The 114,676-nt window shown below is 70.5% G+C and carries 101 protein-coding genes, 3 tRNA genes and 1 pseudogene (1 of these 105 cut by a window edge); 56 read left to right on the forward strand and 49 right to left on the reverse strand.

Going from position 1 to position 114,676, the window contains the following annotated elements:
• Nucleotides 1-970 precede the first annotated feature (970 nt).
• From dnaN to DSC45_RS28695, 8 genes are all read left to right on the forward strand, one after another.
• Nucleotides 971-2,101 carry a DNA polymerase III subunit beta gene (dnaN, locus tag DSC45_RS28660; protein WP_119294892.1) on the forward strand — a complete coding sequence of 377 codons (1,131 nt, stop codon included), beginning with the start codon at nt 971-973 and terminating at the stop codon, nt 2,099-2,101.
• Between the two features lie 143 nt (nt 2,102-2,244).
• Nucleotides 2,245-3,123 (forward strand): phosphogluconate dehydrogenase (NAD(+)-dependent, decarboxylating), encoded by an 879-nt coding sequence (gene gnd, locus DSC45_RS28665; RefSeq protein ID WP_119294893.1) that lies wholly within the window; start codon nt 2,245-2,247, stop codon nt 3,121-3,123.
• Nucleotides 3,124-3,164: 41 nt separating this feature from the next.
• Nucleotides 3,165-4,322, forward strand: a complete 1,158-nt coding sequence (recF, locus tag DSC45_RS28670) for a DNA replication/repair protein RecF (RefSeq protein WP_119294894.1) — start codon at nt 3,165-3,167, stop codon at nt 4,320-4,322.
• Nucleotides 4,323-4,402: 80 nt separating this feature from the next.
• A complete protein-coding gene (locus tag DSC45_RS28675) occupies nt 4,403-4,888 on the forward strand; it encodes a DciA family protein (RefSeq protein ID WP_119295010.1) in 486 nt (161 codons plus the stop codon).
• Between the two features lie 319 nt (nt 4,889-5,207).
• Complete coding sequence (gyrB, locus tag DSC45_RS28680; protein ID WP_119294895.1) at nt 5,208-7,286, forward strand: DNA topoisomerase (ATP-hydrolyzing) subunit B; 2,079 nt, start codon at nt 5,208-5,210, stop codon at nt 7,284-7,286.
• 41 nt (nt 7,287-7,327) lie between these two features.
• Nucleotides 7,328-9,940, forward strand: coding sequence for a DNA gyrase subunit A (gene gyrA, locus DSC45_RS28685; RefSeq protein ID WP_119294896.1), 2,613 nt, complete (start codon nt 7,328-7,330; stop codon nt 9,938-9,940).
• A 16-nt stretch (nt 9,941-9,956) separates the two neighbouring features.
• On the forward strand, nt 9,957-10,601 hold the full coding sequence (locus tag DSC45_RS28690; RefSeq protein ID WP_119294897.1) for a DUF3566 domain-containing protein: 645 nt from the start codon (nt 9,957-9,959) through the stop codon (nt 10,599-10,601).
• A gap of 82 nt (nt 10,602-10,683) precedes the next feature.
• Nucleotides 10,684-10,757, forward strand: a tRNA-Ile gene (locus tag DSC45_RS28695).
• 13 nt (nt 10,758-10,770) lie between these two features.
• On the opposite strand, the gene DSC45_RS28700 is transcribed toward DSC45_RS28695, so the two are convergent.
• The gene (locus tag DSC45_RS28700) at nt 10,771-11,163 is read right to left on the reverse strand and encodes a DUF6344 domain-containing protein (RefSeq protein WP_119294898.1); all 393 of its coding nucleotides are present in this window, start codon (nt 11,161-11,163) and stop codon (nt 10,771-10,773) included.
• A gap of 305 nt (nt 11,164-11,468) precedes the next feature.
• Here DSC45_RS28700 and DSC45_RS36635 point away from each other — a divergent pair, with 305 nt between their 5' ends.
• Entirely contained in the window at nt 11,469-11,597 is a 129-nt protein-coding gene (locus DSC45_RS36635; RefSeq protein ID WP_240434896.1) for a DLW-39 family protein, read from the forward strand.
• A gap of 388 nt (nt 11,598-11,985) precedes the next feature.
• Complete coding sequence (locus DSC45_RS28710; protein ID WP_119294900.1) at nt 11,986-13,260, forward strand: hypothetical protein; 1,275 nt, start codon at nt 11,986-11,988, stop codon at nt 13,258-13,260.
• Between the two features lie 350 nt (nt 13,261-13,610).
• Here DSC45_RS28710 and DSC45_RS28715 read toward each other — a convergent pair whose 3' ends face one another.
• Nucleotides 13,611-15,344, reverse strand: coding sequence for a serine/threonine-protein kinase (locus DSC45_RS28715; RefSeq protein ID WP_119294901.1), 1,734 nt, complete (start codon nt 15,342-15,344; stop codon nt 13,611-13,613).
• Nucleotides 15,345-15,380: 36 nt separating this feature from the next.
• Nucleotides 15,381-15,929, reverse strand: coding sequence for a helix-turn-helix domain-containing protein (locus DSC45_RS28720; RefSeq protein WP_119294902.1), 549 nt, complete (start codon nt 15,927-15,929; stop codon nt 15,381-15,383).
• A 158-nt stretch (nt 15,930-16,087) separates the two neighbouring features.
• Between DSC45_RS28720 and DSC45_RS28725 the strand changes: the two genes are divergently transcribed.
• A tRNA-Ala gene (locus DSC45_RS28725) sits at nt 16,088-16,160 on the forward strand.
• A 166-nt stretch (nt 16,161-16,326) separates the two neighbouring features.
• Nucleotides 16,327-16,968: a hypothetical protein gene (locus tag DSC45_RS28730; protein ID WP_119294903.1), complete on the forward strand. Its 642-nt coding sequence runs from the start codon at nt 16,327-16,329 to the stop codon at nt 16,966-16,968.
• Between the two features lie 262 nt (nt 16,969-17,230).
• On the opposite strand, the gene DSC45_RS28735 is transcribed toward DSC45_RS28730, so the two are convergent.
• Nucleotides 17,231-17,932: a DUF5324 family protein gene (locus tag DSC45_RS28735; RefSeq protein ID WP_119294904.1), complete on the reverse strand. Its 702-nt coding sequence runs from the start codon at nt 17,930-17,932 to the stop codon at nt 17,231-17,233.
• Between the two features lie 341 nt (nt 17,933-18,273).
• Here DSC45_RS28735 and DSC45_RS28740 point away from each other — a divergent pair, with 341 nt between their 5' ends.
• Together DSC45_RS28740 and DSC45_RS28745 are read left to right on the forward strand one after the other, a co-directional pair.
• Nucleotides 18,274-18,801 (forward strand): peptidylprolyl isomerase, encoded by a 528-nt coding sequence (locus tag DSC45_RS28740; RefSeq protein ID WP_119294905.1) that lies wholly within the window; start codon nt 18,274-18,276, stop codon nt 18,799-18,801.
• 125 nt (nt 18,802-18,926) lie between these two features.
• The gene (locus tag DSC45_RS28745; RefSeq protein WP_119294906.1) at nt 18,927-19,820 is read left to right on the forward strand and encodes a rhomboid family intramembrane serine protease; all 894 of its coding nucleotides are present in this window, start codon (nt 18,927-18,929) and stop codon (nt 19,818-19,820) included.
• Nucleotides 19,821-20,182: 362 nt separating this feature from the next.
• On the opposite strand, the gene DSC45_RS28750 is transcribed toward DSC45_RS28745, so the two are convergent.
• From DSC45_RS28750 to DSC45_RS28775, 6 genes are all read right to left on the reverse strand, one after another.
• On the reverse strand, nt 20,183-20,929 hold the full coding sequence (locus tag DSC45_RS28750) for a class E sortase (protein WP_119294907.1): 747 nt from the start codon (nt 20,927-20,929) through the stop codon (nt 20,183-20,185).
• A 95-nt stretch (nt 20,930-21,024) separates the two neighbouring features.
• Nucleotides 21,025-22,242, reverse strand: coding sequence for a class E sortase (locus DSC45_RS28755; protein ID WP_240434906.1), 1,218 nt, complete (start codon nt 22,240-22,242; stop codon nt 21,025-21,027).
• Between the two features lie 245 nt (nt 22,243-22,487).
• Nucleotides 22,488-23,129 (reverse strand): aminodeoxychorismate/anthranilate synthase component II, encoded by a 642-nt coding sequence (locus tag DSC45_RS28760; RefSeq protein ID WP_119294909.1) that lies wholly within the window; start codon nt 23,127-23,129, stop codon nt 22,488-22,490.
• Nucleotides 23,126-23,335, reverse strand: coding sequence for a hypothetical protein (locus tag DSC45_RS28765; RefSeq protein WP_119294910.1), 210 nt, complete (start codon nt 23,333-23,335; stop codon nt 23,126-23,128). Before DSC45_RS28765 ends, DSC45_RS28760 begins: the two co-directional genes overlap by 4 nt.
• A 151-nt stretch (nt 23,336-23,486) precedes the next feature.
• Nucleotides 23,487-24,206: a class E sortase gene (locus DSC45_RS28770; RefSeq protein ID WP_119295011.1), complete on the reverse strand. Its 720-nt coding sequence runs from the start codon at nt 24,204-24,206 to the stop codon at nt 23,487-23,489.
• 54 nt (nt 24,207-24,260) lie between these two features.
• The gene (locus DSC45_RS28775; protein WP_119294911.1) at nt 24,261-25,040 is read right to left on the reverse strand and encodes a DUF881 domain-containing protein; all 780 of its coding nucleotides are present in this window, start codon (nt 25,038-25,040) and stop codon (nt 24,261-24,263) included.
• Between the two features lie 167 nt (nt 25,041-25,207).
• Here DSC45_RS28775 and crgA point away from each other — a divergent pair, with 167 nt between their 5' ends.
• The gene (gene crgA / locus DSC45_RS28780; protein ID WP_119294912.1) at nt 25,208-25,465 is read left to right on the forward strand and encodes a cell division protein CrgA; all 258 of its coding nucleotides are present in this window, start codon (nt 25,208-25,210) and stop codon (nt 25,463-25,465) included.
• Nucleotides 25,466-25,544: 79 nt separating this feature from the next.
• On the opposite strand, the gene pknB is transcribed toward crgA, so the two are convergent.
• The 6 genes from pknB to DSC45_RS28810 form a co-directional block, all read right to left on the reverse strand.
• Nucleotides 25,545-27,515, reverse strand: coding sequence for a Stk1 family PASTA domain-containing Ser/Thr kinase (gene pknB, locus DSC45_RS28785; protein WP_119294913.1), 1,971 nt, complete (start codon nt 27,513-27,515; stop codon nt 25,545-25,547).
• A gap of 147 nt (nt 27,516-27,662) precedes the next feature.
• Complete coding sequence (locus DSC45_RS28790) at nt 27,663-29,123, reverse strand: peptidoglycan D,D-transpeptidase FtsI family protein (protein WP_119294914.1); 1,461 nt, start codon at nt 29,121-29,123, stop codon at nt 27,663-27,665.
• Nucleotides 29,120-30,532, reverse strand: a complete 1,413-nt coding sequence (locus tag DSC45_RS28795) for an FtsW/RodA/SpoVE family cell cycle protein (protein WP_119294915.1) — start codon at nt 30,530-30,532, stop codon at nt 29,120-29,122. The genes DSC45_RS28790 and DSC45_RS28795 overlap by 4 nt, the downstream gene beginning before the upstream one ends.
• A 21-nt stretch (nt 30,533-30,553) precedes the next feature.
• Complete coding sequence (locus tag DSC45_RS28800) at nt 30,554-32,074, reverse strand: Stp1/IreP family PP2C-type Ser/Thr phosphatase (RefSeq protein WP_240434897.1); 1,521 nt, start codon at nt 32,072-32,074, stop codon at nt 30,554-30,556.
• A 125-nt stretch (nt 32,075-32,199) separates the two neighbouring features.
• Complete coding sequence (locus DSC45_RS28805) at nt 32,200-32,709, reverse strand: FHA domain-containing protein FhaB/FipA (protein ID WP_119294917.1); 510 nt, start codon at nt 32,707-32,709, stop codon at nt 32,200-32,202.
• A 10-nt stretch (nt 32,710-32,719) separates the two neighbouring features.
• Entirely contained in the window at nt 32,720-33,568 is an 849-nt protein-coding gene (locus DSC45_RS28810) for an FHA domain-containing protein (RefSeq protein WP_119294918.1), read from the reverse strand.
• A 547-nt stretch (nt 33,569-34,115) separates the two neighbouring features.
• Here DSC45_RS28810 and DSC45_RS28815 point away from each other — a divergent pair.
• Nucleotides 34,116-34,199 (forward strand) — tRNA-Leu (locus tag DSC45_RS28815).
• A gap of 182 nt (nt 34,200-34,381) precedes the next feature.
• On the opposite strand, the gene DSC45_RS28820 is transcribed toward DSC45_RS28815, so the two are convergent.
• From DSC45_RS28820 to DSC45_RS36645, 3 genes and pseudogenes are all read right to left on the reverse strand, one after another.
• Nucleotides 34,382-34,777: a VOC family protein gene (locus DSC45_RS28820; RefSeq protein ID WP_205571458.1), complete on the reverse strand. Its 396-nt coding sequence runs from the start codon at nt 34,775-34,777 to the stop codon at nt 34,382-34,384.
• 148 nt (nt 34,778-34,925) lie between these two features.
• Nucleotides 34,926-35,153, reverse strand: a complete 228-nt coding sequence (locus tag DSC45_RS36640) for a mycothiol transferase (protein ID WP_240434898.1) — start codon at nt 35,151-35,153, stop codon at nt 34,926-34,928.
• A gap of 118 nt (nt 35,154-35,271) precedes the next feature.
• Nucleotides 35,272-35,358, reverse strand: a pseudogene (locus DSC45_RS36645) (hypothetical protein); the annotation flags it as partial.
• 684 nt (nt 35,359-36,042) lie between these two features.
• Here DSC45_RS36645 and DSC45_RS28830 point away from each other — a divergent pair.
• From DSC45_RS28830 to DSC45_RS28845, 3 genes are all read left to right on the forward strand, one after another.
• Nucleotides 36,043-37,467, forward strand: coding sequence for a DUF2252 domain-containing protein (locus DSC45_RS28830; RefSeq protein WP_240434907.1), 1,425 nt, complete (start codon nt 36,043-36,045; stop codon nt 37,465-37,467).
• Nucleotides 37,468-37,595: 128 nt separating this feature from the next.
• Nucleotides 37,596-38,399 (forward strand): hypothetical protein, encoded by an 804-nt coding sequence (locus DSC45_RS28840; protein WP_119294920.1) that lies wholly within the window; start codon nt 37,596-37,598, stop codon nt 38,397-38,399.
• A gap of 50 nt (nt 38,400-38,449) precedes the next feature.
• Nucleotides 38,450-38,797, forward strand: a complete 348-nt coding sequence (locus DSC45_RS28845; protein WP_119295012.1) for a rhodanese-like domain-containing protein — start codon at nt 38,450-38,452, stop codon at nt 38,795-38,797.
• Between the two features lie 48 nt (nt 38,798-38,845).
• Here the strand turns inward: DSC45_RS28845 and DSC45_RS28850 are convergent, their stop codons facing one another.
• The 6 genes from DSC45_RS28850 to paaA all read right to left on the reverse strand — a co-directional run bounded on the left by DSC45_RS28850 (nt 38,846) and on the right by paaA (nt 43,795).
• The gene (locus DSC45_RS28850; RefSeq protein WP_119294921.1) at nt 38,846-39,985 is read right to left on the reverse strand and encodes an acyl-CoA dehydrogenase family protein; all 1,140 of its coding nucleotides are present in this window, start codon (nt 39,983-39,985) and stop codon (nt 38,846-38,848) included.
• 169 nt (nt 39,986-40,154) lie between these two features.
• Complete coding sequence (paaE, locus tag DSC45_RS28855) at nt 40,155-41,228, reverse strand: 1,2-phenylacetyl-CoA epoxidase subunit PaaE (RefSeq protein ID WP_119294922.1); 1,074 nt, start codon at nt 41,226-41,228, stop codon at nt 40,155-40,157.
• Nucleotides 41,228-41,788: a 1,2-phenylacetyl-CoA epoxidase subunit PaaD gene (gene paaD / locus DSC45_RS28860; RefSeq protein WP_119294923.1), complete on the reverse strand. Its 561-nt coding sequence runs from the start codon at nt 41,786-41,788 to the stop codon at nt 41,228-41,230. Before paaD ends, paaE begins: the two co-directional genes overlap by 1 nt.
• On the reverse strand, nt 41,782-42,552 hold the full coding sequence (gene paaC / locus DSC45_RS28865) for a 1,2-phenylacetyl-CoA epoxidase subunit PaaC (RefSeq protein ID WP_119294924.1): 771 nt from the start codon (nt 42,550-42,552) through the stop codon (nt 41,782-41,784). Before paaC ends, paaD begins: the two co-directional genes overlap by 7 nt.
• The gene (gene paaB / locus DSC45_RS28870; RefSeq protein WP_119294925.1) at nt 42,549-42,839 is read right to left on the reverse strand and encodes a 1,2-phenylacetyl-CoA epoxidase subunit PaaB; all 291 of its coding nucleotides are present in this window, start codon (nt 42,837-42,839) and stop codon (nt 42,549-42,551) included. The genes paaC and paaB overlap by 4 nt, the downstream gene beginning before the upstream one ends.
• Nucleotides 42,836-43,795: a 1,2-phenylacetyl-CoA epoxidase subunit PaaA gene (gene paaA / locus DSC45_RS28875; RefSeq protein ID WP_119294926.1), complete on the reverse strand. Its 960-nt coding sequence runs from the start codon at nt 43,793-43,795 to the stop codon at nt 42,836-42,838. The genes paaB and paaA overlap by 4 nt, the downstream gene beginning before the upstream one ends.
• A 268-nt stretch (nt 43,796-44,063) precedes the next feature.
• Here paaA and DSC45_RS28880 point away from each other — a divergent pair, with 268 nt between their 5' ends.
• The 3 genes from DSC45_RS28880 (at nt 44,064) to DSC45_RS28890 (ending at nt 47,019) form a co-directional block, all read left to right on the forward strand.
• Nucleotides 44,064-44,807: a DUF5819 family protein gene (locus DSC45_RS28880; RefSeq protein WP_240434899.1), complete on the forward strand. Its 744-nt coding sequence runs from the start codon at nt 44,064-44,066 to the stop codon at nt 44,805-44,807.
• Nucleotides 44,804-46,198 (forward strand): HTTM domain-containing protein, encoded by a 1,395-nt coding sequence (locus DSC45_RS28885; protein ID WP_119294927.1) that lies wholly within the window; start codon nt 44,804-44,806, stop codon nt 46,196-46,198. Before DSC45_RS28880 ends, DSC45_RS28885 begins: the two co-directional genes overlap by 4 nt.
• Before the next feature lie 107 nt (nt 46,199-46,305).
• Nucleotides 46,306-47,019: a TrmH family RNA methyltransferase gene (locus tag DSC45_RS28890; RefSeq protein ID WP_119295014.1), complete on the forward strand. Its 714-nt coding sequence runs from the start codon at nt 46,306-46,308 to the stop codon at nt 47,017-47,019.
• Between the two features lie 96 nt (nt 47,020-47,115).
• Here the strand turns inward: DSC45_RS28890 and paaN are convergent, their stop codons facing one another.
• On the reverse strand, nt 47,116-48,807 hold the full coding sequence (gene paaN / locus DSC45_RS28895) for a phenylacetic acid degradation protein PaaN (RefSeq protein WP_119294928.1): 1,692 nt from the start codon (nt 48,805-48,807) through the stop codon (nt 47,116-47,118).
• 279 nt (nt 48,808-49,086) lie between these two features.
• Here paaN and DSC45_RS28900 point away from each other — a divergent pair, with 279 nt between their 5' ends.
• Together DSC45_RS28900 and DSC45_RS28905 are read left to right on the forward strand one after the other, a co-directional pair.
• Nucleotides 49,087-50,619: a 3-hydroxyacyl-CoA dehydrogenase gene (locus DSC45_RS28900; RefSeq protein ID WP_119294929.1), complete on the forward strand. Its 1,533-nt coding sequence runs from the start codon at nt 49,087-49,089 to the stop codon at nt 50,617-50,619.
• On the forward strand, nt 50,616-51,206 hold the full coding sequence (locus DSC45_RS28905) for a TetR/AcrR family transcriptional regulator (RefSeq protein ID WP_119294930.1): 591 nt from the start codon (nt 50,616-50,618) through the stop codon (nt 51,204-51,206). The genes DSC45_RS28900 and DSC45_RS28905 overlap by 4 nt, the downstream gene beginning before the upstream one ends.
• A gap of 125 nt (nt 51,207-51,331) precedes the next feature.
• Here DSC45_RS28905 and DSC45_RS28910 read toward each other — a convergent pair whose 3' ends face one another.
• On the reverse strand, nt 51,332-51,907 hold the full coding sequence (locus tag DSC45_RS28910) for an Lrp/AsnC family transcriptional regulator (RefSeq protein ID WP_205571460.1): 576 nt from the start codon (nt 51,905-51,907) through the stop codon (nt 51,332-51,334).
• A gap of 166 nt (nt 51,908-52,073) precedes the next feature.
• Between DSC45_RS28910 and pdhA (DSC45_RS28915) the strand changes: the two genes are divergently transcribed.
• From pdhA (DSC45_RS28915) to DSC45_RS28955, 9 genes are all read left to right on the forward strand, one after another.
• Complete coding sequence (gene pdhA / locus DSC45_RS28915) at nt 52,074-53,201, forward strand: pyruvate dehydrogenase (acetyl-transferring) E1 component subunit alpha (RefSeq protein ID WP_119295016.1); 1,128 nt, start codon at nt 52,074-52,076, stop codon at nt 53,199-53,201.
• Nucleotides 53,198-54,226 carry an alpha-ketoacid dehydrogenase subunit beta gene (locus DSC45_RS28920; RefSeq protein ID WP_119294931.1) on the forward strand — a complete coding sequence of 343 codons (1,029 nt, stop codon included), beginning with the start codon at nt 53,198-53,200 and terminating at the stop codon, nt 54,224-54,226. The genes pdhA (DSC45_RS28915) and DSC45_RS28920 overlap by 4 nt, the downstream gene beginning before the upstream one ends.
• Entirely contained in the window at nt 54,226-55,704 is a 1,479-nt protein-coding gene (locus DSC45_RS28925) for a dihydrolipoamide acetyltransferase family protein (protein WP_119294932.1), read from the forward strand. The genes DSC45_RS28920 and DSC45_RS28925 overlap by 1 nt, the downstream gene beginning before the upstream one ends.
• A 779-nt stretch (nt 55,705-56,483) precedes the next feature.
• Entirely contained in the window at nt 56,484-57,464 is a 981-nt protein-coding gene (locus tag DSC45_RS28930) for a DUF6457 domain-containing protein (protein WP_240434908.1), read from the forward strand.
• A complete protein-coding gene (locus DSC45_RS28935) occupies nt 57,461-58,960 on the forward strand; it encodes a molybdopterin molybdotransferase MoeA (RefSeq protein WP_119294934.1) in 1,500 nt (499 codons plus the stop codon). Before DSC45_RS28930 ends, DSC45_RS28935 begins: the two co-directional genes overlap by 4 nt.
• Complete coding sequence (locus tag DSC45_RS28940) at nt 58,957-60,054, forward strand: potassium channel family protein (protein ID WP_119294935.1); 1,098 nt, start codon at nt 58,957-58,959, stop codon at nt 60,052-60,054. Before DSC45_RS28935 ends, DSC45_RS28940 begins: the two co-directional genes overlap by 4 nt.
• Nucleotides 60,055-60,135: 81 nt before the next feature.
• On the forward strand, nt 60,136-61,113 hold the full coding sequence (locus tag DSC45_RS28945) for an NAD(P)H-quinone oxidoreductase (protein ID WP_119294936.1): 978 nt from the start codon (nt 60,136-60,138) through the stop codon (nt 61,111-61,113).
• A 144-nt stretch (nt 61,114-61,257) separates the two neighbouring features.
• Nucleotides 61,258-62,190: a hypothetical protein gene (locus DSC45_RS28950; protein WP_119294937.1), complete on the forward strand. Its 933-nt coding sequence runs from the start codon at nt 61,258-61,260 to the stop codon at nt 62,188-62,190.
• Between the two features lie 82 nt (nt 62,191-62,272).
• Nucleotides 62,273-62,827, forward strand: a complete 555-nt coding sequence (locus DSC45_RS28955; protein ID WP_119294938.1) for a bacterial proteasome activator family protein — start codon at nt 62,273-62,275, stop codon at nt 62,825-62,827.
• Between the two features lie 92 nt (nt 62,828-62,919).
• Here DSC45_RS28955 and DSC45_RS28960 read toward each other — a convergent pair whose 3' ends face one another.
• Nucleotides 62,920-64,551, reverse strand: coding sequence for a protein kinase domain-containing protein (locus DSC45_RS28960; protein WP_119294939.1), 1,632 nt, complete (start codon nt 64,549-64,551; stop codon nt 62,920-62,922).
• 443 nt (nt 64,552-64,994) lie between these two features.
• On the opposite strand from DSC45_RS28960, the gene DSC45_RS28965 reads away from it, so the two are divergent.
• Nucleotides 64,995-66,488, forward strand: a complete 1,494-nt coding sequence (locus tag DSC45_RS28965) for a protein kinase domain-containing protein (protein WP_119295017.1) — start codon at nt 64,995-64,997, stop codon at nt 66,486-66,488.
• Between the two features lie 66 nt (nt 66,489-66,554).
• Here DSC45_RS28965 and DSC45_RS28970 read toward each other — a convergent pair whose 3' ends face one another.
• Together DSC45_RS28970 and DSC45_RS28975 are read right to left on the reverse strand one after the other, a co-directional pair.
• Nucleotides 66,555-66,992 carry a pyridoxamine 5'-phosphate oxidase family protein gene (locus DSC45_RS28970; protein ID WP_119294940.1) on the reverse strand — a complete coding sequence of 146 codons (438 nt, stop codon included), beginning with the start codon at nt 66,990-66,992 and terminating at the stop codon, nt 66,555-66,557.
• A gap of 121 nt (nt 66,993-67,113) precedes the next feature.
• A complete protein-coding gene (locus DSC45_RS28975; RefSeq protein ID WP_119294941.1) occupies nt 67,114-67,773 on the reverse strand; it encodes a response regulator in 660 nt (219 codons plus the stop codon).
• A gap of 350 nt (nt 67,774-68,123) precedes the next feature.
• On the opposite strand from DSC45_RS28975, the gene pdhA (DSC45_RS28980) reads away from it, so the two are divergent.
• The 3 genes from pdhA (DSC45_RS28980) to DSC45_RS28990 are packed head-to-tail and all read left to right on the forward strand — an operon-like array spanning nt 68,124 to nt 71,720.
• The gene (pdhA, locus tag DSC45_RS28980) at nt 68,124-69,281 is read left to right on the forward strand and encodes a pyruvate dehydrogenase (acetyl-transferring) E1 component subunit alpha (protein ID WP_119294942.1); all 1,158 of its coding nucleotides are present in this window, start codon (nt 68,124-68,126) and stop codon (nt 69,279-69,281) included.
• 2 nt (nt 69,282-69,283) lie between these two features.
• A complete protein-coding gene (locus DSC45_RS28985) occupies nt 69,284-70,264 on the forward strand; it encodes an alpha-ketoacid dehydrogenase subunit beta (protein ID WP_119294943.1) in 981 nt (326 codons plus the stop codon).
• Between the two features lie 19 nt (nt 70,265-70,283).
• Nucleotides 70,284-71,720: a dihydrolipoamide acetyltransferase family protein gene (locus DSC45_RS28990; RefSeq protein WP_119295018.1), complete on the forward strand. Its 1,437-nt coding sequence runs from the start codon at nt 70,284-70,286 to the stop codon at nt 71,718-71,720.
• 118 nt (nt 71,721-71,838) lie between these two features.
• On the opposite strand, the gene DSC45_RS28995 is transcribed toward DSC45_RS28990, so the two are convergent.
• A complete protein-coding gene (locus tag DSC45_RS28995) occupies nt 71,839-72,396 on the reverse strand; it encodes a dihydrofolate reductase family protein (RefSeq protein WP_119294944.1) in 558 nt (185 codons plus the stop codon).
• Between the two features lie 320 nt (nt 72,397-72,716).
• Here DSC45_RS28995 and DSC45_RS29000 point away from each other — a divergent pair, with 320 nt between their 5' ends.
• From DSC45_RS29000 to DSC45_RS29010, 3 genes are all read left to right on the forward strand, one after another.
• Nucleotides 72,717-73,733 carry a DMT family transporter gene (locus DSC45_RS29000; protein ID WP_119294945.1) on the forward strand — a complete coding sequence of 339 codons (1,017 nt, stop codon included), beginning with the start codon at nt 72,717-72,719 and terminating at the stop codon, nt 73,731-73,733.
• A gap of 79 nt (nt 73,734-73,812) precedes the next feature.
• Entirely contained in the window at nt 73,813-74,565 is a 753-nt protein-coding gene (locus tag DSC45_RS29005) for a GntR family transcriptional regulator (protein WP_119295019.1), read from the forward strand.
• On the forward strand, nt 74,562-75,866 hold the full coding sequence (locus tag DSC45_RS29010) for an MFS transporter (protein WP_119294946.1): 1,305 nt from the start codon (nt 74,562-74,564) through the stop codon (nt 75,864-75,866). Before DSC45_RS29005 ends, DSC45_RS29010 begins: the two co-directional genes overlap by 4 nt.
• Nucleotides 75,867-75,933: 67 nt before the next feature.
• Here DSC45_RS29010 and DSC45_RS29015 read toward each other — a convergent pair whose 3' ends face one another.
• Nucleotides 75,934-76,758, reverse strand: coding sequence for a maleylpyruvate isomerase family mycothiol-dependent enzyme (locus DSC45_RS29015; protein ID WP_119294947.1), 825 nt, complete (start codon nt 76,756-76,758; stop codon nt 75,934-75,936).
• A gap of 172 nt (nt 76,759-76,930) precedes the next feature.
• Here DSC45_RS29015 and DSC45_RS29020 point away from each other — a divergent pair, with 172 nt between their 5' ends.
• Nucleotides 76,931-77,764: a carbon-nitrogen family hydrolase gene (locus DSC45_RS29020; protein WP_119294948.1), complete on the forward strand. Its 834-nt coding sequence runs from the start codon at nt 76,931-76,933 to the stop codon at nt 77,762-77,764.
• Nucleotides 77,765-77,786: 22 nt separating this feature from the next.
• Here the strand turns inward: DSC45_RS29020 and DSC45_RS29025 are convergent, their stop codons facing one another.
• Nucleotides 77,787-78,284, reverse strand: coding sequence for an LURP-one-related/scramblase family protein (locus DSC45_RS29025; protein WP_119294949.1), 498 nt, complete (start codon nt 78,282-78,284; stop codon nt 77,787-77,789).
• A gap of 38 nt (nt 78,285-78,322) precedes the next feature.
• On the opposite strand from DSC45_RS29025, the gene DSC45_RS29030 reads away from it, so the two are divergent.
• Entirely contained in the window at nt 78,323-80,149 is a 1,827-nt protein-coding gene (locus DSC45_RS29030) for an NHL domain-containing thioredoxin family protein (protein WP_119295020.1), read from the forward strand.
• Between the two features lie 30 nt (nt 80,150-80,179).
• On the opposite strand, the gene DSC45_RS29035 is transcribed toward DSC45_RS29030, so the two are convergent.
• Nucleotides 80,180-80,740, reverse strand: coding sequence for a DUF4232 domain-containing protein (locus DSC45_RS29035; protein WP_119294950.1), 561 nt, complete (start codon nt 80,738-80,740; stop codon nt 80,180-80,182).
• A 226-nt stretch (nt 80,741-80,966) separates the two neighbouring features.
• The gene (locus DSC45_RS29040) at nt 80,967-81,554 is read right to left on the reverse strand and encodes an ArsR/SmtB family transcription factor (protein ID WP_119294951.1); all 588 of its coding nucleotides are present in this window, start codon (nt 81,552-81,554) and stop codon (nt 80,967-80,969) included.
• A gap of 137 nt (nt 81,555-81,691) precedes the next feature.
• Here DSC45_RS29040 and DSC45_RS29045 point away from each other — a divergent pair, with 137 nt between their 5' ends.
• Nucleotides 81,692-82,453, forward strand: a complete 762-nt coding sequence (locus tag DSC45_RS29045) for a hypothetical protein (RefSeq protein ID WP_240434900.1) — start codon at nt 81,692-81,694, stop codon at nt 82,451-82,453.
• A 133-nt stretch (nt 82,454-82,586) separates the two neighbouring features.
• Here DSC45_RS29045 and DSC45_RS29050 read toward each other — a convergent pair whose 3' ends face one another.
• The 3 genes from DSC45_RS29050 to DSC45_RS29060 form a co-directional block, all read right to left on the reverse strand.
• Entirely contained in the window at nt 82,587-83,879 is a 1,293-nt protein-coding gene (locus tag DSC45_RS29050; protein WP_119294952.1) for a M18 family aminopeptidase, read from the reverse strand.
• 107 nt (nt 83,880-83,986) lie between these two features.
• Complete coding sequence (locus DSC45_RS29055; RefSeq protein ID WP_119294953.1) at nt 83,987-85,303, reverse strand: amidohydrolase; 1,317 nt, start codon at nt 85,301-85,303, stop codon at nt 83,987-83,989.
• A 262-nt stretch (nt 85,304-85,565) separates the two neighbouring features.
• Nucleotides 85,566-87,398, reverse strand: coding sequence for an acyl-CoA dehydrogenase (locus DSC45_RS29060; RefSeq protein WP_119294954.1), 1,833 nt, complete (start codon nt 87,396-87,398; stop codon nt 85,566-85,568).
• A gap of 218 nt (nt 87,399-87,616) precedes the next feature.
• Here DSC45_RS29060 and DSC45_RS29065 point away from each other — a divergent pair, with 218 nt between their 5' ends.
• The 3 genes from DSC45_RS29065 to DSC45_RS29075 all read left to right on the forward strand — a co-directional run bounded on the left by DSC45_RS29065 (nt 87,617) and on the right by DSC45_RS29075 (nt 90,442).
• The gene (locus DSC45_RS29065) at nt 87,617-88,090 is read left to right on the forward strand and encodes an SseB family protein (RefSeq protein WP_119294955.1); all 474 of its coding nucleotides are present in this window, start codon (nt 87,617-87,619) and stop codon (nt 88,088-88,090) included.
• A gap of 125 nt (nt 88,091-88,215) precedes the next feature.
• Nucleotides 88,216-89,172, forward strand: a complete 957-nt coding sequence (locus DSC45_RS29070; protein ID WP_119294956.1) for a pirin family protein — start codon at nt 88,216-88,218, stop codon at nt 89,170-89,172.
• Between the two features lie 184 nt (nt 89,173-89,356).
• Nucleotides 89,357-90,442: an AI-2E family transporter gene (locus tag DSC45_RS29075; RefSeq protein WP_119294957.1), complete on the forward strand. Its 1,086-nt coding sequence runs from the start codon at nt 89,357-89,359 to the stop codon at nt 90,440-90,442.
• Here the strand turns inward: DSC45_RS29075 and DSC45_RS29080 are convergent.
• Entirely contained in the window at nt 90,379-91,218 is an 840-nt protein-coding gene (locus tag DSC45_RS29080; protein ID WP_119294958.1) for a MerR family transcriptional regulator, read from the reverse strand. The two genes, DSC45_RS29075 and DSC45_RS29080, sit on opposite strands and share 64 nt — an antisense overlap.
• A gap of 104 nt (nt 91,219-91,322) precedes the next feature.
• Between DSC45_RS29080 and DSC45_RS29085 the strand changes: the two genes are divergently transcribed.
• Entirely contained in the window at nt 91,323-91,799 is a 477-nt protein-coding gene (locus tag DSC45_RS29085; protein ID WP_119295021.1) for a DUF6194 family protein, read from the forward strand.
• Between the two features lie 142 nt (nt 91,800-91,941).
• Here the strand turns inward: DSC45_RS29085 and DSC45_RS29090 are convergent, their stop codons facing one another.
• Complete coding sequence (locus DSC45_RS29090; protein WP_119294959.1) at nt 91,942-94,134, reverse strand: ATP-binding SpoIIE family protein phosphatase; 2,193 nt, start codon at nt 94,132-94,134, stop codon at nt 91,942-91,944.
• A gap of 222 nt (nt 94,135-94,356) precedes the next feature.
• Between DSC45_RS29090 and aspS the strand changes: the two genes are divergently transcribed.
• Nucleotides 94,357-96,120 (forward strand): aspartate--tRNA ligase, encoded by a 1,764-nt coding sequence (gene aspS, locus DSC45_RS29095; RefSeq protein ID WP_119294960.1) that lies wholly within the window; start codon nt 94,357-94,359, stop codon nt 96,118-96,120.
• A 122-nt stretch (nt 96,121-96,242) separates the two neighbouring features.
• Nucleotides 96,243-96,566: a Uma2 family endonuclease gene (locus DSC45_RS29100; RefSeq protein WP_240434901.1), complete on the forward strand. Its 324-nt coding sequence runs from the start codon at nt 96,243-96,245 to the stop codon at nt 96,564-96,566.
• A 74-nt stretch (nt 96,567-96,640) separates the two neighbouring features.
• Here DSC45_RS29100 and metG read toward each other — a convergent pair whose 3' ends face one another.
• Both metG and DSC45_RS29110 read right to left on the reverse strand, forming a co-directional pair.
• Complete coding sequence (metG, locus tag DSC45_RS29105) at nt 96,641-98,368, reverse strand: methionine--tRNA ligase (protein WP_119294962.1); 1,728 nt, start codon at nt 98,366-98,368, stop codon at nt 96,641-96,643.
• A 166-nt stretch (nt 98,369-98,534) separates the two neighbouring features.
• Nucleotides 98,535-100,154: a VWA domain-containing protein gene (locus tag DSC45_RS29110; RefSeq protein WP_119294963.1), complete on the reverse strand. Its 1,620-nt coding sequence runs from the start codon at nt 100,152-100,154 to the stop codon at nt 98,535-98,537.
• Nucleotides 100,155-100,486: 332 nt separating this feature from the next.
• Here DSC45_RS29110 and DSC45_RS29115 point away from each other — a divergent pair, with 332 nt between their 5' ends.
• Nucleotides 100,487-102,592 carry a PhoX family protein gene (locus tag DSC45_RS29115; RefSeq protein ID WP_119294964.1) on the forward strand — a complete coding sequence of 702 codons (2,106 nt, stop codon included), beginning with the start codon at nt 100,487-100,489 and terminating at the stop codon, nt 102,590-102,592.
• Nucleotides 102,593-102,626: 34 nt separating this feature from the next.
• Here DSC45_RS29115 and DSC45_RS29120 read toward each other — a convergent pair whose 3' ends face one another.
• Entirely contained in the window at nt 102,627-103,571 is a 945-nt protein-coding gene (locus DSC45_RS29120; RefSeq protein ID WP_119295022.1) for a LysR family transcriptional regulator, read from the reverse strand.
• A gap of 176 nt (nt 103,572-103,747) precedes the next feature.
• Here DSC45_RS29120 and snpA point away from each other — a divergent pair, with 176 nt between their 5' ends.
• On the forward strand, nt 103,748-104,404 hold the full coding sequence (gene snpA, locus DSC45_RS29125; RefSeq protein ID WP_119294965.1) for a snapalysin: 657 nt from the start codon (nt 103,748-103,750) through the stop codon (nt 104,402-104,404).
• A gap of 397 nt (nt 104,405-104,801) precedes the next feature.
• A complete protein-coding gene (locus DSC45_RS29130; RefSeq protein ID WP_240434902.1) occupies nt 104,802-105,149 on the forward strand; it encodes a GNAT family N-acetyltransferase in 348 nt (115 codons plus the stop codon).
• Here DSC45_RS29130 and DSC45_RS29135 read toward each other — a convergent pair.
• A complete protein-coding gene (locus DSC45_RS29135; protein WP_119294967.1) occupies nt 105,146-106,204 on the reverse strand; it encodes an endonuclease/exonuclease/phosphatase family protein in 1,059 nt (352 codons plus the stop codon). The genes DSC45_RS29130 and DSC45_RS29135 overlap by 4 nt on opposite strands.
• 197 nt (nt 106,205-106,401) lie before the next feature.
• Between DSC45_RS29135 and DSC45_RS29140 the strand changes: the two genes are divergently transcribed.
• Complete coding sequence (locus tag DSC45_RS29140; protein ID WP_162929372.1) at nt 106,402-107,037, forward strand: DUF2975 domain-containing protein; 636 nt, start codon at nt 106,402-106,404, stop codon at nt 107,035-107,037.
• 131 nt (nt 107,038-107,168) lie between these two features.
• The gene (locus DSC45_RS36650) at nt 107,169-107,396 is read left to right on the forward strand and encodes a helix-turn-helix domain-containing protein (RefSeq protein WP_276145478.1); all 228 of its coding nucleotides are present in this window, start codon (nt 107,169-107,171) and stop codon (nt 107,394-107,396) included.
• Between the two features lie 37 nt (nt 107,397-107,433).
• Here the strand turns inward: DSC45_RS36650 and DSC45_RS29150 are convergent, their stop codons facing one another.
• The 4 genes from DSC45_RS29150 to DSC45_RS29165 form a co-directional block, all read right to left on the reverse strand.
• Nucleotides 107,434-108,264 (reverse strand): hypothetical protein, encoded by an 831-nt coding sequence (locus DSC45_RS29150; protein WP_119294969.1) that lies wholly within the window; start codon nt 108,262-108,264, stop codon nt 107,434-107,436.
• Between the two features lie 155 nt (nt 108,265-108,419).
• Entirely contained in the window at nt 108,420-109,274 is an 855-nt protein-coding gene (locus DSC45_RS29155; protein ID WP_119294970.1) for an ABC transporter permease, read from the reverse strand.
• Nucleotides 109,271-110,305 (reverse strand): ATP-binding cassette domain-containing protein, encoded by a 1,035-nt coding sequence (locus DSC45_RS29160; RefSeq protein WP_119294971.1) that lies wholly within the window; start codon nt 110,303-110,305, stop codon nt 109,271-109,273. Before DSC45_RS29160 ends, DSC45_RS29155 begins: the two co-directional genes overlap by 4 nt.
• 32 nt (nt 110,306-110,337) lie before the next feature.
• Nucleotides 110,338-110,901, reverse strand: coding sequence for an NADPH-dependent FMN reductase (locus DSC45_RS29165; protein ID WP_119294972.1), 564 nt, complete (start codon nt 110,899-110,901; stop codon nt 110,338-110,340).
• 348 nt (nt 110,902-111,249) lie between these two features.
• Between DSC45_RS29165 and DSC45_RS35905 the strand changes: the two genes are divergently transcribed.
• Nucleotides 111,250-111,822 carry an SH3 domain-containing protein gene (locus DSC45_RS35905; protein WP_162929373.1) on the forward strand — a complete coding sequence of 191 codons (573 nt, stop codon included), beginning with the start codon at nt 111,250-111,252 and terminating at the stop codon, nt 111,820-111,822.
• 114 nt (nt 111,823-111,936) lie between these two features.
• Nucleotides 111,937-112,317 carry a hypothetical protein gene (locus tag DSC45_RS29175; RefSeq protein WP_119294974.1) on the forward strand — a complete coding sequence of 127 codons (381 nt, stop codon included), beginning with the start codon at nt 111,937-111,939 and terminating at the stop codon, nt 112,315-112,317.
• A 93-nt stretch (nt 112,318-112,410) separates the two neighbouring features.
• Here DSC45_RS29175 and DSC45_RS29180 read toward each other — a convergent pair whose 3' ends face one another.
• Nucleotides 112,411-114,676 carry the 3' portion of an ATP-binding protein gene (locus tag DSC45_RS29180; protein ID WP_119294975.1) on the reverse strand. It continues 1,010 nt past the right edge of the window, so only the last 2,266 of its 3,276 coding nucleotides appear in the window; its start codon lies off the right edge, out of view — the gene reads right to left on this strand; its stop codon occupies nt 112,411-112,413.

Here is a 114,676-nt window from a genome sequence, read left to right on the forward strand (position 1 = left end):
GACGGCCAAGAGCGGCCGCGACAGCACGAGTTACGCGTTCCGGAAGGGGCGTCCTGGAGTCTCCGGGGCGCCCCTTCGGCATGTTCTGCCACGCCGCTTAGGCATGTATGCCGCCCGTTTCAGCGCCTCGGAGCGCTCCCGGCAGCTTCTCGGAGGGCTCCCGGTCCCTTCGCCCGCCCCATGCCGCTGTTCGAATAGAGGCGGTGAGCTGGGCGTTCTCCACAGATTCAGCCCCAAGTCGGCGTCCACACCCTGGGGACTGAAAAGTTGTCCAGACTGTGTCCACAGCGGGCAGCAGTGACGGGCCATCAACCGAGGTCATATGCCTGTGGATTCGTGGACAACCGATCTCCACAGACTGTGGACCACCGAGTGTCCACAGGAGGCAGTTCTCAGTTGTCCACCGGCCGCCCACAGGTTCGGCCCGGTTGTCCCCAGGTTCGGCCCGCTTCTCCACATCGCTGTCCACTGTTCGGCAACGCGACGCACCTGCTCACCGGGTCGAGTGAAAGGCGTCACACAAAGCGGGTCGGTTGGCCTGTGGGGAACCGGGGTAAAGCTGGGGACAGCGCTGGGGAGAAGTGGCCCTCGCCTGTGTACCGGGTGTGCAGAACTTTCCGGTGTCCACAGCGAACGCTGGTTTTCCACCGCCCCCGCCCACAGGCCCCGTGGATAAAATCCGGGACCTGACCTGCGGAAACGGGGTTATCCACGGTTTCCACAGCCCCTACTACTACCCCTACACAGTTATCTCGGGGAATCCGTTTCGAAGAGGGGGCTGTGCACAACTCGGGCTGCGTCGCTCGCTGCCCGGCCAGCGCGACTTGACCCCGACCCGCACCGAGTGTCGGTGCGGTACGTCAGACTGGTCCCCGGCGTTCTCCCCACCCTGGGGATGCGCCAACCAGACGGCGAAGGCTCAACAGGCCAGCAGGGCGAGCAGCCAGGCAACAGCAGGAGGCGGCTTACGGTGAAGATCCGGGTGGAGCGCGATGTACTCGCGGAGGCGGTGGCCTGGGCGGCACGCAGTCTCCCGGCCCGTCCTCCGGCGCCGGTCCTCGCGGGCCTGCTCCTGAGGGCGGAGGACGGGTCACTGAGCCTGTCGGGCTTCGACTACGAGGTCTCGGCACGCGTCTCGGTCGAGGCGGAGATCGACGAGGACGGCACGGTGCTCGTCTCCGGCCGGCTGCTCGCCGACATCTGCCGGGCCCTGCCGAACAGGCCGGTGGAGATCTCCACAGACGGTGTACGGGCGACGGTGGTCTGTGGATCCTCGCGGTTCACGCTCCACACCCTGCCGGTGGAGGAGTACCCGGCCCTGCCGCAGATGCCCACCGCGACGGGCACCGTCCCCGGTGAGGTCTTCGCCTCGGCGGCCGCCCAGGTGGCCATCGCCGCCGGTCGCGATGACACCCTGCCGGTGCTCACCGGTGTCCGCGTCGAGATCGAGGGCGACACGGTGACGCTGGCCTCCACCGACCGCTACCGCTTCGCGGTCCGCGAGTTCCTGTGGAAGCCGGAGGACCCGGAGGCCTCGGCCGTCGCCCTGGTCCCCGCCAAGACGCTGCTCGACACGGCCAAGGCCCTGACCAGCGGTGACAGCGTGACCATCGCCCTGTCCGGCTCCGGTGCCGGTGAGGGTCTGATCGGTTTCGAGGGCGCCGGTCGGCGGACGACCACGCGTCTGCTCGAGGGCGACCTGCCGAAGTACCGCACGCTGTTCCCCACCGAGTTCAACTCGGTCGCGGTCATCGAGACCGCGCCTTTCGTCGAGGCGGTCAAGCGCGTCGCGCTCGTCGCCGAGCGGAACACTCCGGTGCGCCTCAGCTTCGAGCAGGGCGTACTCATCCTGGAGGCCGGTTCCAGCGACGACGCACAGGCTGTGGAGCGGGTCGACGCCCAGCTCGAGGGCGACGACATCTCGATCGCCTTCAACCCGACGTTCCTGCTCGACGGCCTGAGCGCGATCGACTCGCCCGCGGCCCAGCTGTCGTTCACCACGTCGACGAAGCCGGCGCTGCTCAGCGGCAAGCCTGCCGTCGACGCGGAGGCGGACGAGGCGTACAAGTACCTGATCATGCCGGTGCGACTGAGCGGCTGACGCACGCCTGAGCGGTCGAGGCCCACAGGTGAGTGGGCCTCCCGCGGCGTAGTCTCGTACGCGGGTACGAGAGCCCCTGAAAGGGGCGTCCGACCGTGCCCGCAAGACACCCCCAGGCGCAGTCTCACTAAGGAAAAGCACTGATGGAGCTCGGTCTCGTCGGCCTCGGCAAGATGGGCGGCAACATGCGCGAGCGCATCCGCCGCGCAGGCCACACCGTCATCGGATACGACCGCAATCCGGACCTCGCGGATGTCCACAGCCTGCAGGAGCTTGTGGACGGCCTGACGGGTCCGCGGGTGCTGTGGGTGATGGTCCCCGCGGGCGCCGCCACCCAGTCCACGATCGACGAGCTGGCGGAGCTCCTCGAGCCCGGCGACGTCGTCGTGGACGGCGGCAACTCCCGCTGGACGGACGACGAGAAGCACGGCGAGGAGCTGGCCGCCAAGGGCATCGGCTTCGTCGACTGCGGAGTCTCCGGCGGCGTCTGGGGTCTGGAGAACGGCTACGCGCTGATGTACGGCGGCGACAAGGAGCACGTCGCCAAGGTGCAGCCGGTCTTCGACGCGCTGAAGCCGCCCGGCGACTTCGGTTCGGTGCACGCCGGCAAGATCGGCGCGGGCCACTTCGCCAAGATGGTCCACAACGGCATCGAGTACGCCATGATGCAGGCCTACGCCGAGGGCTGGGAGCTGCTCGAGGCCGTCGACTCCGTGACCGACGTGCGTGAGGTGTTCCGCAGCTGGCAGGAGGGCACGGTCATCCGCTCCTGGCTGCTCGACCTGGCGGTCAACGCCCTGGACGACGACGAGCACCTCAAGGATCTGCGCGGTTACGCACAGGACTCCGGCGAGGGCCGCTGGACGGTCGAGGCCGCGATCGACAACTCGGTCCCGCTGCCGGCCATCACCGCGTCCCTGTTCGCCCGCTTCGCCTCCCGGCAGGACGACTCGCCGCAGATGAAGATGATCGCGGCGCTGCGCAACCAGTTCGGCGGGCACGCGGTCGAGAAGAAGAAGTAAGCACCACAGGCAGTCTTCGTCGGGGGAGGTCGGCGTCATCCATGCACGTCACGCATCTGTCGCTGGCCGACTTCCGGTCGTACGCCCGGGCCGAGGTTCCGCTGGGCCCGGGCGTCACCGCGTTCGTCGGGCCGAACGGCCAGGGCAAGACCAACCTCGTCGAGGCCGTCGGCTATCTCGCCACCCTCGGCAGCCACCGAGTGTCGTCGGACGCACCGCTGGTGCGGATGGGCGCCGAGCGAGCGATCGTGCGGGCCGCGGTCCAGCAGGGCGAGCGGCACCAGCTGGTCGAGCTCGAGCTCAATCCGGGCCGCGCCAATCGCGCCAGGATCAACAGATCGTCGCAGGTCAAGCCACGTGACGTACTCGGGATCGTACGGACCGTGCTGTTCGCGCCGGAGGATCTGGCGCTGGTCAAGGGCGATCCGGGTGAGCGGCGCCGCTTCCTGGACGAACTGGTCACCGCGCGCTCCCCGCGGATGGCCGGAGTGCGCTCCGACTACGAGCGCGTACTGAAGCAGCGCAACACCCTGCTCAAGTCGGCGGCCATGGCCCGCCGGCACGGCGGACGGTCGATGGACATGTCCACCCTCGACGTCTGGGACCAGCACCTGGCCCGGGCCGGCGCGGAGCTGCTCGCCCAGCGGCTGAACCTGATCGAGGCCCTGCAGCCGCTCACCGACAAGGCCTACGAGCAACTGGCGCCCGGCGGCGGCCCGGTGGCCCTGGCGTACCGTTCCTCCGCCCCCGGCACCGGACACACCCGTGAGGAGCTCTACGAGCAGTTGCTCGCCGCCCTGGCCGACGCGCGCAAGCAGGAGATCGAGCGCGGCGTCACCCTCGCCGGACCGCACCGAGACGACCTGACCCTGAAGCTCGGCGAGCTGCCGGCCAAGGGGTACGCCAGCCACGGCGAATCCTGGTCGTACGCACTCGCCCTGCGCCTGGCCTCGTACGACCTGCTGCGTTCCGAGGGGGCGGAGCAGGCGCCGCACGAGGACGGGCACCGGATCGGTGAGCCGATCCTGGTCCTCGACGACGTGTTCGCCGAGTTGGACTCGCGCCGGCGCGAGCGCCTGGCCGAGCTGGTCGCTCCGGGCGAGCAGGTCCTGGTGACCGCCGCCGTGGACGACGACATTCCGGGCGTACTCCGCGGAACCCGGTTCACGGTGTCCGGCGGCGAGGTGACCCGGGCGTGAGCGAGTCCGAGCCGACCGGTGACACCACCGGCGACGGTGCTTCCGACGCCGGATCGCCGAAGTCCCCCGAGCCTTCCGGCGTGGACCTCGCCCGCGTCGCCCTGAGGGCCGCCAAGGAGCAGGCACGCGCACGCGGCGCCGCGGCCCAGCAGAAGAAACAAGCCAAACGCGGCGGTCTGCGCTCCGGCGCGCGGGCGGACGGCCGCGACCCGCTGCCGCTCGGAGCGGCGATCAACCGTCTGATCACCGAGCGCGGCTGGGAGACCCCGGCCGCGGTGGGCGGCGTGATGGGCCGCTGGCCGCAGATCGTCGGCGAGGACGTCGGCAAGCACTGCGTACCCGAGAAGTACGACGAGGACGAGCGGGTGCTGACCGTGCGCTGCGACTCCACGGCCTGGGCGACGCAGCTTCGGCTGCTCGCTCCGACGCTGGTCGCGCGGCTCAATCAGGACCTCGGGCAGGGCACCGTGAAGCTCATCAAGGTGCAGGGGCCCGGTGGCCCCGCACGCCGCTTCGGCCCCCTCCGGGCCCCCGGAAGCACCGGCCCCGGAGACACCTACGGGTAGTGCGGTGAGGCCCCTGTGACAGGGGGTGTTCCCGTCGGTAGCGCGCGGTTGACGTCCCGAAGCGCTGAGTGCCGCCGTGAGCCTCTTGAATCCCTGGGTCGCATATGGGGAGTCGGACGAGGATCGTTCAGGGCGGCACATGCGGACTCAGGTACCGGCAAACCCCCATCACTGTCGGCGCTACCGGTAGACTGGAGCAGTTCGCGCCTCACTCGTGGGACGCACCGAGAAATCTCCCCCGTCCGTCTTACCGAACAGTCGACAAACACCGACACTCACTGAACGACGCAGCCGCTTCCGTGGCCCGGAAGTGTGGCCTGTGCTGTGCCAGAAAGGGCGCTTCGTGGCCGATTCCGGCAACCCCAACGAGAACCTCCCGTCCCCTGCCGCCGACGAGCACGTCGAGCCCGGCGGGCCAGGGCCCTCCTATGACGCGAGCGCGATCACCGTCCTCGAAGGTCTGGACGCGGTCCGCAAGCGACCCGGTATGTACATCGGCTCGACCGGCGAGCGTGGTCTGCATCACCTCGTGCAGGAGGTCGTCGACAACTCCGTCGACGAGGCGATGGCCGGCCACGCGGACACCATCGACGTGACGATCCTTCCCGACGGCGGAGTCCGCGTCGTCGACAACGGCCGCGGTATCCCGGTGGGCATCCACCCCGTGGAGAAGAAGCCGGCCGTCGAGGTCGTCCTCACCGTGCTGCACGCGGGCGGCAAGTTCGGCGGCGGCGGCTACGCCGTCTCCGGCGGTCTGCACGGCGTCGGCGTCTCCGTCGTGAACGCCCTGTCGACCAAGCTCGCCGTCGACATCAGGACCGACGGCCACCGCTGGACGCAGGAGTACAAGAGCGGCGTCCCGACCGCCCCGCTCGAGCAGCACGAGGCCACCTCGGAGACCGGCACCTCCGTCACCTTCTGGGCAGACGGCGACATCTTCGAGACGACCGACTACTCCTTCGAGACGCTCTCCCGGCGCTTCCAGGAGATGGCGTTCCTCAACAAGGGCCTCACCATCCGCCTCACCGACGAGCGTGCGTCGGCCAAGGCCACGGTCGGCGCGGACACCGCGGACGCGGAGCAGGAGGAGGAGCCGCAGGCCCGCACGGTCGAGTACCACTACGAGGGCGGCATCGTCGACTTCGTGAAGTACCTCAACTCCCGCAAGGGCGACGTCATTCACCCCACGGTGATCGACATCGAGGCCGAGGACAAGGAGCGGCTGCTCTCGGTCGAGGTCGCGATGCAGTGGAACACCCAGTACAGCGAGGGCGTCTACTCGTTCGCGAACACGATCCACACGCACGAGGGCGGTACGCACGAGGAAGGCTTCCGGGCCGCGCTGACCGGTCTCATCAACCGGTACGCCCGTGACAAGAAGCTGCTCCGCGAGAAGGACGACAACCTCACCGGTGACGACATCCGCGAGGGTCTGACCGCGATCATCTCGGTCAAGCTCGGCGAGCCGCAGTTCGAGGGCCAGACCAAGACGAAGCTCGGCAACACCGAGGCGAAGACCTTCGTCCAGAAGGTCGTCCACGAGCACCTCACGGACTGGCTCGACCGCAATCCCAACGAGGCCGCGGACATCATCCGCAAGTCGATCCAGGCCGCCACGGCCCGGGTCGCGGCCCGCAAGGCGCGCGATCTGACCCGCCGCAAGGGCCTGCTCGAGACCGCCTCGCTGCCCGGCAAGCTGAGCGACTGCCAGTCCAACGACCCGACGAAGTGCGAGATCTTCATCGTCGAGGGTGACTCCGCAGGCGGCTCGGCCAAGTCCGGCCGTAATCCCCAGTACCAGGCGATCCTCCCGATCCGCGGCAAGATCCTGAACGTGGAGAAGGCCAGGGTCGACAAGATCCTGCAGAACACCGAGGTCCAGGCCCTCATCTCCGCCTTCGGCACGGGCGTGCACGAGGACTTCGACATCACGAAGCTCCGCTATCACAAGATCATCCTGATGGCGGACGCCGACGTCGACGGCCAGCACATCAACACCCTGCTGCTGACCTTCCTGTTCCGCTTCATGCGCCCGCTGGTCGAGGCCGGTCACGTCTTCCTCTCCCGGCCGCCGCTGTTCAAGATCAAGTGGACGCGCGACGACTTCCAGTACGCCTACTCGGACCGCGAGCGCGACGCACTCGTCGAGCTCGGCCGCCAGCAGGGCAAGCGCATCAAGGACGACTCGGTGCAGCGCTTCAAGGGTCTCGGCGAGATGAACGCCGAGGAGCTGCGCATCACGACGATGGACCAGGAGCACCGCGTCCTCGGCCAGGTGACGCTCGATGACGCGGCCCAGGCCGACGACCTGTTCTCCGTGCTGATGGGCGAGGACGTGGAGGCCCGCCGCTCGTTCATCCAGCGCAACGCCAAGGACGTCCGCTTCCTCGACATCTGAGTCGGTCTCAGCTGACCGCACGAAAGGACTGAAGACCAGCAATGGCCGACGAGAACACTCCTGCCCCCGGGGACATCCCCACGCCCGTCACCACCGAAGAGGTCCCGGGCCTCGCCATGCGCGTCGAGCCCGTCGGGCTCGAGACCGAGATGCAGCGCTCGTATCTCGACTACGCGATGTCCGTCATCGTCTCGCGCGCGCTGCCCGACGTACGGGACGGTCTCAAGCCCGTACACCGCCGCGTCCTGTACGCCATGTACGACGGCGGGTACCGGCCCGAGAAGGGCTTCTACAAGTGCGCCCGCGTCGTCGGCGACGTCATGGGCAACTACCACCCGCACGGCGACTCCTCGATCTACGACGCGCTGGTCCGCCTCGCGCAGCCGTGGTCGATGCGCATGCCGCTCGTGGACTCCAACGGCAACTTCGGCTCCCCGGGCAACGACCCCGCGGCCGCCATGCGGTACACCGAGTGCAAGATGGCGCCGCTGTCCATGGAGATGGTCCGGGACATCGACGAGGAGACCGTCGACTACACGGACAACTACGACGGCCGCTCCCAGGAGCCCACCGTCCTGCCGGCCCGCTTCCCGAACCTGCTGATCAACGGCTCCGCGGGCATCGCGGTCGGCATGGCCACCAACATCCCGCCGCACAACCTGCGCGAGGTCGCGTCGGGCGCCCAGTGGTACCTGGAGAACCCCGAGGCCTCCCACGAGGAGCTCCTCGAGGCGCTCATCGAGCGCATCAAGGGCCCCGACTTCCCGACCGGCGCCCTGGTCGTCGGCCGCAAGGGCATCGAGGAGGCGTACCGCACAGGGCGTGGTTCCATCACGATGCGCGCGGTCGTCGAGGTCGAGGAGATCCAGAACCGCCAGTGCCTGGTGGTCACCGAACTCCCGTACCAGGTCAACCCGGACAACCTCGCGCAGAAGATCGCCGACCTGGTGAAGGACGGCAGGGTCGGCGGCATCGCCGACGTCCGCGACGAGACCAGCTCCCGCACCGGCCAGCGCCTGGTCATCGTGCTCAAGCGGGACGCCGTCGCCAAGGTCGTCCTGAACAACCTCTACAAGCACACCGACCTGCAGTCGAACTTCGGCGCCAACATGCTGGCCCTGGTCGACGGCGTGCCGCGCACCCTCTCCCTCGACGCCTTCATCCGGCACTGGGTGGCCCACCAGGTAGAGGTCATCGTCCGGCGCACCAAGTACCGCCTGCGCAAGGCCGAGGAGCGCGCCCACATCCTGCGCGGCCTGCTGAAGGCCCTCGACTCCATCGACGAGGTCATCGCGCTGATCCGGCGCAGCGACACCGTGGACGTGGCGCGAGAGGGCCTGATGGGCCTCCTGGACATCGACGAGATCCAGGCCAACGCCATCCTCGAGATGCAGCTGCGCCGGCTCGCCGCCCTGGAACACCAAAAGATCACCGCCGAGCACGACGAGCTCCAGGCGAAGATCAACCTGTACAACCAGATTCTGGCCTCCCCCGAGAAGCAGCGCTCGATCATCAGCGAGGAACTGGCCGCGATCGTCGACAAGTTCGGCGACGACCGGCGCTCCAAGCTGGTGCCCTTCGACGGCGACATGTCCATCGAGGACCTCATCGCCGAGGAGGACATCGTCGTCACGATCACTCGTGGCGGCTACGTGAAGCGCACCAAGACGGACGACTACCGCTCGCAGAAGCGCGGCGGCAAGGGCGTACGTGGCACGAAGCTCAAGGAAGACGACATCGTCAGCCACTTCTTCGTGTCGACCACCCACCACTGGCTGCTGTTCTTCACGAACAAGGGCCGGGTGTACCGAGCGAAGGCCTACGAACTGCCGGACGCCGGACGGGAAGCCCGCGGCCAGCACGTCGCGAATCTCCTCGCCTTCCAGCCCGACGAGCAGATCGCCCGGATCCTCGCGATCCGCGACTACGACGCGGCGCCGTACCTGATCCTCGCCACCAAGGGCGGCCTGGTGAAGAAGACGGTCCTGAAGGACTACGACTCGCCGCGTTCCGGTGGCGTCATCGCCATCAACCTGCGCGAGACGCCGGACGGTTCGGACGACGAACTGATCGGTGCGGAGCTGGTCTCGTCCGACGACGACCTGCTGCTCGTCAGCAAGAAGGCCCAATCCATCAGGTTCACCGCAACGGACGACGCGCTGCGCCCGATGGGCCGTGCGACCTCGGGTGTGAAGGGCATGAGCTTCCGCGAAGGCGACGAACTTCTCTCGATGAATGTCGTCAGGCCCGGTACGTTCGTGTTCACCGCAACCGATGGTGGGTACGCGAAGCGGACCAACGTCGACGATTACCGCGTCCAGGGCCGTGGCGGTCTTGGCATCAAGGCCGCCAAGATTGTCGAGGACCGCGGGACTCTCGTGGGCGCGCTTGTCGTCGAGGAGGCAGACGAAATCCTCGCCATCACTCTCGGCGGCGGTGTGATTCGCACGCGAGTCAGCGAGGTCAGGGAGACGGGCCGTGACACCATGGGCGTCCAACTGATCAACCTGGGCAAGCGCGATGCCGTGGTCGGTATCGCTCGTAACGCCGAGGCCGGACGCGAGGCAGAGGAAGTCGACGGTGTCGACGCCGACTCTGCCGAGGGCGATGCGGCCGCCGGTACGGACGAGGGCAGCCGGCCCGAGGCCGAGTAGCGCGAGGAGTTAGGTCGTGAGTGGAGCCACGGGCGCCGGAGCGAACAGAACCGGAACGGATGGCGGCCGTGGCCCCGCCAGGGACCCACAGGGGGCACAAGGGGGAACCGTGACGGACACCCGAGGTTCTCAGGGACAGCCCTACGGTGGTCAGGCCGAGTACACCGGAGCACTTCCCGGTGAGCGTCAGCCTCAGCAGCAGGCTCAGCCCTACCACCCGCCGCAGGCGTATCCGGAACCGCCTCAGGGCGCCGCGCGCAAGCCTCGTACCGGTGCGCGTACGACACCGCGTACGCGCAAGGCGAGACTGCGTGTGGCGAAGGCCGACCCGTGGTCGGTGATGAAAGTCAGCTTCCTGCTCTCCATCGCTCTGGGGATCTGCACAGTCGTGGCGTCCGCCGTGCTGTGGATGGTCATGGACGCCATGGGCGTCTTCTCCACGGTCGGCGGGACGATCTCGGAGGCGACCGGCTCGAACGAATCCAACGGATTCGACCTGCAGTCGTTCCTCTCGCTGCCGCGGGTGCTGATGTTCACGTCCATCATCGCGGTGATCGACGTGGTCCTTGCCACGGCACTCGCAACGCTCGGCGCGTTCATCTACAACCTCTCCGCGGGCTTCGTGGGTGGTGTCGAGCTCACGCTCGCCGAGGACGAATAGGTCCTGTCCGACGGGCATGGATACCGATTTTGGGACTGACCGCGTCGTGCGCTAATCTTCAGAGGTCAGCGCGCGAGCGCAAGGGGCTATAGCTCAGTTGGTTAGAGCGCATCCCTGATAAGGATGAGGCCACAGGTTCAAATCCTGTTAGCCCCACAGGCAGCCTGCTTCAGGCAGCAAGGCCCGGGAGCTCTTCGGAGTTTCCGGGCTTTGCGCGTTCCCGGGGCTCTTCGTTCTCGTGGTCCTCGGTGACTTCGCCGGCGCGGTTCAGGGGTGTGGCGAGGCTCAGTCCGCGGGCGTTCGGGGAGGAGCCGTGGGCCTCGGCCCGGATGCGCTGCTTCATCGTGGGCGGCCGCAGCGGGTCGTACGGCCTCGGGGCGAGTGCCACCGGAGCCACCGAGCCGGCTGCGGGCGCCGTCGTGTGGCCGGCGTTCTCCTGCTGGGGCGCGGTGGTGGTCGCCGGGGCGGCGGTTGCGGGGGTGGTGAAGCCGAGTGCTGCGAACAGCGCCAGCATTGCCGTGACTACGGCGGCCCAGATGCGGGTGAACGTGTTGCCTGCCATGATCCCTCCACTTTCGGGTCGGACGATTTGCGTACTTCCTCATCATGTGGACGAGGTCCGCGAGGTGCGGGAGGAGGCGGCGCGATTCGCCGATCTTCTGATGAACACCACCCGGATGGCGGCGCAGGGCCTCAGGCGTCGAATCTCACAGGGACGGGGCGGGGCGAGAGGCGGCTGCACGGGGGAGGTCGACTGCTCTGGCGGGGGCCGGAGTTGGCCCGGAACCAGGTCACCGATCGGTATCGATCGGTGTGTATAGTCGGGCGCCAAACGTCCTCTACGTCAAGGAAAGACGAGGTAGCGCGGTGAAGAAGCTTCTCCTGGTCGCACTGGCCGCCGTCGGCGGGCTCCTCGTGTACCGCCAGATCCAGGCGGATCGCGCCGAGCAGGATCTGTGGACGGAGGCGACCGACTCCGTGCCTTCGGGTTCGTGAGCGACCACAGATTTCAGTTTTTCGTGCAGGGCCCCGGCCGCAGTGGCGACCGGGGCTTTGTGCTGCTACGGGGCGTTCCTGGCGTTCCCACGTGCTGGTGCAGGCGGAGTGAGACGCGTTCTGCGGGGTGTGGCGTGCTGCTCGTGGCGGCGTGATCACTCTTCGTGCTCAATGTTCGCCCGAGTGAAGCATCCTCGGGTTCCAGCAAAGTGCGGTTGCGCGGAGTCGGAGCTTCTGCTTCCGGTGGCAGACAGCGTGGGGACGGTCGGTGCAGGATGGGGCGGACGCGGGCGGTCGGCCCGGGGACGTCCGGTGGGGGCCATCGGGGCGCGCATGCCGCGGACGTCGAGGACGTCGAGGACGTCGGACAAAGACAAGGAGCGCGGTGATGGTGCGCGGCAGGGGGCGGACTGCGGCGGTGTGGGCGACGGCCCTGTGGGTGGCGGTGGCGGCGCCCGCACAGGCGCACGCGGCGGCCGAACCGGTCCCGTACGCCTTCGAGGACGGGGCGCGCAGTGTGCAGGGCGGGTCCACTCCCAGCCAGGCGGAAGAGCTCGACGCGGACACGGCCTATCGCAGCTCCATCGGGCCCGATGAGCGGTTGGTGTACCGCGTCGAACTCGATGCCCGTTCCTCGGCCTACGTCTCTGCCGTTGCAGTGCCCGAACTCGGCTCCGATGTGACCTACGCCGACGGCATCAAGGTGACGTTGGAGAGCGGCGACGGAATGCGGTGCGGGTCGCAGGACCGGCGTTTCGGGTCCGCTCGTCATCCGCGGCCGCTGGCCGCCACCGCGGACCGCACGATCAAGGGGAACGCCGGCCGCTGCAGCCGGGCCGGTACGTACGACGTGGTGGTCGAGCGGACGGGGGCGGACAGGTCCGCGGCGGATTCCTGGGAGCTCGAGCTGAATTTCCATGAGGAGCCGCCGCTGAAGTCCGGTGGTGGCGCCACCGAAGCGCCGGAGAACGCGAACTCGGCGCCGCCCGAGGTTCCGTCGGGTGATGCGGAGAGCGTCCGCGGAGGCAGCGGGTTCAGCTCGGCGGCAGCGGTGGGCGCCGGTGTCTGGAAGGACCGCATCGCGGCCGGCGAGACGCGCTTCTATCGGGTGCCGCTGGGCTGGGGGCAGCAGATGTCGGCACGGGCCGAGCTGAACGACGTGGCGGACAGCGGGCCGGCGCCCGGTGCGCTGGCCCTGTCGCTGGCCAATCCGGTGCGTGGGGAGGTGGCCTCCGAGGCGGTGTCGTCGCCCGGTGAGCAGCCGCAGGTGGCGCTCGAGGCGCTGCCTCCGGTGGACTTCGCCAACCGCTTCTCGCCGCGTTCCGAGGTCAAGGCTGTGCGGTTCCCGGGGCAGTACTACCTCCAGGTCACGGCGAGTCCTGAGCTTCGGGGGGATGCAGGTGGTGAGGACCTCGGGGTGACGTTGCGGGTCGGGGTTCGGGGTGAGGCCGCTGACACCCCCGTGTACGCCGGTGATGCCGGGATCTTTCAGGTCGATCCGGAGAGCGATGAGGGTGGCGCCGGTGGTCCCGGGGCTGCCGGGGGCGGGTCGGACGACTCGATGAAGGTTGTGGCGGCCGCGGGGATCGGCACGGGCACGCTGTTGGTGCTCGGGCTCGGGGTGTGGACGGTGGTGGCTCGGCGGCGGGGGGCTGTGGCCTAGGTGTGTTGATCACGAGTGTTGGTTTCCAGGGCAGGTGACTGGTCGTCGAACGGGTCCACACCGGCCGCCACGTCGCGTACGTCGCGGCCACGTCGCATGCGTTGCCGCCGTCGCCGAGGTGGGTGTCTCCCGCCCCCGTGCATAAATCGGCGGCTGATGATCTGTGGGCGATGCCGGGCTCATCGACCGCTCCAGCCGCCCGCACACGAGCTCCGCACATGACCCCGCACCGCATTCGGCCAGCCGCCCTCACCCGCGTGGGCACCCCTCCAGAGCAATACGCCTAGCGGGGCCCCGGTTCCGTCGGCCGGTGGGGTGCTTCGGTGGCTCGTGGCTCGGCTGTCTGGGGCTCAGATGCGGGTCAGGGCCCAGATGCCGATGGCGAAGCAGGCTGCGGCGAGCAGGAGTACGGGGATGGTCACCTTGGCGGGAGGGCCTGGGCGCCTGCTGCGGTGGGAGGAGGGGCTGGGGTCGGGGGGAGATGCCGGTGTCGGTGCTGGTGGCGGAGTAGGTGCCGGTGCCGGGGCCGGGGCCGGGGCCGGGGAAATCGGTGCGGTCGGATGGGGAACCTGGGGCTGCTGAGCGGTGTATTGACGAGTAGGAGCGTTCTCGTAGCGGAGCGCAGTGGTCGGAGCCTGTGAGGGGTCCTCGCCGGGCAGCGGTGACGGTTTTGGTGCGGGGCTGGGAGAAGCCGGGGGGTGGTGCGGGACGTGTTCGGGTGTGGAGGACTCGGAGTACTCCGGGTACTGAGGCGTGGAGGGCTCGGGGTACTGGGTGTCCTGGAGCTGTTCGTGGTGCTGAGGGTGTGGTGCGCCGGGATGTGCGGGCGATTGGTCGCTGCCCCCGGTGAAGGTGTGAGGGTGCGCCGGCGGCCACGGATCCGGTTCCGGCTGCGGGACGCCGGGCTGATGCTCGGGCGCCCCGGGCGTGGGGACGGGTTGGGCAGATCCCGGTGTGGGAGAAGGCGTAGAGGGGTGACGTGGCGCTTCGAGGGAGGAGGAACTCGGTTGCTCCGGTGGCGTGTTCGCGTCCGGTGCGGGGGCTGATGCGGCCGGTGGAGCGGGAGTGCTCGTGTCGGAGCGTACGGCTGCCGAGGGCTCGGAGGGCGAGGCCGGTGGGTCGGCTGGGGGTGTTGCGGGGCCCGGGAGTTCGGGGCCGTCGTACGGGCCGGGAGCAGGATCGCCGGAATCGGGCGAGACGTCCTCGGGGAGTGGGCCGTCCGGGCCGAAACCGAGGGGCAGCGGGCCGAGTTGGTCGAAGATCTCCACCAACTCGTCGTCCGGGCCGGGCTCCGGCAGTAGCTCCGCCGCGGCCGTCAGCGCCTTGCGGGCGCCCGTGGACGTGCGGAAGCGTGCGTCCGGGTCGGGCTGCAGCAGGGTCGCGACCACCTGCCACAGCGGCTCCGGAATGCCCTGCGGGGCGCTCGGTGTGCCGTCGGCGAAGTGGTCGACCAGGGCTTGTGAGTCCGGTTTGGCGCCCTCGAGGAGATACAGGGCGACCAGGCCGACGGCGAACAGGTCCGCGGGGAAGTCCGGTTCCTCTCCGGCCAGTTGTTCGGGGGCGAAGTAACCGGGCGTACCCACTACGTAGTTGGTCTCGGTGAGGCGGGGCTCGCCCTTGCGCATCGAGATCCCGAAGTCGGACAGGCGCAGATGAGGGCGGCCCGTTCCGGTGGCCTCGAGCAGGATGTTGGCCGGCTTGATGTCCCGGTGTACGACGCCCTCCGCATGCACCGCGGTCAGACCCGCGAGGAGTTGATCGAGCAGGACACAGACGTAACTCGGCGGCAGCGGCCCGTAGTCCCCGATGACGTGGGCGAGTGAGCCACCGCGCACCAGGTCCATGGTGAACAGGACCTTGTCGTCGTCGGCGGCCCAGCTGGCGGGCGCGAGCACATGGGGGTGATCGATCCGCAGGGCCTGTTCCCGTACGAAGCGCAGCAGTGCGAAGGCGTCGCTCTGCTGGAGGACCTTGGCGGCCACGTAGCGGCGACGACGGTGGTCCCAGGCGCGCCAGACCGCGCCGACACCGCCGTGTCCGATCGGGTCGACCAGTTCGTACCGGCCGGCGAAGACCTCACCCATGGTCCTGCTGCACTCCCACTTCGGCCTGCGGGCCGCTCAGCTCTGGTGCGCCTCGTAGTGGGCCACCGCGTCGGCGGTACGCCCGGCGCCGTACACGCGGAGAAACTCTGCCAGTTCCGGATGGGTCGGGGCGAGGGCGTCCGCGGCATCGATGATGTCGCCGGCGGCCGAGACGGAGCGGAGCAGGGACTGGATCTCGCGGACCACGCGCTTGACGGTGGGTGCGCCGGAACTGGCCGTGGTCTGGCTGGTGTTGGTCAGCACCGAACCGCCCTGCGACTTCTTGATCTCCTCCATGCGCCCGGTGGCCTCCGCGGCGCTGACGCTGCCGTCGGCCACCTGGCCGGAGAGTTCCTGGAGCTGTTGGACGCGCTGGACGACCGCCGGATTGCCGATCTTGGCGCGCTGGCCGCTCATGAGCTGAGACAGCATCGGCGCCGACAGGCCGAGGACCGCAGCGAGGCGAGCCTGGTTCAGGCCCAGGTCGTCTATGAGCCGGCGGAAGAGCGCGCCCAGCGGCTCCCCGTACCAGTTCCGCTGTAGCTCTCTGGCTCTGGCGGTGGCTTCCTGCTGTGCTGCGTCCATGGCGTCTCCCCTTCGCTGGTGCGAACCTCGTCGTGCATCCTACGGAGCGTGGTCGGGGACCGGGACCCCCAATCCTTTTGTGAGATCCCGGGGGTGACCCGGTACTCTTGGCTGCGGCACCGGCCCGGACGACGTGATCGGACGGGAGCGGCTGCCACGGGGCCTTAGCTCAGTTGGTAGAGCGCTGTCTTTGCATGGCAGATGTCAGGGGTTCGACTCCCCTAGGCTCCACTCCACAAAAGCCCCCCGACCTGCATAAACGCAGGACCGGGGGGCTTTTTGGGCGGTGCGGTGCGAGGGCGGGGCGCGGCGTCAACGCCGTGGGCGTCCAGCGGAGTTGGACCGCGTCGGGCACGAGTCGTCCCCGCACTTCAGGCGCGCGTGAGGAGTATCGCCGGTGTCGTACCCGCTGTTGTTGCCGCCGTCGGAGGCAGATCCGCGGACGCGGTGGTTCGCGGTCGGCCGGGCCAGGGCGAAGCGGGCGGGCGTCGGCACGGCCGCCCTCGGCGGCCTCGGCGGCACGCTGGCCGTGTCTCTGGCGCTCGCGGCAGCCGACGGCGGGACGAGCGGTGGCGCCCGTCTCGTCCTCGTCACCCTGGCCGTGCTGCTGCTCACCCTGGTGGCGATCGGCGTCCGCCGGATCTGGCGCATCGCCGGCGACCGCCGCGCCCGCCTCGGCGTCGGTCCGCAGGGGGTGTGGTGGTGCGAGCAGGAGGTCGCGTTCCTGTTCCCGTGGCAGGTGCTTGCCGGGACCGCCGTACTCAGCCTGCGGACCCGCACGTCCAAGAGCAGCTACTTCATCCAGTATCTGGAGCTCTTCACGGTCGCCGGGGCCGTCCCGTTGCATCCGGTCCTCGACCGCCTGGTGATCGCGGGGCGCTACCGCCTGGAGCTGCCGGACGCCCGGCTGCTCGGCGGTCTGCTGCCGCTCACCACGGGATTCGCCGACCCGTTGAGCGAAGCCCTGGCGGGTGCGAGCCCCGGCCGATGGTGGGGCCGCCAGAGCCGCGACTGGACCGAGGCCGACCGGATGCGCTGACCGGACACCTGGAGCAGCGCGGCGGCATCGTCTTGGACGAGAGTCCGACCCCGGTGCCCGAGATGCCCCCTGAACCGGTACTCGAACCAGTACTCGAGCGATCCGGGATTCAGTACTGGATTCAGTACCGGCGGCAGTACTCGACCGCCCGAATTCAGTACTCCGACAGACCGCGACGGGCAGTCACGACGAGGGGTGGCGGACCCGAAGGCCCGCCACCCCATCGATGTCAGCGCCCGGCCGTGCGGGCGTCTCGTCCCGTTCAGCCGCGTTCGTCGCGCTCCGCCGCCTCCGTCTCGGCCTGCTTGGCCTGGACCTCGGGGTCGAGCGGGCTCCGGTCACTGCCGTCCACCGACGACAGCGGAGACCGGTCGGCGACCTCGGTCGGCTCGGGCGGTTCCACCAGCCAGTCGGGGTTGGCCTGCTTGTCCCACCACTTCCAGGCGGCGAACGCGGCGCCCGCCAGGAGCCCGACGATCGCCACACGCTTGGTGAAGCGGCCGGCCGCGGCGCGGCGCTCGTGCTTGCGGACGATCCGCTGGATGTCCTTGTGCGAGACCTGGCCACGCAGTGCCGCCACGGCCGCGCTGCTCCGGGCCGCTGCTTCGGCTGCGGCCGGCTGAGCGACGGCCACGGCCTGCTCGACCCGAGGGCGGGTGGCGGACGCGGCGTTCGAGGCGGCCTCTCGCGTACGGACGGCCGCGCGGTCCACCGTCGGCGGCACGTGGACGCGAGCCTGCTCGATGCGCGGTGCGAGGTGTGCGTCGTACTGCAGACGAGCCTGGTCGGCGGCCTGATGCGCCGCGGTCGAGACCCGGGGTGCGAGCCGGCTACGTGCTTCGTGCGCGTAACCGGCGGCCCGGTCCCGGGCCGTGTCGGCGTAGGGCGCCACCACTTCCGCGGCGTGGCGCACGCTGTCCTTCGCCGAGCTCGCGGCGGCGCGTGCGCTGTCGATGCGGGTCACTGGATCCTCCTCCTCGGTGGCGTACGCGGGGGTGTAGGGGTGCCCCCCAAGCGAACACACTTCACCTTTCCACCCTTTTTCGGATCATGCGCGTCGGCGAACTCCGCAGTGGCCGCCCGTATCGGGCATTCGGAGCAGCGGCCTCCGTAGCGCGAGAGATCTGGCCCTTCGGGCATTGCGGTACAAGGGGTGCCTGGGACCGACCATGCCACGGATCGGCCCGGGAGGAACCCGTCCGGCAGGAATCGTCCGCGTCCCTGTCCCCTTCGCCGCCCCTTGCCCGCGTCGGACCCGATCCGTGCGAGGATCGGGGAGTCAGTGAAGACAACGGAAGGCAGATCGTGGCTGAGCAGCTTTACGCCACCCTGAAGACCAACCAAGGCGACATCGAAGTCCGGCTGCTGCCGAACCACGCGCCCAAGACGGTCCAGAACTTTGTCGAACTCGCCAAGGGCGAGCGCGAATGGGTCCACCCCGAGACCGGCAAGAAGTCCTCGGACAGGCTCTACGACGGCACGGTCTTCCACCGCGTCATCAGCGGCTTCATGCTCCAGGGCGGCGACCCCCTCGGGAACGGCACCGGTGGCCCCGGCTACCAGTTCGGGGACGAGTTCCACCCGGAGCTGTCCTTCGACAAGCCGTACCTCCTGGCCATGGCCAATGCCGGCCCGGGTACGAACGGCTCGCAGTTCTTCATCACCGTCGCGCCGACCGCGTGGCTGACCCGGAAGCACACCATTTTCGGTGAGGTCACCGACGGGGCGAGCCAGAAGGTCGTGGACGCCATCGGGACCACCCCGACGAACCCGCGCACGGACCGTCCGGTCAATGACGTCGTCATCGAGTCGGTCGTCATCGAGGAGCGCTAGGTCTTGTCCTAGACGTTCCGTTCCCGCGGTCCCCCGCACGGGGAACCTTTTCGCCCCGCTCATCCGTAGGGATGGGCGGGGCGGTGCGTTGATGTGTGCGCCGTCGTAAGGAGTGAGGGGATCCCATGGAGCAGGCGCCAGGCAGTGGACAGGAGCCTCAGAACCCGGGCCTGCCGGGCTGCTACCGGCACCCGGACCGTGAGACCGGCATCCGGTGCGCCCGGTGCGAGCGCCCCATCTGCCCGGAGTGCATGATCTCCGCCTCCGTCGGCTTCCAGTGCCCCGACTGCGTACGCGAAGGCTCCGGCACCGGCCACGCCCCGTCCGCGAACCAGCCGCGCACCCTCGCCGGCGGCACGATCGCCGCCGACCCCCGCCTCCTCACCAAGGTCCTGATCGGGATCAACGCGGCGGTGTTCATCGCCGTCCTGGCGACCGACGACCGGCTGGTCCGCGACCTCTCGCTGATCGGCCAGTTCTGGGACTACTTCGGGGCGCCGCTGCAGGGCGTCGCCGAGGGACAGTGGTACCGCCTGGTCACCTCGATGTTCCTGCACCAGGAAATCTGGCACCTGGGGTTCAACATGCTGGGCCTGTGGTGGCTCGGCGGCCCACTCGAAGCGGCCCTCGGCAGGGCGCGTTACCTCTCGCTCTATCTGATCTCCGGTCTCGCGGGCAGCGCCCTGACGTATCTGATCGCGGCTCCCAACCAGCCCTCGCTCGGCGCGTCCGGCGCGGTCTTCGGTCTGATGGGCGCCACAGCGGTGCTGATGCGCCGGCTCAACTACGACCTGCGCCCGGTCCTGGTGCTCCTCGCGCTGAACCTGCTCTTCACCTTCACCTGGAGCGGTATCGCCTGGGAGGCGCACGTCGGCGGTCTGGTGGCCGGCACGGCGATCGCGTACGCCATGGTGCACGCGCCCCGGGAGCGACGGGCCCTGGTGCAGTACGGAGTCTGTGGACTGGTGCTGCTGGTCGTTGTCGCGGTGGTCGTGGTGCGCACCACGCAGCTCGTCTGAGTGATCGCCGGCTCGGCCTTGGCCATAGTTGTCCACAGCGGGTGGCGGATCCTGTGCATGCAGTGCGGGACACCTGTTCCCCTGGTCACTGACCCGGGTTTCCCCAGTAGGCACAAGGGGCGTGGAGTTTTCCGCATGGCGGACACGCAGTCACACCGGCGTCAACGTCGCGGAGGTTATCCACAGATCTTCTTAGTTTTCCGCAGCTGTGGACAGTGCTGTGGATAACTCAGGGATCAGCTCGGGGCAACGCCTGTCGGAAGGTCCGGACGGGCTGCCTCTCGGGGCCGGGAAGCGGGCCGGGAATCGGGCCCGGAAACGTACCTCCGCGCCCTGCGGAGCTTCCGGCGCGGGGAGCGAGCCTACCTCAGCTCCGCCGGTGGTGTCCGCCTGTTGTCCACCTTCTCGACCCGCTCCAGTTCCCCCCACACGACGTAGCGGTACTGGGAGGTGTAGACGGGCGTGCAGGTGGTCAGCGTGATGTACCGGCCGGGCTTCTTCGCACCCGATTCCTTGGGCACGGCATCGAGCACGTCGACGTTGAACTTCGAGGTCTGCGGCAGGGTCTTGAAGACCTTGTAGACGTACCACTTGTCCTTGGACTCGAAGACGACCGCGTCACCGTCACGGATCTTGTCGATCTTGTGGAACTTCGCGCCGTGGCCGTCGCGGTGCGCGGCGAGCGAGAAGTTGCCCTCGTCGTCCTGCGGCAGCGCGGACTTGACGGGCTTCGTGTAGTAGCCGGCCAGGCCGTTGTTGAGGCTCTTGGTCTCGGTGCCCTTCTTGACCAGGATGTCGCCGCTGCCCATGGCCGGTACGTGCAGGAAGCCGATGCCGTTCTTGGTGTCCAGTGCACCGGGGCCGCCGGCCCAGCGGTCGCGCACCTCGTCGCCCTGCTTGGCGGATTCGCGGTCGGCGATCACGTTCGTCCACCACAGCGAGTAGACGACGAACAGGCCGAGCACCAGGCCGGCGGTGATCAGCAGCTCGCCGAACACACTGACCGCCGTGGCGACGGGGCCGCGGCCGCGCGGGCGTCGCCGTGGCGCGGTCGCCGGCTCATCGGCCCGCGCCTCAGCCTGCTCATCCGGGTCCGTCGTCGCTTCCACTGCCTTCTCGCCCCGATCTCGCACTGTCCCGCCACCCGCACAACTGCCGTGTCAGGTCCCGGATATCACCCGGGATCTCGCCCTTCCGTCGCCGCTCAGCCGATGAGGGCGTCCGGTTTCCCCTTGCTGCGTGGCCGTTCCTCGGCCATCTTGCCCCAGACGATCATCCGGTAGGTACTGGTGAATTCCGGGGTGCAGGTGGTCAGTGTGAGGTACCGGCCGGGCTTGGTGAACCCCGACCCCTTCGGCACCGGGTCGATGACCGCCGTATTGCCCGGACTTGTCTGCGGAAGGATGCTCGCCATCTTGTAGACGTAGTAGGTGTCCCGGGTCTCGACGACGATCGGGTCGCCCGCCTCGAGACGGTTGACGTAGCGGAACGGCTCGCCGTGGGTGTTGCGGTGTCCCGCGACGGCGAAGTTGCCCTTCTTGGCGTCGGGCATCGCGGTCTTCAGCGCGCCCTGGGCGTAATGCCCGACCATTCCACGGTCGAGGACCTTCTTCTTGTCGATGCCCTCGGCGATCGGCACCACGATGTCCAGCTTCGGGATGTGCATGATGGCGAAGCCCTGCCCGGGTTCGAACGCCCCCGGTTTGCGCTTCCCGTCCGCCCAGTCCTGCTGGATCCTGCTGGCCTCGCTGCCCGCCTGCTGGCCCGCCCGGATGTTCGTCCACCACAGCTGGTACGTGACGAACAGCAGCAGCACGACGCCGACGGTGATGAACAGTTCGCCCAGGGCCCGGCTCGCCACGACTCCCGGCCCGGGTTTCCTGGCCCGCTCCGCCCGGCGGGCCTCGACGCGGCTGAGCGGCCGGCCCTCGCCGCCTCCGGCTCCGTCTCCCGGGAGACCCGCGTCGGGCCTGGCGGCCGCGCGACGGCGTTCCGCCCGGCCACCGGTGCGCACCGTCTGCGCGCCGAGCGGGAGTTCGGGGCCGAGCGTGGGTTCGGGCTCGGGGTGCGGGCGGCGAGTGTCCGCCGTCCGCAGCCCGACCGTCGCGTCGTCCACCGGCAGAGGCACGGCCGCTGCGGGTGCGGTACCGGGGGCGGGGGCGGAGCCCGGGGCGGACGTGTACATCGCCTCGTAGGCGTTCGCGTCGACGGGCGGGCGCTGGTCGGCCGCCTCGGACACCGGGTCGGCCGGACCGCTGTGCCATGCCTCGCGGTACCCCTGCGGGTCGTACCACTCCTGGTCCTGGCCGGGCGCGGCCGTACGGAACCACGGCGACGGGTGGCCGCCGGGCAGCGGATCGGTCAGCGGGTCCGCGAGCCCGTCGACGGCCGCGGCGAACGAACCGGCCTCCGCGCCGTTCACGTCCCTACCCGGGACGCCGGGCGAGCCGCCGTACCCGCTGAGGTCCCCGGCCGTCCCCGCGTAGGCCTCGGCGGCGGAGGGCTCGGCCGCGTAAGGCGCCGCCGGATACGCCCCCTGGCCCCCGTAAGGCCTGCCGTACTCGTCGTACCCGGCATACGGATCCGTCCCCGCCACCTGGGCACCCTGATCCCCGTACGCGTACTGCCCGTAGGGGAAGTCAGGGTCCTGCCCGGGGCGGGGTGCGCTCACGCGGGGGTCCTGCCGACCACCGGGGCCAGGCCGGCGGAACGCGCCACCGCCCCCGGATCGCCGCATTCCGAAAGCCAGTTGGCGAGCATCAGGTGGCCGTGCTCGGTGAGGACGGACTCGGGGTGGAACTGCACACCCTCGACCGGCCGCTCACGATGCCGCAGGCCCATGATCGTGCCGTCCTCGGTCCGCGCGGTCACCACGAGGTCGTCCGGTACGGTCTCCGGCTCGGCCGCGAGCGAGTGGTAGCGCGTCGCGGTGAACGGCGACGGCAGCCCGGCGAACACCCCGGCGCCCTCGTGCGCCACCAGCGAGGTCTTGCCGTGCAGCAGCTCGGGCGCCCGGCCGACCACACCGCCGTACGCGACGGCCATCGACTGCATGCCCAGGCACACACCGAACACCGGAAGGCCGCTCGCATCGCAGTGCCGCACCATCTCGATACAGACACCGGCCTGCTCGGGCGCCCCGGGACCGGGCGAGAGCAGCACACCGTCGAACGCGTCGCGCGACGCGTGCGCCGTCGACACCTCGTCGTTGCGCACGACCTCGCACTCTGCGCCCAGTTGGTACAGGTACTGCACGAGGTTGAAGACGAAGCTGTCGTAGTTGTCGACGACCAGGATGCGGGCGCTCACCGGACCACCCCGGAACCAGCGGTGACCGCCGTGCTCGGGTCCGCCAACCCCTGGTCCACCGTCACGTCGTTGAACGGCAACAGCGGTTCCGCCCACGGGAAGACGTACTCGAAGAGGAGGTAGACCACAGCGAGCGCAAGCACCAGCGAAACGAGCGCCTTGAGCCACGCATTGCCCGGCAAGTGCCGCCAGATCCAGCCGTACATGCTGTCCGCTGTCCCTTCCCCATACTTCGCGGCCGCTCAGGCCGCTGTCGTCAGACGCCCACCAGAGTACGGGGCAGCAGGCGGAGTACGAGGCTCCCCCGGAGAATGCCACCCGCACCCGTGAACGGCCGGCCGGCCCCGAGTCGCCTCGTCAGTCTCGCAGCGCGGCGGGCTTCCCCTTCTCCACCGGCTGCGTCTCGTCCAGGTGCGCCCAGACGATCAACCGGTGACTGTGGCCCCACTCCGGTTCGCAGGTCGTCAGGGTGAGGTAGCGGCCCGGCCCGTCGTATCCGGACCTGGACGGCACCGGATCGATCACCCCGACGTCGGCCGGCAGCGTCTTGTACGGCTCGTTGTCGATCCGGTACGTGAACCAGGTCGTGCCGTCCGTGAGCACCACCGCATCACCGGACCGCAGCTCCGGGAAGTCCTTGAACGGGTCGCCGTAGGTGCGCCGGTGCCCCGCGACCGAGAAATTCCCCTTCTGCCCGAGCTGCGCGGTCTTCCCGTAGTGCCCGAGCCCTTTCTTCAGGGTGTCGGTGGCGGTGCCTTCGAGCACCGGCTTGTTCCACGTGAAACCGAACCGCGGGATGTACATCACGGCGAACGGCCTGCCGTCCTCGTAGGCCCGCGGAGCCGGCGGATTCAGCGGATCGGCACCGGACTCCTCGGAGTCGTCTCCCGGCTTCCCCTCATCCGCACCCGCCGACACCGAACCCGCGGCCCACTGGTCCTGCAGCCGGTCGATCTCGCCGTCCATCGCACTGTCCGCCTTCACGCCGGTCCAGAACAGTACGTAGACGACGAACAGCACGATCACGGTGCCGACGGTGATGCACAGCTCGCTGAACGTCCTGACGACCACTCGCACCGACACCCGGCGGCCCCTCCCGGTCGAGCTCCGCGCGCACAGGAGCTGCTCCAGCTACTCCACAGGCTTTGCGTGATGGAGATCCACTGTGCCCGAGTAGCCGGGAAGAGTCATCGCCTCGTGCTCGTCGACTTTCCATCCCAGGCCGTACGCGTCCACGTACGCCATGTAGTTCCGGATCGCCGGGGACGCCCCGATCGCCTTGCGGAGCTTGACCGGGTCGCCGACCGCGGTCACCTTGTACGGCGGCGAGTAGACCCTGCCCTGCAGGATCAGGGTGTTGCCGACGCAGCGCACCGCACTGGTGGAGATGAGGCGCTGATCCATGACCCGGACTCCGTCGGCGCCGCCCTGCCACAGGGCGTTCACCACGGCCTGCAGGTCCTGCTGGTGGATGACCAGGTCGTCGGGCTGCGGCTCGGGGTAGCCGGGAGCGCTGGCGGTGGCGTCGGGGGGCGCGTCGTCGAGGGTGACGGTCAGCGCCTCGCCCTTGAGCTTCTGGGTGCCCGCGGCCTTCCGCAACGCCTTGAGTTTCGCCTCGTCGGCCTTCGTACTGCCGCTGTCGCGCTCGGCGAGGGAATCGACCTCGGAGCGCAGCGAACCGTTTCCCGCCTCGAGTCCCTTGTTCGCATGGCTGCGCTGCTCGATCAGGTCGGAGAGCTTGAGCAGCGAGGCATCCGTGCGGATATTGGTGCCCTTGGCGGTATTGAAGCTGGTGAAGAAGATCAGCCCGGCGAGCGCGAAGACGGCAGCCGTGAGCAGCCTCACCGGCCTGGGCCAGCGGCGTCGGCCCTGCCCGGAGGCATCTCGGGGGGAGTCGGCAGAATTGCTCAACGTACCCTTACTCCTTACGGCGCCACGGAAGCACTACGCTAACGGACGCCTGGGGGAGGCCCACGGCCCGGGGACACGGGTCGAGGCCGCCGTAGCGCCCCGCCCCGGGGCTGACATCCAGACCGTTCTCTGCGCGGCCACGCAGCGCATCGACAGGAGAGACCCTCGTGCCGAAGTCACGTATCCGCAAGAAGGCCGACTACACGCCCCCGCCGTCGAAGAAGAAGGCGACGAACATCAAGCTGACCAGCCGCAGCTGGGTGGCGCCGGTGATGCTGGCGATGTTCCTGATCGGTCTCGCGTGGATCGTCGTCTTCTACGTCACGGACACCCGGCTGCCCATCGAGGCCTTCGGCAACTGGAACATCGTCGTCGGCTTCGGCTTCATCGCCGCCGGCTTCGGTGTCTCCACGCAGTGGAAGTAGTCGCACTCCGCACAGCCGAAGAGCTCCGGTTCCCCCTCGGGGGAGCCGGAGCTCTTTCGTGTGCGGCTGCTCAGGGGCGCTAGGGGCCCATGCCTCCGATGAAGCCGCCGCCGCCGTCATCGCCGCCGTTGTCTCCGCCCGGCGGGGCGGCCGTGGTCAGGTTGACCGTGCTGCCGGCCTTCACCTGGGTGCCGCCGGTCGGGTCGCTGGTCACGACGACGGCCTCGTCCTCGCCCGGGCCGGTGACGTTGCCGACGGTCAGGCCGGCTTCCTCGATGGCCGTCCTGGCGTCCGAGAGCTTCTGGCCGTTGACGGTCGGGACCGCCACGTCCTCGCTCTTCTTGGCCACCTTCAGGTTGACCGACGAACCCGGGTCGACCTTGGCCGAGCCCTTCGGCGTCTGGTCGACGACCTGACCCTCTTCCACGTCGTCCCGCGGGACTTCCTCGGTGGTGACGTCGAAGCCGTTGTCCTCGAGCTGCTTCTTCGCGGCCTCGAGCTTCTGGCCGATCACGTCCGGGACGCTGACCTGCTTCTTCTCCATGGCGACGACCAGGTTGATCTCGCTGCCGCGCTCGACCTCGTTGCCGGGGCCGGGGTCCTGGTCGAGCACCTCGCCGGGCGTCTCCGACGACTCCTTCTTCTCGACCTTGTAGGTGAGGTTCTTGTCGTCCAGCGTTTCCTTGGCGTCGTCGACGTCCGAGCCGATGACGTTCGGCACACCGACCTTCGGGGCGCCGGTGGAGACCACCACCTTGATGGTGTCGCCCTTGTCGACCTCGCCCGAGGTGGGGCTCTGCGAGCAGATCCGGTTCTTCGGCTGGTCGTCGCAGGGCTTCCTGGTCTCGCTCAGCTGCAGATCGCTGTTCTTCGCCTGCTTCTTGGCCGTCTGCAGGGTCTGGCCGACGAGACTCGGCACCTTCACCTGCCCGTCGTCACCGTTCCCGCTCATGAACACATTGGCGATCAGCGCCATGCCGACCAGGAGACACAGTCCAGCGAGGACGAGCAGCCAGGTCGACAGGCGGCCCTTCTTCTGCTGGCGTCGCCGGCCCTGCCCCTCGTCGTAGCCGTAGCCGCCGTCGTCCGGATTGACCGGCGGCAGCATGGCCGTCTGCTGGCCGTTCTGCGGGTTCAGCATCGCCGTCTGCTGATCGTCCGGGTGCCCGCCGTAGCCGACGGCGCCCATCGCCGCGGTCGCCGCCACCGGCTGACCGTCGAGGCAGGCCTCGATGTCTATACGCATGTCGTCGGCGGACTGGTAGCGGTAGTCCGGGTCCTTGACCAGGGCCCGCAGCACGATCGCGTCCATCTCGGGCGTGATCTCGGAGTCGAAGACGCTCGGCGGCTGCGCCTCCTCACGCACGTGCTGGTACGCGACCGCGACCGGCGAGTCCCCGACGAACGGCGGCCGCACGGTGAGGAGTTCGTACAGCAGGCAGCCGGTCGAGTAGAGGTCGCTGCGCGCGTCCACCTGCTCGCCCTTGGCCTGCTCCGGAGAGAGGTACTGGGCCGTGCCGATCACCGCGGACGTCTGCGTCATCGTCATACCGGAGTCGCCCATGGCGCGGGCGATACCGAAGTCCATGACCTTGACCTGGCCGTTGCGCGTCAGCATGACGTTCGCCGGCTTGATGTCGCGGTGCACGATGCCGTTGCGGTGCGAGTACTCGAGGGCCTGCAGGATGCCGATGGTCATTTCCATCGCACGCTCGGGCAGCAGCTTGCGCCCGGAGTGCAGCAGCTCACGCAGCGTCGAACCGTCGACGTACTCCATCACGATGTACGGGATGGAGATGTTGTCGACGTAGTCCTCGCCGGTGTCGTAGACCGCGACGATCGCCGGGTGGTTGAGCGAGGCGGCGGACTGGGCCTCACGGCGGAACCGGGCCTGGAACGACGGGTCACGGGCGAGGTCGACCCGCAGCGTCTTCACAGCGACAGTGCGGCCGAGCCGGGTGTCATGGGCGAGGTAGACCTCAGCCATGCCGCCGCGGCCGAGCACCTGGCCCAGCTCGTACCGGCCGCCTAGGCGACGCGGCTCTTCCATAGCTACCTACCAGCCCTCTCCGTCAGTCCCGACCGCACCCTTGTGGGGTCCGGCGGCGTGCTGTCCCGGGACACCGTACCGGCCACCCTGGGCAAGATCTGGCCGCAACCGAGACCTGATACAGGACCGGTACAGCCGTGACCGGCATCACTTCTTGCTGTCGATGACCGCCTGCATGACGTTCTTCGCGATCGGGGCGGCCAGGCCGCCACCGGAGATGTCACCGCGGTCCGCGTCACTGTCCTCGACGACCACGGCGACCGCGACCGGCGAACCGTCGTCGGTCTTCGCGTACGAGATGAACCAGGCGTACGGCTTCTCGCTGTTGTCGACACCGTGCTGCGCGGTACCGGTCTTGCCGCCCACCGTCGCGTCCGAGAGCTGCGCGGAGGTTCCGGTGCCGTCCTTGACGACCGTCTCCATCATGTCCTGCAGCTTCTGCGCGTTCGCCTCGGAGAGCGGGCGGCTCAGCTCCTTGGGGCTGGTCTTCGAGATGGTGTCGAGGTTCGGCGCCTTCAACTCGTCGATCATGTACGGCTGCATCAGCGCACCGTCGTTGGCGATCGCGGAGGTGACCATCGCCATCTGCAGCGGGGTCGTCGCCGTCTCGAACTGTCCGATGGACGACAGCGCGGTCTGCGGCGCGTCCATCTTCGTCGGCCAGACCGAGGCGTTCGCGCGGACCGGGATGAACTGCTCCTTGTTGAAGCCGAACTTCTCCGCGGTCTCCTGCATCTTCTCCCGGCCGAGGTCGGCGCCGACCTTGCCGAAGACGGTGTTGCACGACACCCGCAGCGCCTCGCGCAGGGTGGCGTCCTCGCAGGGCAGATCGCCCTCGTTCTTCAGCACCGTCTTCGTGTTCGGCAGCGTCCACGGCAGCGGCGAGTCCGTCTTGTCGTCCGGGCCGTCGTACTGATCGTGCTCGAGCGCGGCGGCCGCCGTGACGACCTTGAAGGTCGAGCCGGGCGGGTACGTCTCACGCAGCGCACGGTTGACGTTCGGCTTGTCCGGGTCCTTGGACAGCTCAGCCCAGGCCTTCTCGTCGTCCTTCGAGTTGCCCGCGATCTTCGACGGGTCGTACGACGGTGTGGAGGCGAGCGACAGGATCTTGCCGGTGGACGGCTCGATGGCCGCGACGGCGCCCTTCTTGTTGCCCAGGCCCTCGAAGGCGGCGCGCTGGGCGGCGCCGTTCAAGGTCGTCACCACGTTCCCGCCGGCCTGGTTCTTGCCGGTGATCATGTCGAGGGTGCGGCGGAAGAACAGCCGGTCGTCGTTGCCGGTGAGGATGCCGTCCTCGAGGTTCTCGATCTGCGTGGCCCCGTACGCCTGCGAGGCGAAGCCGGTGACCGGCGCCCACATCGGGCCGTCCTTGTACGTCCGCTTGTACGCGAAGTCGCTGCCCGTGGTCCGCTTCGACCCGGTGATCGGCTTGCCGTCGACGATGATGTCGCCGCGCTCCTGGGCGTAGCGCTCGATCAGCACGCGGCGGTTCTTCTCGTGCGTACGCAGTTCGTCGGCCTGCACGTACTGCAGCCAGTTGTCCCGGATCAGGAGCGCGAGGACGAGCAGTCCACAGAAGATCGCGATCCGGCGCAGGGGCTTGTTCACGGCCGTACCACCTGGGTCATCTCGGCGTCGGGGTTCGGGGCGGGGGCCGGGGCCGGGCGGCGGGCGGTGTCACTGATCCTTATGAGGATGCCGATCAGGGCCCAGTTGGCGATGACGGAGGAACCGCCGTACGCGACGAACGGCATGGTCATACCGGTCAGCGGAATCAACCCCATCACGCCGCCGGCCACGACGAAGACCTGGATGGCGAAGGCGGCCGACAGGCCGACCGCGAGGAGCTTGCCGAACGGGTCGCGGGCGGCCAGCGCGGTGCGCACTCCCCGCTCCACGATCAGCCCGTAGAGCAGCAGGAACGCCATCATCCCGGCCAGACCGAACTCCTCGCCCACGGTGGCGAGGATGAAGTCGGAGTTGGCGGCGAAGCCGATCAGGTCGGAGTTGCCCTGGCCGAGGCCGGTGCCGAGGACACCACCGGAGCCGAACGCCATCAGGGAGTTGGCGATCTGGTCGCTCTGCGCCATGACGGTGTCGGAGAACGGGTTCAGCCAGGCGTCGACGCGCTGCTTCACGTGCGGCTCGAACGTGGCCACACCGACCGCGCCGGCGCCCGACATCAGCAGGCCGAACACGATCCAACTGGTCCGCTCCGTGGCGACGTAGAGCATCACGACGAACAGGCCGAAGAACAGCAGGGACGTACCGAGGTCAGTCTCGAAGATCAGGATGAGCAGGCTCATCGCCCACACGGTGATGATCGGCCCGAGGTCACGCCCGCGCGGCAGGTAGATGCCCATGAACCGTCGGCTCGCGAGCGCCAGCGCGTCCCGCTTCACCATCAGGTACCCGGAGAAGAACACCGCGATGATGATCTTCGCGAACTCACCGGGCTGAATGGTGAACGGGCCGATGCTGACCCAGATCTTCGCGCCGTTCACCGCCGGGAAGAACACCGGCAGGATCAGCAGGACGAGCGCCACCGCCATCGAGATGTAGGTGTACCGCTGCAGAATCCGGTGGTCCTTGAGGATCAGCAGCACGGCCACGAACAGGGCGATACCGATCGCCGAATACATCAACTGATTCGGAGCGTCCGGCGTGAATCCGCCGAACAGGTCCTGCGCACGCTGCTGCAGCCGCTCCGACTGGTCGAGCCGCCAGATCAGTACCAGCCCCAGCCCGTTCAGCAGCGTGGCCAGGGGCAGCAGCAGTGGGTCCGCGTACGGCGCGAAGCGGCGCACCACCAGGTGGCCGACCGCCGCGAGCAGGCCGAGCCCGATGCCGTAGCCGAGCATGCCGGTCGGCACCTCGTCGTTGATGGCGAGGCCGACGTTGGCGTACGCGAAAACGGGGATGACGACCGCGAACACCAGGAGCGCGAGCTCCGTGTTACGCCGGCTCGGTGCCCCGATCGCGCCGATCGTGGACGTATGTGACGTACTGCTGCTCATGACGTGGAAATCCCCCTGCGCCTACTGCTTGCCGCACAGCGAAACCAGTTTCTTCTCGTCGTCCGAGAAGCTGGGAAGCGGTGTGGGAGTGGGCGCCTTCTTGTCGGACTTCCCGTTGCCCGAGGGCGAGGCGGGATCCGTGGGCTTCGCGGTCTGAGGGGCCGTGCCGGTCGTACCGCCGGCCTCGCCCTCGCCGGTGCCCGCGTTCTTCTCGCGCTCCTTGGCGACGCGCTCCGCTTCCTTCTCGCAGGCGCTCGCCTGCACCTCGAGCTCGCGGACCTTGGTGCGTGCGTCGTCCAGGCTGCTCTCGGTGATGCTCCCCTCGACCTGCTTGCGCTGGTACGGAGGCAAGTACTTGAGTTCGATACCGGGGTGATCCTGTTCGACCTTCGACAGATCGACCCAGCCGAGGTCCTGGCTGATGCCGCGGTACAGCGCCACATGGTCGTCCTTCGAGCCCACGTAGTACTGCGTCTGCGTCCAGCGGTAGCCCGCGTACAGACCGCCCCCGACCACCGCGAGAGCGAGCGCGATCAGCAGCGACCGCTTCAGCCACCGGCGCCGGCCGCGCGGCTGGACGAAATCCTCTTCGTCGTACGGGCCGTAGCCACCCTCGGGAACGTACGCATCCGGCTCACCGCTGCCGGGAGGACCGAAACCGCCGCCCGACGGCTGCGGAGGCACCGGACGGCCGAGGCCCGCCGCGCGCCCCGCCGGGGTCTGCATCGCACCGCCGTCGCCCGACTGCTGCTGGTTCTCCGCGACCGCGCCCACCACGACCGGGGTGTCCACCAGCTGGCCGGCCAGGGTGTCACCGCCGTCGATGTCGAGGACGTCGGCGACGATCACCGTCACGTTGTCCGGGCCGCCGCCGCGCAGGGCGAGCTGGATCAGCTCCTGCACGGTCTCCTGCGGGCCCTGATAGCTGGCGAGGGTCTCCTCCATCGTCTGGTCGGAGACAACCCCTGACAATCCGTCGGAACAGATCAAGTACCGGTCGCCCGCGCGGACTTCACGGATCGACAGATCCGGCTCCACATGGTCACCACTGCCGAGCGCGCGCATCAGCAAGGAGCGCTGCGGGTGCGTGGTGGCCTCCTCCTCGGTGATCCGCCCCTCGTCGACGAGACGCTGCACCCAGGTGTGGTCCTGCGTGATCTGGGTCAGCACCCCGTCCCGCAGCAGGTACGCCCGGGAGTCTCCGACATGCACCAGACCGAGGCGCTGGCCGGTCCACAGCAACGCGGTCAGGGTCGTACCCATGCCCTCGAGCTGCGGGTCCTCCTCGACCATCACGCGCAGCTGGTCGTTCGCCCGCTGCACGGCCTGCCCGAGCGACGTCAGGATGTCCGAACCCGGAACGTCGTCGTCGAGCTGGACGAGGGTGGAGATCACCTCCGAGCTCGCCACCTCGCCGGCGGCCTGACCCCCCATGCCGTCGGCGATGGCGAGCAACCGCGGACCGGCGTAACCCGAGTCCTCGTTGCCCTCGCGGATCATGCCTTTGTGCGATCCGGCGGCGAAGCGCAGTGACAGACTCATGCGCACCTCGCCCGTCGGCTCCGGGTACATCCGCACGGTGCCCACCCTCCGGTCGGGAGCGCGCTCCGGTCGTGTTCGACCGCGTCGGCCCGCTCACTCCGCTCGCGCTTATTCATGTCGTGGCACTACTTCCGCAGCTCGATGACGGTCTTGCCGATGCGAATCGGCGCGCCGAGCGGAATCGGGGTCGGTGTCGTCAGCCGGGCCCGGTCGAGATACGTGCCATTGGTGGACCCGAGGTCCTCGACGATCCACTGACCGTCCCGGTCCGGGTAAATCCTGGCATGCCTGCTGGACGCGTAGTCGTCGTCCAGCACAATCGTGGAATCGTGCGCCCGGCCCAGCGAGATCGTCTGGCCCTGGAGCGCCACTGTCGTGCCCGTCAGCGTCCCCTCCGATACGACCAGCTTGCTCGGCGCACCGCGGCGCTGACGTCCCCCCTGCTGCTGTCGCTGCTGCGGAGGAGGCGCCGAGGGAGCCCCCTGCTGGCGCGGCGCCGCATTCCGCCGGGAACCGCGCTGCGTGACACGTGTGCCGAACAAGTCGCTGCGGATGACCTGGACGGCCACGATCACGAACAGCCACAGGACGGCCAGGAAACCCAGCCGCATGACCGTCAGGGTCAGCTCTGACATTGCCCCCGCTTCACCCTTCGGCTTGCCGGTAAATGATGGTGGTGCTGCCCACGACGATCCGCGAGCCGTCGCGGAGCGTAGCGCGGGTGCCGTGCTGTCCGTCCACCACGATGCCGTTGGTGGACCCGAGATCCTGGATCGTAGAGGGCGTTCCGGTCCGGATCTCACAGTGCCGGCGCGAGACGCCGGGGTCGTCGATCCGCACATCGGCGTCGGTGCTGCGGCCCAGCACCATCGTCGGGCGGGAGATCTGATGGCGGGTGCCGTTGATCTCGATCCAGCGCCGCGTCTGGGCGCCGGGCACGGGAGCCGCACCGGGCTGTCCGGCCTGGGGGTGTGCAGAAGCCGGTCCGGGACCGCCACCGGGCGGCGGAGCGGCCGGCATGGGAGGCGCGGCCGACGGCGGGTAACCGTAGCCACCGCCACCGCCCGTGGGCGGCGCCGGGGCCGGCGCCGGGCCGGGACCCGGACCGGCCTGCGAGGCGCTGGACGCGAGCGTCCGGCTGCGCACCCGGTACAGCCCCGTGTCGAGGTCGTCGGCCTTCTCCAGATGGACCTTGATGGGGCCCATGAAGGTGTAGCGCTGCTGCTTCGCGTAGTCCCGCACCATCGCCGACAGTTCGTCGCCGAGCTGGCCCGAGTACGGGCTCAGGCGCTCGAAGTCGGGTGTGCTGAGCTCCACGATGAAGTCGTTCGGTACGACGGTCCGTTCGCGGTTCCAGATCGTCGCGTTGTTGTCGCACTCCCGCTGGAGGGCGCCCGCGATCTCGACCGGCTGGACCTCGGACTTGAACACCTTGGCGAAGGTGCCGTTGACCAGACCTTCGAGCCGCTGCTCGAACTTCTTCAGGACTCCCATGGGGCACCTCCTCCGGTCGTAGTCATCCTGGTACTGCTTACTGATCGTATCCACGCGCCGCGAAAACGGCTGGTTCCCCTTCTGCGGCCTGTGGATAGGTGTTGCCTCTCACACGGATCGTAGAGGGGGGCCCGAGCCAGTGTCCCGCACCCGCGATGGTCCCCTCCACGGACCGGTGCATGCACGCCCCTGCGGATGCGCTCCCCGCACACCTGCCCCTGGCCCGTCAGGGCACTTCCGGGGCCGGCCCGGGTGCGACCGGACCTTGCCTGATCGGGCTGTGGACCTGGTTGTACCGAGCTGTGGATCTTGCCTTACCGAGCTGTGGACCTGGTTGTACCGAGCTGTGTGCGAGGCCACTGAGTGACCAGCGGTCGAGAGTCGGATCCGTGCCCGCGCCCCCGTCGCAGGCGCCCGCCGACAGCCCTTCCCGACCAAAGCTGCCCGCCGGAACGGATGTGAATCCCACCTGTGCACCGTGCTAATCTTCTGGAAGTCGCCAGGCGCTCAGCCCACACTTGTGGACGAGCAGGCGGCAGCACCCAATGCGCGGGTGGCGGAATAGGCAGACGCGCTGGATTCAGGTTCCAGTGCCCGAAAGGGCGTGGGGGTTCAACTCCCCCCTCGCGCACAGCGGAGCACCGACGATTCGGTGTTCTGAGCAACGACGGAACGGTCGTCATCGTGATCACGATGACGACCGTTCCTTTTGTTGTCTCGCGGTGCCGGGCGTCGGCGTCAGCCGGCGGACCCGCTGTCCGCTGTCCGCTGTGAGGTCCCTCTCACCGCACTCGTCTCCCGCGGCACGCTCACTCACTCAGGACCTCGGCGATCTCCCACATGTGGCCCGACGGGGTAGGCGAAGGCGGCGGTGCGGCGACCCCGGGGGCGGTCGACCGGTCCGTTGAGGAGCGTCATGCCGCGGCTCTCGAGCTGGGCGCAGACCGCGTTCGCGTCGGCCACCTCGATGGTCATCAGCGACCGCGGGCCCGCGGTCGGGCCGCCGACGGCGGCGGGTGTGACGAGCTCGGGTGCGTTGGCCACCCTGAGCACGTTCACCATCAGGCCGCCGAGCTCGAACACCGCGGAGTCCTCGTTGTCGTAGACGCCTTCAAGCCGAAGACATCCGTATAGAAGGCCGCCGTATAGAAGGCCGTCCGTATAGAAGGCCTTCGTGGCGGCCAAGTCCTCGGTGAACAGGGTGATCACGCGAGCTGGTTCAGGCCCTGGATCATGCGGCCTCCTTCTCTTCTGTCCCGCGCGGCTGGTTATGGCTGGTTCTGGCCGGTCTCTCGGTGCTGTCGGTACGGATCGCCTCCCGCGTCCACGGGAGAACGCGACGGCAGGCGCGCGGGAATCACGTCAGGACCAGTCGGCGTCGGCCGTCGACGAGTTCGCGGGCGGCGTCCAGGTGGCCCGCGTGGCAGGCGGTCTCGGTGATGACGTGCAGGACGACGTCGCGCAGGATGTGAAGGTGCGGTTCGCCGAACAGGTCGCGGGGCCACCCGGCGGGCACGGCGCCGGCGGGCGTACCGGCGATCACGGCATCGGAGAGCCCGGTCTCCCTGCGATACGCGTCCAGCACGTCGCCGGCCGGCACCTCCGGAGCCGCCCGCCAGGCTTCGTCGCCACTCGTCAGGCTTCGTCGCCACCCGCCAGGATTCGTCGCCGCTCGTCAGACCGGCGATGACCTGCCCGTCCCCGGCAACGACCGCACGGAACCAGAAACGCTCCACGTCCAGCGTCAGATGCCGGACCACCCCCAGGCAGTGTCGGCCAGAGGGCAGCACGGGCCACTGCAGCGCCTCGGAACTGAGCCCGTCGAGGGTGCCGAGAACGTGGCGCCGCTGCCCTCGAGGACCCTGACGAGCGCCCTGATCTCCCCATCCTCATCCTCGCCCGGCACGACCGGCATCGGCTCGCTCGGAGTATCGGCCAAGGCCACCTCGTATCCCCTGCAGCCGTACGGGGCTTCTCCCGTGCCCGGGACGGACGACCCGGGCGACGCTCATCCAGCCGCGGATGCGGGCAGAGCTCAACGCCCGTGACGACCGCCGGACCCGAGCGCTCGTCCGCTACCTCGGCGGTGCACGTACGCGACACTGCGCCGCAGCCTGCCCCTCCGGCCGACCGGCGCGAACCGGTGCCCGCGCTCACGATGTCCTTGTACGTACTCGCCGGGAGCCGCCCGCAGCAGTGCGCACGCTTCGGACAGCGTCGAGGAGTCGGGACGGGATGCCGGTACGGGATGGAGAGCCGCGAGGAGGCGTCACGCACGAAAGGACCGCACAGGCGGCAGGACCCCAGCGGCCGAACGGGACAACGGCGGGCGTCTGACGACCGCCCTGTGGACAAGTTATCCACAGGCTCTGACGCCCTTCCCCACCCGCAGGTAGCGTCTTCCCCAGTCGAAACGCGCCACCGGCGCCGGAGCAACGGGGGAGGCGGTCCACGTGACCGAGCTCGATTCAGCAGTGCCCGCACAGCGCGAGGCAACCAGTACGCCACCTGGCACGCCCAGGCTGCCCGCCGTCCACGGCTTCGCGCGATGGCCCGCCCACGAATCCCCGAAGCGCGCCGGCAAAGCCCACCGCGACCGGGTCCCCCGCTCCGCGCACGCCGGCTTCACCACGGCCGGAGACCGCCCGGACGCCGTCACAGCCGTACGGGAGTCCAATCGCGGCCGCCTCGCCGAACTCACGCCGATACGCGTCGGGCGCATGGCCGCCGGGCCCTTCGCGTTCCTGCGCGGATCCGCCGGACTGATGGCCTTCGACCTGGCCCGCACGCCCGTCACCGGTATCGGAACCCAGATATGCGGCGACGCCCACGCGGCCAACTTCGGTCTCTACGCCGACGCCCGCGGCGGACTCGTCATCGACCTCAACGACTTCGACGAGACCGTGCACGGCCCCTGGGAATGGGACCTGAAGCGGCTCGCCGCCTCGCTGGTCCTCGCCGGCCGTGAGGCGGGTGCGGACGGCGACACCTGCCGCCGGGCGGCGCACGACGCCGTCGGCGCCTACCGCCGCACCATGCGCCTGCTCGCCAAAATGCCCGTCCTTGATGCCTGGAACGCCATCGCGGACGAGGAGCTCGTCTCGCACACCGACGCACACGATCTCGTCGGCACCCTCGACAGGGTGGCGGGCAAGGCGCGGAACAACACCAGCGGCCGCTTCGCCGCCAAGTCCACCGAGACCGCTGACGACGGCAGCCGGCGCTTCCTCGACGCGCCGCCCGTACTGCAGCGCATATCGGACGAGGAGGCGGCCGTCGTGGCCGCGGCGCTCAGCGAGTACCACGGGACGCTGCCGCCGGACCGGTGGCCGCTGCTCGCCCGGTACGCGATCCAGGACGTGGCCTTCCGTGTGGTGGGCACAGGGAGCGTCGGAACGCGTTCGTACGTCGTGCTGCTGCAGGACCACCGGGGCGAGCCGCTGATTCTGCAGGTGAAGGAGGCCAGGGCGTCCGCGCTCGTACCGCACCTGGCCGCGGCCGGTTTCAAGGCGGAGGAGACGGAGCACGAAGGACGCCGGGTCGTACTCGGTCAGAAGCGGATGCAGGTCGTCAGCGACAACTTGCTCGGCTGGACCACGGTGAACGGACTGCCCTTCCAGGTACGCCAGTTCAGGAACCGCAAGGGCAGCGTCGATCCGGCCGCGCTGTCACCTGACCAGCTCGACGACTACGGGCGGATGACCGGTGCGCTGCTGGCCCGCGCGCACACGCACAGCGCCGACCCGCGCCTGATCGGTGGCTACTGCGGCAAGAACGAGGAGCTCGACGAGGCCGTGGCCGCCTTCGCGGTCGCCTATGCCGACCGCACGGAGGCGGACCATGCGGAGCTGGTCGCGGCGATTCGGCGGGGAGTGGTGGGGGCTGAGATGGGGGTTTGAGGGGTGGGGCGGGGTTGGGGGTGAGCGGGGGAGGTGGGGGGGGGGGGGGGGGGGGGGGAGGCCCCCCCGGGGAGTGTGTTGAGCTGTGCGGCAGCAGCCCCCCGCCCTCCTTGCCCTACGCTGGACGGGTGACAACCCCGGAACCGGAAACTGAGCCTGCGCGGCCGGAGGCCCGTCTCGAGCGGGCGGTGCGCGCGGCCGAGCAGGCATTGATCGAGTTCGAGATCGCCGTGGAGACGTTCCGGGTCGAGGTGGAGAACTTCTCCCGGCTCCATCACCAGAAACTCGGGCCGATGTATGCGCGGCTCGAGGAGCTCGACGCATTGATCGCGGAGGCCAAGGCGGCTCGTAGTGGTGACGCGGAGGAGCAGCGGGTCGCGGAGGAGTTGCGGGCGCGCGTCATGCCGATGCCGGAAGTCGCGGAGTTGTTCCACGACTGGATCGACTCGGACGGTCTGTCGCCGGAGGCGGCGGCGATGCTCACCGACATGCCCGTGCAGGCGCCGAAGCGCGTGAGGCCGAGTGACGAGGCGCGTGGGCTCTTCCGCGAGTTGGTCCGCAAGGCGCACCCCGACCTTGCACAGGACGATCGTGAGCGGGAACGGCGCGACGCGTTCATGACCCGTGTGAACGCCGCCTATGCCCGGGGGGACGAGGCGTTGTTGCGGGAGCTGTCGGCGGAGTGGGCCGCGGGGCCGGTGCCGCGTGAGCAGCAGCCGACCGAGAGCGAGGAGCTGTACGCGCGGCTCGAGTGGCTGGCGCGGCGCAAGGAGATGCTGACGGTGGTCGCGCGGGATCTGGAGGAGAGTGCGATCGGGTCGATGCTGAAGATGGCGCCGGATGATCCGGACCGTCTGTTGGAGGAGATCGGCGAGCAGCTGCTTGCGCAGGTGGCGGAGCGGGAGTCGGAGTTGGCGAAGGTGGCCGACTGAGGTTCTGCTCGGGGCCTTTCCGGTGGGTGGGGTCGGGTAGCGTCGGGGGCATGGTTTTCGGTTCTGGTGTGCCCACGATCGGTGTCGGCGATATTGCTGACGGTGACGTTCTTCTCGATGTGCGGGAGGCCGACGAGTGGGAGGCGGGTCACGCGGAGGCTGCCCTGCACATTCCGATGAGTGAATTCGTGGCTCGGTACGGTGAGTTGACCGAGTCGTTGGCCGATGGTGGCCGGGTGAGTGTGATCTGTCGGTCCGGTGGGCGGTCGGCTCAGGTGGCGATGTATCTGCTGCAGCAGGGTCTGGATGCGGTGAACGTCGACGGGGGCATGGGTGCGTGGGCCGCGCAGGGGCGGCCGGTGGTGGATGACCAGGGTCGGCCCGGCGCAGTGGTCTGAGTTTTCTGTTGCGCGTAGGGCTTGTCGGGGCTGGGTGTTCCGGTCGGGTCAGCTGAGGGTGTGGGTGGCGAGGAGTTCGCCGAGGGTTTCTTCGTGTTGGGCTGCGGGGCCGAGGGACAGTTCGAGGTGTTTGGCCCAGGCGTGGTAGCGGTGCAGGGAGTAGTCGGTGTCGGCTCCGAATCCGCCGTGCAGGTGTTGGGCGGTCTGGACGACGCGGCGTACTCCGTCTGCGGCCCAGATCTTGGCGACGGCGATGTCGCCGGCGGGGGGCAGGGGGCCTTCGGCGCGGGTGGAGATCCGCCAGGCGGCTTGCCAGAGGGTGGCTTCCATGGCGCGCAGGTCGATGTAGCGGTCGGCGGTTTGTACGGCGACGGCCTGGAAGGTGGCCACGGGGTGGCCGAACTGTTCGCGTTTGCTGGTGTATTCGCTGGTCATTTTGAGGACGGCGGTGCCGAGGCCGAGGGCCTGTGCGCAGGTGCCGGTGGTGAGTAGTTCGTGGAGTTCTTCCCAGGCGTCGCCGGCGTCGATGAGGTGGGTGTCCGGTACGGGGACGGCGTCGAGGTGTAGTTCGGCCAGGCGTTCGCCGGTGGTGGAGATCTGGTCGGCGAGGTGGAGGCCGGTGGCGTCGCGGGGGATGACGGCGAGGACGGGGTGGTTCTGGGGGGTGTGGGCGGGGACGACGATGTGGTCGGCGTTGTGTGCCCAGGGGACTGCGGTCTGGGTTCCGTCGAGTGTCCAGGTGTGGTGGGTGGGGTCCGGGCTGGCGGTGACGGCGAGGGTGGCGCTGTCGTGTCCGGTGCGGCCGTGGGAGGCGACGGTGAGGACGGTGCGGCCGTCGGCGATGTGGGGCAGGACGGCTTGTTTGAGCTGGGTGCTGCCGTGGGTCTGGATGGTGAGGGCGGCGGCGCTGTTCTCGAGGAGTGGGATGCGGGCCAGGGAGGTGGCCGCTTCGCGCAGGACGAGGCAGAGGGCGATGGCGTCGAGGTCGGCGCCGTCGTGGTCGCCGGTCAGGAGCAGGCTGAGGAGGTCGGCGTCGGCGAGGCGTTGCCACAGGTCGCGGTCGAAGTCGTCGGCGACGGCTCCTGAGGTGAGGGCTGGGCTGGGTACGGCGTCGGGTGTGACGTCGGCGAAGATGGCCTTGGCTGCTTCGGCGGCGGCTTGTTGTTCTTCGCTGAAGGTGAAGTCCACTGCTTGTCCTCCCTTTTGGCCCTTCGCGTCCCGGTGTTCTTGTCCGGGCCCGTCCGGTTGCTTGGCTGACGGGCCGTCAAGATAGAACAGGTTCTATGCGAAGGGAAGGAGTGGACGGGCGAGTGGGTGGGGTGGCCGAGGGTGTGGGCCGGTGTGGTGATGGTGGGGGTCAGCGGTCGAAGTCCAACTCGACTTGCTCGGTGGTCGGATGGGACTGGCAGGCGAGGACGTACCCGGCTTCGGTCTCTTCCGGTTCGAGCGCGTAGTTGCGGTCCATGCGGACTTCGCCGGTGACGAGGTGGGCTCGGCAGGTTCCGCAGACGCCTCCTTTGCAGGCGTAGGGGGCGTCGGAGCGGTTGCGCAGGACGGCGTCGAGGAGGCTTTCGCCTTCCTTGACGGGCCAGTTGCCGGAGCGGCCGTCGAGGGTGGCGGTGAGGGTGCTGTGTGCGGGGGCGTCGGCCCGGGGTGGGCGGGGGGTGGTTCCGTCGTCGACGTGGAAGACTTCTTCGTGGATGCGGGTTCGGGGGACGCCGAGTGTCCGTAGGGCTCGTTCGGCGCCTTGGACCAGGCCGAAGGGGCCGCAGAGGTACCAGCCGGCGGTGGCGTCGACGGGCAGGAGTGCGGGCAGGAGGCGGGTCAGCCGGTCTTCGTCGAGGCGGCCGGAGGGGAGCCCGGTCTGGAGTTCTTCTCGGGAGAGCACGGTGACCAGCTGGAAGCGTTGGGGGTAGCGGTCTTTGAGGTCGGCCACTTCGTCGAGGAACATCGTCGAGGCTGCGGTGCGGTCGCTTCGTACGAGGCAGAAGGTGGCGTCCGGTTCGCGTGCCAGGAGGGTGGCGGCGATGGACAGGACGGGTGTGATGCCGCTGCCGCCGACCACGGCGGCGTAGTGCCCGGGGGTGGGGTCGAGGGTGAAGCGGCCCGCGGGTGTCATGGCGTCGAGGGTGTCGCCGACGGCGATTTCCTTGTGGGCGTAGGTGGAGAAGGCGCCGCCGTCGACGAGCCGGACGCCGACGCGCAGGGTGTCGGGCCCGGTGTCGTCGAGTACGGGTGAGCAGACCGAGTAGGTGCGGCGGATTTCTTGGCCGTCGACGGTGCTGCGGATGGCCAGGTGCTGGCCGGGGCGGTGGCGGTAGTCCTCGCGCAGTTCGGCGGGGACGGTGAGAGTGAGGGCGATCGCGTCGTCGGTGAGCCGGTCGATGTGGGTGACCTGGAGTGGGTGGAAGCGGGTGCTGCCGGCGGCCATCACAACTCCTTGAAGTGGTCGAAGGGTTCGCGGCAGCTCAGGCAGCGGCGCAGGGCTTTGCAGGCGGTGGAGGAGAAGCGGCTGAGCAGTTCGGTGTCGGTGGAGCCGCAGTGGGGGCAGGCGAGGGGGGCTGCGTCGGTTCGGGTGGGTCCGAGTGAGACGGTGACGGGGCCGGTGAAGTGCTGGGGTCTGGGTGGTGCGATGCCGAAGTCGGCGAGTTTGCGCCGGCCCTCGGGGGTGATGTCGTCGGTGGTCCAGGCCGGTGCGAGGACGGTCCGTACGGTGACGTGGGTGATGCCTTCGGCGTGCAGGGTGTGCTCGATGTCCGTGGCCATGGTGTCGATGGCGGGGCATCCGGTGTAGGTGGGGGTGAGGTCGACCTGGGCGTGGTCGGGGGAGGTGAGCCGGACGTCGCGCAGTACGCCGAGTTCGGCGAGGGTGATGACGGGCAGCTCCGGGTCGGGGACGCGGCCTGCGAGGGCGCGGAGGTGTTCCTCGAGTGGGCTGTGTGTTGCGGCAGTTGGGCGGGGTGGGGCTCCGGCCGGTGGGCTGTTCACCATGATGCCCCCGGGTGGCTGCGGTGCAGGTGCTGCATTTCGGCGAGCATGCGGCCGAATGGTTCGGTGTGGATTCCTTGGCGGCCGGCGCCTGCGGTCCAGGCGCCGCTGCGGGGGCCGTCGGGGACGGTGAGGGTGGCCCTGTGGAGGATCTGGCTGATGGAGCTGTGCCAGTCGGATTCGAGTGTGGGCAGGTCGAGTTGGATGCCTTCGAGGTCCTGGAAGAGTTCGCCGGTGTGGCGCCACAGGGTGTCGACTGCGCGTTGCATGCGGTCGTGGCTCTCGGTGGTGCCGTCGCCGAGGCGGAGGGTCCAGAGTTCGGCGTGCTCGCGGTGGTAGGCCGTTTCTTTTGCTGCTTTGGTGGCAAGTGCCTGGATTTCCAGGGCTGTTGTGCCGGCCGGGGTGGTGGCTTCGGGGAGCTCGGCTGTGGCGAGTTGGGTGTGGAGGAGGTGCTGGTAGGTGGAGAAGTACAGCTGGCGGGCGATGGTGTGGGCGAAGTCGCCGTTCGGCTGTTCGACCAACTGGGTGTTGCGGAAGGCTCGTTCCTCGCGGAGGTAGGCGAGTTCGTCCTCGTCGCCCAGGAGTGAGTACAGGACTCGGGCCTGGCCGAGGAGGTCGAGGGCGATGTTGGCGAGGGCCACGTCCTCTTCGAGTACGGGTGCGTGGCCGGCCCACTCCCCCAGGCGCTGCGCGAGGATGAGGGCGTCGTCGGCGAGTGCGAGGGCCCCGGGGGTTGTTGTGCGGGGTGGTGTGGTGGGTGCGGTCACAGGTGCTGCACCCCCTCGGGGATCTCGTAGAACGTGGGGTGGCGGTACGGCTTGTCGCCGGCCGGTTCGAAGAACGGGTCCTTCTCGTCCGGTGAGGAGGCGGTGATGGCGGTGGAGGGCACGACCCAGATGGAGACGCCTTCGCTGCGGCGGGTGTAGAGGTCGCGGGCGTTGTGCAGGGCCAGTTCGGCGTCCGGGGCGTGCAGGCTGCCGGCGTGGGTGTGGGTGAGCCCGCGGCGGGCGCGTACGAAGACCTCCCACAGGGGCCATTCGGTTGTGCCGGTCATGCCGTTTCCTCTCCGGGGGTGGTGCTGCTGCGGTGTTTGGCGGCGTGTGCGGCGGCTGCTTCGCGGACCCAGGCTCCTTCGTCGTGTGCTGTGCGGCGCTGGGTGATCCGTTGGTCGTTGCAGGGGCCGTTCCCCTTGAGGACCTGTTGGAATTCGGTCCAGTCGATGGGGCCGAAGTCGTAGTGTCCGCGGCTCTCGTTCCATACGAGGTCGGGGTCGGGGAGGGTGAGGCCGAGGCTTTCGGCCTGGGGGACGGCGATGTCGACGAAGCGCTGGCGGAGGTCGTCGTTGGAGTGGCGCTTGATTTTCCAGGCCATGGACTGGGCCGAGTGCGCCGATTCGTCGTCCGGCGGGCCGAACATCATCAGGGACGGCCACCACCAGCGGTTGACCGCGTCCTGGGCCATGTCGTGCTGGGCGGGGGTTCCGCGGCTGAGGGCGAGCAGGGATTCGTAGCCCTGGCGCTGGTGGAAGGACTCTTCCTTGCAGATCCGCACCATGGCGCGCGCGTAGGGGCCGTAGGAGCAGCGGCAGAGGGGGACTTGGTTGGTGATGGCGGCGCCGTCGACGAGCCAGCCGATGGCGCCGACGTCGGCCCAGGTGAGCGTCGGGTAGTTGAAGATCGACGAGTACTTCTGGCGGCCGGTGTGGAGTTTGTCGAGCAGGTCGTCGCGGCTGGTGCCGAGGGTTTCGGCTGCGCTGTAGAGGTAGAGGCCGTGGCCTGCTTCGTCCTGGACCTTGGCCATGAGGATGGCTTTGCGGCGCAGGGACGGGGCGCGGGTGATCCAGTTGGCCTCGGGCTGCATGCCGATGATCTCGGAGTGGGCGTGCTGGGCGATCTGCCGGACCAGGGTTGCTCGGTAGGCGTCGGGCATCCAGTCGCGGGGTTCGATGCGCTCGTCGGCGGCGACGGCGGTGTCGAACGCGCCGGCGTGGTCCACGGTGGCCGTTGCCATGCCTGGTCCCCTGTCTCTTCTGCGGTTGTCCTTGGCGCGGTGGTCGGTGTGGTCGGTGCGGGCGGGTTCGCTGTGGTGCTTCGGCTGCGGCTCCCGCCTCTGCTCCCGACCGATCGTTCGGTTCGTGAGTTTCAATGGTGAGACCCACGGCCTTAACGTGTCAACCCTGTGGATAACCTCGGGGACCCTGTGCCGGGAGGCAACGTCTGAGTAGCGTTCCGGGGCGAGGTGGCGGCAGCGCGGACGCGCAGCACGGGAACGGGGCGGAATGGACGCGGAGGCCTTGGACGAGGGCCGGGGCGAGGGCACACATGCCTTGCCCGGGCCCGCCGTGCCGGGCGGGGGCGAACGGGACAGCGGGATCGGCGGGCTCTCGCTCCCGTATCAGATAGCCGCGGTGGTCGCGCTCGCTGCGGTGCTGGTCGTCGCCTGTGTGCACGTCACCATGGTGTTCCTGCATGTCGCGCCGGCCAATGCCGTGACGAAGCAGCACGGCGAAGTCGTCGGCGACTGGATCTACCCCGAGTTCGAGCAGAACTGGAAGCTCTTCGCCCCCGATCCGCTGCAGCAGAACGTCGCGGTACAGGCCCGTGCAGAGATACGGACGTCCGGCGGCGGGACGCGTGAGACCGGCTGGTTCAGCCTCTCGGCGCGGGACGGTGCCGCCATCGACGGCAATCTGGTGCCCAGCCATACGCAGCAGAACGAACTGCGCCGCGCCTGGGACTTCTACACCTCTTCGCACGACCGCAAGGACCGGGCGAACGGCCTGCGGGGTGACCTCTCCGAGCGCTATCTGCGCCGGGTGGTGGTGCTCCGGCTGTCGCAGGCGCTCGAGAACGAGCCCTCGGGTCCCGACGGCGGCACCCTCACACGGCTGCGGGTCCGCTCGTCCACCGTGAACGTCCAGCCGCCGCCGTGGAGCGACGAGAAGGTCGACAGCAAGCCTGTGTACCGCGAGCTTCCCTGGTGGACGGTGCCCTCCGACGATCTGGAGGTGCGGAAGCGGTGAGGCGTATCGACCGGCTGCTCGCGCGCCTCGCGGGCGGGGTGGAGCGTGTGACGGCATCGGCGCTCGGCCCGTACCAGAGTGCCGTGGTCCGGATCGGGTTCGCGGCGACCTGGCTGCTCTTCCTGCTGCGCGAGTTCCCGCACCGGCATCGGCTGTACGGTCCGGACGGGCCCTGGAGCTGGCACCTGGCGCAGCAGCTGATCGCGGACAACGGGTCGTTCACGGCTCTGATGTGGTCCGACAGCGGCGGCTGGTTCGAGATCGTCTACGTGCTGTCGATGCTCAGCAGCTTGCTGCTGATGCTGGGATGGCGGACCCGGACGATGTCGGTCCTGTTCATGATCGGTGTGCTGTCGCTGCAGAACCGGAGCGTGTTCGTCGGGGACGGCGGCGACAACGTCATCCACCTCATGGCGATCTATCTGGTGCTGACGCGGTGCGGGCAGGTCTGGTCCCTGGACGCGCGTCGCGCGGCACGCGCGCGTGGAGGTGCCGCCCGCCCCGCGGAAGCCGGGCTCGCGGTGGTCGCCCGCCCCGCGGAAGGCGGAACTGCGGAGGTGGCAGGGTCCGCGGAAGCCGGATCTGCGGAAGCAGCCGAAGGCCCGCGTGCCACATCGGCCGCACCGGTGGACAGAGTCGGCCCCGTGCTGTGGTGGCTCTGCGGACTCGCCCTGTCCGTGGTGACCTTCATGGGCGAGCTCAGTTCGGGCTGGAGCCTGGTCTTCTGGGGGCTCTGGCTGGTGCACGCCGCCTGGTGGGCGCTCGGTCGCTACGCGCCGGGCAGCGAACCGCGGGCCCTGTTCCGCATCGTCACCAACCTGGTCCACAACGCCGCACTGCTCGTGATCATGGCGGAGGCCTGTCTGATCTACGCGACGGCGGGCTGGTACAAGATCCAGGGCGGCCGCTGGCAGGACGGCACCGCCGTGCACTACCCGCTCCACCTGGACTACTTCTCACCGTGGCCCGCGCTCGGGGAGCTGCTGGTGTCCAGCGCTGTGCTGCTCACCCTGGTGACGTACGGAACGGTCATCGTCCAGGTCGCCTTCCCGTTCACGCTCTTCAACCGCCGGGTGAAGAACGTGCTGCTCGCCTTCATGATCGTCGAGCACGCGGTGATCGCCGTGGTGCTCGGACTGCCGTTCTTCTCGCTCGCGATGATCGCCGCGGACGCCGTCTTCCTGCCCACGTCGTTCCTGCGCCGTGCCGGGCGCGGGGCGGCGCGCTGCCGTGCCGCGGTGCTGTCCGCAGGACGGTGGCCGGCCCGCCGGGTGGACGGCGTACGGGAGGACGGCAAGGATCGACGCGGTGAACGCGGGAGCGAGGCGGCCGAAGGGAACGGCGACGGCGGCGGGACCGAGGACCACGCGCGCGTAGGCTTCACTCCGTGAACGCGGCACGAGGCGACGAGGCGGACGAACAGGACCGGGCGGACGCCGGCCACGCGTCCGCCGGGGCCACCGCGGACGCCGATGACGCGGTACGCCGCTGGACCGCGCTGCGCGACGGCGCGGTGCTGCTCGACGGATTCCACGCCCTCAAGCACGCCCTGCGTTTCGACGCCCGTATCGCCGTGGTCCTGACCAGCGACCTGGACGGCGTACGCGCACTGGCCGACGAACTGGCCCCCGACGTCACCGAGGCCGTCGCCGAACTGGCCACGCAGGTCCCGGCCGACGCGCTGCGCGCGCTGGTCCCGCGGGCCCACCCGACCGGGATCGCGGCGCTCGCCGCTCGTCCCGCGCGCGCCGACCACCTCGCGGCTCTCTCCCGTACGCCCCGCACCGCCCCCGTCGTCGTCCTCGACAACCCGCGCAACCTGGGCAACGCGGGCGCCGTCATCCGTCTCGCGGCCGGCTTCGGCGCCACCGGCGTGGTCACCACCGGGCCCCTCGACCCCTGGCATCCGAACGTCGTACGCGGCGCGGCCGGACTGCACTTCGCCACCGCGGTGGAGCGCCTGTCCGTGGCGTCACTGCCCGACGGACCGCTCTACGCCCTCGACCCGGACGGCAAGGACATCCGCTCCTTCGAGCTGCCGGACGACGCCCTGCTCGCCTTCGGCTCGGAGCGCAGCGGCATCACCGACGAACTGCGCGCGCGGGCCGACGCTCTGGTGTCGCTGCCGATGCGCCCGCAGGTGTCCAGCTACAACCTGGCCACCAGCGTGGGCATGGCCCTTTTCCACTGGTCGGCGGCCGGCGGACGCTGACAAGCCGGCCCCGGCCGCCTCCCGCAGATACGTCACATCGCCGCGCGAGCACCGGCCACGCGCGCGTACGTCGAGCACCGGCCACGCGCGCGTACGTCACGCCTCCCGGCGCACCTCGACCACCCGGAAGCGGTTGGCGACGAACGCGCCGTCGCACAGTGCCGCGTTGGCCGCGGGGTTGCCGCCCGAGCCGTGGAAGTCGGAGAACGCCGCGGTCTGGTTGACGTACACCCCGCCCGTCAGGTTCAGCGAGAGCTGGGCGCACTCCTCGAAGCAGACCTCCTCCAGGGCGCGCTCCGTGTCCGCGGACGTGGTGTACGCGGCGACGGTCATCGCACCCTTGTCGCGGACCGTGCGGCGCAGCAGCTCGACCGCGTCCGCCGTCGAGTCCACGGCCACGGCGAACGACACCGGCCCGAAGCATTCGTCCAGGTAGACCGATTCGGCGTCCGGCTTGCTGCCGTCGAGCTTGACGACGGCGGGGGAGCGTACGACGGCGTCCGGGAACTCCGGGTGGGTGATCTCGCGGGCGGCCAGGGCGATCTCGCCGAGTCGGGGTGCACCGTCGACCCGGGCCTTGACGTCCGGGTTGACCAGGGCGCCGAGGAGGGCGGAGGCCCGGGCGTCGTCGCCGAGCAGGCCGCTCACCGCGTCCGAGAGGTCACCGACCACCTCGTCGTAGGTCTTCGGGCCGGCGTCGGTGGTGATGCCGGCGCGGGGGATCAGCAAGTTCTGCGGGGTGGTGCACATCTGGCCGCTGTACAGCGAGAGGGAGAACGCCAGGTTGGCGAGCATGCCGCGGTAGTTGTCGGTCGAGTCGATGACGACCGTGTTGACGCCGGCTTTCTCCGTGTAGACCTGGGCCTGGCGGGCGTTGGCCTCGAGCCAGTCGCCGAAGGCGGTGGAACCCGTGTAGTCGATGATCTTCACTTCGGGGCGCAGGGCGAGGGTCTTGGCGATGCCTTCCCCGGGCTGCTCGGCGGCGAGCGCCACGAGATTGGGGTCGAAGCCCGCTTCGGCGAGCACCTCGCGGGCCGCGCGCACGGTGAGGGCCAGTGGCAGTACGGCCCGCGGGTGCGGCTTTACCAGGACCGGGTTTCCGGTGGCCAGGGAGGCGAAGAGGCCCGGGTAGCCGTTCCAGGTGGGGAAGGTGTTGCAGCCGATGAGCAGGGAGATGCCGCGGGGGACCGGGGTGAACTGCTTGTTCAGGTTCAGCGGGTCGCGCTTGCCCTGGGGCTTGCTCCAGTGGGCCGCTTCGGGGGTGCGGACCTGGTCCGCGTACGCGTAGGTGACCGCTTCGAGGCCGCGGTCCTGGGCGTGCGGGCCGCCGGCCTGCAGCGCCATCATGAAGGCCTGGCCGCTGGTGTGCATGACGGTGTGCGCGAACTCGTGGGTGCGCGCGCTGATCCGCGCCAGGATCTCCAGACAGACCACGGCCCGCACCTCGGCGCCGGTGTCGCGCCAGGCCGGGACGGCCGCGCGCATCGCGGGCAGCAGGACGTCGATGTCCGGGTGGGGGTACTCGATCCCCAACTCGAGCCCGTAGGGGGAGACTTCGCTGCCCGTCCAGGCGTCGGTACCCGGCTGGTCGAGATCGAAGCGGTGGCCGAGGAGGGCGTCGAAGGCGGCCTTGCCCTCGGCGGCGCCGAGGGTGCCGTTCTCCCCGTAGGCCTTGGGGTGCTCCGGGTGCGGGGACCAGTACGCCCGGGTGCGGATCGTTTCGAGCGCCTGGTCGAGTGTGGGGCGGTGCTTCTCGATCAGGTCGTGAGCGGTGAGCTCGGCGGCCATGACGGACCAACTCCTCAACGGACCGGCTCCTCTTCGAGCCGGCGGGCCGGGCAGGTATGGGTGGTTGTCGCTGGTTACGGGGTGCGGGCAGTGGTCGGCGGTCGTGTGCCGTGGCGGCCGGGCGTCGTGCGGGTCCCGTGCTCCAGGGCTCGGGCCGGTGGCGGGAACGACGGTGCTGCGGGTCGACCGGACGGCTAGAGTTAGCGTAACCGAACGATCGGTCGGGACAAGGGGGTCGGCCGAACCTGTGGAAAACCCCCCTGCGGGAGGATCACGGGCATGACAGGACTCGACTCCAGGACCCCGGTGGCCGTCGTCGGCACGGGCACCATGGGCCAGGGCATCGCCCAGGTCGCCCTCATCGCCGGACACCCGGTACTGCTCCACGACGCGATACCCGGACGGTCCGCGTCCGCCGCCGAGCAGCTCACGGGCCGGCTCGACCGGCTCGTGGAGAAGGGCCGGCTCAGCGGCGAGGCCAGGACCGCGGCCCTCGCGCGCCTGACCCCCGTCGCAGGGCTCGAGGAACTCGCCGGATGCGGTCTCGTGGTGGAGGCGGTCCTCGAGCAACTCGACGTCAAACAGGACCTGCTGCGCTCCCTCGAGTCGGTCGTCGGCGACGACTGCCTGCTGGCGACGAACACCTCGTCCCTGTCCGTCACCGCCATTGCCGGAGCCCTCGAGCGCCCGGGCCGCTGCGTCGGCCTGCACTTCTTCAACCCCGCTCCCCTGCTCCCGCTGGTCGAGGTGGTGAGCGGATTCGCGACGGACGAATCGGCGGCCACGCGCGCGTACGACACGGCGAAGGACTGGGGAAAGACGCCGGTGCGCTGCGCGGACACCCCGGGATTCATCGTGAACCGGGTGGCGCGCCCGTTCTACGCAGAGGCGCTGCGGGTCTACGAGGAGCAGGCCGCGGACCCGGCGACGATCGACGCGGTGCTGCGCGAGTGCGGCGGATTCCGGATGGGCCCGTTCGAACTGACCGACCTGATCGGCCAGGACGTGAACGAGGCGGTGACCCGGTCGGTGTGGGAGGCCTTCTACCAGGACCCGAAGTTCACGCCGTCGCTCGCCCAGCGCAGGCTCGTCGAATCGGGCCGGCTCGGCAGGAAGTCCGGGCACGGCTGGTTCGACCACCACGCGCAGGAGCGGCCCGAGCCGCGTACCGAACCGGCCGCGCCCGCCGTGGGGTCCGTGGTGGTGAGCGGGCATCTGGGCCCGGCCGAGCCGCTCGTCGGGCTCCTGGCGGAGGCCGGGGTGGACGTCTCACGGGTGGACGCGGGCGGCGGCCGCCCGTCGATCGGCCTGCCGGGCGGCGGCCGGCTGGTCCTCGCCGACGGCCATGGTGCGGTGCAGCACGCCGAGGGCGAGGTGGTGCGCTTCGACCTGTCCTTCGACTACGGCGCGGCCACCCGTATCGCCGTGGCGGCCGACGCCTCCGCCTCGCCGCGCACGGTCGAGGAGGCGGTGGGTCTGTTCCAGGCCCTGGGCAAGCAGGTGTCCCTGATCGACGACGTTCCCGGCCTGATCGTCGCTCGTACGGTGGCGATGCTCGTGGACGTCGCCGCCGAGGCCGTCGCCCGCGGCGTGGCGAGCGAGGACGACGTGGACACGGCCATGCGGCTCGGCGTCAACTACCCGGTCGCGCTGCTCGACTGGGCGCGAACGACCGGACACGGGCACCTGGTCCGGACGCTGCGGGCGCTGCACGAGCACTACCCCACCGGGCGATACGCTCCCGGCCGCGGCCTGGTGCGCCGCGCCCGCGCCGAGAAGGACGAGGTCGTGAAGGACGAGGTCGTGGCATGAGTGCGGCGAAGCGTGACACGTACACCCCGCAGAGCCTGCTGGCCGTGGCGGTGCAGGTCTTCAACGAGCGCGGGTACGACGGCACTTCGATGGAGCACCTGTCCAAGGCGGCCGGTATCTCCAAGTCGTCGATCTACCACCATGTGGCGAGCAAGGAGGACCTGCTGCGACGGGCCGTGAGCCGCGCGCTGGACGGTCTCTTCGGGATCCTCGACGAGGAGCACGCGCGCGTGGGGCGTGCGGTGGACCGCCTGGTGTACGTCACCCGGCGCATGGTCGAGGTGCTGACCGCGGAACTGCCGTACGTCACCCTGCTGTTGCGGGTCCGGGGCAATACGGACACCGAGCAGTGGGCGATGGAACGGCGGCGGGAGTTCGACCGTCAGGTGGCGGAGCTGTTCGATGCGGCTGTCGCGGACGGTGATCTGCGGGCCGATGTCGAGGGCAGGCTGGCGACCCGGCTGCTCTTCGGAATGATCAACTCCGTGGTCGAGTGGTACCGGCCGGAGGTCCGCGGCGCCGATGGGCCGGCCGTGGCCGACGCGGTGGTGCAACTGGCCTTCCACGGGCTGCGTACCGAGGCCTGAACGGGGCAGTGCGCCGGGCCTTGAACGGGCCGTGCGCCGGGGCCTGGACTCCGCGCGTCCGAGGCCCGGCCGGTTCCCCGAGGCGGGCCGCACCGCCGGGCGAGGAGCGCCCCGCGGGATGAGCGTCAGGGCCCCGGATCGAGTTCGGTCTCCTCGAAGACGAGCAGCGTGCGCGTGCTGAGCACCTCGGGGATTGCCTGCAGGCGGGTGAGGACCAGCTCCCGCAGGGCCTGGTTGTCCGGCGAGTGCACCAGGAGCAGTACGTCGAAGTCGCCGCTGACCAGGGCGATGTGCGCGGCGCCCGGCAGGTCGCGCAGCTGCGCGCGCACGGTGCGCCAGGAGTCCTGCACGATCTTCAGGGTGATGTACGCGGCAGTGCCCTGGCCTGCCCGTTCATGGTTGACGCGAGCGCCGAAGCCGCGGATGACGCCGTCCTCGATGAGCCGGTTGATCCGGGCATAGGCGTTGGCGCGGGAGACGTGGACGCGCTCGGCGACGGAGCGTATCGAGGCGCGGCCGTCGGCCTGGAGCATCTGCAGGATGTCGCGGTCGATGGCGTCGAGTGGCCGGGGCGGGGGCAAGGGGGGAAGCTGATCTTCCGACTCCGCGGCCGGCTGGGGTGCCGGCGGAGAGTCCGGAGGTCCGGTGGCTTCACCGTCGGCCATTCGTTCAGATGCCATGTGCCCCCGCCTCCCTAGCATGGACGTACTGCATCCATATCAGGCTGTGGAGAACCGTTTGTCCACAGCCTGGAGGTGCCTGTAGCCAAAATGTGCCGGCGACCGAACAATCGGTAGGTGAGGCGCGTCACTCCGAGCGTGCCGTCCTGTCCGCTCCCACGAGGAGGTGCACGCGGTGACTGAGCACCTGCCGGTCATGGAACAGCGCGCGGCTCACCCGCCGGCCCCGCCCCCCGCCTGGAAGCTTCGTACGGACCCGGCTCCCCTGCTGCCGGAGACCGAACCCCACCGGGTGCTCGGCACCCCGGCGGCGGCGAAGGCGGATCCGCAGCTGCTGCGCAGCCTGTACGAGCAACTGGTCCGCGGCCGCCGGTACAACGCGCAGGCGACGGCCCTCACCAAGCAGGGCAGACTCGCCGTCTACCCGTCGAGCACCGGCCAGGAGGCCTGCGAGGTCGCGGCCGCCATGGTGCTCGAGGAGCAGGACTGGCTGTTCCCGAGCTACCGGGACTCACTCGCCGCCGTCGCCCGCGGGCTCGATCCCGTCCAGGCTCTGACCCTCCTGCGCGGCGACTGGCACACCGGCTACGACCCGCGCGAGCACCGGATCGCCCCGCTCAGCACCCCGCTGGCCACCCAACTCCCGCACGCGGTCGGCCTGGCACACGCGGCGCGGCTGCGCGGCGACGACACGGTGGCGCTCGCCCTGGTCGGGGACGGCGGCACCAGCGAGGGCGACTTCCACGAGGCACTCAACTTCGCGGCCGTCTGGCGCGCCCCGGTGGTCTTCCTGGTGCAGAACAACGGCTTCGCCATCTCCGTCCCGCTGCACAAGCAGACGGCGGCCCCGTCCCTCGCCCACAAGGCGGTGGGGTACGGCATGCCGGGCCGGCTCGTCGACGGCAATGACGCGGCGGCCGTGCACGAGGTGCTCGACGAGGCGATGCGCCGTGCGCGCGAGGGCGGCGGCCCGACCCTGGTGGAGGCCGTGACGTATCGCCTGGAGGCCCACACCAACGCGGACGACGCCACCCGCTACCGGGACGGCGCCGAGGTCGAGGCCTGGCGGGCACACGACCCGATCACCCTCCTGGAGCGGGAACTGACCGAGCGTGAGCTGATCGACGAGGCGGGGATACGAGCGGCCCGCGACGCTGCGGACGAGTTCGCGGCGGGGCTGCGCGAGCGGATGAACCAGGACGCGGAGCTCGACCCGATGGACCTGTTCACCCACGTCTACGCGGAGCAGACGTCACAACTGCGGGAGCAGGCAGATCAGTTGCGTGCCGAGCTCGAGGCGGAGGACGAGCGATGACCACCACGGCCCCCGCCCCGGCCGCTGCCGCGGGCACCAAACCGGCCTCCATGGCGCAGGCCCTGCAGCGGGCCCTGCGGGACGCGCTCACCGAGGACCCGACCGTGCACGTCATGGGTGAGGACGTCGGCACGCTCGGCGGTGTCTTCCGTATCACCGACGGTCTCGCGGCCGAGTTCGGCGAGGACCGCTGTACGGACACGCCGCTGGCGGAGGCGGGCATTCTCGGCGCCGCCGTGGGCATGGCCATGTACGGGCTCCGGCCGGTCGTGGAGATGCAGTTCGACGCATTCGCCTACCCGGCGTTCGAGCAACTGGTCTCCCACGTCTCCCGGATGCGGAACCGCACCCGGGGCAGCATGCCCATGCCGATCACCATCCGGGTGCCGTACGGCGGCGGCATCGGCGGCGTCGAGCACCACAGCGACTCCTCCGAGGCGTACTACATGGCGACGCCCGGACTGCACGTCGTGACACCGGCGACCGTCGCGGACGCCTACGGGCTGCTGCGGCAGTCGATCGCCTCGGACGACCCGGTCGTGTTCCTCGAGCCCAAGCGGCTGTACTGGTCGAAGGACGCCTGGAACGCGGAAGCGCCCGCACCCGTTGGGGAACTGGGACGTGCGGCGGTCCGCCGTTCCGGACGGAGCGCGACACTGATCACCTACGGCCCGTCCCTGCCGGTGTGTCTGGAGGCCGCGGAGGCGGCCCGAGCGGAGGGGTGGGAGCTGGAAGTGGTGGACCTGCGTTCCCTGGTGCCCTTCGACGACGCCACCGTCTGCGCCAGCGTGCGCCGTACGGGACGAGCGGTGGTCGTGCACGAGGCGACCGGATTCGGCGGCCCCGGCGGCGAGATCGCCGCGCGGGTCACGGAGCGGTGCTTCCATCACCTCGAGGCGCCTGTACTCCGGGTGACCGGATTCGACATTCCCTACCCGGCGCCCATGCTCGAGCGGCATCATCTGCCGGGAGTCGACCGGATCCTGGACGCGGTGGCGCGGCTGCAGTGGGAGGCAGAGGGCTGATGACTCAGGTGCTCGAGTTCAAGCTGCCCGATCTCGGCGAGGGGCTGACCGAGGCGGAGATCGTGCGCTGGCTGGTGGCCGTGGGCGAGGTCGTGGCGATCGACCAGCCGGTCGTCGAGGTCGAGACGGCCAAGGCGATGGTCGAGGTGCCCTGCCCGTACGCGGGAGTGGTGACGGCGCGCTTCGGTGAGGAGGGCGCGGAACTCCCTGTCGGCGCACCGCTGTTGACCGTCGCGGTGGGAGCAGCCGAAGGCGCCGCCGCGGGCTCGTCCGGTGCGTCGGGCGCCTCTCGCGCGTCCTCGGTCGAGGGGGCGCAGGCGGGGGAGAGTGAGCCCGCCGCCGAAGGATCCGGGAATGTGCTGGTGGGGTACGGGACCGCTGCGCCGCCCGCCCGTCGGCGCCGGGTCCGGCAGGGCCCGGGGGCTGCCGCGGGCAGCGGCGGCGGCGAGCCGTCCGCCCCGACGGCGAACGGCTCGGGGACCGCGCCCGGTCCGACGGCCGGCGCCCCGGTTCCCGCTGCAGAGACGGCCTCCGCTGCCGCGGGCTCCCCTGCAGGTGTCGAGGACTCGGCCGCCGGGGACGGGCCCGTACCGGTGATCTCCCCGCTGGTGCGCCGACTCGCTCGCGAACACCACCTCGATCTGCGGGAGTTGAACGGCTCGGGCCCGGACGGCCTCATCCTGCGCGCCGACGTCGAGTACGCCGTCAAGGCGGCGGGCCGGCCGGAGCGCACGGCGACCGGCACCCCGGCGCGGTCGCCTGCGGCGCCCGCCGTCCCGACGGGCACGGGCGAGGCACGCTTCCCCCTCAAGGGCGTGAGAGGTGCCGTCGCCGACAAGCTGGCCCGCAGCCGCCGGGAGATCCCCGACGCGACCTGCTGGGTGGACGCGGACGCGACGGAACTGCTCAAGGCCCGCGCGGCCATGAACGCGGCGGGCGGGCCGAAGATCTCCGTGCTCGCCCTGTTCGCCCGCATCTGCGTCGCGGCCCTCGGCCGGCACCCGGAGCTCAACTCGACGGTCGACACGGAGGCCAGGGAGGTCGTCCAGCTCGACCGGATCCACCTCGGCTTCGCCGCCCAGACCGAGCGCGGCCTGATGGTCCCGGTGGTGCGTGACGCGCACGAGCGGGGTGCCGAGTCGCTCAGCACCGAGTTCGCCCGGCTCACCGAGGCGGCCCGCGAGGGCCGGCTGACACCGGCGGAGCTGACGGGCGGCACGTTCACGGTGAACAACTACGGCGTCTTCGGAGTGGACGGCTCCACCCCGATCATCAACCACCCCGAGGCCGCCATGCTGGGCGTCGGCCGCATCGTCCAGAAGCCTTGGGTGCACGAGGGCGAGCTGGCGGTACGGCACGTGGTGCAGCTCTCGCTGACGTTCGACCACCGGGTCTGCGACGGCGGCACGGCGGGCGGTTTCCTCCGCTACGTCGCGGACTGCGTCGAACAGCCGGCGGTCCTCCTGCGCACGCTCTGACACCGTCGCGCCGCGGTGCGGGTGGGCCCGGGGTGGGGATCGAGCCGCGGCGATCCGGGCGCCGGCGACGCCTGACGCGGAGTTCCCGGGCGCCCCGGCGTTCCGGTGCCGGGCCCGGACTTCAGACTCCGGCTGCGGGTTCCAGAGTCCGACGGGCGACCCAAGGGCCCGGGCCGCGCGCATCGAGCGGCGGCGCTCAGGGTCGCGTGAATTCCGGGGTCCGGCCTGCGGGTTCAGGCCCCTCGAGCCCTGGCCACTCGATCCGAGTCGACGGGATTCGGCCTGTGCGGCCACCTGGGCCGCAGGGTCCGGGCCTCGGGTCCGGGCCACCGGGAACCCTGGCCGTCTGATCCGAGCCGGCGGGGCCGTGCCGCGGAGCGCCGTCCATGTGATCCGAGCCGGATTGTCCGGGCCGCGGGTGCACTCGGGGCGTGGTGATCCGCACCGTGGGGTCGGTGCCGCGGGGACGGGGACGGGGGGCCTGCGGATTCGGGCCGTAGGGCCGGAGTCCGTCCAGGGTTCGGATGCCGGGCGTCCAGGTCACTTGATACGAGTCAGAGCGATCCAGGGGGACGGGGAGTGCAGGCGCCTCGCCGGAGCGATCCGGGTCGCAGGCTCGGCGTCGCGGTGATTCGGATCCCGGGGGTGGCGCGAGGGCTGCTTGTGGCGATACTCGGTGGGTGACCTCGGATGACGCCACGGCCGCCGCGTACGCCACCGACGCCGCCGATGCCCCTGCCGCCCCGGACGGCGACGTTCCCCCCGCATGGGACGCCGTCGTGCTGGCCGGTGGGGCCTCCCGGCGGCTCGGCGGTGTGGACAAGCCCGGCGTACGGGTGGGTGGCCGGCGCCTGCTCGACCGGGTACTGACCGCCTGCGCGAACGCGGACCGTACGGTGGTCGTCGCGGAGCCCAGAGAGACCGTCAGGCCCGTCGAGTGGGTGCGGGAAGAGCCGCCCGGCGGCGGCCCGTTGGCCGCGCTCGATGCCGGGCTGTGCCGCACGACGAGCCCGGTCGTCCTCGTACTCTCCGCGGATCTGCCGTTCCTCGACACGCACACCGTCCGGACCCTGCTGACCACGCTGACGGCACCGGACACGCGGACACCGGACACGCGGACACCGCACGCGCAGGCCCCGGACGCCGCATCCCCGCGCTTCGCAGCACCGGTGGCCGCCGCCCCTCGTCCCGGCCCCGCCGCCACCGCCCCCCGCCCGGAATCCGCCGACCCCCCTTACGACGGCGCGCTGTTCATCGACGCCGATGGGCGGGATCAGCCGCTCGTCGCGGCGTATCGGCGCGCGTCGCTGGTGCGCGGGCTCGCCCGGTTGCGGGCCGAGCACGGCGCGCTCGCCGGGCTGCCGCTGCGCCGCCTGCTCGCCGGGCTCCGGCTGGCCAGAGCGGCCGCCCCGGACGGTTCGGGGGCTGCGGCCGACTGCGACACCTGGGAGGACATTGCCGCTGCCCGCGCGCGGATCAGGGAGCATGAGCACGTGCTGGATGAATGGATGACCGCAGTCAAGGACGAATTGGGTATCGAGCTCGACGTCGACACCGGCGTACTGCTCGATCTGGCGCGCGACGCCGCGCACGGCGTGGCCAGGCCGGCCGCGCCCCTCACCACGTTCCTCGTCGGATACGCCGCGGGCCGTGCGGGCGGTGACCCCGAGGCAGTCGCCGAGGCCGCACGCAAGGCGACGGCGCTGGCCGAGCGCTGGGCGGAGGAAGCCGCGCAGAACGAAGGGCCGGACCCGAAATGACCGGGCCCGGCAGGGCGGACGGGCACGACCCGGACGTCGAGGAGGCCCTGGCGTTGGTACGGGCCGCGCGCGAGGAGAGCGAGCGGCCCGGCGCCGGCTCCTCGGGCGCCACCGCCGGCTCCCGCGTCGGCCGCCCGGCCACCCGCGACAACGCCCGTGACGACGCCCGCGAAGACCACGCTCACCGCGAACCGGCCGACGACGAGCTGGCGTTCACCTTCACCCCCAACCCGGACCCCACCCCGCCGCCGCCTCGCCCCACCGCACCGCCCACCCCCGCCGCCACCCACACCGCCACCCCCTGGCCCCAGGCCCGCGCCGTCGCCCGGCGCGCGGCCGAGCGCATCGTCAGCCGCGGCGTACGGATCCCCGTTCGGACGCCCCTCGACGAGTCCTTGGGGCTGGTCCTGGCCGCCCCCATCGCCGCGCTCACCGACCTGCCGTCGTTCGACACCTCGGCCATGGACGGCTGGGCGGTCGCCGGCCCCGGCCCCTGGACCCTGCGCCAGGAATCGGTACTCGCCGGCCTCGCGCAGCCCGAGCCGCTGGCCGACGGCGAGGCCGTCGCCATCGCCACCGGCGCGCGGGTGCCGCACGAGGCGACGGCGGTGATCCGCAGCGAGCACGGCCACCAGGACGGCCACCTGAGGCTGCACGCCCTGCGGGACGTGGCGCACGGCCAGGACATCCGCCCGCGCGGCCAGGAATGCCGCAGCGGTGACCAGTTGCTGCCCGCGGGCACCCTGATCACCCCGGCGTCGATCGGCCTCGCGTCGGCCGCCGGCTACGACACGCTCGCCACCGTCCCGAGGCCGCGCGCCGAAGTGTTCGTACTCGGCGACGAGTTGCTGACATCCGGACTCCCCCGCGACGGCCTCATCCGCGATGCCCTCGGCCCGATGCTCCCGCCCTGGCTGCGCGCGCTCGGCGCCCAGGTGGTGTCCGTACGACGGCTCGGCGACGACGCGACCGCGCTGCGCAAGGCGGTCGCGGGCTCGGACGCGGACCTGATCGTCACCACCGGAGGCACCGCTTCAGGACCCGTCGACCACGTCCACCCCACCCTGCAACGCCTCGGCGCCGAACTCCTCGTGGACGGAGTCGAGGTGCGCCCGGGCCACCCCATGCTGCTGGCCCGGCTGACCGACAGCCGGCACCTCGTGGGCCTGCCCGGCAATCCGCTCGCCGCGGTCTCGGGGCTGCTGACGCTGGCGGAACCCGTGCTGCGTACGCTGGCGGGGCGGGCCGCTTCGGACCCGTACCTGGCGCCGATCCGCAAGGGCATCCACGGCCATCCGCACGACACCCGCCTCGTCCCCGTGGCGCTCCGCGGTGACGAGGCCGTACCGCTGCACTACAACGGGCCTGCCATGCTCCGCGGAATCGCGGCATCGGACGGAGTCGCCGTGGTGCCGCCGGGCGGAGCAGCGCCGGGACAGGAACTCGAGATCCTCGACCTGCCGTGGGCGTGGACGCCAGAGGAGTGTTTCACGTGAAACTTCCCGGTCAGGATGCGATCGCCCGGGGGGCCGACGAACACCTGATCACCAGCCCCATCAAGCTGCCGCGCCGGGTGGTCGAGCGCCCGTTGCTGCAGGTCGGGAAGCGGCTGGCGATGGCTCTGACCGTCCTGGTCGCCACGGCGTTGATCGTCTACCTCGACCGGGACGGCTACGGCGACAACTCCGACGGCACCATCGATCTGCTCGACTCGTTCTACTACGCGACGGTCACGCTCTCCACCACGGGATACGGCGACATCGTCCCGGTGAGCGACACCGCGCGGCTCATCAATATCCTCGCTGTCACGCCGTTGCGCGTGCTCTTCCTGATCATCCTGGTCGGCACCACCCTCGAGGTCCTCACGGAGCGGACCCGCGAGGAGTTCCGGCTGAACCGCTGGAGGTCCCAGTTGCGGGAACACACCGTCGTCGTGGGCTTCGGTACGAAGGGCCGCTCGGCGATCCAGACCCTGTGCGCGACGGGCCTGTCGAAGGACCAGATCGTGATCGTCGACCCGAGCAACAAGGTGATCGAGGCGGCCACTTCGGAGGGATTCGTCGGTGTCATCGGCGATGCGACCCGTAGCGACGTGCTGGTGCGGGCGGAGGCGCAGAAGGCCCGGCAGATCGTCATCGCCACTCAGCGCGACGACACGGCGGTCCTGGTCGCGCTCACCGCACGGCAGTTGAACCGCGGCGCCAAGATCGTGGCCGCGGTCCGCGAGGAGGAGAACGCACCGCTGCTGCGCCAGTCCGGCGCCGACGCGGTGATCACCAGTGCCAGTGCGGCCGGCCGGCTGCTCGGCCTCTCGGTGCTGAGCCCCAGCGCGGGCACGGTGATGGAGGACCTCATCCAGCAGGGCACGGGCCTCGATCTGGTCGAACGGCCGGTGATAAAGGCCGAGGTGGGCCGAGGGGTGCGGGAGACCGACGACCTCGTGGTCAGTGTCGTACGCGGTCACCGGCTGCTCGGATACGACGATCCGGCGGCCAGTCCGCTGAAGTTGACGGACCGTCTCATCACCATCGTGCGGGCCACGCCCGACGGGCCCCGACTGCCCGACACCCGGCCGCTGCCCCGCGACTGAACTGCCGCTGAGCGCTGCCGTACGCCGACGGGTCCGCCCCGAACCGGCGTACGGCGGCGGACGACGAGTAGCCTCGCGCTCATGCATGCGATCACCATCCCCGAACCCGGTGGACCCGAGGCGCTCGTCTGGGCGGAGGTCCCCGATCCCGTGCCCGGTGAGGGCGAGGTCCTCGTCGAGGTCGCGGCCACCGCCGTGAACCGCGCCGACCTGCTGCAGCGTCAGGGCTTCTACGATCCGCCGCCCGGCTCGTCCCCGTACCCCGGTCTGGAGTGTTCGGGGCGCATCGCGGCGCTCGGACCCGGCGTGAGTGGCTGGGCGGTCGGCGACGAGGTGTGTGCGCTGCTCGCGGACGGCGGGTACGCGGAGAAAGTCGCGGTCCCCGCAGGGCAGTTGCTGCCGGTGCCGGAGGGTGTCGACCTGGTCGCGGCCGCGGCGCTGCCGGAGGTGACGTGCACGGTCTGGTCGAACGTCTTCATGATCGCCCATCTCCGGCCCGGCGAGACGCTCCTGGTGCACGGCGGGGCCAGTGGCATCGGCACGATGGCGATCCAGTTGGCCAAGGCGATCGGCGCGAAGGTGGCCGTCACGGCGGGCAGCGCCCAGAAGCTGGCCCGCTGCGCCGAACTCGGTGCGGACGTCCTGATCGACTATCACCAGCAGGACTTCGTGGACGAGGTGCGGGCGGCCACCGGCGGCGCCGGTGCCGACGTCATCCTCGACATCATCGGCGCCAAATACCTGAACCAGAACGTGAAGGCGCTGGCGACCAGCGGCCGCCTCGCCATCATCGGTCTGCAGGGCGGCGTCAAGGGGGAGTTGAACCTCAACGCCCTGCTGCGCAAGCGCGCCGCCATCACCGCGACCACGCTGCGCGCGCGTCCCGCCGCGGAGAAGGCGGCGATCGTGGCGGCGGTACGGGAACACGTCTGGCCGTTGTTCGCGGCCGGGCGGGTGCGGCCGGTCATCGACAGGATGCTGCCGCTCAGCGAGGCGGCGGAGGGGCACCGGGTGCTCGAGGCCAGCGGGCACATCGGGAAGGTGCTGCTCACGCGCTGAGCCCTTGTGGGCGCGGGGGACACGCACTCGGCCCCCGCTCCCCCCCCCGGCCGTACCTCCTCTGCCCGAGATGCCGGTTGTGTCACTTCATGTGACTCTGGGTACCTCGGCCCTGGCGATACGGCATCGGGAGGGGGTCCCGGCGTGGTTGCAGCGATCCGCTCCTTGCGCACTCTGGGTGTTCTGCTCGTACCGGCCGTGCTCTTCTCGCTCGGGCCCGTGGGCTCGGAACCGACGGGCATCGCGCAAGCGGCAGCCGTCACGACGTCCCTGCCCGCGGCGCCCGACCCCCCGAACTCCCGGCCGCGTGCCGACGTCCCCGACGACCCCGACGGCCCCGACGATTCCGACGAAGACTTGCGTGCCGGGAGTCGGCCGGGCGAGGGCCGGGTACCTCCCGGGCGCATCGGCAAGGACCCGGCCGAGGACGGCGGCGAGCAGCCTCGACAGGAGGCCGCCCTGCCCCCCGGCAGCGGTGACGACGATCCGCCCGCGCCGAGCGACCCGGCCGAGGACAGCGTCACGCATCCACCGGCGCGCAAGCCCGACGCACCCCACGCCACCCCTGCCGACCCGGCGACACCTGGCGGGAAGACCCCGCCCGGGGAGAAGCCCGGCAAGCCCACGAAGCCGGCCAAGCCCGCGGGCCCGTCCGAAAAGCCGAAGCCGAAACCGGCGAAACCGAAGCCAAAACCGGCGAAGCCGAAGCCGGCGAAGCCGAAGCCGCAATCCACCACCGGCCACGACGCCGACCCCCACCCACCCGGACACCACGACGCGACGGAGCACTCCGCCCCGCACCACGAATCGGACCCGGACCCGGCACACCCGCACGGCGACGACCCGGACGAGGCCCACCCCTCGGACGGCCTCGAACTCGCGAACCCGGCCGACCCCTCCGCCCCGCCCACCACCGACGCCACCGACACCCGGATCGACGCCGCGGCCGAGGCGCGCGAGGAGGCCCTGGCCCGCACGAGCGGGCCCGTCGTGGAGGTCCTGCCGCTGGGCTTCGGACTGCTCCTGATCGGCCTGGGCCTCGCCTTCCTCGGCCTGCGTCTGCGCCGCGGCCTCTGAGTGGGTGGGCCCGCCCGAGGTGGATCACGGTTCAGCGGGGGCACCAAGAAGACAGGGAGTGGGTGTGGGAGACAATGGCCGTATGGAAATGCCGAGGAACGACAGGTCGCAGGAGAACCCCCAGGTCCTGGTCGTGGGCCAGGACGGAATGGCCCTCGGCGGGGGCGGCGGAGGCGACGACGACGAGCTGCGCGAGGTTCCGGTGACGGACATGGTCGAGCAGCCGGCCAAGGTCATGCGCATCGGCAGCATGATCAAGCAGCTGCTCGAGGAGGTCCGCGCCGCCCCTCTCGACGAGGCGAGCCGCGCCCGCCTCAAGGACATCCACAAGAGCTCCGTCAAGGAGCTGGAGGACGGGCTCGCTCCCGAACTCGTGGAGGAGCTCGAGCGCCTCTCGCTCCCCTTCACCGAGGGCAATACACCGAGCGACGCGGAACTGCGCATCGCGCAGGCGCAGTTGGTCGGCTGGCTCGAGGGCCTCTTCCACGGGATCCAGACCACCCTGTTCGCCCAGCAGATGGCGGCCCGCGCCCAGCTGGAACAGATGCGCCGCGCCCTGCCGCCCGGCGCGGGCGGCGCGGACGAGCCCGAGGACCCGGCCCACCCGACGGGCCGCACGGGCGGGCCGTACCTCTAGTCGGGGACCCGAAGCACGCGAAAGGGGACCGGCCACGCATTCAGCGCGTGGCCGGTCCCCTTTCGTGCGATCGCGTGCGTCGCCGGAAGTCCTTAACCGGGGTTGCCCGTCGACACCTCGAGGTCGAAGCCGACGTTCTCCTCCGGCATCTCGGAACCCTTCTTCGGGTACTGGTTGATCACCGCGCCCTTGCCGTACACCGCTTCGTCCGTGTAAGTGACGTTGTACTTCCAGTTCGCCGCCTTGAGGCAGTCCTTCACCGAGTCGATGTGGATGTACTGGAAGGCCGGCGCCTGGATGGTGTTCGGGTCGGTGCCCTCCATCGGGTCCGTGCACTTCTCGGCGTCGATGATCTTCGTCTTGTCCGCGGGCTTGTGCCCGGCCACCGGGCCCGAGCTCTCCTTGTCGCCGCCGCCCTTGCCGCCGCCTTCGTCGTCGCCGTTCATGGAGATCGCGGCGATCAGGCCACCGATGGCCAGCAGCGCCACGGCGATGGAGCCGACGATGACCGGCATGTTCCGCTTGCTGCCACCGTTCCCGCCGTGCCCGCCGACGCTCGTGCTGCCCGCCTGCGGAGACAGGGTGTACGGCGGCGGGGTCTGCGCGCCACCGCCCTGCTGGTACGCGCCGGGCGCGGGAGTCTGGTAGCCGCCCTGCTGCGGGTAGCCGTACCCCGGCGCGGGGGCGGGAGTCGGCTGTCCGTAGGGGCCCGGCTGGTACGGCGTCTGGACGCTGCCGGACGGCGGCTGTGCGGAGGACTGGTCGAGCGGCGGGAAGACGGCCGAGCCGACGCCGCCGCCGTTCGACGTCTGCTGGCCGGGGACGATGCTCGGCGGTGTGGCGTGGAACGACTGGGCGACGCGCAGGCACTCGTCCCGCATGGCCTCGGCCGTGGGGAAGCGTTCGTTCGGGTTCTTCTTCAGTGCGCGGGCGACCAGGGCGTCGACGGCCGGCGGGAGTGCGCGGTTGATCGAGGACGGAGCGACGGGCTCCTCCTGGACGTGCGCGTACGCGATGGCCAGCGGCGAGTCCGCCTCGAACGGCAGCCGTCCGGTGACCAGTTGGAAGAGCATGATGCCGACCGAGTACAGGTCGGACCGGGCGTCCACGCCGCGGCCGAGCGCCTGCTCGGGCGACAGGTACTGCGGCGTGCCCACGACCATGCCGGTCTGTGTCATGGAGGTGACGCCGGACTGCATCGCGCGGGCGATGCCGAAGTCCATCACCTTGACCACGTTCCGCTTGGTCATCATGACGTTGCCCGGCTTGATGTCGCGGTGGACCAGGCCCATCTCGTGGCTGATCTCGAGCGCGGCGAGCACATCGGCGGTGATCTTCAGCGCCTGGTCGGTGGGCATCGCGCCGTGCTGCGCGACGGACGTGTCGAGCACCGAGCCGAGCGGCTGTCCCTCGACGTACTCCATGACGATGTACGGCATGGTGCCGCCGTCGAGGTCGTCCTCGCCGGTGTCGAAGACCGAGACGATGTTGGTGTGCGTGAGCTTCGCCACGGACTGCGCCTCGCGGCGGAAGCGCTCCCGGAACGACTGCTCGCGCCCCAACTCCGTGTGCAGCGTCTTGATCGCGACCTGGCGGTCGAGCACCGAGTCGTACGCGAGGTGCACCGACGCCATGCCACCCTCGCCGAGGAGGTCCCGCAGCTGGTACCGGCCACCGGCGAGCGAGCGCCCCGCGTACCGGCTGTGTGCGCCGTCCTGGCTCATGTCTGTGCGTCCCCCATCAGCGCTGTGGCGCGGATGCGTCCCGGTGAGGGTGCGCGTCCTGCTGCGCGAAGATCTCTGCTTATTGCGGCCAAGTCTGCCGTAGGCCCCGGACACGTCAAGCCGGGTGCCCGTTCCGTGACCGTACGCACAAGAAGCGTCTCGGAAGCGTTACCGACTTGCCACATGATTTGCCCGGCCCGGCCGGACCACGGTTTGATGACCGGTCCATCTCGGGACGGCCTGCTGATTCGAGGCTGTAGCGTGGGCCGGCAGGGACTGTACCTTCACATGCCGTATGCAGGTGGGGCACGGACCGATGCGGCCAGACGCTCCCCCGGACGTTGTCCGGGGACCCTCCAAGACTCCACAGGAAACGACGGCGAGGACCGATGGACCAGCACGGCGCCCAGGGCCCGTCCGACCCGGACGCGGCTGGCGACGGCATGTCAGACGCGCCTGAGCTGTGGGGCAATGGTGGCCTCGTCGGGGACGGCCGTTACCGGCTGACCCGCCGGCTCGGCCGCGGTGGAATGGCAGAGGTCTTCGCCGCCGAGGACGTGCGGCTCGGGCGCACGGTGGCGGTCAAGCTGCTGCGCACGGATCTGGCCGAGGACCCGGTGTCCAAGGCGCGCTTCACGCGCGAGGCGCAGTCGGTCGCCGGCCTCAACCACCATGCGGTGGTGGCCGTTTACGACTCCGGTGAGGACTTCATCGGCGGCAACACCATCCCGTACATCGTGATGGAGATCGTCGAAGGCCGTACGATCCGCGATCTGTTGCTCAACGCGGAGGCGCCCGGCCCCGAGCAGGCGCTGATCATCGTCTCCGGTGTCCTCGAGGCGCTGGCGTACTCGCACCAGCACGGCATCGTGCACCGCGACATCAAGCCCGCGAACGTGATCATCACCGACACCGGTGCGGTGAAGGTGATGGACTTCGGCATCGCCCGCGCCCTGCACGGTGCGTCGAACACCATGACGCAGACCGGCATGGTGATGGGTACCCCGCAGTACCTGTCCCCCGAGCAGGCTCTCGGCAAGGCCGTCGACCACCGCTCGGACCTCTACGCCACCGGCTGTCTGCTGTACGAACTGCTCGCGCTGCGGCCCCCCTTCATGGGTGAGACGCCGCTGTCCGTGGTCTACCAGCACGTCCAGGACATGCCCGTCCCGCCGTCGGAGATGTCGGACGGGGTTCCGCCGGAGCTGAACGGCCTGGTGATGCGGTCGCTCGCCAAGGATCCGGACGACCGGTTCCAGAGCGCCGAGGAGATGCGGGGCCTGGTCCAGTACGGCCTGCAGATGCTGCAGGAGCAGGGCGGCCACACCGGGACCTGGAACACCGGTCCGGTGGACATGCACGAGGGTGGCAACACTCCGGCGATGGGTGTCGCGGGCGCCACGGCCATGCAGCACCCGGGCGACAACGGCACCTCGCAGTTCAACCAGCCGATGCTGCGTCCGCCGGGTGACGACGACGGCGGGTTCGAGGGCGGACGCCGTGGCGGTGGCCGTGGACGTGGCCGCGGCCGGATGTGGATCGTCGCGCTGCTCGCCCTGATCGCGATCGGTGCCGGTATCGCCTTCGCGCTGTCGAAGGACGACAAGGATCCGAAGAAGCCGGAGCCCTCGCCGTCGGTGTCGCAGTCGAAGACGGACAAGAAGACCGACGAGCCGACCGACGAGGAGACGACGCAGGAGGAGACGGACCCGGGGAGTGTCGGGGGCCAGGGCGATTACACGCCGCCTCCGACGAACGACACTCCGACCACCGACCCGACGCCGACGGAGACCGAGACGACCGAGGACCCGGACCCGACGCCGACGGAGACCGAGACGACCGAGGACCCGGACCCGACGAAGACCGACGATCCGCCCACGGATCCGCCGGACACGGAGGAACCGCCGGAGGACGGCGTCACCGGCGGCGGGGAGTAGTCCCGAGCCGGGGCGTCGGGAGCCGGAGCGTTCGTCCCTCCCACGCCGGCGCGTGGGGATGCGCGGTCAGGCGCGCGGGACCGCCCGCTCGTAGCCGCCGTCGACCCGGTGCACGCCGATGACCTGCGGAGAGACGCGCAGGTAGACGGGGTCGAAGGCCTCGCCGTCGACGTGCTCGGGGGCCGGGCCGAACTGCTCGATCTGCTCCGGCGTCGGCGTGATCGTCCGGCAGGTTCCGACCATCTGGACGGACCAGAGCCCGTCCGGGCCGGCCGCGTCGCCCAGATTGTCCGCGCCGTACGCGACCACGGTGCCCTCGCAGGCCTGGTGGTACCCGAATCCCCTGTGCAGGCGCAGGATCACGCCGGGCGGTGTGTCCGGACCCGTGTCGGCCACGATGTGCCGGGTGACGGCCAGGAACGGGAGGGCGCGCATGCTCGCCGCGATGCGACCGTAGGGGGTCGTGCGGAGCAGCGCGACGGCGCGGAGTTCCTCGGGGGACATGGTTTCCACGATCGGGGACGGGCCGGGAGCCGGGGAAGGGGACCACGCCCCGAGGACTCGGGACGTTGGTCCCGATTATTCGACGGCGGACCCGTCGCGCGGCGGATCGCCCGCCGTCCCGTCAGCGCCTCTCGGCCTGCATGCGGGCCACGTACGCGGCGGCCTGGGAGCGGCGTTCCATCCCCAACTTGGAGAGCAGGCTGGAGACGTAGTTCTTGATCGTCTTCTCGGCGAGGTGCAGGTTCTCGCCGATCGCGCGGTTCGTCATGCCCTCGCCGATCAGGTCGAGGATCCTGCGCTCCTGGTCGGTGAGGCCGGCCAGGCGTTCGTCGCCCTTGGGGCTGTTCCCGTCGCGCAGCCGCTCCAGTACGCGGGCGGTGGCGACCGGGTCGAGCAGGGACTTGCCGGCGGCGACGTCGCGGACCGCGGAGAGCAGTTCGTTGCCGCGGATGGCCTTGAGGACGTAGCCCGAGGCGCCCGCCATGATCGCGTCGAAGAGTGCCTCGTCGTCGGCGAACGAGGTGAGCATCAGGCAGTGGATGTTCTCGTCGCGCGAGCGGATGTCCCGGCACACCTCGACGCCGGTGCCGTCGGGCAGGCGTACGTCGAGGACGGCCACGTCGGGACGGGTGGCGGGGATGCGGACCAGGGCGTCGGCGGCCGTGCCGGCCTCGCCGACGACCTCGATGTCCGATTCCACGGAGAGCAGCTCGTGAACACCACGACGGACCACTTCATGGTCATCAAGCAGGAATACCGTGATTTTTCCGTCTACAGGCACGCCGCCAGTCTCACACACGGAGTCTTCCAATGCTCTGGGGGACCGGGATAACGTGCCGGTGTTCCGGCCCCCTGCAAGGCTGTGACCAGTACGTGTTCCCGTTGACTCGAATTTACTTGGAAATCCAAGCAAAATTGCAGGTCAGATGGGGTTTCGCAGAAGTGCGGGGCTCTGGGTAACGTGCTGATTGCAGGGTGCTTGCCGGGACGCCTGTCACGCCTGTTCCGGCCGGCCGCACCCACCCCGTGCGCCGGTACGGAACGGGTGAGCCTCCCCCGGGCCCGCAAGGACCTGGGGGTACCCCCCGGTTCCCGGCCGATCCCGGGTATCGGACCGACGGAGGAGCACACGTGACCGTGGACAGCACCGCCGCGCGCAAGCCTCGCCGCACCGGCGGCAAGCGCGCATCCGCCAAGAAGACGGCGGAGCAGGGCGCACAGCCCGACCTCGTACAGCTGCTGACGCCCGAAGGAAAGCGCGTCGAGCACCCTGAGTACTCCATCGACCTCACGCCCGACGAGCTGCGTGGGCTCTATCGGGACATGGTTCTGACCCGGCAGTTCGACGCCGAGGCGACCGCGCTGCAGCGGCAGGGCGAACTGGGTCTGTGGGCGTCGCTGCTCGGCCAGGAGGCCGCCCAGATCGGCTCCGGCCGGGCCACCCGCGAGGACGACTACGTCTTCCCGACCTACCGCGAGCACGGTGTCGCCTGGTGCCGGGGCGTCGACCCGGTGAACCTGCTCGGCATGTTCCGCGGCGTCAACAACGGCGGCTGGGACCCGAACACCAACAACTTCCAGCTGTACACGATCGTCATCGGCTCGCAGGCGCTGCACGCGACCGGCTACGCGATGGGTGTCACCAAGGACGGCGCGGACTCCGCGGTCATCGCGTACTTCGGTGACGGCGCGTCCAGCCAGGGCGATGTGGCCGAGGCGTTCACGTTCTCCGCGGTGTACAACGCGCCGGTCGTGTTCTTCTGCCAGAACAACCAGTGGGCGATCTCGGAGCCGACCGAGAAGCAGACCAGGGTGCCGCTGTACCAGCGCGCGCAGGGCTACGGCTTCCCCGGCGTCCGGGTGGACGGCAACGACGTGCTCGCCTGCCTCGCCGTCACCCGGTCCGCGCTCGAGCGGGCCCGCCGCGGTGAGGGCCCCACCCTCGTCGAGGCGTTCACGTACCGGATGGGTGCGCACACCACATCGGACGACCCGACCAAGTACCGGCGGGACGAGGAGCGGGAGGCGTGGGAGGCCAAGGACCCGATCCTGCGGCTGCGCGCCTACCTGGAGGGCGAGAAGCTCGCCGACGACGCCTTCTTCGCGGAGCTCGAGGACGAGAGCGAGAAGCTCGGCAAGCACGTCCGCGAGACGGTCAGGGCGATGCCCGACCCCGACATGATGGCGATCTTCGAGAACGTCTACGCGGACGGGAGCGCCCTCGTCGACGAGGAGCGCGCCCAGTTCGCCGCCTACCAGGCGTCGTTCGCCGACGGGGAGGTCAAGTAACCATGGCTGCAGTCAAGATGGCGCTCGCCAAGGCGGTCAACGAGTCGCTGCGCAAGGCGCTCGACACCGACCCCAAGGTCCTCGTCATGGGCGAGGACGTCGGCAAGCTCGGCGGTGTCTTCCGGGTCACCGACGGTCTGCAGAAGGACTTCGGCGAGGACCGGGTGATCGACACCCCGCTCGCCGAGTCCGGCATCGTGGGCACCGCGATCGGCCTCGCGCTGCGCGGCTACCGGCCGGTGGTGGAGATCCAGTTCGACGGGTTCGTCTTCCCGGCGTACGACCAGATCGTGACGCAGCTGGCGAAGATGCACGCGCGGTCGCTGGGCAAGGTGAAGCTGCCGGTCGTCATCCGGATCCCCTACGGCGGTGGCATCGGCGCGGTCGAGCACCACTCGGAGTCGCCGGAGGCGCTGTTCGCGCACGTGGCGGGCCTGAAGGTGGTCTCGCCGTCCAACCCGGCGGACGCGTACTGGATGATGCAGCAGGCCATCCAGAGCGACGACCCGGTGATCTTCTTCGAGCCGAAGCGGCGGTACTGGGACAAGGGCGAGGTCGACACGGAGGCGTTCCCGGGGCCGCTGCACAGCGCGCGCCGGGTGCGCGAGGGCACGGATCTGACCCTGGTCGCGTACGGGCCGATGGTGAAGGTCTGTCTCGAGGCGGCCGCGGCCGCCGAGGAGGAGGGCCGGTCGATCGAGGTGATCGATCTGCGCTCGATGTCGCCGATCGACTTCGACACGGTGCAGGCCTCGGTCGAGCGGACGGGCCGGCTCGTCGTGGTGCACGAGGCGCCGGTGTTCTACGGAAGCGGTGCGGAGATCGCCGCGCGGATCACCGAGCGGTGTTTCTACCACCTGGAGGCGCCCGTGCTGCGGGTCGGCGGCTACCACGCCCCGTACCCGCCGGCCCGTCTCGAGGACGAGTACCTGCCGGGTCTCGACCGGGTGCTCGAGGCCGTCGACCGCTCGCTGGCGTACTGAGGAGAGGGTCGTGACGACGATGAGTGCAGTGTCCGCAGCGTCTTCGGGAACCACCGACACCGCCCGGTACCGCGAGTTCAAGATGCCCGACGTGGGCGAGGGGCTCACCGAGGCCGAGATTCTGAAGTGGTACGTGCAGCCTGGCGACACCGTGACCGACGGTCAGGTGGTGTGCGAGGTGGAGACGGCGAAGGCGGCCGTCGAACTTCCCATTCCGTTCGACGGGTCGGTGCACGAGCTGCGCTTCCCCGAGGGGACGACGGTCGACGTCGGCCAGGTGATCATCACCGTGGACGTCGCGCCGGGTTCCGGGGATGCGCCCGCGGCAGAGGCCGAGCCCGCTGCTGCTGCTGCCGCCGCTGACGATGACGAAGAGCCGCAGGGCCGGCAGCCGGTGCTGGTCGGCTACGGGGTGGCGCAGAGTTCCACGAAGCGCCGGCCGCGTAAGGCTGCCGGGGCGGCGGAAGTCCCAGCTCCGGCGGAAGCTCCGGCTCCGGCGGTGAACGGTCACGGGGCCGCCCAGAGCCCGGCGGGTTCGGCGGCCGCCTCGGGCGCCCGCGCGCTCGCGAAGCCGCCGGTACGCAAGCTGGCCAAGGACCTCGGCGTCGATCTGGCGAGCGTTGTACCGACCGGTGACGGCGGGATCGTCACCCGGGACGACGTGCACGCGGCCGCGGCGGCAGTCGCGCCGGCCACGGAACCGGTGCCCGAGCCCGCGCCGGTCCGGGCCGCGCAGCCCGCGGCAGAGGCGGACGCCCGCGAGACCCGTGTCCCGGTCAAGGGCGTACGGAAGGCGACCGCGCAGGCCATGGTCGACTCGGCGTTCAGCGCGCCGCACGTCACCGAGTTCGTCACGGTCGACGTGACACGGACGATGAAGCTGGTCGAGGAGCTCAAGGGCGACAAGGACCTGGCGGGACTGCGGGTCAACCCGCTGCTGCTGATCGCCAAGGCCCTGCTGGTCGCCATCAAGCGGAATCCCGAGGTGAACGCGGCCTGGGACGAGGCGAACCAGGAGATCGTCCACAAGCACTACGTGAACCTCGGGATCGCGGCGGCCACTCCGCGCGGCCTGCTCGTGCCGAACATCAAGGACGCGCACGCGCTGACGCTGCCGCAGCTCGCCGGGGAGTTGGGCGAGTTGATCGCGACGGCCCGTGACGGGAAGACGTCACCGGCCGCGATGCAGAACGGCACGGTCACGATCACCAATGTGGGGGTGTTCGGCGTCGACACCGGCACACCGATCCTCAACCCCGGTGAGTCCGCGATCCTCGCGGTCGGCGCGATCAAGCCGCAGCCCTGGGTCCACAAGGGCAAGGTGAAGCCCCGTCAGGTGACCACGCTCGCGCTGTCCTTCGACCACCGGCTGGTCGACGGCGAGCTGGGCTCGAAGGTGCTCGCCGATGTGGCGGCGGTGCTCGAGCGCCCGAAGCGGCTCATCACCTGGGCCTGACCGGAAGCGTCCGGGTCGTCCTCCACCTCGGGGGGCGACCTGGCGGCGATGTCGGCTCAGTGGCGGCCGTTCGGTACGTCGGGCGGCCGTTCCGTACGTCGGGCGGCCGGTTTCCACTTCAGGCGGCGGCCGGTCCGTACGTCAGGTGGGCGACGCCGTTGTCGATCGCCTCGCTGCCGAGCAGCGTCAGCGTGGTGCCCGGGCCGTCCTCCGGGAACAGTCGCGGGCCGGTGCCGAGTGCCACCGGGTAGACCAGCAGGTGCAGTTCGTCCACCAGGCCGTCGGCGAGCAGGGCGCGGACCAGGGTGCCGCTGCCGCTGATGTAGATGTCGCCGTCCTGGCTCTCCTTGAACTCGCGGATCGCGTCCGCGTCGTAGGCGCCGAGTACCTGCGAGTGCTGCCACACCGACTCGGCGTCCTCGAGGGTGGCGGAGACCACGTACTTCTGGGTGTCGTTGAAGAACGGTGCGCCCGGGTCGTCGTCCACGGTGCGGCCGGACCAGGCCGGCGCGAACTCCTCGAACGTCGTACGGCCGAGCAGGATCGACGTACAGGACTTCATGAAGCGGCCGATGGACTCACCGAGCGCGGGCGTGAACTCGTAGTCCATGGTCCACATCGGTGCACCGATGACGCCGTCGATGGTGGTGAACTCGTGGACCTTGATCTTCCCCATGGCGGGAACTCCTTGTGTCGTCGATCGGGTGCGGTGCGGTGCGGTGCGGGTGCTGTGCGTCGTGTCTTGACGGGTAGACGGTCGGCGGCCGCGGTTCTCATCGGTCGCGGCGGGCCGGGTCGGCGGTGTTGCGTACCTCACATCGGCGGCGCCGGGATCCCGGAGGACGGGGCGGCGGCGCCCGGGGCGGTGGTTCTCGTCGTGGACACGTCGTACGGGTCCGGTGGCAAGCTGAGAGTGTGGGGAGGTCGCATCGCCCCGTCCGATACGGATCCGCACGCGACTCCCTGACCGTTCCCCTTCCGAGGTCGTACACGCTCATGCCTGCCGCCACGCCCTACTGGGTTCTCCTGGCCGTCTTCTCCGGCGCCCTGATCTCCCTGCAAGCCCGGATCAACGGGGAGCTCGCCACGGCCGTCGGCGACGGCTCGAGTGCCGCCGTCATCTCCTTCGGGTCCGGGCTGCTCGTGCTGCTGATCGGGCTCGCCGTGCTGCGCGGGCCGCGGGCCGGCCTCGGCCGGGTGCTGCGTGATGTGCGCGGCGGGCGGCTCAACTGGTGGCAGCTGCTCGGAGGCTTCGGCGGTGGCGCGTTCGTGCTGTCGCAGGGGATCACCGTGGAGGCGCTCGGCGTCGCCCTGTTCACGGTCGCGGTGGTGGCCGGGCAGGTCAGCGGGGGGTTGCTCTTCGACCGGGTGGGGCTCGGGCCCGCCGGTCCGCAGCGGCCGACCCGGCGCCGGGTGCTCGGCGCCGTCCTGGTCCTGGTCGCGGTGGGCCTTTCGATGGCGGACAAGCTGGCCGGGCAGTTCCCGTACTGGATGCTGCTGTTGCCGCTGGCGGCCGGGCTGTGCGTGAGCTGGCAGCAGGCGGTGAACGGCCATGTGCGGATCTCGGCGGATTCCGGTTACACGGCGACGTTCCTCAACTTCCTGACCGGGACGGCCGCGCTCACCGTGGTCGCCGCGGTGTACGCGCTGGCGTCGGGGATGCCGGGCGAGCTGCCGTCCCAGCCGTATCTGTACCTCGGCGGTCTTGTCGGCATCGTGTTCATCTCGATCGCCGTGGTGAGTGTGCAGCGGCTCGGCGTGCTGGTGCTCGGTCTGTGCACGATCACCGGGCAGTTGGTCGGCTCGCTCTGCCTCGACCTGTTCCTGCCGCACGGTTCCGCGGACGTCACCGTCGCGACCGTGGTCGGCGTGGTGGTCGCGCTCGGCGCGGTGGTGCTCGCGGCGGCGGCCGGTGCGCGTCCGGGGCGGGTGGTCGCCTCGTCGAACGGGTCCGTGGTCGGCGCTTCGGACACCGCGGACCAGGTGTCCGCCGAGCGCGACAAAACCCGATAAGGCGCGACGAAGCGGAAGGCACTGTCCCGTATCGCGGACGGGTTCCCTGTTGCACCCTTGTTGTATCTAAGCTGTGCGCATGCCACCCGCTCCAGCGCCCGCGACCCCCTCCGACGCCGCCTCTCCCGCCGCCGCGCAGCAGTCCCCGAAGCGGTCCGCCGCGCAGCCGCCGGCGGGACAGCAGCCCGCCGCGGCCAAGCAGCCGCCTGCCGCCGAGCGCGTCTACCAGCATGTGAAGCAGGGCGTACTGGACCGCCGCTACGAGGGCGGCACCCTCCTCACCGAGGGTGAGCTGGCCACCGATGTCGGGGTCTCCCGCACCCCGGTGCGCGAGGCACTCCTGAAGCTGGAGGTCGAGGGCCTCCTCAAGCTGTATCCGAAGAAGGGCGCCCTGGTTCTGCCGGTGTCGGCGCAGGAGATCGCGGACGTGGTGGAGACCCGGATGCTGGTCGAGGAGCACGCTGCCCGCAAGGCGCTGCCCGCCACCCCGCAGCTCATCGCCCGCCTCGAGGAACTCCTCGAGCAGCAGCGGGAGCAGGCGGCCGCCGGCGACCTGCAGGGTGCGGCCGTCACCGACCGCTGCTTCCACGCCGAGATCGTCCGCAGCGGCGGCAACGCCATCTTGTCCCGGCTCTACGACCAGCTGCGCGACCGCCAGTTGAGGATGGGCGTCGCCTTCCTCCACTCGCACCCCGACCGCGTCGCGAAGACCCTCGTCGAGCACGAGGAGATCCTCGAGGCGCTGCGCACCGGCGACGCCGACGCAGCCGTCGGCACGGTGCACCGGCACGTCGAGCGCATCTCGCAGCTGGCCCGGGGCGAGGTCCGATGACCTCGCCCGCCACCCTGCCCGGCGATCCGCCCGGCGGCCGCAGAGCCGTCGCCATCTGGTCCGTCGGCGTCTCCGTCTACTTCGTGGCGGTGATCTTCCGGACCTCGCTCGGCGTCGCCGGCCTCGACGCCGCCGACCGCTTCGAGGTCAACGCCTCGGCCCTGTCCACGTTCTCGATCCTCCAGCTGCTCGTCTACGCGAGCATGCAGATACCCGTCGGGCTGCTCGTCGACCGCTTCGGCACCAAGAAGATCCTCAGCCTCGGCGCCATGCTCTTCACTCTCGGCCAGCTCAGCTTCGCGCTCTCGCCCAGCTACGGGATGGCCCTGGCCGCGCGTGCACTGCTCGGCTGCGGCGACGCGATGACGTTCATCAGCGTGCTGCGGCTCGGCAACCGCTGGTTCCCGGCCCGCCGCAGCCCGCTCGTCGCACAGCTGGCCGGCCTCGTCGGAATGGGCGGCAACCTGGTCTCCACGCTGGTCCTGTCCCGGCTCCTCGACGGGATCGGCTGGACGGGCGCGTTCGTCGGCAGCTCACTGTTCGGGGTGTTGGTGCTCGCCCTCACGCTGTTGTTCCTCAAGGACCACCCGGAGGGCCACGGAGAGCCGGCAGCGCGGCCGGCCTCGCGCGGCGCACGCTTCGTGCGCGCCCAGATCGCGCAGGCCTGGCGGGAACCCGGGACGAGGATGGGCCTGTGGGTGCACTTCACCACGCAGTTCCCGATGATGGTGTTCACCCTGCTGTGGGGGATGCCGTTCCTCGTCGAAGCGCAGGGTCTCTCCCGGGCCACCGCGGGGGAACTGCTCACGCTCACCGTCCTGTCGAGCATGACCATCGGTCTCGTCTACGGACAGATCATCGCCCGGCACCACCGGGCCCGCGCGCCACTGGCCCTCGGCACCATCGGCGCGACCGGCCTGCTGTGGGCCTGCACGCTCGGTTTCCCCGGTGACCGTGCCCCGATGTGGCTGCTCATCACGCTCTGCGCGGTACTCGGCGCCTGCGGCCCCGCCTCGATGATCGGCTTCGACTTCGCCCGTCCGGCCAACCCGCCGGAACGTCAGGGCACCGCGTCCGGCATCGTCAACATGGGTGGTTTCACGGCCTCGATGACCATGCTGCTCGCCGTCGGCGTCCTGCTCGACCTCACCGGCGACAACTACCGCATCGCCTTCTCCTCGATCTTCGTCCTGGAGGCGGTCGGCATCGCCCAGATCCTGCGGCTACGGCTGCACGCCGACCGCAGGGAGCGCGAACGCCTGGTCGCGAGCCGGGTCGAGGCGGTCCACGTACCGGCATGAGCGACGCCCGGGCCCCGCGCGGCCCGGGCTCGGCCGGCTCACGCCGACCGCAGGCGCACGTACGGGCTCACGGCGTGATGGTGAACCGCTCCAGGATCGCCTGCGCCAGCTCCTGATCGCCCTCGGCCTTGATCCGGTCACCGACCGAACCGAGCCTGACCCGCCCGCAGGCCAGCTTGAAGAACGTCTCCCAGTCCGTGCTGATGGTCGCCGCGGGCCCGAGCGACGGAGCGCCGTCGATCGTCCCGTGCCCGTCGGCGTCGATCCGCACCGTCCGCAGGAACTCGACGGGCCCGTGTACGTCGAACACCACGGCCGAACTGGCGGGCGCGGCAGCCCGCTTGGCGACCACCTTGGGCAGATGGGTCAGCACCTCGTCCCGGGCCACCAGCGCTCCGGGCGAGTCCAGGTTGCCCGGCTTGTCGAGCGTCACCCGCAGGTCCTGCTCGTGCACCCACACGTCGAACGCCCGCTTACGGGTGGCGGCTTCGAGGGTCTCCTCGGTACCGAGCGGTCCGCGCACCATCGTCTGCGGATCCCGCGCCTCGTTCCGCAGCTGCCGCGAGCGGCGGATGATCGTGTACTCCAGCTCGGAGGTCATCTCCGGCGCGGTGTGGTGCCGGCGGACGTCGACCTGCATCTCCATGTACCGCTGGATCTCGTTCTGTACGTGGTAGAGGTCGCGCGGCAGGGTGTGGATCGGCCGGGGATCGCCGAGCATCTCGCAGTCGAGGCCTATGACATGGGAGACGAGATCGCGCACCGACCAGCCGGGGCACGGCGTCGCCCAGTTCCACTCACCCTCCGCGAGCGGCGTCACCAGCTCGGATATCGCGGTGACTGAGTGGGTCCAGGCATCGGCATAGGTCTGAAGGCTGGGATGGACGGTCACGGGACCCCTCGGACGGTTTCGGATGCGCGGGCAGAACGGCACTGCGGGCGGTACGGGGGACCGGGGGGGACCCCCGGAAAGGCACAGTACGCTGACCCAAGTACCCGTTGCAGTGGTTTCGTGTGACGATCGTAGGCCGTAGCCACGACTCGAATACCAGGACGGTGGTAGTGTGCGCGCCTCTCTCCTCCAGATCGCCGCAGACCCTGAGGAATCGGTCAATTCCCGTCGGCAGCGGGTGGCTTCACTGGTCCGTGAGCAGGGGGGCGCCGACCTCGTCGTGCTGCCGGAGCTGTGGACGACGGGGGCCTTCGCCTACGACCTCTTCGCCGCCGAGGCGGAGGAACTGACCGGCCCCACCTACGAGTCGATGTCCGAGGCCGCGCGCGACGCCCGGGTCTGGCTCTACGCGGGTTCGGTCGTCGAGCGGGCCGCGGACGCCTCCGGCGAGGAGCGGCTGTACAACACCACGCTCCTCCTCGACCCCGACGGCACCCTCGTCCGCACGTACCGCAAGATCCACCGCTTCGGCTTCGACAAGGGCGAGGCCGTTCTCATGGGTGCCGGCACCGAACCGGCCACCGCCGCCCTGCCGGACACCACGATCGGCCTCGCCACCTGCTACGACCTGCGCTTCCCGGAGCTCTTCCGGCACCTCGTCGATGCCGGCGCCGAGACCCTGGTGGTCGCCGCCGGCTGGCCGGAGCGCCGTCGCGCGCACTGGACGCTGCTGGCCCAGGCCCGCGCGGTGGAGAACCAGTCGTACGTTCTGGCCTGCGGCAGCGCCGGCACCCATGCGGGGATCGAGCAGGCCGGGCACAGCATCGCCGTCGACCCGTGGGGCGAGGTGCTCGCCGAGGCGGGTGCCGGCGAGGAGGTGCTCACCGTCGAGTTCGATCCGGCGAAGGTGGCGAAGACCCGCGAGCAGTTCCCGGCCCTCAAGGACCGGCGGCTCGGCCTCGACACACCGGATCTGTCCGACTTCCCGCCCCGTACGGGGAGTTGAGCCCTCCTCTACCGAGGGTGTCTCAGCCGTCGCCCTCCCGTTCCTTCTCCGCGAGGCGGATCACGCAGACCGCGAGGGCGATGAGCAGGGCCGGGTCGGCGTCGTCGCGCACCACCTCGACGCCGTAGGTGTCCCGGACGCGCAGCCAGCGCCGGGAGATGTGCGCGAGCATCTCGCCGTCGTACTCGATCACGAACTCGCGGTCGAGGATCCGGCCGCTCACGTCCAGCTCCGTGCCGTCGACCAGCTGCACCCGGAAGTGGTTGCGGAGCAGGGACAGGCGTTTGCGCCGCACCTTGGCGAGCTGCTCGTCGCCGCGTTCGATGATCATGGTGTCGCGCAGTGACATCAGCTTCTGCCGGATGTCGATCAGGACGTTCCCGTCCCGGTCCTTGAGCTCGAAGGTCTCGCGGACGCGCATGGCCTTGCCGTCGACGAGGAAGACCTTGTTGCCGTGCTCGTCCTCGATCCAATAGTCGTCGCCGATGCCGAAGATCCGGTCTCGTACCAGGAATTTCATGGGGAATGCGTACCCCGTTCGCGCCGTTGGACCGTGACATGGCGACACGTGCACGCGTTCGGGCTCCCGAACTGGTCGGCCGAGGCGGCTGGCTGAACACAGGCGGACAGCAATACAACCTCGCTGACCTGCGAGGACGTATCACGATCATTGATTTTTGGACTTTTTGCTGCATCAACTGTCTGCATGTACTCGACGAGCTCCGTGAACTCGAGGAGAAGCACCGGGACACCGTGGTGATCATCGGTGTCCATTCGCCGAAGTTCGTGCACGAGGCCGAGCATCAGGCCGTCGTCGATGCCGTCGAGCGCTACGGCGTCGCGCATCCCGTACTCGACGACCCCGACCTCACGACCTGGAAGCAGTACGCGGTACGGGCCTGGCCCACGCTCGTGGTGATCGACCCCGAGGGGTACATCGTCGCCCAGCACGCCGGCGAGGGGCATGCCCACGCCATCGAGAAGCTGGTCGAGGAGCTGGAGGCGGAGCACGCGGCCAAGGGCACCCTGCGCCGCGGTGACGGCCCGTACGTGCCACCCGAGCCGGTCGCCACCGATCTGCGTTTCCCGGGGAAGGCGCTGCGGCTCGACTCGGGGAACTTCCTGGTCTCCGACTCGACGCGGCATCAGCTGGTCGAGCTCGAGGCGGACGGCGAGAGCGTGGTGCGCCGCGTGGGCAGTGGCCGGCGCGGCTTCGGCCCCGAGGAGTTCAACGAACCGCAGGGCCTCGCGCTGCTCCCCGAGGAAGCCGGCCCGCTCGCCGGCCGGGTGCTCGTCGCGGACACGGTCAACCACGCCCTGCGGACGTACGACCCGGCGACCGGCGCGATCGAGACGGTGGCCGGTACCGGGCGCCAGTGGTGGCAGGGCTCCCCGACCTCGGGCCCGGCGCTCGAGGTGGACCTTTCCTCGCCCTGGGACGTCGCCTGGTTCGACGGTCTGCTGTGGGTCGCGATGGCCGGTGTCCACCAGTTGTGGACGTACGACCCGGCGACCGGGACGGTGGCCGTCGCGGCGGGCACCACCAACGAGGGCCTGGTCGACGGCCCCGCGGACGAGGCCTGGTTCGCCCAGCCGTCCGGGCTCGCGGCGACCGCGGAGCGGCTGTGGATCGCCGACTCCGAGACCTCGGCGCTGCGCTGGATCGACCCGGCCACCGGGGACGGATCCCGGTCCGTGCACACGGCGGTCGGCAGCGGACTCTTCGACTTCGGCCACCGGGACGGGGACGCGGGCCAGGCCCTGCTCCAGCACCCGCTCGGGGTCACCGCCCTGCCGGACGGCTCGGTCGCGGTCAGTGACACCTACAACCACGCTCTGCGCCGCTTCGATCCGGCGACGGGTCAGGTCAGCACCCTGGCCACCGATCTGCGTGAGCCCTCGGACGCGGTACTCGCCGGCAGCGACATCGTGGTCGTCGAATCGGCCCGGCACCGGTTGACCCGGCTGCGGCTGCCGGAGGAGGCGGTACGCGTCGAGGCGGTCGCTCACCGCACCAGGCGGGACGCGACCGAGGTGGCGCCGGGCGAGCTGCGGCTCGACGTGGTCTTCCAGGCGCCGGCGGGGCAGAAGCTCGACACCCGCTACGGTCCCTCGACCCGGCTCCTGGTCTCGGCCACGCCGGCCGAGCTGCTCGCGGACGGCTCGGGCGCGGGAACCGATCTGTCGCGCGGACTGCGCCTGAACCCCGAGATCGCCGAGGGGGTGCTGCACGTGTCGGCGATGGCGGCCTCCTGCGACGACGAGGAGGCGGGCGCCGAGTACGCGGCCTGCCACGTGCACCAGCAGGACTGGGGCGTTCCGCTACGCGTCACCGAGGGCGCGCAGACGCGGCTCGGCCTGGTACTCGCCGGGCTCGACGCATGACGTGAGCCCGGCGGGCGGACGGCGGCGGGGTCAGCCGAGGGCGTCCTCGGCGGTCGGCTGCCAGGGCGTGACGGTCGGTTCGTAGATGAACAGGTCGTCCACGGCGAGGCGGCGCGGCTTGCCGAAGTCGGTCGTGGATCCGTCGCTGCCCACGGACTTGACCAGGTCGACGGCGACGTGGTCGGCGTTCGGGCGGCCGTCGTCCTGCTGGTCGGCGGGGCTGGTGCGCAGGCCGGCGTAGACGGAGTCCCCCGGCTTCACGGTGAACTTGGTCGGGTGGCTGCCGTCGGTGAGGCCCTGGGCGGTGCCGTCGAGGTCGGGGCCGAAGCTGACGGTCGGGTGGATGAGGACGGTGCAGCTGCGCTCGCCGGTGTTCGTCAGGGTGATCAGCTGGTGGTTCACCGGGCGGGGCGCGGGTGCGATGCTCAGGTCCGTCGTGGCGTTGGTGCACACCGGGGCCGTACGGGAGGCCGGGGCCGCCGTGGTTTCGGAGGTGGGGCCGGAGCCTGCGGACGCGAATCCGGCGAGGCCGAGGCCGAGTGCGGTGGTGGCGGCTGCCGTGAGGACGGCGCGCCTGCGGAACGTGGACATCTTCTACCCCCGTGGGGACGTGGTCGGCGCACTCCTGCCGGGCCGGCGCCCGGCCGGTGTGCGGGACGGCTGTGGTGCCGTCTCTGTTTCCAGACGCCCCCGGAGCCCGCCCAGTTCCATCCGACTTGCCCGCCAAAAAGGGGAATTGTCGGATGAGCGCGGGGTCGGCGGGGCTCGGATCGGCGTGGCTCTGCCCTGCCGGGCGGCCCTGGGTTCCGCTGGTGGGTCAGTCCGCCGGGACGCCGAACCAGCGCAGCAGTACCGGGCGGGAGCCTTCCGGTGCGTCCTCGGGTCCGTGGGCGTAGCGGGCGAGCAGGACGAGGTACTCGTCGTGGAAGGCGTCCAACTGCTCCTTGGTGAGATGGCTCAGGCCCCTGGAGCCGCGCATCCATCCCTCGGAGCCCGCCTGCTCCGCGTCGAACCGGCGGGCGAGCTGTATGTCCTCCTCCGTCCGGAGCCGGTCGAGCTCGCGTCCGACGGCCCGCTCCCCCTCTGTCATCTCCTCCTGCGGCGGCCTTCGGATGTCGAGTCCGCGCACGCCGCGCCACCAGCGCTCGCGTCCGCCGGAACGCTCGGGGATGTCCTCGATGAGTCCCCCGCGCTCGAGCATGCGCAGGTGGTAGCTGAGCGTCCCGGTGTTCTCCCCCAGGTCGGCCGCCAGGGTCGTCGAGGTGGCGGGGCCGCGGGTGCCGAGGTGGCGCAGTATCCGCAGGCGCAGGGGGTGGGCCATGGCCTTGAGCGCCTCGGGGCTGTCCACCGTGCGGTGCCCCTCGGCGGGTGGGTCCTGGTCTGCGGAGTGCGGGTCGTCCGTCATGGGTCCAGCGTAGCCGATGACAGATTTTTCTCTGCAGGTATTTCTCTGCAGAGAAAAATCTGTAATGCTGGACGGCAGGAAGCGAACGAGAACGGGAATCGACAGTGACCGGCTGTACGGGGAGCGAGGGGGCGGCAGTGAGGGATGCGCGGCAGTCGAAGAGCAGGAGCGCGGATGCGAGGAGGTGGGTCGTCCTGCGGCGCCGGATCGGCAGTGTGGTGGCCGGGGCCTTGATGGTGGTCGTGGCCGGTGCGGCCGGTCCCGCGCAGGCGCGGGACGCGGAAGGCGCGGAGCGGGTACCGGAGTTCGACTTCGGTGCCTGCCCGGCCAGGGCCGAGCTCCCTGCGGACGCGGATCCCGGGACGTGGCGGTGCGAAGCCATGGAGGCCACCGGCCACTTGAAAGTCGGCGGTGTGGACGAGCCGATCGACCGCCCGATCCGGATCACCTTCGCCGAGGGCCGGGTGGACGGTGCGTTCCGCCAGGTCTTCGGGGACATGACGGCCGAGCCGATCCGGGTGGGCGGATCGCCTCTCACCCTCACTCCGCAGTACGGCGGTTACTCGGACTTCGAGTCGGACGACGTCCGGCGCGGTGAGCTGGACCTGACGTTCGCGGTGGGCCTGCGCGGGGTGCCGGGCGGCGGGCACGCGTGCGCGGTGGGCAGCGACCGGGACGCGGTCCACCTGGTGCTCCAGGACACCGATCCCACGCGGGTGATCTCCGAGGAGCCGCTCGTGGTCGCCTTCGGCGCCGAGGACCGGCGGTTCGCCGTTCCGTGTACGAGTGGCTGCGGGCCACTCGGCAGGGTGCTGGACCACCGGCTCGACTTGCCGTCTCCGGTGGGCGACAACCGCATATCCCTGGACGCGGTGGTGGGAATCCGGCCCTACGAGTGACCGGGCCGGGCGGCGCCGCACACAGCGGCGGTCCCGAGGCAAGTGCCCCGGGACCGCCGGGAGTTGTGGACCAGGGGCCCGAAGCCGGGTGCGTGCGGGCCGGCCGGCAGCGGCTCTGGGGTCCTTGACCCGGTCAGCTCTCCAGGAAGGAGGCGAGGGCGTTGGCCAGGAGTACGGGGTCCTCGGCGCCGCACATCTCGCGGGCGCTGTGCATCGACAGGATCGCGACGCCGATGTCGACGGTCTTGATGCCGTGCCGGGCAGCGGTGATCGGGCCGATCGTGGTGCCGCAGGGCATGGCGTTGTTGGAGACGAACGACTGGAAGTTCACCCCGGCCCGCTCGCAGGCGGCGGCGAACACGGCTCGTCCCGAACCGTCCGTGGCGTAGCGGTTGTTGACGTTGACCTTGAGGATCGGCCCGCCGTTGATCCGGGGGTGGTGGGTCGGGTCGTGGCGCTCCGCGTAGTTGGGGTGCACGGCGTGGCCGGTGTCGGAGGACAGGCAGACCGTTCCCGCGAAGGCGCGTGCGCGGTCCTCGTAGGAGCCGCCGCGGGCGAAGACGGAGCGCTCCAGGACACCGCCGAGGAGCGGGCCGTCGGCGCCGGTGTCGGACTGCGAGCCGTTCTCCTCGTGGTCGAAGGCCGCGAGGACGGGGATGAAGTCGAGCGAGTCGCTCGCCGTGGCCGCGAGGGCGGCGGTACCGGCGTGCAGGGAGAGGAGGTTGTCCATCCGGGGGCCGGCGACGAACTCGTGGTCGCGGCCGAGGTAGGCGGGGGCTTCCACCGAGTGGGTCATCAGGTCCCAGCCGGTGACCTCGCCGGCGGCGAGCCCGAGTTCCTGCTCGAGGAACCGGATCAGGTCGCCCTCGTGGGCGTCGCCGAGGCCCCAGACGGGCTGCAGGTGCCGCTGCTTGTCCAGCTTGAGACCGTCGGTGTGCACGCTGCGGTCCAGGTGGATGGCGAGCTGCGGTACGCGGAGCAGGGGGCGGTCCACGTTCACCAGGCGGGTGGTGCCGTCGCGCAGGGTGAGGCGGCCGGACAGGCCCAGGTCGCGGTCGAGCCAGGAGTTGAGCAGCGGTCCGCCGTAGATCTCGACGGCGACCTGACGCCAGCCGTGCGAGCCGCTGTCCGGGATCGGCTTGACCCGCAGGTTGGGGGAGTCGGTGTGCGCACCCACGATCTTGAAGGGCGTGTGGGCGGCGGCCCCCTCGGGCACGTACCAGGCGATCAGAGCGCCGCCCCGCAGCACGTACTTGCCGCCCGTCGACGTGTCCCAGGGATCGGTTTCCGCGATCTCCTTGAAGCCGGCCTTCTCGAGCCGCGCGGCTGCGTTCGCCACCGCGTGGTACGGGGACGGGCTCGCGGCCAGGAAGGACATCAGGTCGTCGGTGTGTCCGCGGTCGAAGCGGGCGTGCGGTCTGTTCATGCGTTCACTGTATCGATGGGTACGGGCCCGCCTCCCGGTACGGACAAGCGGGCCCGCACGGGGCTGAGCAGACGGCAGTTCGCAGGCAGGGCCTGGCGGCGGGGTGGTTACAGCAGCTCGCCGTCGCTGGCGACGACATGGCCCGCGTGCACGACGATGTCCCGCTGCGGCATGTCCACCACGACCTGCGGGATGCCCTGGGCGCGCAGCAGGACGAAGTCCGCCGGGTCGCCCTTCTTGAACTCGGAGCGGCCGATGCCGAGCAGGTCGGCGCCGCCGTGGGCGCCCACCTCGTAAGCGTCGGTCAGTTCCTGGTCGAGCCGGATGTCGGTGACCCAGCCGAGGATGTGGGTGCGGTGCAGCATGTCCGCGTTGCCGAACGGGCTCCAGGAGTCGCGCACGCCGTCCGAGCCGAGGCCGACGCCGACACCGTGCTCGTGCAGCTGCGCGATGGGCAGGACCAGTGACTCGTTCGGCGCGACGGTCGTCACGGTGATGTCCAGGTCGCCCAACTTTGCCGCGGTCCGGGCGAGTTCGGACTCGGAGAGGTTGGTGAGGCAGAAGGCGTGGCTGACGTTGACCTTGCCGCGCAGGCCGAGGGCCCGGGTGCGGTCGATGATGGCGTCGAGGACCTTGGTGCCGTTCTCGTCCCGGTCGTGCAGGTGGATGTCCACGCCGATGCCGTGCCGGTCGGCGAGACCGAAGACCAGGTCCAGCTGTTCGTCGAGGGCGTTGTCGAAGCTGATCGGGTCGAGGCCGCCGATGAAGTCGACGTAGCCGGTACGGGCCGCTTCCTCCAGGAGCTCCGCGGTGCCGGGTGCCTTGGCCACACCGTGCTGCGGGAAGGCCACGATCTCCACGTCGAGGGCGTGCCCCAGGCGCTCGGCGGCCCGGTGGACGCCTTCGACGCCGGCCAGACCGTAGGCGGGGGCGACGTCCGCGTGGGCGCGCATGGCCCGGGTGCCGCGGGTGACGGCGTGGGCCATCAGGCCGTGGGCCCGTTCGGCGATACCGCGGTCCTGGCTCTCGAAGAGCTCGACGTCCTGCTTGATGTAGTCGGCGATGCCGGAGGCCGGCTTGCGGGACACCCAGTCGCCGCCCCAGCTCGTCTTGTCCGGGTGGATGTGGGCGTCCACCAGGGAGGGCAGGGCGACGCGTCCGCCACCGTCGACGACCTTGGCGCCGGCGGGCACGGGCCCGTCGGCGATACGGCCGTCGACGGTGAGCAGGTCCACGGGATCGGCGGCGCCGAAGGGGCGGACGTTGCGGTAGGCGACGGCCTTGGCGCCGCGGGTGTCGCGGTCGGCGCCCGGCGAGGTCGGCGTACGGCCCTCGGGGGCGGTGGCGGCACTGGCCGCGGTCGCGGACACGGCGGCGGTGCCGGCGAGCGCGGCAGCGCCCGCGATCACACCGCGCCGGGACATCCGGCGGGACGGGGGCTGGGGGGACTCGTCACTCACGGAGGGCTCCTGGGATGGGGGGAGGAGTTCGCTCATTTTGTATCCCAAAATTAAACCTCCCGACAAGCGCATGTAGTGCAGTCCTGCAGCTAATTCTACCCGATCAGAGAATTCCAGGTGCTCCAGGCGTGACGTTCGTCATTTTTGGTATACGAAAATCAAGACTGTTCGGGAACACAAAAGACCCCCGCAGCAGGCCGCCGCGGGGGTCCGGGTGGGGAAGGGCTCAGAAGGCCGCTTCGTCCAGCTCCATGAGGTCCAGGTCGACGCCCTCGGCGAGCGAACGCTGGACGCCGACGCCGGGCAGGATGTTGGCGGCGAAGAACTTCGCGGCCGCGATCTTGCCGGTGTAGAACGCCTTGTCCTTGGCGGAGGCGCCGGCCAGCTTCTCGGCGGCGACGGCGGCACCGCGAAGGAGCAGGTAGCCGACGACGACGTCGCCGGAGGCGAGCAGCAGCCGGGTGGAGTTCAGGCCGACCTTGTAGATCGACTTCACGTCCTTCTCGGTGGCCGCGAGGTCCGTCAGCATGGTGCCGACGATCGCCTCCAGGTCCACGGCGGCCTTGGACAGCGCCTCACGGGCGTCCGAGAGGTCCTCGCCGCCGGTGTTCACGGCCAGGAACTTCTTGATGTCCTCGGCCAGCGAGTTCAGCGCGGCGCCCTGGTTGCGGACGATCTTCCGGAAGAAGAAGTCCTGGCCCTGGATCGCCGTGGTGCCCTCGTAGAGCGTGTCGATCTTGGCGTCCCGGATGTACTGCTCGATCGGGTACTCCTGCAGGAAGCCGGAGCCGCCGAAGGTCTGCAGCGACTGCGCGAGCTGCTCGTAGCCCTTCTCGGAGCCGTAGCCCTTGACGATCGGCAGCAGCAGGTCGTTGAGGGCCTCGAGCTGCGCGGTGTCCTCGCCCTCGGCCTCCTTGAGTGCGATCTCGTCCTGGACCGAAGCGGTGTGCAGGACCAGGGCGCGCATGCCCTCCGCGTACGCCTTCTGCGTGATGAGCGAGCGGCGCACGTCGGGGTGGTGCGTGATGGTGACCTTCGGCGCGGACTTGTCCATGAACTGCGCGAGGTCGGAGCCCTGGACGCGCTCCTTGGCGTACTCGAGGGCGTTGAGGTAGCCCGTCGAGAGAGTGGAGATCGCCTTCGTGCCGACCATCATGCGGGCGAACTCGATGATGCGGAACATCTGGCGGATGCCGTCGTGCTTGTCGCCGATCAGCCAGCCGACAGCGGGCTGGTCCGGCTTGTCGCCGAAGGTCATCTCGCAGGTGTTGGAGGCCTTGAGGCCCATCTTGTGCTCGACGTTGGTGGCGTAGACGCCGTTGCGAGCGCCGAGCTCACCGGTCTCGAAGTCGAAGTGGTACTTCGGGACCAGGAAGAGGGAGAGGCCCTTGGTGCCGGGGCCGGCGCCTTCCGGACGGGCGAGGACGTAGTGGAGGATGTTCTCCTCCATGTCGTGCTCACCCGAGGTGATGAAGCGCTTCACGCCCTCGATGTGCCAGGAGCCGTCCGCCTGCTCGACGGCCTTGGCGCGGCCGGCGCCGACGTCCGAGCCGGCGTCCGGCTCGGTGAGGACCATGGTGGAGCCCCAGGTCTTCTCCACGGCGATCTCGGCGATCTTCTTCTGGACCTCGTTGCCCTCCTCGAAGAGGATGCGGGCGAACGCGGGGCCGGAGGAGTACATCCAGACCGCCGGGTTCGCGCCCAGGACCAGCTCGGCGTACGCCCAGATCAGGGACGGCGGGGCGGTGGTGCCGCCGATCTCCTCGGGCAGGCCGAGCCGCCAGTACTCGGCGTCCATGAACGCCTTGTAGCTCTTCTTGAAGGACTCGGGCACCGGCGCGGTGTTGGTCTCCGGGTCGAAGACCGGCGGGTTGCGGTCGGCGTCGGCGAACGACTCCGCCAGCTCGTTCTCGGCGAGGCGGGTCAGTTCGGAAAGGACGCTCTTCGCGGTGTCGGTGTCCATCTCCGCGAACGGTCCGCTGCCGTACAGCTTGTCGCGACCGAGCACCTCGAAGAGGTTGAACTCGATGTCGCGGAGGTTCGACTTGTAGTGCCCCATGGCGACGGCTCCAAAAGACTTTAAGAAGAGGCAAGGCCCACGTTCACGTACCAGGTAGTAGCTATGATGATGCTACCCGTCGGTAATAAGAGCAACCCCTAACCCCACATCTGTGATCTGTCTCCCCTCGCGGGAGAAGCCCGGCCCTTTCGCTCGCGCTGTGCGGAGCTTGGGGGAAGGGGACGGGAACGGCCCCTGCACTCAGTAGTCTTGGCCACATGTACGGCTACGACCAGAACACGGGCCCCCAGCAGGGTTACGGCTCGCCCCAGCCTCCGCCCCAGCAGGCGCCCGGCGGGTACGGCCAGCAGGCGCCGCTGTACCCCGAGCCGTCGCAGCCCTCGCTGGCCGATGCCGTGCGGGCGTTCACCACGGGTTCGCTCGCCGCCGAGGACTTCCAGCAGATCTTCGCCGCCTCCAAGGTCTACTGCCCGCGCGGCGAGAACCCGGGCTTCCTCGCGCTGCACAACACCCAGCAGCCGGTCATCCCGATGTTCACCTCGCTCAAGGAGCTGCGCTCCTATGCGGGCAAGGACTCCAAGTACTTCGTGATCACCGGTGCGGAGGTGATCGACCTGCTGCCCACCGGGTACGGCTTCGTGCTCGACATGGAGGGTGAGCACCGCATGGTCTTCGACGCCAAGGCCGTGGAGCAGATGGTCGACTTCGCGATGCGGCGTATGTACGGGTGACGGTGCCACGGCGGTCGTGAGGCGGGTCCGGGACGCCCGGGAGGAATTCCTCCCGGGCGTTCGTCGTTCGTGGTGGCAAGAAGTTCTACGTTCAACTAAACTCGGATCACGAGGAGGTACCGACCATGCCTGCAGTAACCGTTGAGAACCCGCTGACCCTGCCCCGCGTCGCGGCGCACCAGGACGCCGTCGCCCGTCCGGTGCTCGCCGTCTCCACCGCGCCCAGCGGTTTCGAGGGTGAGGGCTTCCCCGTGCGCCGCGCCTTCGCCGGCATCAACTACCAGCACCTCGACCCGTTCATCATGATGGACCAGATGGGTGAGGTGGACTACGCGGCGGGCGAGCCGAAGGGCACCCCCTGGCACCCGCACCGCGGCTTCGAGACGGTGACGTACCTGATCGACGGCACCTTCGTGCACCAGGACTCCAACGGTGGCGGCGGCACGATCCAGAACGGCGACACCCAGTGGATGACCGCCGGGTCCGGCCTACTGCACATCGAGGCACCGCCGGAGTCCCTGGTGATGTCCGGCGGCCTCTTCCACGGACTGCAGCTGTGGGTGAACCTGCCGAAGGCCGACAAGATGATGGACCCGCGCTACCAGGACATCCGGGGCGGCCAGGTCCAGCTGCTCACCTCCCACGACGGAGGCGCGCTGCTGCGGGTCATCGCCGGAGAGCTCGACGGCCACGAGGGCCCGGGCATCACGCACACCCCGATCACCATGGTGCACGCGACGGTCCGGCCCGGTGCCGAGGTCACCCTGCCCTGGCGCGAGGACTTCAACGGCCTGGCGTACGTCCTGGCCGGGCGCGGCACGGTCGGGTCCGAGCGGCGGCCGGTGCACCTCGGCCAGACCGCGGTCTTCGGCGCGGGGACGTCCCTGACGGTGCGGGCCGACGAGAAGCAGGACAGTCACACGCCGGACCTCGAGGTCGTGCTGCTCGGCGGCCGCCCGATCCGGGAACCGATGGCGCACTACGGTCCGTTCGTGATGAATACGCGCGAGGAACTGCAGCAGGCCTTCGAGGACTTCCAGAAGGGCCGGCTCGGCACGGTCCCGGCCGTGCACGGGATGTAGCCCCCCGGGCTGCGTCCCCCACCGACAGCCGGGGTGCCCCATTTCCCCCGAGGGGCATCCCGGCTTTCTCCTGTCCGTCCGAGCAGCGCCGTCGGCCCACGAGCGCCGTCGGCCCACGACCACCCGTCACCCGCCCGGACAGCGTGAGCACGACGTGGACGGGCGGCCGTGGTCGGCTGGTCGTGTGCGGACCTCCCTGCTCCCGGAACCGGCCCGGCGCCTCGGCGCCTGGAGCGCCCTCGCCCTGCTCGTCGCCGGGGTGGTGGCGGTGGGCGTCTGGCTCTGCATCACGTTCCAGACCGCGGTCACGCCGGTGCTGCTCGCGCTGCTCGGCACGGCGCTGCTCGGTCCCCTCCACCGGCGGCTCGTCGCCTGGCGGGTCAACCCCTCACTGGCTGCCGGACTCACCTGTGCCGCCGTACTGATCGTCGTCGGCGGGGCCGTGTACATCGTGATGAGCGCCCTCATCGACACCGGCGACCAGATCGTCGCCTCGGTACGGGAGGCCGCCCAGTCGCTCGCCGATCACTTCGGTGCGGCCGGCACCTCGCTCGACGATCTGGCGAAGAATTCCAAGGACCTGCTCTCCAAATTCGGCGGAACCGCAGCCTCCGGCGTGATCAGCGGGATCAGCGTGGTCGGCCAGGTGATCGCGATGGCGGTCCTCGCGCTGCTGCTGATGTTCTTCTTCCTGCGGGACTCCGACAAAGCGGTGCGTGCCCTGCACGGCGTCGCGTCGGGCAGCCGCGGCGATCGGCTCGAGACGATGGGACGCAGGGCCTTCGAGGCGGTCGAGGGCTTCATGCGCGGGACGACCTTCATCGCGCTGATCGACGCCCTGTGCATCACTGTCGGCCTGCTGATTCTGCAGGTGCCCGGTGCGGTGGGGCTCGGCGCGCTGGTGTTCGTCGGCGCGTACATCCCGTATCTCGGGGCGTTCATCTCGGGTGCGGTGGCGGTGCTGGTGGCGCTCGCGGACCGCGGTTTCGTGATCGCGCTGTGGGCGCTCGGGGTGGTGCTCGCGGTGCAGGTGCTCGAGGGGCATGTGCTCCAGCCGATGATCCAGAGCCGCACGGTGCAGATGCATCCGGCGGTGGTGATGGTGACGATCACCGCGGGCGCGTCGGTCGCCGGCATTCTCGGCATGCTCCTCGCGGTCCCGCTGACGGCGGCCGCCTTCGGCATCGCCGCGGAGATCCGGAGCAACTACGCGGCGGGCCGCCCCGATCCGTCGCCCGCGGAACCGCCACCGGCCGACGCGGCGCCCTGACTCCCCCGGCCTTGCCCCGCTCGGCCGTCGATCAGCTCCGCGAGGTCGGATCCCGCGCGCAGGAGGGCCACCCCGCGGACGGCGAGCCGGTCGAGGCGGCGGGCCAGGACGCGGTGGGTGTCGTCGAGACCGTCGAGGCGGTGCAGGGTGCCCAGGAGTTCGCGTACTTCGGGGATGCCGTGTCCTGCGGCGCGCAGAGCCGTGACGACGCGGGCCTGCCGTACCGCCGCGACGCCGTAGCGGCGGGCTCGCAGCGAGGTGACCCGTTCCGGGGCCACGAGCCGCTCCTGCTCCCAGAACCGCAGCGTCGACGGCCGTACGCGCAGGGCGTCCGCGAGCTGGGTGATCGTCATGGCGTCGTCGGGGCGTTCGCCCGCGGGTGAACGCGCCTCGTCGCGGATCGCCCGCAACGCGTCCTGGGCGTGCAGTGCGTCCGCCCGCTCCCGCGCGATGCCCGCGTGCAGCTCGCCCACCGCGGCCGCCGCCTCGGCGAGCGGCGCGGCGCGCAGCTGCCCGAGCAGCCGGCGGGCCGGTACGGGGCCGACGGCGATGGCGAGGCCGCGATAGGCGCGCAGCGCCAGGACGTGGGCGGGGCTGTAGGCCCGATAGCCGTTGGGGGAGCGCTGAGCGGGCGGGAGGACGCCCAGCCGTTCCAGATCGCGCACCTGCTGCACCGAGTAGCCGGAGGCCTCGGCGACGTCCCGGGTCCGCAGCGGTCCACCGGCCGCAGTGTCGCCCTGCGCCGATCCCGCACCCTGCCCCGTAGGCCCACCCATCCGAGAACCCCACAGAAGCACTTGAAGCCGATGCTTGAACCATGAGTATCGACAGAGACGACGACGCGGACAACGGCACGGACGCCGGGACGACCGACCCGGCCATGGACCGCATCGTCCGCACCGTGCGCGGCTTCGACGGCGCCCTGGTCACGATCCCCGGCCCCGGCAGCGCGGCCCCCGAGGTGGCCTGGGGCGACGCCTTCTTCACCTACGCCCCGGACGGCCGCGCTCCGGGGCACACCCAGCCCTACGCCACGATCGTCACCAAGAACTACCCCGGCGACACCGCCTCGGACCTGGACCGTCCCGGCCGTCTGCGGGTCAACATCCACGTCGGCCGCACCGCGTTCCGTGAGCTCACCGGTGCGGAGCCGGACCGTCCGGACCCCGCCACCGACCATGCGGCGGCCGACACGATCACCCCGCACCCCGTGTACGGAGCCCAGTCCTGGATCGCCGTGGTCAACCCCGGCGAGCGCACCCTCGCCACGGTCCTGCGGCTCCTCGGCGAGGCCCACGAAGCGGCCCGCGCCCGCCACGAACGCCGAAGCACGGCGGGCGGACACGACGAGCGCTAGGCAGCGTCCGGGAAGTCCCGCACGCACGCCACCATCCGCGGTGCCCACGGCATCCGCGGTGCCCACGGCATCCGGCAGGCAGTCTCGCCGCACTGCCCGGAAGCCCGAGCAGATCCACTGCGAGGACTTCCGGCCGGCGTACCTAGGACGCCCCCTGATCGGCTCCCCGCTCCTCCTCCCCCTCGCACAGCTCGAACCAGATCGACTTGCCCTCGCCCCGCGGATCGACCCCCCACCGCTCGGCGAGGATCTCCATCAGGACCAGGCCGCGGCCGGAGGAGGCCAGTTCGCCGGGGTCGCGCTTGTGCGGCAGCTGGTCGCTGCCGTCGGAGACCTCCACGCGCAGCCAACGGTGCCCCTGCGGCCCCTGGGCCTCGGCGACCAGCAGGGCGTCGCCGTCGGTGTGCACCAGGACGTTGGTGAGCATCTCGGAGACCATCAGGACCGCCGAGTCCACCTGGTCGGAGTCGGCCCAGTCGTGCAGCAGCTCGCGCAGCTGGCGGCGCGCTTCGGCGACGCCCTCCGGCGCGGCCTGGGCGACGGTCATCGCGATGCGCCGGCGTTCGCTGCTGGCCGGCCCGCCCGCGCCCGTCGGCTGCTCCCGCGCCGTACGGCCCAGGAGCAGCATGGCGATGTCGTCCTCACGGCGGTCGGCGAGCGGCCCCGTCGAGTAGTACGAGGGCGGGCCGTGCACCGCCGCGAGGAGAGAGTCGGCCAGTACCTCCAGATCGTCGCCGTGATGCGCCTCCAGGATGTCGCGGACCCGGACCCAGCCGGTGAGCAGATCGTGTCCGCCGGTCTCGATGAGCCCGTCCGTGCAGAGCAGGATCGTCTCGCCGGGCCCGAGGCCGAAGCGGGTGATCGGGTAGTCCGTGTCCGGGTCGATGCCCAGCGGGAGGCCGCCGTCGACGTGCCGCAGCACCGCGGTGCCGTCGCCCATCCTGATCACCGGGTCGGGGTGGCCTGCCCTGGCCATCTCCAGGGTTCCGGTGGCCGGGTCGGCCTCCACGTACAGACAGGTCGCGAAGCGCGCATCGGTGGCCACGGCCTCGAGCCCGCCGGTGGAGCCGTAGACGCGGGCCTCGCTGATGCCGCACAGGAAGCGGGTCGCGCGGGAGAGCACCGCGTCCGCCCGGTGGCCCTCGGCGGCGTAGGCGCGCAGTGCGATCCGCAGCTGGCCCATCAGGCTCGCGGCGCGGACGTCGTGCCCCTGGACGTCGCCGATGACGAACGCGTACCGGCCGGACGGCAGCGGGATCATGTCGTACCAGTCGCCGCCGACCTGGAGGCCGCCGCCGGTCGGCACATAGCGGGCGGCCACCTGCATGCCCGGTATCTCGGGTCCGAGTGCGGGCAGCATGGACCGCTGCAGTCCGTCGGTCAGTTCGCGTTCGGTGTCGGCGACTCCGGCGCGGGACAGGGCCTGGGCGAGCATCCGGGCCACGGTGGTCAGCACCGAGCGTTCGTCGGGTGTGAACGACACGTGGTAGGTGAAGGCCGCCATCCAGGCGCCGATGGTGCGCCCGGCCACGATCAGCGGCAGGAACGCCCAGGACTGCCGTCCGAAGTGCGCGGCGAGCGGCCATCCGGTGGGGTAGCGGTCGCGGTACTCGGCGGGCGAGGACAGGTAGACGGCGCGGCCGCCGCGCACCACTTCGGCCGCCGGATAGTCGCTGTGCACGGTCAGGTCGGCGAACGGATCCGCCTCGCTCTCGTCCTGCCCGTGGTGTCCGACGATGGTCAGCCGTTCGCCGCGTACGCCGAAGACCGCGAGGCCGTCGGGCGAGAAGCCGGGCATCGACAGGCCCGCCGCCACCCGCAGGACCTCCGATGTGGAGCGGGCCTCGGCGAGCGCGCGGCCCGCATCGAGCAGGAAGGCCTCGCGCGAGCGGCGCCAGTCTCCGGTGACGGCGCCGTGCGCGGAGGCGCCGGGCGCCAGATCGACGGCCTCCTGCAGCGTTCCGGTCAACTGGTAGTCGTGGGAGTACGGTCCCGAGCGCGCGGCGCCCGATACCCGGGGCCAGGACCTGCTGCGTACGGTCCGTAGGACCTGGCCGTCCCCGTCCACCACCCGCAGGCGGACCTCGGCGGGGGTGCCCTCGGCGACGGCGAGGGCGACGATGCCGTCGATCTCGTTCCAGTCGACGGGGTGGAAGCGGGCGCGGGTGCCGGCCTCGGTGAGCGTGGTGCCCTCGGCGGGCAGACCGAGCAGGCGGGCGGCCACCGCGTCGACGATCACGTTGCCGGTGGCGGTGTCCCAGTGCCACAGACCGGTGCCGATAGCGGTGAGGATCTCCCCCACGGGGGGCATCACCCCGCCGTCTTCGGTACCCATTGCCCCACTCTAAGAAGATCCTCCTGCAACGTGCCAGCGAGCCTGATGCGCCCGTGGTGCGGGCGTGCGGCAGGCGGGTTGCGCCGACGGACGGCACGGCGTCTCACGGCGAGTGGGGAGGTGCCCCGTATACGCCGGTGAACGGGCCGCGGCCGGGCGGTAGCCTGGGGTGGTTGATTCCCGCCCGTCTCGCGACGAACGACGCGAAGAATTGGATGAACGATGCACCGGTACAGGTCACACACCTGCGGCGAACTCCGCGCCACCGACGTCGAGAGCGACGTCCGGCTGAGCGGCTGGCTGCACAATCGCCGGGACCTGGGCGGCATCCTCTTCATCGATCTCCGTGACCACCACGGCATCACCCAGCTCGTCGCCCGCCCCGGCACTCCCGCGTACGAGACCCTGGACCGCCAGACCAAGGAATCCGTCGTGCGTATCGACGGCAAGGTCGTCTCGCGCGGCGCGGACAACGTCAACCCGGAGCTGCCCACCGGCGAGATCGAGGTGGAGGTCGAGGCCGTCGAGATCCTCGGCGCCGCCCAGCAGCTGCCGTTCCAGATCAACGCGGACGACGGAGTCGGCGAGGAGCGCCGCCTGGAGTACCGCTTCCTCGACCTGCGCCGCGAGCGTATGCACCGCAACATCATGCTGCGCACCGCGGTGATCTCCGCGATCCGTCACAAGATGACGGCCCTCGGCTTCAACGAGATGGCGACGCCGATCCTGACCGCGACGTCCCCCGAGGGCGCGCGTGACTTCGTCGTGCCGTCCCGTCTGAACCCGGGCAAGTTCTACGCCCTGCCGCAGGCGCCGCAGCAGTTCAAGCAGCTGCTGATGATCTCGGGCTTCGACCGCTACTTCCAGATCGCGCCCTGCTTCCGTGACGAGGACGCCCGTGCGGACCGTTCGCCGGGCGAGTTCTACCAGCTCGACGTCGAGATGTCGTTCGTCGAGCAGGAGGACGTCTTCGGGCCTATCGAGAAGCTGATGACCGAGCTCTTCGAGGAGTTCGGCGGCGGCCGGCACGTGACCTCGCCGTTCCCGCGGATCCCGTTCCGGGAGTCGATGCTGAAGTACGGCAACGACAAGCCGGACCTGCGGGCCGAGCTCGAACTGGTCGACATCACCGACGTCTTCGAGGGCTCCGAGTTCAAGGCCTTCGCCGGCAAGCACGTGCGGGCGCTGCCCGTGCCGGACACCGCGGGCCAGTCCCGGAAGTTCTTCGACGGCCTCGGTGAGTACGCCGTCGAGCAGGGTGCGAAGGGCCTCGCCTGGGTGCGGGTCGGCGAGGACGGCGCACTGGCAGGACCGATCGCCAAGTTCCTCACCGAGGAGAACGTCAAGGTGCTCACCGAGCGCCTCGGCCTGGTCCCCGGGCATGCGGTGTTCTTCGGCGCGGGCGAGTTCGACGAGGTCTCGAAGATCATGGCGGCGGTGCGCGTGGAGGCCGCGAAGCGGGCCGGGCACTTCGTCGAGGACGAGTTCCGCTTCTGCTGGATCGTGGACTTCCCGATGTACGAGAAGGACGAGGACACCGGGAAGATCGACTTCTCGCACAACCCCTTCTCGATGCCTCAGGGCGGTATGGACGACCTGGACTCGAAGGACCCGCTCGACATCCTGGCCTGGCAGTACGACATCGTCTGCAACGGCATCGAGCTGTCGTCGGGTGCCATCCGGAACCACGAGCCGGAGATCATGATCAAGGCCTTCGAGATCGCGGGCTACGACCGTGACACCGTCGAGCACGAGTTCGCGGGCATGCTCCGCGCGCTCCGCTTCGGCGCCCCGCCGCACGGTGGCATCGCCCCGGGCGTGGACCGCATCGTGATGCTCCTGGCCGACGAGCCGAACATCCGCGAGACGATCGCCTTCCCGCTCAACCAGAACGCGCAGGACCTGATGATGGGCGCCCCGACGGAGCTGGACGAGTCCCGCCTGAAGGAACTCAGCCTGACGGTGCGGAGGCCGCAGCCGAAGTAGTTTCCGCGTACGTCCGAGGGGCCCGGGGTCGTTGATCCCGGGCCCTTCGATATGTCCGGCGCCCCGTACGGAGCGGTGAGCCGGGCGGCGAGGGCTGCCGGGCAATGTCGGGCCCGGGGTGCGTGGGCGATCTCGATGCGGTCGTCGGGCAGGGCGAGTGGGCCTCGGCCGATGAGGGTTTGACGGCTGTCGAGGTCACGTCCAATGACTCGGACACCGAGCGGAGGGACCGACTGGACAAGCCACGTGCCCACGCCGAGGCCGGCATCCCCGTCCACCTCCTGATCGACCGGGACTCCTGCGAGGTCAGGGTGCACTCCCGTCCGCAGCGGGATCGCGGAAAGTACGAGCGGGTGGAGAACGTCCCGTGCGGCGAGTCCCGCACCCTCCCTGACCCCGTCGGCATCGACATCGACACGGTGCCCTTGAAGGTCTGGGGGCGCTGACCGGCCCGTACGGATGCGGCGAGGCCCGGAACCCAAGTGGGCGGTTCCGGGCCTTCCTGTGTCGTGTCCGGGGATTACTCCTCCGCGCCGCCGAAGCGCTCCTTGTACGACTCCAGGTCCTCGTCCGTGATCTTGGCGAAGAGGACCGGGGGGACCGTGAAGGGCGTGCCGGCCGGGACCGAGGCGAGGGTGCGGGCCTCTTCGGGCGAGACCCAGGTCGCCGTGTCTTCGGTCAGGGCGAAGGCGGCGCGCAGGGCCTTCGCGGACGCCGGGATGAACGGCTCGGAGACCACCGCGTAGAGGTGGATCAGGTTCATCGCGGTGCGCAGCGTGAGCGCCGCGCCCTCCTGGTCGGTCTTGATCTCCAGCCAGGGGGCCTTCTCCTCCAGGTAGGAGTTGCCGGCCGACCACAGGGCGCGCAGCGAGGCCGCCGCCTTGCGGAACTGCAGCGTCTCCATGTGGTCCTCGTACTCGGCGAGCAGGCCCGCGATCTCCTCGCCCAGCTTGTGCTCGGCCTCGCCGGCCTCACGGCCCGCCGGTACGTCGTCGCCGAAGCGCTTGCGGGAGAAGGACAGGACACGGTTCACGAAGTTGCCGAGGGTGTCGGCGAGGTCCTTGTTGACCGTGGCGGTGAAGTGCTCCCAGGAGAAGGAACTGTCGTCCGACTCGGGGGCGTTGGCGATGAGGAAATAGCGCCAGTAGTCCGCGGGCAGCAGCTCGAGGGCCGCGTCCGTGAAGACGCCGCGCTTCTGCGAGGTGGAGAACTTGCCGCCGTAGTACGTCAGCCAGTTGAAGGCCTTGACGTAGTCGACCTTCTTCCAGGGCTCGCGGGTGCCGAGTTCGGTGGCCGGGAACATCACCGTGTGGAACGGGACGTTGTCCTTGGCCATGAACTCCGTGTAGCGCACGGACTCGGCGCCGGCGCCCTCGTACCACCAGGACTTCCAGTCGCGGACCTCGTCGGACGGGGCGGAGTCGGACCATTCCTTCGTCGCGGCGATGTACTCGATCGGGGCGTCGAACCAGACGTAGAACACCTTGCCCTCGGCGGCCAGTTCGGGCCAGGTGTCGGCCGGTACCGGCACGCCCCAGTCCAGGTCGCGGGTGATCGAGCGGTCGTGCAGGCCCTCGGTCAGCCACTTGCGGGCGATGGACGAGGCCAGCTGCGGCCACTCGTCGCCGGTCGCGTCGATCCACGCCTCGACCTCGCCGGCCAGCTTGGACTGCAGCAGGAAGAGGTGCTTGGTCTCGCGGACCTCGAGGTCGCTGCTGCCGCTGATCGCGGAGCGGGCGTCGATCAGGTCGGTGGGGTCGAGGACCCGGGTGCAGTTCTCGCACTGGTCGCCGCGGGCCTTGTCGTAACCGCAGTGCGGGCAGGTGCCCACGATGTAGCGGTCCGGCAGGAAGCGGTCGTCGGCGATCGAGAAGACCTGGCGGATGGCCCGCTCCTCGATGAAGCCGTGTCCGTGGAGCTTGCGGGCGAAGTGCTGGGTGATCTCGACGTTCTGCTCGGACGAGCTGCGGCCGAAGTGGTCGAAGGCCAGCTCGAAGCCGTCGTACACGGCCTTCTGCGCACCGTGCTGCTCGGCGCAGAACGCGTCGACCGGCAGACCGGCCTCCTTGGCGGCGAGCTCGGCGGGGGTGCCGTGCTCGTCGGTGGCGCAGATGTAGAGGACGTCGTGGCCGCGCTGGCGGAGGTACCTGGCGTACACGTCCGCCGGGAGCATGGACCCCACCATGTTGCCCAGGTGCTTGATCCCGTTGATGTACGGAAGGGCGCTGGTGATGAGGTGTCGAGCCATTACAGGCTGCTCCCAAGTCGCTGCGAGGAGTGACGTCCGTGTTTCTTTCGGTACGGCGTCTACGGAACCTCACCAGCGTATCCGACCGTATGGCGCCTCCCGGCCGGGTTTTTGCCCGTCCGGCCGGGCCCCGCACGGGGCGGGATCCGGCCGGACGCGGGGCGTGTCAGGCGCCGGTGGAAGCGGGGCGCCAGGAGGCGAGCAGGCCCTCGTAGAGCTCGGGGTCGGTCAGCTCGTTGGGGACGGGGCCCGCGTGGAAGAAGGCGGCGTTCGGGGCGTCCAGCCTGCGGAGGTAGTCGAATGCCTTGGCATCGTGGGCGCCGAAGGCGACGAACTGCCAGAAGATGTCGCGTCCGGCGGCGTCCGCGAGGGCCTTGGTGGCGGCCGCCTTGGCCTCCGGGGCGCCGTCCGTCTGGAAGATCACCAGGGCCGGGGCCGCGGGGTCGGCCGACTTGTCGTGCAGGGTGACGACCTCGGTGATCGCCTGCTCGTAGAAGGTGCGGCCCATCCGGCCGAGTCCGGCGTGCAGGGTGTCGATCCGGCCCTCGTGCTCGTCGAGTGTGAGGGTGCCGGTGCCGTCGACCTCCGTGGAGAAGAAGACGACCTGCACGGTGGCCTCGGGGTCGGTCTGCGCGGCCAGGGCGAGCGCCTGCTCGCCGAGGTTCTGGGCGCTGCCGTCCTTGTAGTACGTACGCATCGAACCGGAGCGGTCGAGGACCAGGTAGACGCGGGCGCGGGTGCCGGACAGGCCCTGCTTGGCGAGCTCGGCGCCGGCCGCCTTGTGCGCGGCGGCCAGCGCGGGGGCGCGGCGCTTGAGCTGGTCGGCGGGGATCGCGGGGGCGGCCGTGGCGGCGGGGGCCGCTGCCGGCTCGGCGGCCGGGGCGGCCGCGGGCTCGGTGTCCGCCTCGGGCTTCGGGACGGGCTTCGTCCTGGCCTTGGTGGCGGACTTGGTGGGGGCCGTCTTGGCCGCCGGCTTGGAGGCTGCGGTCTTGGTGGCGGACCTCTTGGAGGCAGGCTTCGGCGTCGGCTTCGAGGTGGAGGCGGTGGCGGGACCGGCCTTCGAGGCGGGATCGGCCTTCGGCTCAGGCTCGGCGTCGGCGTCGGCCTTGAGCTCGGGCTTCGCCTCGGCCCCCGCCTTCTCCGCGGCTCCCGCCTTCTCCGCGGCTCCCGCCTTCTCCGCGGCCCCCGCCTTCTCCGCGGCAGCCGCCGTGGAGTCCCCGGCCGCCTTCGGCTCCTTCGGCTCGGTGGCCGCCTCCGGCTCCGTGGCGTCGTCCGCCGGTGTCGTCGGGGCCGGTACGCGGGCGGTGAGGTCCGGGTTGTCGAAGGCCGCCGAGACCAGGTCGTCCTCGGAGGCGGAGTCACGGTCCGAGGCGGGCGCGGGTACGGAGGCCGCGCGGGGCCTCGGGGCGGGCTCGGTGGACGGTGCCGGCACGGAGGGCGCCTTCGCCTCACGTCCGGTGTCGTCGCGGTCTCCGGCGTCGCCCTCGGTCTTCGTGTCGCCGTCGCCGGACTTCGAGTCCTCGGCGGCGGCGTCCGTGTCCGAGTCACCGGGACCTCGGGTCTTGCCGCCCGCAGCGGCACCGGAGGTACCCGGGCCCTCCGCAGTACCCGTGCCCTCCGCCTCGGTGCCGCTCTCGACGGCACTCGACTCCGCTGCCGGGCGAGTCTGTGAAGACCCCTCGGCCTCCGTCTCGTTCCGTGCCTGCGGGACAGACGGCCCCTCGGAGGGGGCGCGGTCCTTGCGGGACCGTCCGAACGCGTTCCGCAGGCGATCCAGAATCCCCATGTGCGCAACCCTTCACGTGAGTTGTTCCCGGTGGCCCCTGTACGCACGGTGATTCCGTAACCGCTGGCCAGGGTGACACGTAAGGTTAGCCGTCGCCCTCCGTGATCTTCGGGAGGGGCGCCGGGCCGGGCCCGAACGCAGGTCCTGTCACTTCTGACCAGGCCCGCGGCCGCACCAACTCCCCGTCGTCCGCCTGGGGTTCACCGACCGTTCATCCCGTCGCCGTCGCCCTGCCGGAGCGCGCCCCTAACGTCGCGGCCGGAACATTCCGACACGATGTCGGCGCGGGGCGCGCCGAAGCACGGGTCCGAGGGGCCCATTTGGAGGGGAACGTGCGCAATCTGCTGCCGATCACCAGCTCGCACCCGGGTGGGCGCTCCGCGCTGACCTGCCGGTACCGCTGCGGTGACGCCTGTTTCCACGAGGTGCCCAACACCAGCGACAACGAGTACGCCGGCGACGTCATCGCCGGTGCTCTGTCCAGAAGGTCCATGATGCGCACCGCCGCCGTGGTCACGGTCGCCGCGGCCGCCGGCAGCACCGTGCTCGGCGGCCCGGGCGCGAGCCCCGCCGCTGCCGCCGCGACGCCCGCGGGCGGCAGGGGCAAGCACGGCAAGGCCGCCCGCGGCCTGCGCTTCGACGCGGTCGCGCCGAACACCGACGACACGGTGACGATCCCGTCCGGCTACGACCAGAACGTGGTCATCCGCTGGGGCGAGCCCATCCTGCGCGGTGCACCGCGGTTCGACGCCGACCACCAGACGGCCGCCGCCCAGGCGGGCCAGTTCGGCTACAACAACGACTTCCTCAGCCTGCTCCCGCTCGGCCCGGGCCACGGACACGGCCCCCGTCACGGCCACCACGAGCGCGGCCGCCAGGTCCTCGTCGCGAACCACGAGTACACCGACGAGGTCCTGATGTTCCGGGACTACGACCCCGACAACCCCACCCGTGAGCAGGCCGAGATCGCCTGGGCGGCGCACGGTCTGTCCGTCGTGGTCGTCGAGGAGGCCCGTCGCAACGGCAGCCTCACCCCCGTGGCGCGCCACGAGCTCAACCGCCGTATCACCGTGACCAGCGAGTTCAAGGTGACCGGCCCGGCCGCGGGCTCCGATCTCCTGAAGACCTCCGCGGACGCCTCCGGCACGAAGGTCTTCGGCACCCTCAACAACTGCGCCGGCGGCACCACTCCGTGGGGCACGATTCTGTCCGGCGAGGAGAACTTCAACCAGTACTTCGCCAACGGCGACAAGGTCACCGACCCCGACCAGGCGGCCCGCCTGAAGCGCTACGGCATCGGCGGCGAGGCCTCCGAGCGCAAGTGGGAGCGCTTCGACAAGCGGTTCGACGTCACCCAGGAGCCCAACGAGCCGCACCGCTTCGGCTGGGTCGTCGAACTCGACCCGTACGACCCGCACTCCACGCCCCGTAAGCACACCGCGCTCGGCCGCTTCAAGCACGAGGCCGCGCAGCCCCGGCTGACCCACGACGGCCGTCCGGTCGTCTACATGGGCGACGACGAGAAGTTCGACTACTTCTACAAGTTCGTGGCGAGCGAGCGGATGCGGCACGGCTCCTCGCGCTCCGACCGTGAGCACAACCTCTCGCTGCTCGACCACGGCACGCTCTACGTCGCGAAGATCTCCGGCGACTCCCCGGCCGAGGAGATCGACGGCACCGGCACCCTGCCGAACGACGGTGAGTTCGACGGCAGCGGAGTCTGGATCCCGCTCGCGACCGGCGACGAGAGCCATGTCGAGGGCATGACCGCCGAGGAGGTGTACGTCTTCACGCGGCTCGCGGGCGACAAGGTGGGCGCCACCAAGATGGACCGCCCGGAGGACGTCGAGCCGTCCCCGCGCACCGGCAAGGTCTACGTCGCGCTCACCAACAACGACGCCCGCGGCACGGAGGGCAAGGCCGCCGCCGACGAGGCCAATCCGCGCAACGCCAACAAGCACGGCCAGATCCTCGAACTGACCGAGCGTCACAACGACCCGCTGAGCCGGAAGTTCGCCTGGCGGCTGTTCCTGGTCGCGGGTGACCCCGAGGACCCCGCCACGTACTTCGCGGGCTTCCCGAAGGACAAGGTCAGCCCGATCTCCTGCCCGGACAACGTGGCGTTCGACCCGCACGGCAACCTGTGGATCTCCACCGACGGCAATGCGCTCGACTCGCACGACGGCCTGTTCGGGGTGGCGACGCGGGGTGAGCGTGAGGGCGAGCTCAAGCAGTTCCTCACCGTTCCGACCGGTGCGGAGACCTGCGGTCCGCTCGTCCAGGACCGCCGCGTGCTCGTCGCGGTGCAGCACCCGGGCGAGGTCGACGGTGCCTCCGTGGAGAAGCCGGCCTCGCAGTGGCCGGACGGACCGGGCAAGATCGTCCGGCCCTCGGTCGTCGCCGTGTGGCGCAAGGACGGCCGCGACATCGGCGTCTGATCCAGGCGTCAAATCGGCCTGAAAGAACGGGGGTTCAGGCCGCCCGGCCGCCGTGCGTGCGCAGCAGCCACGCGCGGTAGCCGGCGGCCTGCCAGGCCGCTTCCCAGTACGCGGCCTCCAGATCGGCGTACACCTCGTCCAGTTCCTCCTCGGTGCGGGCGACGAGCATCAGCCGTACGCCGAGCGGGTCGCCCTCGAGCGGCCGTACCGCCATGTCCGGGCGGCCCCGTGAGGTCGGCTGGCAGAGGGCGACCACGTCGCCGGTGGCGACCAGGGTGGCCGCGGTGAGGTAATCGCCGTGCAGGACACGGGGGTTGGCGAGTCCCGCGGCGCGCAGCGTGCGCAGCAGTCCGTCGCGCTCGCCGTCGACGGTGGGGTCGACCATCCACTGCTCGCCCGCCAGGTCGCCCAGCCGTACGATCCGCTGCCGGGCTGCCGGATGGTCCACGGACAGGGACACGAACTGCGGTTCGCGCTCCACGAGGATCCGCTGGCGCACTCCTTCGGGAATCCTCAGCGGGCAGCCCTCCACCTGGTGCACGAAGGCCACGTCGAGTTGACCGTCGGCGACCAGGGACACCAGCGCCTGGGCGGACACGTCCATCTGCAGCGCGGTCTCGGTACGGTCCAGGCGCACCCGGAGCCGACGCAGCCAGCCCGGGATGGCCTTGTTCGCCGTGGAGCCGATACGCAGGCCGGGCCCGCCCGCCCGCGCGGCTGCCGCACGGGCCTCCGTCACCAGTTCGCGCATCTCGCTGACCAGGGGTCTGGCCCGGCTCAGCAGGACCCGGCCCAGCGGCGTGGGACGGCAGCCGGTGCGCTCGCGCGCGAAGAGCCGGCCGCCGATCGAGTCCTCGATCCGGCGCAGCTGCGTGGTCAACGAGGGCTGGGTCATGCCCAGTTGTCGGGCAGCCTTGTGCAGACTGCCGGTATCGGCGATGGCACACACGGCACGGAGGTGTCGAACCTCGAGGTCCATGGTGGTTGAGCGTAGGACCGTCCCGGTGATCACACCAGATCCTCAAATCCCCGCAGACCAGGTGTATTTGGCCGGCCGATAGCTCCGCACTATCGCCGGTTGCCATCATCCGCAGGGGTCGCGATGTACACGACACTCACGGGTAACCGCTCGCCCCACACGAGTAGGAGCCCCCCATGCATCTTTCCAGGACGCTGCTTCCGGCCGCTCTCGGCCTCGGTCTCGCAGTGACCGCCCTCGGCGCAGGGCCGGCCGCCGCGGCCGATCCGGCGCCGGTCTCGGAAGTCACCGCGGAACGCCTCGCGCAGTACGCCGGTTCCGGCGAGGAGGCAGCGGCGAACCGGGCGTTCTTCGAGGCCGTTCTCGACTCGGTCGCCGAGAAGCGTGCCGCGAATCCGGGTGCCGCGGCCGTCACCGTCACCTACGACGCCTCGGACGCACCCGCCTTCAGTGAGCAGATAGCCAACAGCACTTCCATCTGGAACAGCGCCGTCTCCAACGTCAAGCTCCAGGAGGGCTCGGGCGGGGACTTCAGCTACCGCGAGGGCAACGACCCGCGCGGTTCGTACGCCTCCACCGACGGTCACGGGAAGGGCTACATCTTCCTGGACTACGCCCAGAACGAGGAGTACGACTCCACCCGCGTCACCACCCACGAGACCGGTCACGTCCTCGGTCTTCCCGACAACTACTCGGGCCCGTGCAGCGAGTTGATGTCGGGCGGCGGCCCCGGCCCGTCGTGCACCAATTCCCAGCCGGACGCCAACGAGCGGGCCAGCGTGGACCAGCTCTGGGCCAACGGCCTCGCGAAGGCCCTCGAGAAGGTGTCCTAGCGCGATCGGCCCGGCGTCCGCCCTTCGGCGCGGCGCCGGACCGATCGGACACCGGGTCCGGGGAAACCCCCCACCGGCGAGGCCCGGGGCATGCCCCGCGCCGGTCCCCGCCGTCCCCGGACCCGGTCCTCCCACCCCGACGGCCCGGCTGCTTCGAGCGCCGGGCCGTCGGATGTCGTCTCTGGGACGGCACCCGTGATCGGCGGACGCCATGCAGTCGGGCGCCGACCGTCACCGGCGAAGCCTGGAACCGCGATGCCGACCGGGCAGCACCACCCCACCGTCCGCCCTGCGACCGGCGAGGATCTCGGCGATCTCCAGGCGCTCGCGCGCCGCACGATCGGCACCTGCTACCGCGGGTTCCTCGGGGACGAGGCAGCCGACTGGTTCATCGGCAGTGGCGCCTCGGACGCGCACGTGCGGACCCACCTGGCGCAGGGCGGCGTGTACGGCCTCACCCAGATCGGGCCGGATCATCGGCTTCTCCGTCCTCGACGGCGCCGCGGTCGATCTGATGATGGTCGCCCCGGAGCACCACCGCCGAGGGGCGGGCCGCGGCCTGCTCCGGCAGGCACCAGAGACGCTCCTCGCCCGGTGTCCGACCGTCCGCCTCGTGACCTTCCCGGGCAACACGAGGGCCACGGAGTTCTACGAGGCCTGCGGATGGGTTCTCGGGGACCGCCTCGACGGCGAGGGCCCCGCCGACGTCGAGTACACCAGGACCGCCGGACGGCGGACCGCCTAGATCGGGTGCGGCTTCAGATGCAGCGTGAGTTCCACGATCAGTGAACGGTGGTCCGTGTCACCGAGGTTCACGAAGCGGGCGATGCTCGCCTGGAAGTGCCGGCTGACCAGTACGTGGTCGATCTGTGCCCCCAGCGGCGGCAGCATCGAGGTCGGCCAGGACGGGACCCGCGAGTCGCCGGTGAGCCGGGTGCTGTCGTAGAGCCCGGTGTCGATGATCCTGCGGAACGCGGCATGGTCCTGGGTGGCGTTGAAGTCGCCGGCCAGGATCACCGGTCCGGTGGCGTACTCGGCCGCCCAGCCGTGCAGCCGTCCGAGTTCACTGCGCCAGGTGCCGAGACTGTCGGGGACCGGCGGCATCGGATGGGCGAGCTGGAGTCGTACGTAGTGCCCGTTGACCTCGAGTACGGCTCCGGGCATCGCGAGTTCGCCGGGCACTCCGGCCGTACGGGTGAGCGGGAAGCGGCTGACGATCGCCGAACCCTCGGCGCCGCCGGCCCGTTCCACCGACAGGTGTGCGTAGCCCTCGCCGGGGAGTCGGCGTCGCAGAGTGGTCGCGCAGCGCTGGTCGCACTCCTGGACGAAGATCAGGTCGGGTCGCTCCGTCCGGACGGTGCGGAGCAACGCGTTGGTGGCACCGCCGAATTCGAGGTTCGAGGTCATCACCCGCAGCTCGGCCACGGCCGGACCCTTCGCGCCGGTGGCACCGTCCCCGTACGGCAGGGTGAACCAGCCGGTCACGGCGCAGGCGACCAGCGCCCAGACGATGCCGACGCGCCACCGGATGAGTGCGGTGGCGACCAGGACTCCGGCGGTCGGGACCAGTAACCAGGGCAGGAACGCCAGGAGTTGGGGCAGCGGGGTGAAGCCGTCCGAGCCGGTGGCGCGGGTCAGCAGGATGCCGGAGATACCGGTGAGCACCAGGACGGAGGCGAGCTTCGTGACGGGGCGGCGGCGTGAACTCGGCTCCTGGGGCGGGGAGTTGTCCGGGGCGGCGGCCGGGGGTGGCTTCGTCTGCGTGTCCGTGGACCCGGTGCCGTTCTCTTCGGTGTCCAAGGTGGGTGTGGCCTTCCGTCGTCGCGCGGGGTTCGCCCGAATTCTCCCCCATGTTTGCGCGACGGGTGGGAACCGGGGGTGTTTCCGACCGAAGGGGGGACAGCGGGGCGGTTGCCGGAACGCCTCGAACCCCTATATCGTTTTTCGATAACATCGATAAACGATATAGCGAGCATGACGGGGGTCCGATGGTCAAGGTGCGCAATCCGCTGGAACCGCTGTCCACGGCGGTCACGACCCTGGTGGCCGTGCTCGGCGCGGTGTGCGTCCTCACGCTGCTCGCCGCGCCGTTTCTCGACGTCAGCGTGTTCGGCATCGGCGACGATTCCGTCTGCGCCACGGACCGGGCCACCGGGATCGGCGGCGACGAGGGCCGGCACCTGGACACGCTCCGGCCGGATCCCGGCACCTCGGTGGTCCTCGACGCGAGTCCGAGGTTCTGCACCGAGGACCCCGCGATCCACCAGGTCCTCGTCAACACGGCAGGAGAGTTCGTCCCCTTCGCCTACTTCGCGGGCGCCCTGCTGCTGACCGTTCGGCTGATCAAGGGCGCCGAGCGCGACGGGCTCTACACCGCGACGACCGCGGGCCGGCTGCGCGTTCTCGGCTGGTGGCTGGTGGTCGGCAGCGTGTTCTCCGCCGTCGTCGAGTCCACCTCGGAGTCGGTACTCGTCGCCTCGTTGAGCCGGACCGATGCCATCCACGCGTACTCGGGGCTGTGGATGTTCGACGCCCCGTTCACCGCGATCCTCGCCGGCCTCGGTGTGCTCTCGTTCGCCCGCGTCATGCGGATCGGCGTCGGTATGCGGGAAGATCTCGCCGGGACGGTCTGATGCCGCTGCGCGGCGAGCGCGGCGAGCGCGGCCGGAAAGGCCGGAGCGGTCACAACGGCGTCAACGGCGATAACGGCGTCAACGGCGTCAACGGCGACAACGGCTACTACAACAGGGAGGCCAGGGGAACGGTGGACGGGGACGCCGGGGACGACCACGCGATCGAAGTCCATCTGGACCGACTGCTCGCGGAACGCGGCATGACCCTCACCGAGCTCGCGCACCGCGTGGGCGTCACGCACGCGAACCTCTCCATCCTGAAGAACGGCCACGCCCGCGCGATGCGCTTCACCACGCTCACCCGCATCTGCGAGGAACTCGACTGCCAGCCGGGCGACCTGCTCGGCTTGCGAAGGTGAACTGCCCTACCGCGCACCCTCGTTGAGGGAGTTCGCCCTACCGTCGCAGCCGTGCCGTCACCCCGCCCGCCACGACTGCCACCACCCCCACGATCACCAGCACCCACACCGACGTCCGCAGCGTCGCCGTCAGCGCGTCGTACACCGCCGCCACCGCGTCCGTCGACACCGAGGCCGGCAGATCGTCGAGGGTCGCGCGGCGGGCGAGCGCGAGGCCGAGGGCGAGGACGCCGGCCGCGAGCACCACGCCGATCCCGGTCAGGATCATCGCCCGCGCCCGCCGCGCCGCCAGGGCGACACCGACGAGCGCGCAGACCACCGCCGCCACCGGGAACCAGATACCGGCCGCCTCCAGCATGTGGAACCCCTTCCGGAACCCGCCGAGATCCACCGAGTCGAGGAGCGTCACCTCGACGTGCGGCACCGGGATCCGGCCCGCGAACGGCACGTCGTCCTCGATGAGCTGCTGTCGCACCCGCTCCACGACCGGCGCCAGATCGAGCGTGACCTTGTCCGCCGCACCGTCGTCGAGCGCGTCGATGAACGCGTTGTGGGTGGCCCTGGTCGCCGTGTCCCACGCGCCCTGGTACGCCTTCGTGCCGGCGAACGAGATCACCGCCTCGTGCACGAAGTCCCGCACCGTCCCCTGCAGCGGCCCGACGTCCACGGCCTTGACGACCTCGTCCGTGACCGCGTCGGCGACCGACGTCCGTACGTCCGGGTCGTCGGCGAGCGGAGCGAGGGTGGCGACGTACCGGTCGGTGTCGGCGATCTCGTACTTCGCCCAGGTCGACAGCGCACCGAGCGGCGCGAGGACGCAGGCGACCACGAGAGCTACGGCGGACAGGACACCCCGGGCGATACGCACCCCTCAAGGCAAGGCGCTCCGGCTCCCGCCCGCGACCGCGCTTGCTGCGCACGAGTGGCACGGCGACCCGGCCGGGGCAACGAAGCAGCGTGCGGACGCGCCGGAGGGCCGGACCATCCGCGGATGATCCGGCCCCCCGGGTCGTGCCGTACTGCCTACTTCCGGTTGTAGAGCCGCATCGTCACCGGCCCGAAGACCGCGATGAGAACGCCCGCCCAGCCCAGCGACCAGGCCAGCTCGGCCCCCGGCCAACCGCCGTCCATGAACGTGCGGACCGCGGAGGCGACGTGGGTGACCGGGTTGTTGTTGACGAACGCCTGCAGCCAGCCCGGCATCGTCTCCGGCTTCACGAAGATGTCGCTCAGGAACGTCAGCGGCATCATCACCATCATCGCGACGCCCATGACCGACTTCTCGGTCCGCAGCATCAGACCGAACATGGTCCACACCCACGAGAGACCGAACGAGAAGCCGATGAGCAGCGCGATCCCGGCCACCACACCGAGCACGCCGCCGTCCGGGCGGTACCCGAGTGCCAGGCCGACGGCCAGGATCACCAGGGACCCGAGGACGTAGCGCAGCATGTCGCCGAGCAGGTAGCCGACCATCACCGACGGCCGCCAGATCGGCAGCGTACGGAAGCGGTCGAAGACACCCTTGTCGATGTCCGTGTTGACCGCGACGCCCGTGTACATCGTGATCATCACGATGCTCATCACCAGGATGCCCGGCAGCAGGTACTGGATGTACTCCGAGGGCGAGCCCGCGAGCGCACCTCCGAAGAGGTACGTGTACATCACGACCATCATGATCGGGAACGCGGTGACGTCGAAGAGCTGCTCCGGCACATGCTTGATCTTGAGCATGGCCCGCCAGCCGAAGGTCACCGATGCGGACAGCGCACTCGGCCGCGGCGGCCGCTCCTTGGCGATGAGGAGCTCGGCGAGTGACTCGGTGGAGACCGGCGCGAGTTCCTCGGCTGTCGTCTCGGTGGTCGTCGCGGTGCTCATGCTGCGGCCTCTTCCTTGCGCGTCGTCGCGGCGGCGGTGTCGGATGCGGTGCCGGCGGGCGTCGCCGGACGGTCGGTCAGGGCGAGGAACACCTCGTCCAGGCTCGGCTGGCCGAGCGAGAAGTTGTCCACCTGGATGCCTGCGTGCGCCAGTTCGGACAGGGCGCGGGAGGCGCGTTCGCTCGCGCCGCGGCCGTTGTCCCCGTTGCCCACCCGGGCGGTCAGGGCGACCGGGTCCGGTTCGAGCACGATCTGCGCGTCCAGGACGGTCCGCAGCAGTTCCTCGGCCTGCGGCCGCTGTTCGGCCTCCCGGAGGCGTACGTGCACGGCGCCCGCGCCGACCGATGCCTTCAGTTCGCCCTTCGTGCCCTCGGCGATCACCCGGCCCTTGTCGATGACGGCGATCCGGGACGCCAACTGGTCGGCCTCGTCCAGGTACTGGGTGGTCAGCAGCACGGTCGTGCCCTGCGCGACGACGGCCCGGACGATGTCCCAGACCTGATTGCGGCTGCGCGGGTCGAGACCTGTGGTCGGCTCGTCGAGGAAGAGCAGGTCGGGGGTGTTGAGGATGGACGCGGCGATGTCGATACGGCGCCGCATGCCGCCCGAGTAGTTCTTCACCTGCCGGCCGGCCGCCTCGCTGAGTCCGAACGCCTCCAGGAGCTGCTCGGAACGCACCCGCGAGGCGTGCTTCGAGTGGCCGGTCAGGCGGCCGAGGAGTACCAGGTTCTCGGTGCCGGTCAGGTCCTCGTCGACCGAGGCGTACTGCCCGGTCAGGCTCACCCTGCCGCGTACGGCGTCCGCCTCGTGCACCACGTCGTGGCCGAAGACGTGCGCCTGGCCGCCGTCCGGCCGCAGCAGGGTCGCGAGCATCTTCACCGCGGTGGTCTTGCCTGCGCCGTTGGGCCCCAGTACGCCGTAGACGGTCCCGGCCGGGACGGACAGGTCGACACCGTCCACGGCGCGGTTCTCGCCGAAGGTCTTCACCAGACCGGCCGTCTCGATCGCCAGGCCGGTCGTCTGCTTGCTCATGTCCGGTTCCCTTCCGGGGAGTTGGAACGCTGTCAGGAGGTGTAGGGGCGTACGGCGCGGGCCTCGCGCAGTGCCAGGCCCCACCATCGGAGCTGGTCGAGCATCGTGCTGACCGCCTGGTCGTCGGGGGGCTGCGGGAGTTCCTCGACGAGGTTCAGACCGACCGAGTCCCGCAAACTCATCGCGTGCAGCTCGGTGAACACACAGCGCAGCTGCTCGGTGGCGTAGAGCCCGCGGCTGCCGTATCCGTAGGCCACGTAGCCGACCGGTTTGGCGTGCCACTCGTCGTAGGCGAAGTCGATGGCCTGCTTGAGGGAGGCGGAGAAGCTGCGGTTGTACTCGGGCGTGACCACGACGAATGCCTCGGCGCGGTCGATGTGCCGGCAAAAACGCGTCATCGATTCGGTGGCGGTGTGCGGGTAACGGGCCGGGAAGTCCTGGTAGTCGAGCAGATCGACGACGTCGAGCTCGAGGTCCTCGCGCTTGCCGGCCCGGTCGACGAACCACTCGGCGACCTGCTCGCCGACCCTGCCCTCCCGGGTCGACCCGACAAGGACGGCGACCCGCAGCGGCACCTCCGCATCGGTCCTCGTCATCGTCGCCCCCTCCTCGTCGGCTGAGTCCGGCCGTCCCGTGCGGCCCTCACCCTGAAGGCGCGCGTTCCGGCCGGGCAGCCGCCAGATCGAATCTGGCGGGACGCGTCTCGCGGCTCGGGGTGGGGCGGGGCCGGTGCAGCGCCGCGCGGTGGCACGGGACAGCACACCGTGGTACGGGTCCGTGCTCGGGTGGAGAGGGACGCGGGCGGGGTGTTTCCTTGAGTGAGGGGAGAACCCGCTCAGCCGCGGCAGATGCCGCGGATCCGGGAGAACCGGGAGGTCAGCGCGGTACGGGAGGTCCGGGCGTATCCGGAGCACCGGGGGACCACGGGAGAAGGAGGCGCGACGATGCCCGCTTCTGAGACCGGCACCAGCCAGCGGCCCCGCGCGAGCACCACCGGCGGCGAGGCCCTGCCACCCCCGTACAGCGCAGACGCGCGCGTACGGCCCTCGCGCGACCCCCACCGCCGGATCCGCCGCGCCCTGCGCACCGGACTCGGCGGCCTGACCGCAGCCCTCCTCGCCGGCGGCGGCCTGACAGCCGTCGCGGCAGCACCCGCCGCCGCGGGAACCTCGACCGTCACCGCACCCGCGCACGACTCCGACCCGGACCCCGACGGCGGCGGCCGCTTCGAGATCCACTGGGAGGGCAGCCTCGACCTGCAATGGGAGAACGACCGCGGCCACGGGCGCCCGAACTGGGGCACGGTCATCTCCGACTCGGACCTGAACCTCCGCTCGTCCCCCTACGCCGGCGCCTCCCGCGTCGGCACCCTGCCGCCAGGAGCCAAGGACCGCGTCAGCTGCCGCACCGACGGCGGCACCGTCCACGGCAACTCGTCCTGGTACTGGCTCTCCGGCGCCCGAGCGTGGGCGGCATCCGTCTACGTGGAAACAGAACGCCGCGTCCCCGAGTGCTGAACGCCCCCGGAGCGGCCTTCGAGTTGCCGCGCGGGGTGGGGCGGTGTGCTCTTGAAAGTACGGGGGGTCAGGTGGCCCGCGGGGCGATCCGGGGGCCGGTGAGAGGAGAGCCCCATGGCTCATGTGGCACCTGTAGCACCTCGCAGTCGGGCGGGCCTCGGGTCCTCGACCTGGATCGCGCCGGTCCTGGCCGTCGTCTACGGCATCTGGGCCGCCGGTATCCACCGCGACGCGGGCCCCATCACCTGGGGCAACGTGCTCTTCGGCGTAGTCGCGGGGCTGGCCGCGGCGGCGCTCTACGTCGGCCTTCGAAAGCTGGCGCCGGGCCTGCCGCGCGAGCTCCGCGCCGCGGCATGGGCAGCGTTCGCGGGCATCGCGTTCGGTTTCCTCTACAGCCTCACGGACGCCAGCATCCTCAGATCGGTGACGATGGCTTCCGTGGTCGCCGCCGGTGTGGGCGCGCTCGTGTTCTACCGCGCGTACACACGGGAGTAACGGCAAACCGAGCCGGGCCCGGCAACACCTCACACCCGCCCGGTACTTGAGGGCAAGGCCCGCCAGGGCCGTCGCGCTGCACGGGAAGTCCCGTCACAGCCACCACTCCGGCACGCCCCCCGAGGGCCGATACGCACAGGTCAACCCCGTGGAGACCGCGTCCCGCAAATGCGCCCCGAGCGCGGGATGCCGCGCATCGATCCGCCGCAGCGTGTCCCGGATGCGCGCCGTGACGGCCTTCCGCGCCCGCTCCGCCTCGTCCCCGAGCCGCCGCGCCCGCCCGCCGAGCCCCGCGGCGAGCCGCAGTTCGTCGAGGAGTGCCGCCCGCTCCCGTTCGTACTCCGCCGCGCGGTCGCTGTCGCCGACGGCCGCCGCCCGGTCGATCTCCTCGTCGAGGCGGTCGAGCCGGCGGCGGTACTGCCGCTTCGCCTCCTCGTCGAGCACCGCGTCCCCGCCGAGGCTGCCGGCCGCCACGGCCTCCGCACCGCCCTCGGGCGCGAGCAGCCGTACCGCCGGAATGTCGGTGCCGGGGCGGCTCAGGAGCGTCCGCAGGTCCTTGAGGCCCTTCGCGTCCGGCAGATGCACCGTCGTGCCCTCGTACGTCAGGTTCCACACGGGCCCGTCCGGCCGGAACTGGAAGCCGGTCACGGGCAGTTCGGCGGGCGGTACGAGAGACGCGGCCGGCACTGGAGCGAGCGACCGCAGCCCCGCGACACGGCGGACGACGTGACGCATGCCGAGCTCCGCCGCATCCCGCTCGACCTCGTCGAGCAGGCCGGAGGCGTCGCCGCCGGAGGCGATCCGCGCCTCGGCGAGCCGGGAGCGGGCCTCGATCGACCAGGGCCGAGCCGTGAGGCGCTCCGCACTGCGGTGGGCGCGCTCGAAGCCGTCGGCGGCGGCGTCCCACTCGCCGAGCGCGGCGTCGCAGACCGCCGTCCAGTGGGCGACGGGACCGCTGATGTCCCAGCCGAACATGGAGACCGCCCACTGCCCCGCGAGCGGTTCGAGCGCACGGCGGGCCGCGCCGATCAGCTCCGGATCGCCGGAGGCAGCCGCTGCCTGCGCCTGGAAACGCAGCCGCAGCGGCATGAAGCCACGGTCCGCGTCGGCGCCGCGGGAGAGCAGTTCGCGGGCGTGGGTGACGGCCGCATCGGTGTCGCGTGCGCGCTGCGCGAGCCGCGCCCCGTCGGGCCCGGACCCGCCGCCCGCATCGTCGCCCGGTGCCGGGTCGAGCCGACCGAGCCCCCGGGCCACCGCCGTACCGCTCGCCTCGATCGCGGTGATGCCGGCGAGCAGGCGGGGGGCCGGATGGTGGCGCTCGACATCGTGAGCGATCCGCGCCGCCTCGTCGGTCCTGCCCTGCAACAGGGCGAGATTCCACCGGTGATGCTCGAGCAGCGCGGTGAAGTGGAGGTACAGATTCAGCCCTTCGCCGGCCCCACGGCTCTCGGCGAGGAAACTCTCCGACTGCGCGAAGCGCCCGAGCAGCCCGGAGACGATCGACTGGTCGATGGCCATGCTGATGCCGGCCCGTGGCAGCCCCTGCTTCTCGCAGAACGCCACGTACGCGTGGTACGAGTCCAGGGTGCGCGGATCGCCCAGCTCGAGCAGGGCCACCCAGTGCAGGGCGCGCGCGAACATCTCCCCTTCGGGATCGCCCCTGCGCCGCGCGATGAGGATCAACTCCTCGATCAGCGCCATGCGTTCGTCCGCCGTGCCGGGACCCCAGATCGCGTGGTGCCGCGCCCAGAGGCTGAAGCCGAGCGCCTCGTCGTCCTCGTGCCTGCGGGCCAGGACGGCGGTGCGGATGCTGAGGTCCTGGGCGAGCTGTCCGGCCGCCCGGTCGGCTCCGGCCGGCCCCACCAGGCCCGCGTAGGCCTCGCGCAGCAGCAGGGCAGCGGCCTCGGCGCCGGCCGGATCGCCGTGGTAGGGATTCGCGTACGCGGACAGGGCGACGCGGGCGAGCAGTTCGGGCTCGCCCAGCTCGCGGGCCACGGCGGTGGCTTCGTCGTAGGTCGCCCGGGCCTCGACGGGCTCGTCGAAGTGGTCGAGGGCGTCCGCGAGATCGAGCAGGACGAGGACGCGTCCGCCTTGGTCCGGCATGCGCCGCGCGCATGCGTCGGCCCGCCGCAGCTGGGTCAACTGCTCCTCGTACGCGAGCCGCCCACCGGCGTCGCGCGCGGCGTGCCGCAGCATCCGCACGGCCGCTTCCGGCGCCACGGCGTCGCCGGCCAGGTACGCGTGGCGGGCCTGGTCGCTGGGGAGCACCTTGTCCGCGAGGGACGGTGCGGCCTCGATGGCGGTGACGACCGCCGCGTGCCGGGCGCCGGCCTCGGTCTCGTCGAACTCCTCCAGCAGC

Origin of the sequence: Streptomyces sp. YIM 130001 (assembly GCF_003574445.1) — a bacterium.
Classification (GTDB): Bacteria; Actinomycetota; Actinomycetes; order Streptomycetales; family Streptomycetaceae; genus Streptomyces.

Excerpts from the sequence above, each read along its gene's own strand:
- DSC45_RS29060 (WP_119294954.1), bottom strand. The coding sequence starts at position 87,398 with ATGGGGCACTACAAGTCGAACCTCCGCGACATCGAGTTCAACCTCTTC.
- DSC45_RS29070 (WP_119294956.1), top strand. The coding sequence starts at position 88,216 with ATGCCTGCAGTAACCGTTGAGAACCCGCTGACCCTGCCCCGCGTCGCG.
- DSC45_RS28845 (WP_119295012.1), top strand. The coding sequence starts at position 38,450 with ATGGTTTTCGGTTCTGGTGTGCCCACGATCGGTGTCGGCGATATTGCT.
- DSC45_RS29010 (WP_119294946.1), top strand. The coding sequence starts at position 74,562 with ATGACCTCGCCCGCCACCCTGCCCGGCGATCCGCCCGGCGGCCGCAGA.
- paaD (WP_119294923.1), bottom strand. The coding sequence starts at position 41,788 with ATGGTGAACAGCCCACCGGCCGGAGCCCCACCCCGCCCAACTGCCGCA.
- pknB (WP_119294913.1), bottom strand. The coding sequence starts at position 27,515 with ATGGAAGAGCCGCGTCGCCTAGGCGGCCGGTACGAGCTGGGCCAGGTG.
- DSC45_RS28985 (WP_119294943.1), top strand. The coding sequence starts at position 69,284 with ATGGCTGCAGTCAAGATGGCGCTCGCCAAGGCGGTCAACGAGTCGCTG.
- DSC45_RS28920 (WP_119294931.1), top strand. The coding sequence starts at position 53,198 with ATGACCACCACGGCCCCCGCCCCGGCCGCTGCCGCGGGCACCAAACCG.
- DSC45_RS28715 (WP_119294901.1), bottom strand. The coding sequence starts at position 15,344 with ATGGGTGAGGTCTTCGCCGGCCGGTACGAACTGGTCGACCCGATCGGA.
- DSC45_RS28810 (WP_119294918.1), bottom strand. The coding sequence starts at position 33,568 with ATGGGAGTCCTGAAGAAGTTCGAGCAGCGGCTCGAAGGTCTGGTCAAC.
- DSC45_RS29080 (WP_119294958.1), bottom strand. The coding sequence starts at position 91,218 with ATGGGTGGGCCTACGGGGCAGGGTGCGGGATCGGCGCAGGGCGACACT.
- DSC45_RS29030 (WP_119295020.1), top strand. The coding sequence starts at position 78,323 with ATGGCGACACGTGCACGCGTTCGGGCTCCCGAACTGGTCGGCCGAGGC.
- aspS (WP_119294960.1), top strand. The coding sequence starts at position 94,357 with ATGCACCGGTACAGGTCACACACCTGCGGCGAACTCCGCGCCACCGAC.
- DSC45_RS29055 (WP_119294953.1), bottom strand. The coding sequence starts at position 85,303 with ATGTCCCGGCGCGGTGTGATCGCGGGCGCTGCCGCGCTCGCCGGCACC.
- DSC45_RS28800 (WP_240434897.1), bottom strand. The coding sequence starts at position 32,074 with ATGAGTCTGTCACTGCGCTTCGCCGCCGGATCGCACAAAGGCATGATC.
- DSC45_RS28880 (WP_240434899.1), top strand. The coding sequence starts at position 44,064 with ATGGACGCGGAGGCCTTGGACGAGGGCCGGGGCGAGGGCACACATGCC.
- recF (WP_119294894.1), top strand. The coding sequence starts at position 3,165 with ATGCACGTCACGCATCTGTCGCTGGCCGACTTCCGGTCGTACGCCCGG.
- DSC45_RS29085 (WP_119295021.1), top strand. The coding sequence starts at position 91,323 with ATGGACCGCATCGTCCGCACCGTGCGCGGCTTCGACGGCGCCCTGGTC.
- DSC45_RS28990 (WP_119295018.1), top strand. The coding sequence starts at position 70,284 with ATGAGTGCAGTGTCCGCAGCGTCTTCGGGAACCACCGACACCGCCCGG.
- DSC45_RS29120 (WP_119295022.1), bottom strand. The coding sequence starts at position 103,571 with ATGGACCTCGAGGTTCGACACCTCCGTGCCGTGTGTGCCATCGCCGAT.
- DSC45_RS28795 (WP_119294915.1), bottom strand. The coding sequence starts at position 30,532 with ATGAGCAGCAGTACGTCACATACGTCCACGATCGGCGCGATCGGGGCA.
- DSC45_RS29050 (WP_119294952.1), bottom strand. The coding sequence starts at position 83,879 with ATGAACAGACCGCACGCCCGCTTCGACCGCGGACACACCGACGACCTG.
- DSC45_RS35905 (WP_162929373.1), top strand. The coding sequence starts at position 111,250 with ATGCCCGCTTCTGAGACCGGCACCAGCCAGCGGCCCCGCGCGAGCACC.
- DSC45_RS28700 (WP_119294898.1), bottom strand. The coding sequence starts at position 11,163 with ATGGCAGGCAACACGTTCACCCGCATCTGGGCCGCCGTAGTCACGGCA.
- DSC45_RS29160 (WP_119294971.1), bottom strand. The coding sequence starts at position 110,305 with ATGAGCAAGCAGACGACCGGCCTGGCGATCGAGACGGCCGGTCTGGTG.
- DSC45_RS29090 (WP_119294959.1), bottom strand. The coding sequence starts at position 94,134 with ATGGGTACCGAAGACGGCGGGGTGATGCCCCCCGTGGGGGAGATCCTC.
- paaA (WP_119294926.1), bottom strand. The coding sequence starts at position 43,795 with ATGGCAACGGCCACCGTGGACCACGCCGGCGCGTTCGACACCGCCGTC.
- DSC45_RS29025 (WP_119294949.1), bottom strand. The coding sequence starts at position 78,284 with ATGAAATTCCTGGTACGAGACCGGATCTTCGGCATCGGCGACGACTAT.
- gnd (WP_119294893.1), top strand. The coding sequence starts at position 2,245 with ATGGAGCTCGGTCTCGTCGGCCTCGGCAAGATGGGCGGCAACATGCGC.
- DSC45_RS28710 (WP_119294900.1), top strand. The coding sequence starts at position 11,986 with ATGGTGCGCGGCAGGGGGCGGACTGCGGCGGTGTGGGCGACGGCCCTG.
- DSC45_RS28765 (WP_119294910.1), bottom strand. The coding sequence starts at position 23,335 with ATGTACGGCTGGATCTGGCGGCACTTGCCGGGCAATGCGTGGCTCAAG.
- DSC45_RS28960 (WP_119294939.1), bottom strand. The coding sequence starts at position 64,551 with ATGAGCCAGGACGGCGCACACAGCCGGTACGCGGGGCGCTCGCTCGCC.
- DSC45_RS29000 (WP_119294945.1), top strand. The coding sequence starts at position 72,717 with ATGCCTGCCGCCACGCCCTACTGGGTTCTCCTGGCCGTCTTCTCCGGC.
- DSC45_RS28945 (WP_119294936.1), top strand. The coding sequence starts at position 60,136 with ATGCATGCGATCACCATCCCCGAACCCGGTGGACCCGAGGCGCTCGTC.
- DSC45_RS29165 (WP_119294972.1), bottom strand. The coding sequence starts at position 110,901 with ATGACGAGGACCGATGCGGAGGTGCCGCTGCGGGTCGCCGTCCTTGTC.
- DSC45_RS29110 (WP_119294963.1), bottom strand. The coding sequence starts at position 100,154 with ATGGGGATTCTGGATCGCCTGCGGAACGCGTTCGGACGGTCCCGCAAG.
- DSC45_RS29175 (WP_119294974.1), top strand. The coding sequence starts at position 111,937 with ATGGCTCATGTGGCACCTGTAGCACCTCGCAGTCGGGCGGGCCTCGGG.
- DSC45_RS29035 (WP_119294950.1), bottom strand. The coding sequence starts at position 80,740 with ATGTCCACGTTCCGCAGGCGCGCCGTCCTCACGGCAGCCGCCACCACC.
- DSC45_RS28925 (WP_119294932.1), top strand. The coding sequence starts at position 54,226 with ATGACTCAGGTGCTCGAGTTCAAGCTGCCCGATCTCGGCGAGGGGCTG.
- DSC45_RS28805 (WP_119294917.1), bottom strand. The coding sequence starts at position 32,709 with ATGTCAGAGCTGACCCTGACGGTCATGCGGCTGGGTTTCCTGGCCGTC.
- metG (WP_119294962.1), bottom strand. The coding sequence starts at position 98,368 with ATGGCTCGACACCTCATCACCAGCGCCCTTCCGTACATCAACGGGATC.
- gyrA (WP_119294896.1), top strand. The coding sequence starts at position 7,328 with ATGGCCGACGAGAACACTCCTGCCCCCGGGGACATCCCCACGCCCGTC.
- DSC45_RS29065 (WP_119294955.1), top strand. The coding sequence starts at position 87,617 with ATGTACGGCTACGACCAGAACACGGGCCCCCAGCAGGGTTACGGCTCG.
- DSC45_RS28905 (WP_119294930.1), top strand. The coding sequence starts at position 50,616 with ATGAGTGCGGCGAAGCGTGACACGTACACCCCGCAGAGCCTGCTGGCC.
- DSC45_RS28745 (WP_119294906.1), top strand. The coding sequence starts at position 18,927 with ATGGAGCAGGCGCCAGGCAGTGGACAGGAGCCTCAGAACCCGGGCCTG.
- DSC45_RS28970 (WP_119294940.1), bottom strand. The coding sequence starts at position 66,992 with ATGTCCCCCGAGGAACTCCGCGCCGTCGCGCTGCTCCGCACGACCCCC.
- paaE (WP_119294922.1), bottom strand. The coding sequence starts at position 41,228 with ATGGCCGCCGGCAGCACCCGCTTCCACCCACTCCAGGTCACCCACATC.
- DSC45_RS29155 (WP_119294970.1), bottom strand. The coding sequence starts at position 109,274 with ATGAGCACCGCGACGACCACCGAGACGACAGCCGAGGAACTCGCGCCG.
- DSC45_RS28935 (WP_119294934.1), top strand. The coding sequence starts at position 57,461 with ATGACCGGGCCCGGCAGGGCGGACGGGCACGACCCGGACGTCGAGGAG.
- snpA (WP_119294965.1), top strand. The coding sequence starts at position 103,748 with ATGCATCTTTCCAGGACGCTGCTTCCGGCCGCTCTCGGCCTCGGTCTC.
- paaB (WP_119294925.1), bottom strand. The coding sequence starts at position 42,839 with ATGACCGGCACAACCGAATGGCCCCTGTGGGAGGTCTTCGTACGCGCC.
- DSC45_RS29005 (WP_119295019.1), top strand. The coding sequence starts at position 73,813 with ATGCCACCCGCTCCAGCGCCCGCGACCCCCTCCGACGCCGCCTCTCCC.
- DSC45_RS28995 (WP_119294944.1), bottom strand. The coding sequence starts at position 72,396 with ATGGGGAAGATCAAGGTCCACGAGTTCACCACCATCGACGGCGTCATC.
- paaN (WP_119294928.1), bottom strand. The coding sequence starts at position 48,807 with ATGGCCGCCGAGCTCACCGCTCACGACCTGATCGAGAAGCACCGCCCC.
- DSC45_RS29040 (WP_119294951.1), bottom strand. The coding sequence starts at position 81,554 with ATGACGGACGACCCGCACTCCGCAGACCAGGACCCACCCGCCGAGGGG.
- DSC45_RS28910 (WP_205571460.1), bottom strand. The coding sequence starts at position 51,907 with ATGCTAGGGAGGCGGGGGCACATGGCATCTGAACGAATGGCCGACGGT.
- DSC45_RS28955 (WP_119294938.1), top strand. The coding sequence starts at position 62,273 with ATGGAAATGCCGAGGAACGACAGGTCGCAGGAGAACCCCCAGGTCCTG.
- DSC45_RS28965 (WP_119295017.1), top strand. The coding sequence starts at position 64,995 with ATGTCAGACGCGCCTGAGCTGTGGGGCAATGGTGGCCTCGTCGGGGAC.
- DSC45_RS28720 (WP_119294902.1), bottom strand. The coding sequence starts at position 15,929 with ATGGACGCAGCACAGCAGGAAGCCACCGCCAGAGCCAGAGAGCTACAG.
- DSC45_RS28900 (WP_119294929.1), top strand. The coding sequence starts at position 49,087 with ATGACAGGACTCGACTCCAGGACCCCGGTGGCCGTCGTCGGCACGGGC.